Annotated in this window: 111 protein-coding genes (2 of these 111 cut by a window edge); 62 read left to right on the top strand and 49 right to left on the bottom strand. The window is 58.6% G+C overall.

Annotation, left to right across the window (positions count from 1 at the left end; translation table 11 throughout):
* Both trpB and GS612_RS14690 read left to right on the top strand, forming a co-directional pair.
* Nucleotides 1-1,090, top strand: the 3' portion of a protein-coding gene (gene trpB / locus GS612_RS14700; RefSeq protein ID WP_171170912.1) for a tryptophan synthase subunit beta. It extends 158 nt beyond the left edge of the window; 1,090 of the gene's 1,248 nt are visible here — the last part of the coding sequence; its start codon lies off the left edge, out of view; it ends in the stop codon at nt 1,088-1,090.
* 674 nt (nt 1,091-1,764) lie between these two features.
* A complete protein-coding gene (locus GS612_RS14690) occupies nt 1,765-3,417 on the top strand; it encodes an Ig-like domain-containing protein (protein WP_216603607.1) in 1,653 nt (550 codons plus the stop codon).
* 54 nt (nt 3,418-3,471) lie between these two features.
* Here GS612_RS14690 and GS612_RS14685 read toward each other — a convergent pair whose 3' ends face one another.
* From GS612_RS14685 to GS612_RS14655, 7 genes are all read right to left on the bottom strand, one after another.
* A complete protein-coding gene (locus GS612_RS14685) occupies nt 3,472-3,846 on the bottom strand; it encodes a DUF2237 family protein (RefSeq protein ID WP_171641313.1) in 375 nt (124 codons plus the stop codon).
* A 9-nt stretch (nt 3,847-3,855) separates the two neighbouring features.
* The gene (locus tag GS612_RS14680) at nt 3,856-5,019 is read right to left on the bottom strand and encodes a serine hydrolase (protein WP_171641311.1); all 1,164 of its coding nucleotides are present in this window, start codon (nt 5,017-5,019) and stop codon (nt 3,856-3,858) included.
* Nucleotides 5,020-5,102: 83 nt separating this feature from the next.
* A complete protein-coding gene (gene pth, locus GS612_RS14675) occupies nt 5,103-5,783 on the bottom strand; it encodes an aminoacyl-tRNA hydrolase (RefSeq protein ID WP_171641309.1) in 681 nt (226 codons plus the stop codon).
* Nucleotides 5,784-5,924: 141 nt separating this feature from the next.
* Nucleotides 5,925-6,578: a 50S ribosomal protein L25/general stress protein Ctc gene (locus GS612_RS14670; protein ID WP_152457184.1), complete on the bottom strand. Its 654-nt coding sequence runs from the start codon at nt 6,576-6,578 to the stop codon at nt 5,925-5,927.
* Nucleotides 6,579-6,827: 249 nt separating this feature from the next.
* Nucleotides 6,828-7,994 (bottom strand): alpha-hydroxy acid oxidase, encoded by a 1,167-nt coding sequence (locus tag GS612_RS14665; RefSeq protein ID WP_171641307.1) that lies wholly within the window; start codon nt 7,992-7,994, stop codon nt 6,828-6,830.
* Nucleotides 7,995-8,141: 147 nt separating this feature from the next.
* Nucleotides 8,142-8,933, bottom strand: a complete 792-nt coding sequence (gene trpA / locus GS612_RS14660; protein WP_171117431.1) for a tryptophan synthase subunit alpha — start codon at nt 8,931-8,933, stop codon at nt 8,142-8,144.
* A 78-nt stretch (nt 8,934-9,011) separates the two neighbouring features.
* The gene (locus GS612_RS14655) at nt 9,012-9,500 is read right to left on the bottom strand and encodes an acyloxyacyl hydrolase (RefSeq protein ID WP_171641305.1); all 489 of its coding nucleotides are present in this window, start codon (nt 9,498-9,500) and stop codon (nt 9,012-9,014) included.
* Between the two features lie 198 nt (nt 9,501-9,698).
* Between GS612_RS14655 and ychF the strand changes: the two genes are divergently transcribed.
* Nucleotides 9,699-10,796: a redox-regulated ATPase YchF gene (ychF, locus tag GS612_RS14650; RefSeq protein WP_171641303.1), complete on the top strand. Its 1,098-nt coding sequence runs from the start codon at nt 9,699-9,701 to the stop codon at nt 10,794-10,796.
* A 22-nt stretch (nt 10,797-10,818) separates the two neighbouring features.
* Here the strand turns inward: ychF and GS612_RS14645 are convergent, their stop codons facing one another.
* Entirely contained in the window at nt 10,819-11,175 is a 357-nt protein-coding gene (locus GS612_RS14645; RefSeq protein WP_171205608.1) for a nuclear transport factor 2 family protein, read from the bottom strand.
* 157 nt (nt 11,176-11,332) lie between these two features.
* Between GS612_RS14645 and GS612_RS14640 the strand changes: the two genes are divergently transcribed.
* The 3 genes from GS612_RS14640 (at nt 11,333) to fdhF (ending at nt 16,800) form a co-directional block, all read left to right on the top strand.
* A complete protein-coding gene (locus tag GS612_RS14640; RefSeq protein WP_152457190.1) occupies nt 11,333-12,214 on the top strand; it encodes a LysR family transcriptional regulator in 882 nt (293 codons plus the stop codon).
* Nucleotides 12,215-12,299: 85 nt separating this feature from the next.
* A complete protein-coding gene (locus tag GS612_RS14635) occupies nt 12,300-14,003 on the top strand; it encodes an NAD(P)H-dependent oxidoreductase subunit E (RefSeq protein WP_171641300.1) in 1,704 nt (567 codons plus the stop codon).
* A 13-nt stretch (nt 14,004-14,016) separates the two neighbouring features.
* Nucleotides 14,017-16,800 (top strand): formate dehydrogenase subunit alpha, encoded by a 2,784-nt coding sequence (fdhF, locus tag GS612_RS14630; protein WP_171641298.1) that lies wholly within the window; start codon nt 14,017-14,019, stop codon nt 16,798-16,800.
* A 280-nt stretch (nt 16,801-17,080) separates the two neighbouring features.
* On the opposite strand, the gene GS612_RS14625 is transcribed toward fdhF, so the two are convergent.
* The 4 genes from GS612_RS14625 to GS612_RS14610 form a co-directional block, all read right to left on the bottom strand.
* On the bottom strand, nt 17,081-21,169 hold the full coding sequence (locus tag GS612_RS14625; RefSeq protein ID WP_253286187.1) for a translocation/assembly module TamB domain-containing protein: 4,089 nt from the start codon (nt 21,167-21,169) through the stop codon (nt 17,081-17,083).
* Nucleotides 21,166-22,974: an autotransporter assembly complex family protein gene (locus GS612_RS14620; RefSeq protein WP_171641296.1), complete on the bottom strand. Its 1,809-nt coding sequence runs from the start codon at nt 22,972-22,974 to the stop codon at nt 21,166-21,168. Before GS612_RS14620 ends, GS612_RS14625 begins: the two co-directional genes overlap by 4 nt.
* Before the next feature lie 152 nt (nt 22,975-23,126).
* Nucleotides 23,127-24,113 (bottom strand): type I glyceraldehyde-3-phosphate dehydrogenase, encoded by a 987-nt coding sequence (locus GS612_RS14615; RefSeq protein WP_171641294.1) that lies wholly within the window; start codon nt 24,111-24,113, stop codon nt 23,127-23,129.
* Nucleotides 24,114-24,167: 54 nt separating this feature from the next.
* Nucleotides 24,168-24,491 (bottom strand): hypothetical protein, encoded by a 324-nt coding sequence (locus tag GS612_RS14610; protein ID WP_171641292.1) that lies wholly within the window; start codon nt 24,489-24,491, stop codon nt 24,168-24,170.
* A 329-nt stretch (nt 24,492-24,820) separates the two neighbouring features.
* Between GS612_RS14610 and GS612_RS14605 the strand changes: the two genes are divergently transcribed.
* Nucleotides 24,821-25,177: a hypothetical protein gene (locus tag GS612_RS14605; RefSeq protein WP_171229565.1), complete on the top strand. Its 357-nt coding sequence runs from the start codon at nt 24,821-24,823 to the stop codon at nt 25,175-25,177.
* Nucleotides 25,178-25,192: 15 nt separating this feature from the next.
* Here GS612_RS14605 and GS612_RS14600 read toward each other — a convergent pair whose 3' ends face one another.
* A complete protein-coding gene (locus GS612_RS14600) occupies nt 25,193-26,128 on the bottom strand; it encodes a glyoxylate/hydroxypyruvate reductase A (protein ID WP_171170889.1) in 936 nt (311 codons plus the stop codon).
* 130 nt (nt 26,129-26,258) lie between these two features.
* Between GS612_RS14600 and GS612_RS14595 the strand changes: the two genes are divergently transcribed.
* The 4 genes from GS612_RS14595 (at nt 26,259) to GS612_RS14580 (ending at nt 28,937) form a co-directional block, all read left to right on the top strand.
* Nucleotides 26,259-26,486 carry a hypothetical protein gene (locus GS612_RS14595; protein WP_171641290.1) on the top strand — a complete coding sequence of 76 codons (228 nt, stop codon included), beginning with the start codon at nt 26,259-26,261 and terminating at the stop codon, nt 26,484-26,486.
* Nucleotides 26,487-26,493: 7 nt separating this feature from the next.
* Nucleotides 26,494-27,300 carry a thioesterase family protein gene (locus tag GS612_RS14590; protein WP_171641288.1) on the top strand — a complete coding sequence of 269 codons (807 nt, stop codon included), beginning with the start codon at nt 26,494-26,496 and terminating at the stop codon, nt 27,298-27,300.
* A gap of 72 nt (nt 27,301-27,372) precedes the next feature.
* Nucleotides 27,373-28,020, top strand: a complete 648-nt coding sequence (locus GS612_RS14585) for a DUF1007 family protein (RefSeq protein WP_171641286.1) — start codon at nt 27,373-27,375, stop codon at nt 28,018-28,020.
* Nucleotides 28,005-28,937, top strand: coding sequence for a nickel/cobalt transporter (locus tag GS612_RS14580; RefSeq protein WP_171232606.1), 933 nt, complete (start codon nt 28,005-28,007; stop codon nt 28,935-28,937). Before GS612_RS14585 ends, GS612_RS14580 begins: the two co-directional genes overlap by 16 nt.
* Before the next feature lies 1 nt (nt 28,938).
* Here the strand turns inward: GS612_RS14580 and truA are convergent, their stop codons facing one another.
* A complete protein-coding gene (gene truA, locus GS612_RS14575; protein ID WP_171641284.1) occupies nt 28,939-29,706 on the bottom strand; it encodes a tRNA pseudouridine(38-40) synthase TruA in 768 nt (255 codons plus the stop codon).
* 107 nt (nt 29,707-29,813) lie between these two features.
* Here truA and GS612_RS14570 point away from each other — a divergent pair, with 107 nt between their 5' ends.
* The 6 genes from GS612_RS14570 to ileS all read left to right on the top strand — a co-directional run bounded on the left by GS612_RS14570 (nt 29,814) and on the right by ileS (nt 39,398).
* The gene (locus tag GS612_RS14570; RefSeq protein WP_171641282.1) at nt 29,814-31,229 is read left to right on the top strand and encodes a YcjX family protein; all 1,416 of its coding nucleotides are present in this window, start codon (nt 29,814-29,816) and stop codon (nt 31,227-31,229) included.
* A complete protein-coding gene (locus GS612_RS14565; protein ID WP_171641280.1) occupies nt 31,226-31,681 on the top strand; it encodes a GNAT family N-acetyltransferase in 456 nt (151 codons plus the stop codon). Before GS612_RS14570 ends, GS612_RS14565 begins: the two co-directional genes overlap by 4 nt.
* Entirely contained in the window at nt 31,674-32,663 is a 990-nt protein-coding gene (locus tag GS612_RS14560; RefSeq protein WP_171641278.1) for a YcjF family protein, read from the top strand. The genes GS612_RS14565 and GS612_RS14560 overlap by 8 nt, the downstream gene beginning before the upstream one ends.
* Nucleotides 32,664-32,723: 60 nt before the next feature.
* Nucleotides 32,724-33,434 carry a VIT1/CCC1 transporter family protein gene (locus GS612_RS14555; protein ID WP_171170878.1) on the top strand — a complete coding sequence of 237 codons (711 nt, stop codon included), beginning with the start codon at nt 32,724-32,726 and terminating at the stop codon, nt 33,432-33,434.
* Nucleotides 33,435-33,612: 178 nt separating this feature from the next.
* A complete protein-coding gene (locus GS612_RS14550; protein WP_171641276.1) occupies nt 33,613-36,321 on the top strand; it encodes a DUF2339 domain-containing protein in 2,709 nt (902 codons plus the stop codon).
* 164 nt (nt 36,322-36,485) lie between these two features.
* Nucleotides 36,486-39,398: an isoleucine--tRNA ligase gene (gene ileS / locus GS612_RS14545; RefSeq protein WP_171641274.1), complete on the top strand. Its 2,913-nt coding sequence runs from the start codon at nt 36,486-36,488 to the stop codon at nt 39,396-39,398.
* Nucleotides 39,399-39,439: 41 nt separating this feature from the next.
* On the opposite strand, the gene GS612_RS14540 is transcribed toward ileS, so the two are convergent.
* Complete coding sequence (locus GS612_RS14540) at nt 39,440-41,398, bottom strand: hypothetical protein (RefSeq protein WP_171641272.1); 1,959 nt, start codon at nt 41,396-41,398, stop codon at nt 39,440-39,442.
* Between the two features lie 134 nt (nt 41,399-41,532).
* Between GS612_RS14540 and GS612_RS14535 the strand changes: the two genes are divergently transcribed.
* Complete coding sequence (locus GS612_RS14535; protein ID WP_171117470.1) at nt 41,533-41,988, top strand: methylated-DNA--[protein]-cysteine S-methyltransferase; 456 nt, start codon at nt 41,533-41,535, stop codon at nt 41,986-41,988.
* A 76-nt stretch (nt 41,989-42,064) separates the two neighbouring features.
* Nucleotides 42,065-42,532, top strand: coding sequence for a hypothetical protein (locus tag GS612_RS14530; protein ID WP_152457211.1), 468 nt, complete (start codon nt 42,065-42,067; stop codon nt 42,530-42,532).
* 21 nt (nt 42,533-42,553) lie between these two features.
* Here GS612_RS14530 and GS612_RS14525 read toward each other — a convergent pair whose 3' ends face one another.
* The 4 genes from GS612_RS14525 to fsa form a co-directional block, all read right to left on the bottom strand.
* Complete coding sequence (locus tag GS612_RS14525) at nt 42,554-43,249, bottom strand: phosphatidylcholine/phosphatidylserine synthase (protein ID WP_152457212.1); 696 nt, start codon at nt 43,247-43,249, stop codon at nt 42,554-42,556.
* A gap of 68 nt (nt 43,250-43,317) precedes the next feature.
* Nucleotides 43,318-44,238 (bottom strand): tyrosine-type recombinase/integrase, encoded by a 921-nt coding sequence (locus GS612_RS14520; RefSeq protein ID WP_171641271.1) that lies wholly within the window; start codon nt 44,236-44,238, stop codon nt 43,318-43,320.
* A complete protein-coding gene (locus GS612_RS14515) occupies nt 44,235-44,942 on the bottom strand; it encodes a DUF484 family protein (protein WP_152457214.1) in 708 nt (235 codons plus the stop codon). The genes GS612_RS14520 and GS612_RS14515 overlap by 4 nt, the downstream gene beginning before the upstream one ends.
* Nucleotides 44,943-45,138: 196 nt before the next feature.
* On the bottom strand, nt 45,139-45,792 hold the full coding sequence (gene fsa, locus GS612_RS14510; protein ID WP_152457215.1) for a fructose-6-phosphate aldolase: 654 nt from the start codon (nt 45,790-45,792) through the stop codon (nt 45,139-45,141).
* Nucleotides 45,793-45,880: 88 nt separating this feature from the next.
* Here fsa and GS612_RS14505 point away from each other — a divergent pair, with 88 nt between their 5' ends.
* From GS612_RS14505 to GS612_RS14490, 4 genes are all read left to right on the top strand, one after another.
* On the top strand, nt 45,881-48,076 hold the full coding sequence (locus tag GS612_RS14505) for a primosomal protein N' (RefSeq protein WP_171641269.1): 2,196 nt from the start codon (nt 45,881-45,883) through the stop codon (nt 48,074-48,076).
* A 79-nt stretch (nt 48,077-48,155) separates the two neighbouring features.
* Nucleotides 48,156-49,388 (top strand): MFS transporter, encoded by a 1,233-nt coding sequence (locus tag GS612_RS14500; protein ID WP_171641267.1) that lies wholly within the window; start codon nt 48,156-48,158, stop codon nt 49,386-49,388.
* Between the two features lie 66 nt (nt 49,389-49,454).
* Complete coding sequence (locus tag GS612_RS14495; RefSeq protein ID WP_171641265.1) at nt 49,455-50,333, top strand: 50S ribosomal protein L11 methyltransferase; 879 nt, start codon at nt 49,455-49,457, stop codon at nt 50,331-50,333.
* A gap of 89 nt (nt 50,334-50,422) precedes the next feature.
* Nucleotides 50,423-50,779 carry a hypothetical protein gene (locus tag GS612_RS14490; protein WP_224857539.1) on the top strand — a complete coding sequence of 119 codons (357 nt, stop codon included), beginning with the start codon at nt 50,423-50,425 and terminating at the stop codon, nt 50,777-50,779.
* 113 nt (nt 50,780-50,892) lie between these two features.
* Here the strand turns inward: GS612_RS14490 and GS612_RS14485 are convergent, their stop codons facing one another.
* Entirely contained in the window at nt 50,893-51,108 is a 216-nt protein-coding gene (locus GS612_RS14485) for a DUF1127 domain-containing protein (RefSeq protein ID WP_152457219.1), read from the bottom strand.
* Nucleotides 51,109-51,441: 333 nt separating this feature from the next.
* Here GS612_RS14485 and ruvC point away from each other — a divergent pair, with 333 nt between their 5' ends.
* The 18 genes from ruvC to GS612_RS14395 all read left to right on the top strand — a co-directional run bounded on the left by ruvC (nt 51,442) and on the right by GS612_RS14395 (nt 67,856).
* On the top strand, nt 51,442-51,939 hold the full coding sequence (ruvC, locus tag GS612_RS14480) for a crossover junction endodeoxyribonuclease RuvC (RefSeq protein ID WP_171117483.1): 498 nt from the start codon (nt 51,442-51,444) through the stop codon (nt 51,937-51,939).
* Nucleotides 51,936-52,613, top strand: coding sequence for a Holliday junction branch migration protein RuvA (gene ruvA / locus GS612_RS14475; protein ID WP_171641263.1), 678 nt, complete (start codon nt 51,936-51,938; stop codon nt 52,611-52,613). The genes ruvC and ruvA overlap by 4 nt, the downstream gene beginning before the upstream one ends.
* Before the next feature lie 4 nt (nt 52,614-52,617).
* Complete coding sequence (gene ruvB, locus GS612_RS14470; protein WP_171616306.1) at nt 52,618-53,637, top strand: Holliday junction branch migration DNA helicase RuvB; 1,020 nt, start codon at nt 52,618-52,620, stop codon at nt 53,635-53,637.
* Nucleotides 53,638-53,700: 63 nt separating this feature from the next.
* Nucleotides 53,701-54,324 carry a hypothetical protein gene (locus GS612_RS14465; RefSeq protein WP_171641261.1) on the top strand — a complete coding sequence of 208 codons (624 nt, stop codon included), beginning with the start codon at nt 53,701-53,703 and terminating at the stop codon, nt 54,322-54,324.
* Nucleotides 54,321-54,704, top strand: a complete 384-nt coding sequence (gene ybgC / locus GS612_RS14460; protein ID WP_171641259.1) for a tol-pal system-associated acyl-CoA thioesterase — start codon at nt 54,321-54,323, stop codon at nt 54,702-54,704. Before GS612_RS14465 ends, ybgC begins: the two co-directional genes overlap by 4 nt.
* A 110-nt stretch (nt 54,705-54,814) precedes the next feature.
* Nucleotides 54,815-55,510 carry a protein TolQ gene (gene tolQ / locus GS612_RS14455; protein ID WP_152457225.1) on the top strand — a complete coding sequence of 232 codons (696 nt, stop codon included), beginning with the start codon at nt 54,815-54,817 and terminating at the stop codon, nt 55,508-55,510.
* Between the two features lie 2 nt (nt 55,511-55,512).
* Nucleotides 55,513-55,989 carry a protein TolR gene (gene tolR, locus GS612_RS14450; RefSeq protein ID WP_152457226.1) on the top strand — a complete coding sequence of 159 codons (477 nt, stop codon included), beginning with the start codon at nt 55,513-55,515 and terminating at the stop codon, nt 55,987-55,989.
* Between the two features lie 9 nt (nt 55,990-55,998).
* Nucleotides 55,999-57,102, top strand: coding sequence for an energy transducer TonB (locus GS612_RS14445; protein WP_171641257.1), 1,104 nt, complete (start codon nt 55,999-56,001; stop codon nt 57,100-57,102).
* Nucleotides 57,099-58,418 (top strand): Tol-Pal system beta propeller repeat protein TolB, encoded by a 1,320-nt coding sequence (gene tolB, locus GS612_RS14440; RefSeq protein ID WP_152457228.1) that lies wholly within the window; start codon nt 57,099-57,101, stop codon nt 58,416-58,418. Before GS612_RS14445 ends, tolB begins: the two co-directional genes overlap by 4 nt.
* 72 nt (nt 58,419-58,490) lie before the next feature.
* Nucleotides 58,491-58,997 (top strand): peptidoglycan-associated lipoprotein Pal, encoded by a 507-nt coding sequence (pal, locus tag GS612_RS14435; protein WP_152457229.1) that lies wholly within the window; start codon nt 58,491-58,493, stop codon nt 58,995-58,997.
* A gap of 4 nt (nt 58,998-59,001) precedes the next feature.
* Nucleotides 59,002-59,826 carry a tol-pal system protein YbgF gene (gene ybgF, locus GS612_RS14430; protein WP_171641255.1) on the top strand — a complete coding sequence of 275 codons (825 nt, stop codon included), beginning with the start codon at nt 59,002-59,004 and terminating at the stop codon, nt 59,824-59,826.
* The gene (tilS, locus tag GS612_RS14425; protein WP_371809351.1) at nt 59,817-61,076 is read left to right on the top strand and encodes a tRNA lysidine(34) synthetase TilS; all 1,260 of its coding nucleotides are present in this window, start codon (nt 59,817-59,819) and stop codon (nt 61,074-61,076) included. The genes ybgF and tilS overlap by 10 nt, the downstream gene beginning before the upstream one ends.
* Nucleotides 61,077-61,151: 75 nt before the next feature.
* Nucleotides 61,152-63,068, top strand: a complete 1,917-nt coding sequence (gene ftsH / locus GS612_RS14420) for an ATP-dependent zinc metalloprotease FtsH (protein WP_152457232.1) — start codon at nt 61,152-61,154, stop codon at nt 63,066-63,068.
* Between the two features lie 97 nt (nt 63,069-63,165).
* Nucleotides 63,166-63,762: an MOSC domain-containing protein gene (locus GS612_RS14415; RefSeq protein WP_171641251.1), complete on the top strand. Its 597-nt coding sequence runs from the start codon at nt 63,166-63,168 to the stop codon at nt 63,760-63,762.
* 144 nt (nt 63,763-63,906) lie between these two features.
* Nucleotides 63,907-65,583, top strand: a complete 1,677-nt coding sequence (locus GS612_RS14410; protein ID WP_171641249.1) for a formate--tetrahydrofolate ligase — start codon at nt 63,907-63,909, stop codon at nt 65,581-65,583.
* A 60-nt stretch (nt 65,584-65,643) separates the two neighbouring features.
* Nucleotides 65,644-65,949 carry a chorismate mutase gene (locus tag GS612_RS14405; protein WP_171117503.1) on the top strand — a complete coding sequence of 102 codons (306 nt, stop codon included), beginning with the start codon at nt 65,644-65,646 and terminating at the stop codon, nt 65,947-65,949.
* A 53-nt stretch (nt 65,950-66,002) separates the two neighbouring features.
* Entirely contained in the window at nt 66,003-66,893 is an 891-nt protein-coding gene (gene folD, locus GS612_RS14400; protein ID WP_171641247.1) for a bifunctional methylenetetrahydrofolate dehydrogenase/methenyltetrahydrofolate cyclohydrolase FolD, read from the top strand.
* A gap of 216 nt (nt 66,894-67,109) precedes the next feature.
* Nucleotides 67,110-67,856, top strand: a complete 747-nt coding sequence (locus GS612_RS14395) for a LytTR family DNA-binding domain-containing protein (RefSeq protein WP_171170854.1) — start codon at nt 67,110-67,112, stop codon at nt 67,854-67,856.
* 2 nt (nt 67,857-67,858) lie between these two features.
* Here GS612_RS14395 and pdeM read toward each other — a convergent pair whose 3' ends face one another.
* The 15 genes from pdeM to GS612_RS14320 form a co-directional block, all read right to left on the bottom strand.
* Entirely contained in the window at nt 67,859-68,521 is a 663-nt protein-coding gene (gene pdeM / locus GS612_RS14390) for a ligase-associated DNA damage response endonuclease PdeM (protein ID WP_171641245.1), read from the bottom strand.
* Between the two features lie 40 nt (nt 68,522-68,561).
* Nucleotides 68,562-70,973, bottom strand: a complete 2,412-nt coding sequence (locus GS612_RS14385; protein WP_171641243.1) for a ligase-associated DNA damage response DEXH box helicase — start codon at nt 70,971-70,973, stop codon at nt 68,562-68,564.
* A gap of 40 nt (nt 70,974-71,013) precedes the next feature.
* On the bottom strand, nt 71,014-72,321 hold the full coding sequence (locus tag GS612_RS14380; RefSeq protein WP_171641241.1) for an ATPase: 1,308 nt from the start codon (nt 72,319-72,321) through the stop codon (nt 71,014-71,016).
* Between the two features lie 117 nt (nt 72,322-72,438).
* Nucleotides 72,439-72,984, bottom strand: a complete 546-nt coding sequence (locus GS612_RS14375; protein WP_171205637.1) for a prepilin peptidase — start codon at nt 72,982-72,984, stop codon at nt 72,439-72,441.
* Between the two features lie 3 nt (nt 72,985-72,987).
* On the bottom strand, nt 72,988-73,839 hold the full coding sequence (locus GS612_RS14370) for a lipopolysaccharide assembly protein LapB (RefSeq protein ID WP_152457242.1): 852 nt from the start codon (nt 73,837-73,839) through the stop codon (nt 72,988-72,990).
* Nucleotides 73,840-73,869: 30 nt separating this feature from the next.
* The gene (locus GS612_RS14365) at nt 73,870-74,412 is read right to left on the bottom strand and encodes a tetratricopeptide repeat protein (protein ID WP_371809350.1); all 543 of its coding nucleotides are present in this window, start codon (nt 74,410-74,412) and stop codon (nt 73,870-73,872) included.
* 57 nt (nt 74,413-74,469) lie between these two features.
* Nucleotides 74,470-75,444, bottom strand: coding sequence for a type II secretion system F family protein (locus tag GS612_RS14360; protein WP_152457243.1), 975 nt, complete (start codon nt 75,442-75,444; stop codon nt 74,470-74,472).
* A 10-nt stretch (nt 75,445-75,454) separates the two neighbouring features.
* Entirely contained in the window at nt 75,455-76,423 is a 969-nt protein-coding gene (locus GS612_RS14355; RefSeq protein ID WP_152457244.1) for a type II secretion system F family protein, read from the bottom strand.
* Nucleotides 76,424-76,434: 11 nt separating this feature from the next.
* Complete coding sequence (locus GS612_RS14350; protein ID WP_171641239.1) at nt 76,435-77,877, bottom strand: ATPase, T2SS/T4P/T4SS family; 1,443 nt, start codon at nt 77,875-77,877, stop codon at nt 76,435-76,437.
* A gap of 25 nt (nt 77,878-77,902) precedes the next feature.
* Nucleotides 77,903-79,138, bottom strand: coding sequence for an AAA family ATPase (locus GS612_RS14345; RefSeq protein WP_152457246.1), 1,236 nt, complete (start codon nt 79,136-79,138; stop codon nt 77,903-77,905).
* A 199-nt stretch (nt 79,139-79,337) separates the two neighbouring features.
* Nucleotides 79,338-79,967: an OmpA family protein gene (locus GS612_RS14340; RefSeq protein ID WP_152457247.1), complete on the bottom strand. Its 630-nt coding sequence runs from the start codon at nt 79,965-79,967 to the stop codon at nt 79,338-79,340.
* Between the two features lie 17 nt (nt 79,968-79,984).
* The gene (locus GS612_RS14335; protein ID WP_152457248.1) at nt 79,985-81,391 is read right to left on the bottom strand and encodes a type II and III secretion system protein family protein; all 1,407 of its coding nucleotides are present in this window, start codon (nt 81,389-81,391) and stop codon (nt 79,985-79,987) included.
* A 195-nt stretch (nt 81,392-81,586) separates the two neighbouring features.
* Nucleotides 81,587-82,465: a Flp pilus assembly protein CpaB gene (gene cpaB, locus GS612_RS14330; RefSeq protein ID WP_152457249.1), complete on the bottom strand. Its 879-nt coding sequence runs from the start codon at nt 82,463-82,465 to the stop codon at nt 81,587-81,589.
* Nucleotides 82,466-82,756: 291 nt separating this feature from the next.
* Nucleotides 82,757-82,996 carry a hypothetical protein gene (locus GS612_RS14325; RefSeq protein WP_152457250.1) on the bottom strand — a complete coding sequence of 80 codons (240 nt, stop codon included), beginning with the start codon at nt 82,994-82,996 and terminating at the stop codon, nt 82,757-82,759.
* A 312-nt stretch (nt 82,997-83,308) separates the two neighbouring features.
* Entirely contained in the window at nt 83,309-83,539 is a 231-nt protein-coding gene (locus GS612_RS14320; protein ID WP_117869713.1) for a Flp family type IVb pilin, read from the bottom strand.
* 353 nt (nt 83,540-83,892) lie between these two features.
* On the opposite strand from GS612_RS14320, the gene GS612_RS14315 reads away from it, so the two are divergent.
* Complete coding sequence (locus tag GS612_RS14315) at nt 83,893-84,759, top strand: lytic transglycosylase domain-containing protein (RefSeq protein ID WP_171641237.1); 867 nt, start codon at nt 83,893-83,895, stop codon at nt 84,757-84,759.
* Between the two features lie 37 nt (nt 84,760-84,796).
* Here GS612_RS14315 and GS612_RS14310 read toward each other — a convergent pair whose 3' ends face one another.
* Both GS612_RS14310 and GS612_RS14305 read right to left on the bottom strand, forming a co-directional pair.
* Nucleotides 84,797-85,423, bottom strand: a complete 627-nt coding sequence (locus tag GS612_RS14310; protein ID WP_152457252.1) for a CoA transferase subunit B — start codon at nt 85,421-85,423, stop codon at nt 84,797-84,799.
* Nucleotides 85,423-86,127 (bottom strand): CoA transferase subunit A, encoded by a 705-nt coding sequence (locus GS612_RS14305; protein ID WP_152457253.1) that lies wholly within the window; start codon nt 86,125-86,127, stop codon nt 85,423-85,425. Before GS612_RS14305 ends, GS612_RS14310 begins: the two co-directional genes overlap by 1 nt.
* 163 nt (nt 86,128-86,290) lie before the next feature.
* Here GS612_RS14305 and GS612_RS14300 point away from each other — a divergent pair, with 163 nt between their 5' ends.
* Entirely contained in the window at nt 86,291-86,668 is a 378-nt protein-coding gene (locus GS612_RS14300) for a hypothetical protein (RefSeq protein WP_171170838.1), read from the top strand.
* 71 nt (nt 86,669-86,739) lie between these two features.
* Here GS612_RS14300 and topA read toward each other — a convergent pair whose 3' ends face one another.
* The 3 genes from topA to tldD form a co-directional block, all read right to left on the bottom strand.
* Nucleotides 86,740-89,367, bottom strand: a complete 2,628-nt coding sequence (topA, locus tag GS612_RS14295; RefSeq protein WP_171641235.1) for a type I DNA topoisomerase — start codon at nt 89,365-89,367, stop codon at nt 86,740-86,742.
* A gap of 167 nt (nt 89,368-89,534) precedes the next feature.
* The gene (gene dprA / locus GS612_RS14290) at nt 89,535-90,659 is read right to left on the bottom strand and encodes a DNA-processing protein DprA (RefSeq protein ID WP_171641233.1); all 1,125 of its coding nucleotides are present in this window, start codon (nt 90,657-90,659) and stop codon (nt 89,535-89,537) included.
* Between the two features lie 238 nt (nt 90,660-90,897).
* Complete coding sequence (tldD, locus tag GS612_RS14285; protein WP_171641231.1) at nt 90,898-92,319, bottom strand: metalloprotease TldD; 1,422 nt, start codon at nt 92,317-92,319, stop codon at nt 90,898-90,900.
* A gap of 176 nt (nt 92,320-92,495) precedes the next feature.
* On the opposite strand from tldD, the gene coxB reads away from it, so the two are divergent.
* From coxB to GS612_RS14230, 11 genes are all read left to right on the top strand, one after another.
* Entirely contained in the window at nt 92,496-93,407 is a 912-nt protein-coding gene (gene coxB, locus GS612_RS14280; protein WP_171641229.1) for a cytochrome c oxidase subunit II, read from the top strand.
* 88 nt (nt 93,408-93,495) lie between these two features.
* Nucleotides 93,496-94,446 (top strand): heme o synthase, encoded by a 951-nt coding sequence (gene cyoE / locus GS612_RS14275; RefSeq protein ID WP_171641226.1) that lies wholly within the window; start codon nt 93,496-93,498, stop codon nt 94,444-94,446.
* Nucleotides 94,443-94,604: a hypothetical protein gene (locus GS612_RS14270; protein WP_171641224.1), complete on the top strand. Its 162-nt coding sequence runs from the start codon at nt 94,443-94,445 to the stop codon at nt 94,602-94,604. Before cyoE ends, GS612_RS14270 begins: the two co-directional genes overlap by 4 nt.
* The gene (locus GS612_RS14265) at nt 94,604-95,179 is read left to right on the top strand and encodes a cytochrome c oxidase assembly protein (RefSeq protein ID WP_171641222.1); all 576 of its coding nucleotides are present in this window, start codon (nt 94,604-94,606) and stop codon (nt 95,177-95,179) included. Before GS612_RS14270 ends, GS612_RS14265 begins: the two co-directional genes overlap by 1 nt.
* A 22-nt stretch (nt 95,180-95,201) precedes the next feature.
* Nucleotides 95,202-96,017: a cytochrome c oxidase subunit 3 gene (locus GS612_RS14260; RefSeq protein WP_170345005.1), complete on the top strand. Its 816-nt coding sequence runs from the start codon at nt 95,202-95,204 to the stop codon at nt 96,015-96,017.
* A gap of 157 nt (nt 96,018-96,174) precedes the next feature.
* Nucleotides 96,175-96,852, top strand: coding sequence for an SURF1 family protein (locus GS612_RS14255; protein WP_171232577.1), 678 nt, complete (start codon nt 96,175-96,177; stop codon nt 96,850-96,852).
* Nucleotides 96,849-98,237, top strand: coding sequence for a threonine synthase (gene thrC / locus GS612_RS14250; protein ID WP_171641220.1), 1,389 nt, complete (start codon nt 96,849-96,851; stop codon nt 98,235-98,237). The genes GS612_RS14255 and thrC overlap by 4 nt, the downstream gene beginning before the upstream one ends.
* Nucleotides 98,234-99,496, top strand: coding sequence for an insulinase family protein (locus tag GS612_RS14245; RefSeq protein WP_171641218.1), 1,263 nt, complete (start codon nt 98,234-98,236; stop codon nt 99,494-99,496). Before thrC ends, GS612_RS14245 begins: the two co-directional genes overlap by 4 nt.
* Nucleotides 99,496-100,080 carry a GNAT family N-acetyltransferase gene (locus GS612_RS14240; protein WP_117869702.1) on the top strand — a complete coding sequence of 195 codons (585 nt, stop codon included), beginning with the start codon at nt 99,496-99,498 and terminating at the stop codon, nt 100,078-100,080. Before GS612_RS14245 ends, GS612_RS14240 begins: the two co-directional genes overlap by 1 nt.
* A 102-nt stretch (nt 100,081-100,182) precedes the next feature.
* A complete protein-coding gene (locus GS612_RS14235; RefSeq protein WP_171641216.1) occupies nt 100,183-101,001 on the top strand; it encodes an MBL fold metallo-hydrolase in 819 nt (272 codons plus the stop codon).
* Nucleotides 101,002-101,039: 38 nt separating this feature from the next.
* Nucleotides 101,040-102,455: an FAD-binding oxidoreductase gene (locus GS612_RS14230; protein WP_171641214.1), complete on the top strand. Its 1,416-nt coding sequence runs from the start codon at nt 101,040-101,042 to the stop codon at nt 102,453-102,455.
* A 36-nt stretch (nt 102,456-102,491) separates the two neighbouring features.
* On the opposite strand, the gene GS612_RS14225 is transcribed toward GS612_RS14230, so the two are convergent.
* From GS612_RS14225 to GS612_RS14215, 3 genes are all read right to left on the bottom strand, one after another.
* Complete coding sequence (locus tag GS612_RS14225) at nt 102,492-102,974, bottom strand: fasciclin domain-containing protein (RefSeq protein ID WP_171641212.1); 483 nt, start codon at nt 102,972-102,974, stop codon at nt 102,492-102,494.
* A 170-nt stretch (nt 102,975-103,144) separates the two neighbouring features.
* Nucleotides 103,145-103,684 (bottom strand): adenine phosphoribosyltransferase, encoded by a 540-nt coding sequence (locus tag GS612_RS14220; protein WP_171641210.1) that lies wholly within the window; start codon nt 103,682-103,684, stop codon nt 103,145-103,147.
* Nucleotides 103,685-103,778: 94 nt separating this feature from the next.
* Complete coding sequence (locus tag GS612_RS14215; protein ID WP_171641208.1) at nt 103,779-104,015, bottom strand: hypothetical protein; 237 nt, start codon at nt 104,013-104,015, stop codon at nt 103,779-103,781.
* Between the two features lie 105 nt (nt 104,016-104,120).
* Between GS612_RS14215 and GS612_RS14210 the strand changes: the two genes are divergently transcribed.
* Complete coding sequence (locus tag GS612_RS14210; RefSeq protein WP_171117543.1) at nt 104,121-104,294, top strand: hypothetical protein; 174 nt, start codon at nt 104,121-104,123, stop codon at nt 104,292-104,294.
* Between the two features lie 7 nt (nt 104,295-104,301).
* On the opposite strand, the gene GS612_RS14205 is transcribed toward GS612_RS14210, so the two are convergent.
* The gene (locus tag GS612_RS14205) at nt 104,302-104,931 is read right to left on the bottom strand and encodes a LysE family translocator (RefSeq protein ID WP_171641206.1); all 630 of its coding nucleotides are present in this window, start codon (nt 104,929-104,931) and stop codon (nt 104,302-104,304) included.
* A 356-nt stretch (nt 104,932-105,287) separates the two neighbouring features.
* On the opposite strand from GS612_RS14205, the gene GS612_RS14200 reads away from it, so the two are divergent.
* Nucleotides 105,288-105,953, top strand: coding sequence for a hypothetical protein (locus GS612_RS14200; RefSeq protein WP_171641204.1), 666 nt, complete (start codon nt 105,288-105,290; stop codon nt 105,951-105,953).
* A gap of 37 nt (nt 105,954-105,990) precedes the next feature.
* Here the strand turns inward: GS612_RS14200 and GS612_RS14195 are convergent, their stop codons facing one another.
* Both GS612_RS14195 and GS612_RS14190 read right to left on the bottom strand, forming a co-directional pair.
* On the bottom strand, nt 105,991-106,863 hold the full coding sequence (locus GS612_RS14195) for an S-methyl-5'-thioadenosine phosphorylase (protein ID WP_171232569.1): 873 nt from the start codon (nt 106,861-106,863) through the stop codon (nt 105,991-105,993).
* Between the two features lie 66 nt (nt 106,864-106,929).
* Nucleotides 106,930-107,490, bottom strand: coding sequence for a hypothetical protein (locus GS612_RS14190; RefSeq protein ID WP_171641202.1), 561 nt, complete (start codon nt 107,488-107,490; stop codon nt 106,930-106,932).
* Between the two features lie 166 nt (nt 107,491-107,656).
* On the opposite strand from GS612_RS14190, the gene GS612_RS14185 reads away from it, so the two are divergent.
* Nucleotides 107,657-109,291 (top strand): SulP family inorganic anion transporter, encoded by a 1,635-nt coding sequence (locus GS612_RS14185; protein ID WP_171641200.1) that lies wholly within the window; start codon nt 107,657-107,659, stop codon nt 109,289-109,291.
* Between the two features lie 31 nt (nt 109,292-109,322).
* Here GS612_RS14185 and GS612_RS14180 read toward each other — a convergent pair whose 3' ends face one another.
* Complete coding sequence (locus GS612_RS14180; RefSeq protein ID WP_171641198.1) at nt 109,323-109,961, bottom strand: CatB-related O-acetyltransferase; 639 nt, start codon at nt 109,959-109,961, stop codon at nt 109,323-109,325.
* Nucleotides 109,961-110,566, bottom strand: coding sequence for a flavin reductase family protein (locus GS612_RS14175; protein WP_171641196.1), 606 nt, complete (start codon nt 110,564-110,566; stop codon nt 109,961-109,963). Before GS612_RS14175 ends, GS612_RS14180 begins: the two co-directional genes overlap by 1 nt.
* 71 nt (nt 110,567-110,637) lie before the next feature.
* On the opposite strand from GS612_RS14175, the gene GS612_RS14170 reads away from it, so the two are divergent.
* The 5 genes from GS612_RS14170 (at nt 110,638) to GS612_RS14150 (ending at nt 113,691) form a co-directional block, all read left to right on the top strand.
* A complete protein-coding gene (locus GS612_RS14170; protein WP_152457277.1) occupies nt 110,638-111,132 on the top strand; it encodes a GNAT family N-acetyltransferase in 495 nt (164 codons plus the stop codon).
* A 52-nt stretch (nt 111,133-111,184) separates the two neighbouring features.
* Nucleotides 111,185-111,928: an EcsC family protein gene (locus GS612_RS14165; RefSeq protein WP_171170805.1), complete on the top strand. Its 744-nt coding sequence runs from the start codon at nt 111,185-111,187 to the stop codon at nt 111,926-111,928.
* A gap of 132 nt (nt 111,929-112,060) precedes the next feature.
* A complete protein-coding gene (locus GS612_RS14160) occupies nt 112,061-112,522 on the top strand; it encodes an NUDIX hydrolase (RefSeq protein ID WP_171641194.1) in 462 nt (153 codons plus the stop codon).
* Nucleotides 112,523-112,594: 72 nt separating this feature from the next.
* Nucleotides 112,595-113,050 carry a DUF1178 family protein gene (locus GS612_RS14155; protein ID WP_171641191.1) on the top strand — a complete coding sequence of 152 codons (456 nt, stop codon included), beginning with the start codon at nt 112,595-112,597 and terminating at the stop codon, nt 113,048-113,050.
* Nucleotides 113,051-113,052: 2 nt separating this feature from the next.
* Nucleotides 113,053-113,691 (top strand): SDR family NAD(P)-dependent oxidoreductase, encoded by a 639-nt coding sequence (locus GS612_RS14150; protein ID WP_171641190.1) that lies wholly within the window; start codon nt 113,053-113,055, stop codon nt 113,689-113,691.
* Here GS612_RS14150 and GS612_RS14145 read toward each other — a convergent pair.
* Nucleotides 113,685-113,758: the end of a hypothetical protein gene (locus GS612_RS14145; protein ID WP_171229619.1), read on the bottom strand. Its footprint extends 283 nt past the window's final position; the window shows 74 of its 357 coding nt (coding positions 284-357); its start codon lies off the right edge, out of view; it ends in the stop codon at nt 113,685-113,687. The genes GS612_RS14150 and GS612_RS14145 overlap by 7 nt on opposite strands.

Below are 113,758 nucleotides of genomic sequence, written 5' to 3'. Positions count from 1 at the left end.
CGAGATGGATGACCTGTGGGCAAACTATGTGGGTCGACCTTCGCCGCTGTATTTCGCGGAACGCCTGACCGAGCATCTGGGTGGTGCCAAGATCTATCTGAAACGTGACGAGCTGAACCACACCGGCGCGCACAAGATCAACAACGTGCTGGGTCAGATCATTTTGGCGCGGCGTATGGGCAAGACCCGGATCATTGCTGAAACCGGGGCAGGGCAGCACGGCGTGGCCACCGCCACTGTCTGCGCCAAGTTTGGTCTGAAATGTATCGTCTACATGGGCGCGCATGACGTGCAGCGTCAGGCCCCGAACGTGTTTCGGATGCGTTTGCTGGGCGCGGAAGTGATCCCTGTGACCTCGGGTCGAGGGACGCTCAAGGATGCGATGAATGACGCGCTGCGCGACTGGGTGACTAATGTGCGCGACACGTTCTACTGCATCGGCACCGTGGCTGGACCGCACCCCTATCCGGCAATGGTCCGCGATTTCCAGTCGATCATCGGCAAGGAAGCGAAAGAGCAGATGATGAAGGCTGAAGGCCGTTTGCCGGATACGATCATCGCGGCAATCGGCGGCGGTTCGAACGCGATGGGTCTGTTCTATCCCTTCCTCGACGACAAGGACGTCAACATCATAGGCGTCGAGGCGGGCGGAAAAGGTGTGAACGAGAAAATGGAGCATTGCGCCTCGCTGACCGGCGGTCGGCCGGGCGTGCTGCACGGCAACCGGACCTATCTGTTGCAGGATGACGATGGCCAGATTCTTGAAGGCTATTCGATCTCGGCCGGGCTGGACTATCCGGGCATCGGGCCCGAGCATTCCTGGCTGCACGAAATTGGACGCGCGAATTACGTCTCGATCACCGACAAGGAAGCGCTCGAGGCGTTCCAGCTGTGCTGCGCAACCGAGGGGATCATCCCGGCGCTGGAACCAAGCCACGCTTTGGCCCATGTGATGAAGATCGCACCGGAATTGCCCAAGGATCACCTGATCTGCATGAATATGTGCGGCCGCGGAGACAAGGACGTTCAGACCGTAGCCAAATATCTGAACTTCGATATGTCAGACACCGAAGGCCGTACGGCGGACTGAGTGTGAACCGGGGCGGCATGTCCCGGTTGCTCTGTTATGGCGTCCTTGGCTCAAGCGGTCCTGAAAGCACTATTTTCAAGGCAAAACGTCCTGAATTTCCAAGTCGGGCCGGGCAGGGTAGTCAAACATGTGACATCTCCACCGAAAGCAGGTTGCCCTGCAAAAAAAGTCGTCGCCAAGGCGCATGTGAGGACAACACAGAAGCCGGAGGAATCGCCGGTTTCTGGGAGACCCGGATCATTCATTGTCGGCGCATTTGTTTCCCGATGGATGCCAGTTGCAATCTTTGCCAGTGATTGTTGCGAATATCCCGTCAAAGCTGAGAATTTGTAACCGGCACATTTTGAACACGTGACTTGCAAAGTCACGGCTTGTTGTGACGTCTTGCCGAGAAGACTCCCTGAAAACAACGTGCCTCGAAGCGCTTTCCGGCATTTTTCACCATTGCCTTGCGGTTTATGCATGGCCATGTGGCCCGCACGCCAAAGTTGAGTTGCTTCCAATTCTATACAGTGTCTCCAATTTGAATTAACTATTGGGTAACTGGCGTAGTTGCGGCCGGTTCAGGGGACGTCTCTGCAATGGATGGGACAATGGATGACGTGGTTCGGGGCACAGTATCTTTGCCCGGGCGCCCTGGTGTTTAGCGCCCTCGCGGTGTTGTAGGAGGTAAAATGGTCAGGTCCGTTATTTCGAGGCTGTTGTGCCTCTGTTTTCTGATTTCAGCACTCATGATCGGAAGCGCGAAAGAGGGTGCGGCTCTTGGTGGCGGCTTCATCATAACCTCGGTTCCGACGCCGAACGGGGGAAGCATCTTTTTCAACAATATCCCATTTACCGGCACGGCCTTTGTTTCGCTGGGGGGGTCGGGGCAGGTTCCCGGCGGCAGTTTCTATTTCAACAACGGCATTCTGAACCAGAGTGCGATCACGCCCGCAGGCCTTGCCTCCCTGGGCTATATCGGCGCAACCATTCTCAGTCAGGATGGCGCGGATTCCACATATGCGGCAGACGGGTATATGGGGATTACGTTCACCGCGCGCGAAACCGTCGGCGGGCCACTTTACCGCTATGAGATCGCGTTGTCCGGTGTAACGAACACCCAAATCGTCAACACACGCGTTCTGGTGGATACGACACAGCCAACTGCAACGATCGGGGCCTTGACGCCGACCGGCAGCGGAACGTTTCAAGCAACCATTGCGCTGAGCGAACCAAGCACCGATTTCACCGTGGGCGACCTGTCCGTCACCAATGCAACGGCCACTCTGACCGGGTCCGGCACCAGCTATGTCGCCACTTTGACGCCCCAGAACAACGGCACCATCGAGCTTTTCATTCCGGCAGGGGTGTTCTCGGACGCGGCTGGGAATCTGAACCTTGAATCAAACAGGGTCAGCACGCTTCAGGCCGTGACAAATGCTCAACGTCAGATTCAGGCGTTCCAGAACGCCCGGGCCAACAGCCTTGTGTCGAACCAGCCGAAACTGACCCAGTTTCTGCAACGTTCGGGGTCGGGTGTTCTGGACGCTTCGGTTACGCAGGGCTCGGGGTATCTGAATTTCGCCAGTGATCCGGCGCGCCCCGTCTGGTTCAGTGTGACCGGCAACTGGAGTTCACAGGATGATTATGACAACTCCTATGCACTGGCTGTTGTCGGGGCTCATCGCCAGATCAATTCGAACCTATTGATCGGTGCCATGCTTCAGTTCGACTATGCCGAAACGGAAAACGGCCCGGCCAGCGTGGACGGTACGGGCTGGCTGGTTGGTCCTTATGTGGTGGCAAAATTGCCCAATCATCCGGTGTTTCTTGAGGGGCGCGTACTTTATGGCCAAGCCGACAACAACATCTCTCCGTTTGGCACCTACGAGGACAGTTTCGACAGTGACCGTTGGCTGGTCCAGTCGCGCGTGACAGGTGAGATAAAGCGTGGCGCCCTGACATTGATGCCTTTGCTGGACGTAAGCTATGCCAGTGACGATCAGAAAGCTTATACCGACAGCCTGGGTAATCTGATTCCACAGCAGGATTTCAGTTTGACGACGGCACGGTTGGGTGTGGATTTCAGCCACCCGTTGCAAGTGTCACGAGGAGAGATGATGCTGACGGGCGGGCTTTCTGGGATTTGGAGCACGACTTCGGGTACCGGCACCGCCCCGGGCGTGACACCGATTGGCGACACCGCTCGTGCCCGTGCGGATCTGGGCCTCGACTATCGGTTGGAAAACAACAGCTTGCTTGCAGCAAACGTGTTCTACGATGGCATCGGTGAAAGCGGTTTCGAAAACTACAGCATCAGCCTGATCTGGCAAATGGCATTCTGACATTGGGGCGAAACTGGATCGTGGATCAGGTCTCGCCCCAGGCGCAATGGCTGTCTAGGCATTCGCCTTGTTCTGAAGCAAGATATCAAGCGGCACAATCTCGAGCGCGCGTTGATGGGTCGCCTCCAGGTGAACCTTTGGGGCGCATCCTTCGTCATGGGCCTGTAGGAACCGGCCGGCACACAGACACCAGCTGTCACCGGGCTTGAGGCCCGGGAAATCGAACTCGGGCCGAGCCGTGCTCAGATCATTGCCGACGTATTTCGAGAATGCCAGAAACTCGGCCGTCATCACGGCACATACGGTATGGCTGCCCTGATCCTCGGGGCAGGTATTGCACGCACCATCCCGAAAGAACCCGGTCAGAGGATTGCGTGAGCAGGGCGCCAGAACGCCGCCGAGTACATTGATACTTTCTTGCTTCTGCATGAACACACCTTACAGGCTTTCTGCGATCTTGCGGAACATTTCGATATTCTGGTCGTTTACGCCAGTGTCGCGGAATTTCCGATCAGCGCCGGTAGACACAATCAGAACGCCGCGAGGTTGGTTGAAATAGATGTATTGCCCATACACGCCCCGGGCCAGAAACTCTCCCTCATGGGCGCCGCGCGGGATCCACCACTGGTACCCATATCCAATCTTCCCCTGAGCGGTCGGGGCGCTGGGTTGAGTTGCCTTGAATATCCAGTCGGCGGGCACCACTTGCCGGCCGTTCAATTCCCCATCTTGCAGGATCATTTGCCCGAACCGTGCAAAGTCACGTGTCGTGAAATTCAATCCGCCCAGAACAAATGCGACACCGGCGCCGTCAGTGACATAATACCCGTCCCGCTCAAGGCCCAGGGGCTGAAGGATTTTTTCCGTCAAAAGATCCGCGACACTGCGACCGGTCGCCCCGCGTATCACCATGCCCAATACATGCGTGTCTATGGAAACGTATTGCCAAGTTTCACTGGGGGGCGCGAAACTGTCCTGCAATGAGGCTGCAAAATCGTCCAGTTCACCGCCCAGGGCAATCACACGGCCCATCCTGTTGATGTCAGATTTCGGGTCCAGATAATCTTCGTCAAACGTGACGCCGCTGGCCATGTTCAGAACGTTCCGAATTGTCGCCCTGTCATATGCGCTGCCTGCAAGTTTGGGGGCGTATTTGACGACGGGATCATCCAATGAATCGATTGCGCCCTCTTGCAGGAGAATGCCGAAAAGCGCCGACAGATAACTTTTTGCCACTGACCACGAAATCCGACGATCATCGGAACCGGTGCCCAGATAGTATTCCTCGAACCGGATCTTGCCGTTCTGCATGATAAGCAAAGAAGTGACCGAGCGTTCATTGATCCAAGTGTCGGTGCCTTCCGGAAGATCGAAACCTTCGCCGTAGGGCAATTCCCATGTCGGGGCGTTTCCACGCGGCAGATCAACGGTCAGAAAGGCTTCATCCATATGCGAAAAGTTGTGAACGATCTTGTCCTCGGCAAACAGAGAGTTCACCGCCATCAGGCGCTGTAATTCTTCGCGTTTCCAAAGCCCAACGGCAGCGGCGGCCAGAGCCAGCGCCAGCACAATGCGCAGAACCCACTTCAGTATGGACCGCATCGCATAGCCTCCCTTGTTTGCGTGTATTGGAACGCGGACATCCCGCTTTCGCAACGCCGACGTAACGGAAAGAGGGCGGGGCGCTATTTGAACTTGTCCAACAGTTTCTGCATGGCCGACCGTTGGTCGGCCGGTGGCTTCGGTGGTGCCTTTGTTGCGGTTTCAGCTTTCGGAGCGGTCGTCTTGGACGACCGGGGCGGAGCAGTGCGCAGGGCCACCGCGTTCATGAATTTTCCACCATCATCCCGCGCCAGATGGGGCGCGCCGTCCGAAACCCCCCGAAGAACGTCGTCCAGCCAGTCACTCTCGGATTTCGCAAAGTCGCTCAGGACATAAGCCGAGACCATTTCCTTGCGGCCCGGATGTCCGATCCCAAGCCGGACACGGTCATAGGCTGCGCCTATATGGTCGTGAATCGAACGCAGACCATTATGCCCAGCGTGTCCGCCGCCCGCCTTTACCCGCACTTTGCCCGGGGCGAGGTCCAACTCGTCATGGAACACGACTACATCTGTGGACGCGAGCTTGTAGAAACGCATCGCTTCACCCACGGATTGACCGGACCGGTTCATGAAGGTCTGCGGTTTCAGCAAAAGGATTTTTTCAGACCCTAACCGTCCTTCCGAGATTTCGCCCTGAAACTTGGATTTCCACGGGCCAAACCCATGATCTTCCGCAATCCGCTCCACAGCCATGAACCCGATGTTGTGCCGGTTCCGGGCGTATTTCTGCCCCGGGTTTCCCAATCCGACAAAGAGTTTCATTACCAAGCTCCGCCTTTGTAGCCTCGAGGCTATGTGATGCCCGGAATTGCCATGGAAATCCAGCCAGCGCCGCGCGTCTTGGCCATAAAAAAACGGGGCTCGTCAGAACCCCGTTTCAAAATCCAGACGTTTGATCCGGATTTATTCTTCTTCTTTGCCGACGACTTCGACTTCGTCGACTGCAACTTCTGCTTCTTCACCTTCTTCGTCGTCGCTTGTCGACAGACCGGTCGGTGCCGAGACGTTTGCGATCACGAAGTCGCGGTCGATGGTCGGCTTGGTGCCTTTGGGCAGTTCAACCGACGAAATGGTGACAACGTCGTTGATGTTCATTCCGGCCACATCAACGGTGATCTTCTCAGGAATGTCACCTGCGGTGCACAACAGCTCGACTTCCGGGCGGACAACGGTCAGCACGCCGCCCTTCTTGATGCCGGGGGCTTCATCTTCGTTGATGAATTCAACCGGAATGTACAGCGCGATCTTGGTGGTCCGGCGCAGGCGCATCAGGTCCAAGTGTGTCGGCAGGTCTTTGACGACATCGCGCTGAACGTCGCGGCAGATGACGCGAACGTCTTCATGGCCTTCGACCTTCAGGTTCCACAGGGTCGACTTGAAGCGACCGGCCTTCAGGCGCTTGAACAGTTCGTTGAACGGAATCTGAATCGGCAGCGGATCTTTGTCGCCGCCAAACACTACGCCCGGAACCATGCCTTCGCGGCGAGTTTTGCGAGCGGCGCCCTTGCCTGTCCCCGTCCGTTCCAGAGCTACGAGATCAGGAATCTCTCCAGCCATGATAATTCTCCAATGTTAGGGCGGGTATCCTCCAAGGCTGTATACCCGCGTGAAGCCGCGTCCTTATCTCGATTCATCCGGTTTGGAAAGGGGTAATTCACAGCTTGCCGTTTTGTGGGGCTCAGCCGCGCGCTCCGAAGTGTTCTTCGCCAGATCAGTGAAGGGTCCGCTGCTTCATCTGGCCACAAATATCCCGGGGGAGACGCCCGGAACGGGCGGCGGGGGCAGAGCCCCAAATCTCCCGCGGGCTCAGCCTTGCCAGCGACCACCAAAATCTTCTGGTACCAGAAGATTTTGCGCCCCCAGTGCGCTAACGGTTTTTTCACCGCACAGCGCCATTGTTGTATCAAGTTCCTTCTGAATCACTTCCAACGCGGTGGTGACGCCTTTCTGACCCATGGCGCCCAGCCCATAAACGAATGCGCGTCCGATATACGTCCCCCTGGCCCCCAGCGCCAATGCCTTGAGCACGTCCTGACCCGAGCGGATACCACTGTCCAGGTGCACTTCGACATCATTGCTGACAGCGTCCATGATTTCGGGCAATACCCGGATCGAGCTGAGCGCACCATCCAGCTGACGCCCGCCATGGTTCGACACGACAATGGCATCCGCTCCCAGCTTGGCAGCCATTTTGGCATCTTCCGCGTCGAGTATCCCTTTCAGGATCACCTTTCCGCCCCATTGTTCCATCAGTTTTTCGACTTTACTCCAGTCGAGGGTGGGGTCGAACTGTTCAGCGGTCCATGCCCCCAGTGAAGACGCGTCCGAGATACCTTGCACATGTCCCACTATATTGCCGAACTCGCGCCGCTTGGCCCGCAGCATTTCAATGCCCCAGGCCCATTTGGTCATCAGGTTCGCGATGGTCTTCGCGGTCAGCTTGGGGGGTGCGGACAGGCCGTTCTTCAGGTCTTTGTGCCGTTGGCCCAGAATCTGCAGATCCAACGTAATCACCAGCGCCGAACACCCGGCGTCCGTGGCCCGCTGGATCAGACGGCTGACATAGTCAGCGTCCTTCATCGTGTAGAGCTGAAACCAGAACGGCTTATCGGTGTGCTCGGCCACGTCTTCGATCGAGTTGATCGACATTGTGGAAAGGGTAAAGGGAACACCAAAATCCTCTGCGGCTTTGGCGGCCTTCATCTCTCCGTCCGCATGCTGCATCCCCGTTAACCCGACCGGGGCCAACGCGACCGGCATCGACACCTTCTGGCCGATCATTTCCGAGGCAGTTGAACGCCCGGACATATCAACGGCAACCCGCTGACGCAGGCGGATCTTTTCAAAATCGGAACTGTTTTCGCGGAATGTTTGTTCCGTCCAACTGCCGCTTTCAGCGTAGTCGTAGAACATCCGCGGCACGCGACGCTCGTAAATGCGCCTGAGGTCTTCAATATTGGTTATCACAGGCATGACTCAGACCTCCGAACTTACTGGTTCGTTTTCCTTACCAATGCATGTCAAAGCCTGCAATGATCTGGCCCGGCGGCGGGCAGTCAAAAAAGCCTGCCCCAGAACAGTCTGCGGCAGGCTTTCGAGTGTGTTGTGTTATCTGCCGGATCAGGCGCTATGAGCGCCATCCGACAGGGACTTTACAAAATCCAGAACTTCCTCGACCGGTTTGCCTGCACCGATCTGGCTGACGATCGCCGATCCGACTACGGCACCATCTGCCACGGACGCGATATTGCGGGATTTCTCGGGCGTATTGATGCCAAAGCCCACGATCACCGGCAGCTCGGTAGCGGCCTTGATGCGGGCAACCTCGGGGGCCACATCCGTTGCCTGCGCCTCGGCCGCGCCGGTGATGCCAGTGATTGAGACGTAGTACACGAAGCCCGAGGTGTTTTGCAGAACGCGCGGCAAGCGCTGGTCATCCGTGGTAGGTGTTGCAAGACGAATGAAGTTCAGCCCGGCCGCCTGCGCAGGCAGGCAAAGCTCTTCGTCTTCCTCGGGCGGCAGATCGACAACGATCAGCCCGTCAATACCGGCATCTTTGGCATCGGCCAGAAAGGCCTCGACACCCCGGCTGTAAATCGGGTTGTAGTACCCCATCAGGACAATTGGTGTCGTGTCATCTGTTTCCCTGAACGCGCGCGCCAGATCCAATGTGCGCTGCAACGTCATCCCGCCGTCCAGCGCGCGTTGGCCCGCCGCCTGAATTGTGGGGCCATCCGCCATCGGATCAGTGAAGGGCAAACCAAGTTCGATGATGTCCACACCCGCGCCGGGCAGGCCTTTGACCACGTCGAGCGAGGTGTCATAGTCTGGGTCCCCTGCCATCACATAGGCAACAAAAGCCTTCTTTCCTTCGGCTTTCAGGGCGGCAAACTTAGCGTCGATACGGGTCATCGGATGTCCTTGCAATCGGGTTTGGACCCGTGTGCAGAAACTTTGACCGAAAATCAATCCCGCCAACGCAGGAATAGCTCAGAAGCCCAGATGGTACCGCAGCAGAACCGCGTTTACACCAGGGTTCTCATCATTGGTGCTGGCGTTCGATTTGTGCGTGATCGCAAATGACATTCTGTTGCCGTTGTTCAGGTTATATCCAAGACCCAAAAGGCTGCGGATCTGAAAGTCTCCGCCCAGGTCGTTCTGGTCGTTGCTGGCATTGAAGTACCCCGGCATGACACTGCCTTCGACGAACCAGCGCTCACCCAGAGAATACAGTCCGACCAGCCCCACACCGATATGCGTATCCCCGTCTTCGTCCACAGAAAACGCAGCACCCCAGCCAGCACTGAACCGAGTTGCCTGGTGAAAAGGAGTGTGATGGTACTCGAGAGCGATCAGTGCCTGATCTTCGGACGTCGCCTCGGAAAAATCTGAATACCCGGCACCAAAAACAACCGTCTGAGCTTGGGCTGTAGCAAGTGTAGAGACCGTCAGTACGGCTGCAAGAAGTAGTTTTTCCATTATATTCTGCCATCTAATTTGGTCGCGCTATGTTAATTGTTCATCCTACCCTTCGTTTTTCAGGACCGACAAGAACACGATTTGAGAACAATTTCGTGATGTGGCCGAAGGGACTCAAACAAAGTCGCCCGGCAATCACTTGCGCATTGATGCGGACCTGCATAGAAGCTGCGTTCGTATTCTATGCAGGAGGCCGTTATGGGCTTTAAGATGGGAATCGTGGGTCTGCCAAACGTGGGCAAGTCGACCCTGTTCAATGCGTTGACCAAAACCGCTGCCGCGCAAGCCGCGAACTTCCCGTTCTGCACGATTGAGCCCAATGTCGGCGATGTGGCCGTGCCGGATGAGCGGCTCGACAAGTTGGCGGCAATCGCGTCGTCAAAACAGATCATCCCGACGCGCATGACATTCGTGGATATCGCCGGTCTGGTGGAGGGGGCCTCGAAAGGCGAGGGTCTGGGGAACCAGTTTCTGGCAAATATTCGCGAGGTCGATGCCATCGCCCATGTCTTGCGCTGTTTCGAAGATGGCGACGTGACCCATGTTGAAGGCCGCATCGATCCTGTGGCCGACGCCGAGACCATCGAGACCGAGCTGATGCTGGCCGATCTGGAAAGCATCGAAAAGCGCCGTGCCAACCTGGTGCGCAAGCTGAAAGGCAATGACAAAGAGGCCCAACAGCAGGACCGCCTGCTTGCCGAAGCGCAAAAGATGCTGGAGAGCGGCAAACCTGCACGACTGGTCGAGGTTTCGGACGAGGACGCCAAGGCCTGGAAGATGTTGCAGCTGCTGACCACCAAGCCGGTTCTTTATGTTTGCAACGTGTCCGAGGAAGAAGCCGCTGAAGGCAACGAATACTCGGCGAAAGTTGCCGAGATGGCTGCCGCCCAAGGCAACTCTCACGTCATCATCAGCGCCAAGATCGAAGAAGAGATCAGCCTGCTTGAAGCGGACGAGGCACAGATGTTCCTTGAGGAAATGGGTCTGGAAGAACCCGGCCTCGACCGTCTGATCCGTGCCGGGTACGACCTGCTGAAACTGGAAACCTATTTTACGGTCGGCCCGAAAGAGGCCCGCGCCTGGACCATCCGCACCGGCACCGCTGCACCGCAGGCGGCTGGTGTCATTCATGGTGATTTCGAAAAGGGATTCATCCGCGCCGAGACCATCGCCTATGACGACTTCATCGCCTGCAACGGCGAGCAGGGGGCGAAAGAGGCAGGCAAGATGCGGGCCGAGGGGAAAAGCTATATCGTCAAGGATGGCGACGTGATGCATTTCCTGTTCAACACCTGACGCCATTTGCCCTGTGCCGACATCAGGGGGTTTCGTTCAAGCTGCATTGTCGAATCAGCCACCCGCCGTCCGGCTGTCTGTACAAAACGTTGAGAGATGTGCCGTCATCTGTCGTTCCTTCGCGGAAAGTCGCAAGGCACCAGCCGATTTGGCCGTCTATGCCAGCCTGCACGACTTCGATGACTTTGTCCTCGCCACCTTCCTCCAGCCATTCCGCGTGTATTGTTTCAATGGCCGTTCGTCCTTTGGCTGCGGGACCAAAAGGTGAGTATAGCTCTGCGTCTTTGGCGAAAAACGATGCGCACCCAGCTGCGTTTCGGGATCGGTAGCATCCAACATACGCGTCAAACAGTTTTTGAAATACGTCTACAGCGGTCATGCGGTACCTCGCCTTCTTGTTCCCAGCGCCCATTGATGGTGGGCAATCTTATACGACAAAGCACCAGTTTCCGACGCGCCCGCGCTGAAAGACGGTGCTTTCCCTGTGCGGTAATGCAGTTAGAGTGGTCTTTGGCCTGATGTTGGAAATTTGAATCATGATCGAAATCCGCGACCTGCAACTGCTCAGCGCGTTGGCGCGGCACCGCCATTTCGCCAAGGCCGCCGAAGAGTGTGGGATTTCGCAGCCCGCCTTTTCCATGCGCATCCGCAACCTCGAGGATCGGCTGGGCGTGTCCATCGTCCGCCGCGCCAACCGGTTTCAGGGCCTGACCGAAGAGGGCGAGATGATCGTCCAACGGGCGCGGCGTATTCTCGATGACACCAAAGCACTGGAACAGCAGGTGCTGGCCACCAGGGGCGAGATCACCGGCACGCTGATCCTTGGCGTGATACCGACGGCCATCGCCTTTACCGGGCGCCTCACCAAACGCTTTCGGCAAGCCCATCCTCGCATCGTTACCCGCATCGAAACCATGTCTGCCACCGCCATTCAACACCGGCTGGACGAAGGAAGTCTGGACGCCGGGATAACATATGGCGACAGCATCGGGACTGATCTGCGACAGGTGCAACCTTTGTACGAGGAAACCTATGTTCTGTTGGTTCCGTCACACATGACGGACGAAACCGGCCCCTTGCCTTGGGCGCGCGTGGCTGAATTTCCGCTGAGCCTGCTCGAGCCGCAGATGCAAAACCGGCGTATTCTGGATCGTATCTTTGCCGAACAGGGGCTGCACCCGGACGTGGTCGCCGAAACCAGCGGATTTACCGCGTCGATGGTGATGGCACGCGAGGGGCTGGCTGCCACGGTTGTGCCACGTGTGCTTATTCGGGCCCTGGGCGAGTTGCAGGGGACAAAGGTGCTGCCGCTGGTCGATCCGATTGTAAGTAAACCGATCTGTTTGGCCACCCTGAGCCGAGATCCTGAACTGCCAACGGTTCAGGCACTGCGCGCTGTGGTGACGTCTTTACGGTGATAAGATGTCGTTATCGTGCGATTGCAAAAAGCGATTTGACGATATGCTAGCCTGATGAGACACGGGGCCTGAATCGGAGGGCATCATGGCACCATTAGACACCAAGCCATCAGGCGCACCCAAGGGCGTCTGGAAGTCAGGTAAAGGCAAGGGGCGGCACACGCCCAAGGGCCGACAGTTTACGGATGAAGCGCAGGCCGAAATTGCGCGCCTGCTGGGCGACCGCCCACGCCGCCGCGACCTGCTGATCGAGTATCTGCACCTGATTCAGGACACACACGGCTATATCAGCGCCGACCATATCGCCGCGCTGGCCGTCGAGATGCGGATCGGCCAGGCCGAGATTTACGAGACCGCGACCTTCTATGCCCATTTCGACGTGGTGAAAGAAGGTGAAACGCCGCCCCCCGCGCTGACCATTCGCGTCTGTGATTCCCTGTCCTGCGAAATGGCTGGCGCGCAGCAGTTGCAAAAAGCGTTGGAGGATGGGCTGGACCCGTCCGAAGTGCGCGTTCTGCGCGCGCCCTGCATGGGGCGCTGCGACACGGCGCCGGTGCTGGAAATCGGGCACAACCATATCGACCACGCGACCCCTGAAAAGGTGCAGGCCGCTATTGCTGCCGATGACACCCATGCTCATCTACCCGATTACGAAACCTTCGCGGCCTACGAGGCCAATGGCGGCTATACCAAGCTGAATGAGCTGCGCGAGGGCGGCGACTGGGAAGAGGTCCAGGAACAGGTTCTGGCCTCGGGCCTGCGGGGCCTCGGCGGTGCCGGTTTCCCGTCGGGCAAGAAATGGGGCTTTGTCCGCATGAATGACGGCCCGCGTTTCCTGGCCGTGAACGGGGACGAGGGCGAGCCGGGCACATTCAAGGATCGCTACTATCTGGAACGCACGCCGCATGCTTTCCTCGAAGGTATGCTGATCGCTGCCTGGGCGGTTCAGGCCGAGACCTGCTTCATCTACATGCGCGACGAATATCCAGCCGTTCTGGAAATCCTGCGGCGCGAGATCGCGGCTTTGGAACAGGCCGGGATCGTCGAGAAAGGCTATATCGACCTGCGCCGCGGCGCGGGCGCTTACATCTGCGGAGAAGAATCCGCGATGATCGAGTCGATCGAGGGCAAAAAGGGCCTGCCGCGTCACCGCCCGCCCTTCGTGGCGCAGGTCGGCGTATTCGGCCGCCCGACGCTGGTGCACAACGTGGAAACGCTCTACTGGGTGTCCAAAATCTGCCGGGAAGGTCCGGAGATCCTCAATTCGGTTGAAAAGAATGGCCGCAAGGGGCTGCGCAGCTATTCGGTCTCGGGCCGGGTGGCGAAACCCGGCGTCTACCTGCTGCCGGCAGGGTCGACCATTCTTGACGTGATTGATGCCGCCGGGGGCATGGCCGAAGGTCATGTGTTCAAGGCGTATCAACCGGGCGGGCCGTCGTCAGGTCTTCTCCCCTCCAGCATCGACGACGTCCCGCTCGACTTTGACACACTACAGCCGCTGGGCACCTTCATCGGGTCTGCTGCGGTTGTGGTTCTGTCCGATCAGGACACGGCCCGCGATGCGGCGCTGAACATGCTGCGGTTCTTCGAGGACGAAAGCTGTGGCCAATGCACGCCCTGCCGGGCGGGCTGCGAAAAGGCGGTGAAGCTGATGCAGGCCGAGAAGTGGGACGCCGATCTGCTGGAAGATCTGTGCCAGGTGATGGGCGACGCCTCGATCTGCGGTCTGGGGCAGGCGGCCCCGAACCCGATCCGTCTGGTCATGAAACACTTCGCTGAAGAAATCTGAGGGAGACAGAGCCATGCTTGATGCAAGCCCAAACAAGACCGTCACCTTCAACCTGAACGGCGATGACGTCACCGTGCCCGAAGGCACCACCATCTGGGAAGCGGCCAATGGCCGTGGACTGGTGATCCCGCATCTGTGTCACAAACCGGCGCCGGGCTACAAACCCGATGGCAACTGCCGCGCCTGCATGGTCGAGGTGGAAGGCGAGCGTACGCTGGTCGCCTCGTGCATCCGTCCGGCGGCTGACGGGATGGTGGTGAAAACCGACACCGACCGCGCCGAGAAATCGCGCGCCATGGTCATGGAACTGTTGGTGGCCGACCAGCCCGAGAAGCCGCACGATGCCTCGAGCCATTTCTGGGACATGGCCAAGCTGAACGATGTCAGCGACAGCCGTTTCCCGGCGAAAGAGCCCGAGAAGATTCCGCTGCTGGATGACAGCCATGTAGCGATGCGGGTCAATTTGGATGCCTGCATCAACTGCAACCTCTGCGTCCGCGCCTGCCGCGACGTGCAGGTGAATGACGTGATCGGCATGGCCGGGCGCGGGCATACCGCGCAGGTGGTGTTCGACCAGAACGACCCGATGGGCGAGTCGACCTGCGTGGCCTGCGGTGAATGCGTTCAGGCCTGCCCGACCGGCGCTCTGATGCCCGCCACCGTGCTGGACGACCAGCAGCACGGCGACAGCAAGGATTACGATTCCGAAACCGAAAGCGTCTGCCCCTTCTGCGGGGTGGGCTGCAAGGTCAGCCTCAAGGTCAAGGACGGCAAGGTCAAATATGTCGAGGGCATCAACGGCCCCGCCAACGAAGGCCGTCTGTGCGTGAAGGGCCGGTTCGGGTTCGACTATATCCAGCACCCGCATCGCCTGACCAAACCGCTGATCCGGCGCGAGAATGCACCGGCAAAAGGTCTGAACGTTGATCCCGGCAACCTGTCGACCCATTTCCGCGAAGCGACCTGGGAAGAAGCGATGGATCTGGCGGCCACGAGACTGATGGCCCTGCGCGACCAAGACCCGCGCAGCGTTGCGGGCTTTGGCTCGGCCAAATGCACCAACGAAGAGGCCTATCTGTTCCAGAAGTTCATCCGTCAGGGTTTCAAACACAACAATGTCGACCACTGCACCCGTCTGTGCCATGCGTCGTCTGTGGCCGCTCTGATCGAGAACGTGGGCTCGGGCGCGGTGACGGCGACCTTCAACGAGATCGAGAATGCCGATGTGGCGATCATCATCGGCGCCAACCCGATCGAGAACCACCCCGTCGCAGCGACCTATTTCAAGCAGTTCGCCAAGCGCGGCGGCAAGCTGATCGTGATGGACCCGCGCGGTGTCGGCATGCGCAAATTTGCGGACGAAATGCTGCAATTCCGGCCCGGTGCCGATGTCTCGATGCTGAACGCGATCATGAACGTGATCGTCGAGGAAGAACTGTATGACAGCCAGTACATCCACCGCTGGACCGAGAACTGGGAGGCCGAGAAAGAGCATCTGCGCCAGTTCACCCCCGAGAAGATGGCGCCGATCTGCGGCATCGAACCGGATCAGCTGCGTCGCGTTGCGCGCACCTTTGCGCAAGCCAAGGCTGGTCTGATCTTTTGGGGCATGGGCGTCAGCCAGCATATCCACGGCACCGACAATTCGCGCTGCCTGATCTCGCTTGCATTGATGACCGGGAATGTCGGCAAACCCGGCGCGGGTCTGCACCCTCTGCGGGGCCAGAACAACGTGCAGGGCGCATCAGACGCCGGCTTGATCCCGATGTTCCTGCCGGACTACAAGACGGTGACGGATGACGGCATTCGCGCGCAGTTCACCAATATCTGGAAATCGGATGATTTCTCGAACGAGAAGGGTCTGACCGTCACCGAGATCATCGACCAAGCCTATGCGGGCAACATCAAGGGCATGTACATTCAGGGCGAAAACCCGGCCATGTCCGACCCGGATGTTGGCCACGCACGTGAGGCCCTGGCCAAGCTGGACCTGATGATCGTGCAGGACATCTTCCTGACCGAAACCGCGAACTATGCCGACATCATTCTGCCGGCCTCGGCGCTGTATGAAAAGAACGGCACGGTTTCGAACACCAACCGTCAGGTGCAACGTGTCCGTCCGGCCGTGGCGCCTCCGGGTGAGGCGCGCGAGGATTGGAAGATCACGGTCGAACTGGCGCAGCGCATCGGGCTGAACTGGGACTACTCCGATGTGTCCAAGGTCTTTGCCGAGATGAAACTGACCATGGAGTCGCTTGACAATATCACGTGGGAACGGCTGGAAAACGAGACGATCACCTATCCGTCGCTCAGCGAAACCGATCCCGGCCAGTCTATTGTGTTCGGCGATGGTTTCCCCCGCGCGGGTGGCAAAGCAAGGTTCACTCCGGCCAATGTCATCCCGCCTGATGAGGCGCCCGATGATGAATACCCGATGATTGCCACCACCGGCCGTCAGCTGGAACATTGGCATACCGGTTCAATGACCCGCCGGGCAAAGGTTCTTGACGCGGTCGAGCCAGAGGCCAACTGCTCGATGAACCCGCGCACGCTGAAGCTGATGGGGATTGATCCGGGCGAAATGATCCGCCTGACCACGCGTCGTGGTTCGATCGAAATCATGGTGCGCGCCGACCGGGCCATTGCCGAAGACATGGTGTTCATCCCGTTTGCCTATGTCGAAGCGGCGGCGAACATCCTGACGAACTCGGCCATCGACCCTTACGGCAAGATCCCCGAGTTCAAATTCTCGGCCATTCGTGTCGAAAAGATCGAGGATGCGATGGCAGCGGAGTAAGATCGCGGCCAGACTGAGCAAGGGCGGCCTCTGGAAGGGGGCCGCCTTTTTTCTTTGCCGCGCAGTCGTTCAAACGATTGCACCGTCTGACCTGCTCCGACAATTCGTCGGGTTTTCAATTGGCCGCGGCACCGCGCAAATTTCCGCGCTGGCGATTGCATCGCGACCACCAACGAAATCGGAATCAGGCGTCGATAAGACAATTTGAACACCCGTCACCTGCTCGTGCGACATGAACGGATGGCTCAACTCGGTTTCTTTTTTGACAGTTGGTCAGTGGTCAGTAGTCACGCTCGAAGAACACACCCACGCCGGTCTCTCCTCGGCCATCGACCGTACCGCGCACGGTGAAATTGTCCGTGACATCGAGGTTCAGGTTCACTTCGGTGTCACCTTCGGTGTTCACGGTGAAGTCCGTATAGAGGTTTTCACCCAGGTACGCGCCCGCGCCCAAACGGCCCGCGCCGCTTTCCGAAGCTCCTATGTCGACCGTGTCGACTCCGGTGGAGTCGCGGAGACCTTTGGTTGCATCCCCTCCCGCACCGCTAAGCTGCGCCAGTGATGCTGCCATTTGCGCGATCAGGAAAGGCGAGATTTCTGAAAACCGGTTCCCGAACAGCAACATTGCCAGTGCTTCTTCAGCCGGACGTTCGGGGTCGGAAAACACATTGACCTCAGGTGAATCCAGCGGGCCGGCAATTTCGATCGTCGCGGTGCCGTCAGACGTGCTGGCTGAAGACTCGAACTCGATATACGGGGTCAGGTCGCCCTGCAACGTGACGATCCCCTTGGTCAGTGCCAATCTGCGGCCCAGAATGTCGAAATTCCCCCGGATCAGTTCGATCTGACCGGACGGCACAACAGAGGCAGTAGTGCCGCCGATGAAAATTCGACCACCCAGTTCAGCGTTCACCCCGCGCCCTCTGACGAAAACCGCTTTGGGTGCAAGCAGGCTAATATCCAGCGCAATACGGGATGCGCTTTTCTCCGATCCTTCGGTCACGACCAATCCGGCCCGCTCTCGGGTGACGAAACCGGCGCGACTTTCGTTGATGTGCTGGATGTCCGGGATAGGTGCCGCGCCTACCGCGCCGGACGCGGCGGCAAGGTTGATGTTGGTTTCGTCAAACGTGATCTGACCGGCAAGCGAACTGTTTCCGGCCAACGCCCCGGTCATGGCAATCTGACCGTTCAGGGTGGTTTCATACAGCAACCGGTCTGTCAGCACCAGGTTGTTCAGGGTGGTGGTAATCTGGGCGTTGAACGGAGGGGTCAGGTCAACAGGCCCGTTGACGGTAAAGTTGCCGCCCGCCCGAACTCCGCCATTCAGTGTAATGTTTGCGCGACTTTGCGCCAGATCCACCTGACCACTGATCCCTGTAATGGTCTGACCAGCACCCGGAATGGCAAGGGATGTGCCCGAAGTGGTGACCGAACCGCTCAGCGACGCCAGCGCCGGAGCACCTTTGAGTGCCAGATCGAAGCGCGCCGACCCGTCGATCTTGTTGGGTGTGATGAAGACATTCGCGATCCCAAGGTTGATGCCGCCCTGTGCCTTCAGATCCGCCTGACTGCTGGTTTCATCAAAAGTGCCGGCCAACGTGGTGTCAATGTCGGCAGGCCCTTGCGCCTTGGCGTCAATCGTCCAGACACCGTTATCGCGTTTGGCCGTTCCCTTTGCTGCCACAGTGCCGGGAAATTCGGGAACGAACCGCTCGATCCGGTTCAGTTTGGCGTCAAAATCCACATCAGCCGAGCCATTCTGGCCGACCGTTCCTTGAAGGCTGGCGTAAGAGCTGTCAGGCCCGTCCAGGCGAGCAGTGCCTTCCAGTCCAGAGCCGGTCGGAGCGACGTTCCCGCTCAGGTTCAGCGGGCCGGACAAGGTTTGCGACAGACGGGCAAGGTCATCCAGTTTGGCGGAAAAGTCCAAACCGCCGGCGTCTCGGTTCAGCTTGCCCGATGCATTCGCCGAAAGGGCGGTTCCAATCAGTTGGAACGTACGGATATCCAGGCCTTCATCGTTGTTCATCGCGTCCACGGTCAGGTTCGTTCGCCCCTGGATCAGGTCGTCAACGGCGTCGATCCCGGTTTTGATGTCGTCCGCCGCCAAATTGCCTTTTACGTCGAACGCTTTGCTGCCGACTGCGCCCTTGCCGGCAACATCCGCTCGGATCGCCCCTGCCAGATCGCGTTTTGCAAGGCTGGAAAACGGTGACAGGTCCGGGATGTTCAGATTGACCTGCCCGTCAATCGCAAAGTCTTTCCTTGGATCGTCTATGGTAACAGAGGCCTTGGCGGTCAGGGCTGAACCGTTCACCGATGCGTCGCGGATAACAATCTGTTCTTGGCTCAGCGCACCGTCGAACGTGATCTCGTTGCGACCGACCAAAAGCGGGTCGATCTCGGTTAGACCGGTTTTGATATCCCGGCCCGATACGCTGGCCGTTCCGTCAAACTCCAGCGTCTGAACGGTTCCCTTTCCTTTCAGCTTTGCTTGCACCGCCCCCCCAAGCTCGCGGTCGGCAAGGCCGGAAAACACGGACAGGTCTCGGGAATTGACCGTCGCCTGACCATCGATCGTCACGTTGCCATCAGGGGTCGTTACCGTGCCGTCGGCCTGGGCGCGCAAGGTATCACCGATCAGGGTGAAATCTCGGATGGTTACGCCATCTGCACCGCGCCTGGCGTCGAGCGTTACTGTTGTATTGCCCTTGATCACCGGATCGATGTCACCACGCCCGGTCGAGAGGTCGGTTCCTTCGACCTCCAGTTTGCCGTCGAAACTGCCTTCCAGTGGCGAGCCTTGACCGTTTAGACGGGCCGAGACCTGGCCTCCCAGCTCCAATTGGGCCAGTTCTGAAAACCGGGACAGATCCGTGGCTTCCAAAGTGGCGGTGCCGTCGATGGCCAGACCGGTGGACAGGCCGCTGACCAATGCGTCGACGCCCAATTCGTAATCCGCACCAACCAGTTCGAGACCGGTCAGGTTCAGGGATTGGTCACTGCCATATTCGAAAGTGCCATCCAGAGTGACGAGGTCGCCAATTGCTGCATTCAGGGCCTTGTCCGCCAGGTCAATACCGTCCAACGCGGCCTGCAGGTTGCCATTGATTTTTAGTACTGCGCCCTGTTCCAGGGTCCCGTGAGCAGTAATTTGCGCGCGCTCCAAATCAACCTGCTCGGCCTGCACGGCGTTCGCAGTCAGGCTCATGTCCCAATGATTGCCGTTTTTTTCGTCGTACAGCGCCGAAATCTGTGCTGCTCCAACGGACGTGTCACCGCCCGAGGCTGGAAGAGTTACCCTTTCACCCTCCGGCGGCGTTATGCGTCCTTGCAGGGCCGCGAGTTGCAATCGCCCACCTGCCGCCAACTGTAACTGGCCTTTCAGGTTCAGTGCTTGTGACGAGATCTCAAGCTCGTCAATTTCCAGCGCACCTTCAGGTTGGGTTCGCCCATCCACATAGAGCTGTGTTTTGGCACCGAAAAACGTATCCATTTCTTCAGCGACAAAAGGTGTCAAATCACCGCCGAGATCGGCAGTAAACGCAATGCCCTCTTCCGCACTGGCCGCGGCAGTCGGGGCCGAGCGTAACCGAACCTGCCCTGTCACCCGAGGCTGACCATCGCTGCTGAGACCGATATCGGCCGTAAAATCGGTCACCGGTCCGGATCCTTTCGCTGTCAGCGCGATAGGCGGGGTATCCGGCATTTTAAGAGCGGTCGAGATCAGGCCGCCCGCTGCCTCTGTCACCTGAAGGTCAAGATCAATTTGGCTGTTTGAATTCTGAAAGCCCGCTGTCAACTTGATTTCATCACCTGCCCGGTCCAGCCGTGTGATGTCAAGGTTGGTGTCCAGCGTCCCGTCGGCCAGTGACAGGTTGCCACTAACCGCCAGTTCTGCGGCCACTCCGATCAGGGGCTCGCCCAAAGCCAACTCGTCGATGCGAATTTCACCGATTTCGATGGCAACAGGCAGTTCAGGCAGTTGGAAGCCTTTTGCCTCTGCGGTTGGCGGCGGCGTGTCTTTGGTGGTGGTGCCAGGCGCGCGGGCAACGTCGATCTCTTGCGCCGTCAGGGCATTGACCGAGAACCGCCCACGGATCAAAGCCAGTCGGTTCCAGTCAAGTTCGGCATCTTTTATGGTCAGCCAGACCCCTTCGTCATCGGCAACGGTGATCTCGGCAATCGTGGCACGTGAACTCAGTGCACCTTGCAGACCTTTGACAGTAACGTTCTGATCCTCGCCCGACAGGGTATCCTGCAGGAACCGCTCGATCATGCTGCCGCCTTCGTCCTCCTGCGGATGTCCGGCCACAGGCACGATTGCCAGCGCGCCGATCAGCAGAGGGTATGAAAGGTACCGTCTCAAAATGCCTGTCCTATCCCGATATAGAACTGTAGCCCGTCCCCGGTGGGACCGCTGACAGGATAGGCCAGATCAAGACGCAAGGGGCCAAACCCGCCCAGATCATATCTTACGCCGATACCGGCGCCCGAGTGATCTTCTTGCGCGCCGCTGCCGACAAAGGAAGATGTATCGACGACACCGTAGTCATAAAACCCGACCAGCGACAGGCTGTCAGTAACCTTGCCACGGATCTCGCCGGACAAGCCAATAAATGACTTGCCGCCCGCGATGCCGGTCCCGACCGGAATGCCAAGGCTTTCATAGGGTTGCCCGCGAACGGTTCCCGCACCGCCCGAGAAGAACAGAAAGTCAGGCGTGACGCCATCGGCAGGTGGGCCAATCACAGATCCCAGCTGCGCGCGACCGGCCAAAACGATCCGCCCCCCTGTCCCCAGGCTGGTATAGGCCCGCCCATCAAAGAAAAGGCGGAGGCCGGTATCCGTACCGGATATTCCGACAAAGGGCATGACTTGCGAGTCCAGATAGAATCCGCGTGTGGCGCTGACTTTGCTGTCGCGTTTGTCCCATTCAGACCGGAAGGGCAGGATGAAATACCTGAACTTGCGACCAGTGCCATATGCGTCGTCGGCGTCTGACAGCTGAAACCCGGCGGATGCCTCGGCATATAAGTTGTCGGAAAAAGTGCGGCGCGCACCATAGGCCAGCGAAGCCACCGTTACATTATAGTTTTCCGTGTTGCGGCGTTCCAGCAGGGCGCTCCAGAAGGTGTTGTCATCAGGGCCAAGCCGGTCAGGTTGATCCAGACGCAACCCGATCCGGCCATCAATATCCTCTGCACCGCCAATATTTCGAACCGCCACTTCGAAGCGCAGACGTTCTGCGCGCCTGAACATATTGCGATGGGTCCACGTCGCGGTCACATCAACACCATCGCGAGAGGCCAGTTCGACACCAAAGGTCAACCGACGTTTGGGCAGGTCTTCGAACGTGGCGTCGAAATCCAGTGTGCCATCGGGGTTTGGAGTCTCTCGTTCCTGCAACGAGACCACGTTGAACGTGCCGGTCCGGCGCAACCGTGTTCCCACCTTCTGGATTTTCTCAGGGGAATAGACCTCTCCACTTGGGAACCCGGCGATCTTTTCGATGGATCTGTGGCGCACATCTGAATTGCCCTTGATGAACATCTTGCCAAATGTCAGCCTGCGCCCGGGATCAAGGTCGATCTGGGCATCCAGACGGGCTTGGGCGTGGCGCGCGATGATTGTCTGACCCGCAATTCCGGCTTTTGCGTGACCAGCGTTCCTCCAACCCTGAACACCGGCCGAGGAGGCCTGTTGAATGGCACCGGTCGTCGCCAGTTTCCCGGGGGCAAAGTTTTCGGGAAGTTCCGTTCCGGGGGCCAGGGGCTTGACAGTGGCGGTGCCGAATTTGAAGCTTGGCCCGGTTTCAACGGTAATCGCAGCACGGTTTATTTGTGCAGGCACCGTGAGAGAGCTCAGCTCGGCCGCTTCCTGTCCATCAAGCTTGATGCTGACGACCGGGCTGAAATACCCTTCGTCGTAAAGGATTTGCACGATCGTACGGTAATCCGACAAGGCTGCCGAGAGGATTTCAAGCGGGGTGTCGAGGCCGCGTTCCTCAGCAGTGGTTACCGAGGATGTCTCCTTGAGGCGATCAACCAGTTCTTTCGATGCGCCGGGGGCCGAAAGCGAGGTTTCCAGCGCCGCCAGCGTGGTTGGGGCCAAAGTCACAACTGTGGCCATCAGCCAGCGCCCCAGACGGCATTGCCGCTTGCTCCTTTGCATGAATTGCCCCAACTGTCCCAATTCCAGTTCTCTTGTCCGTGTCGTGCACGGCCCTTTGAATTCAGGTTAGAGCATCTGAAAGCGGATGGGGAAAGGAATTATACATGAGACGAGAATTTTTTCGGCCAAATTGTGTTGAGGTTGCCGCCCGGCTATTCGGCTGCCATAAGGCGGGCCACGTCCAGCATTCGCGCCGAGAAGCCCCATTCGTTGTCGTACCAACCAAAGACCCTGACCTGGTTTTCACCCACCATACGGGTCTCGGGCCCGGCAACAACCAGCGATTCAGGGCGGGACCGCAGGTCGGACGAGACCAGCGGCAAATCAGTCCAGCCAAGCACTGGGGATGCAGCAACGGCCTTCTTCAGGGCTCGATCGAAGATCTCGGCGCTCATGCCGCGCTGCAATGTGACCACGAGGTCCACGGCTGACACGCTTGCCGTCGGAACGCGGACAGCCGCGCCCGAGATACGCCCGGCCAGATGCGGAAGGACGACATCGATCAGGTGCATCGCGCTCGATGTGGTTGGAACCATCGACAGTGCCCCAGCCCGAGAACGGGCAAGGTCGCCGCGCGGCGCATCCACCATCGGTTGGCTGTTGGTATAGCAATGGATGGTGGTCATGTGCCCCGATGCAACACCGCCGATATCGTCGATGACCTTGACCAGTGGCACCAGCCCATTTGTGGTGCAGGATGCGTTTGACACAATCCGGGCGCTGCCCAACTGGTCTTCGTTCGCACCCAGAACGATGGTGACATCAGCAGCGGGGGAGGGGCCTGAAATCAGTACTTTGCCTGCGCCCGCAGACAAACCGCGACGTGCAACGTCCGAACTGCGGGCGATACCCGTGCAATCCAGCATGACGTCAACGCCCGACAGATCAACGCGGGACAGATCAGCGCTGTGGGTCATGGGAATCGAGTGCTCATCCACGATTAGCGCGGCGTCCCCTGCGGACACATCGCCGGGATAGGGGCCAAATGTGCTGTCGTATTTGAACAGGTATGCACAGGTGTCCATCGGCGCGATGTCATTGATCAGCACCAGCTCGATATCTGACCCTGCCGGCAGGGCCAGAACCTGCCGCAGGATCGTACGGCCAATACGGCCGAATCCGTTTATTGCGAGTTTCATGCGCAAGCTATGGCAGGCCGGTCGGGCGACCTCAATGCCTGATCTGACGCTGTGTCAGTTGCAGCTGACCTGCGAGAAAAACTGGCCCGAGATGTTCTGATACATGCTGGCCACGATCGGCTTGCACCCGGTTGCCTGCAGAATCGCGGCAATGGCCTGAACGGTGCGCAGGCGCGGTGGCGGACCGAATGGGTTGAGGTTGTTGTTGTCACGCGTGGCGCGATAGACAACCGGCGCATCGGAAACCTGTGTCACCGCCCAGGTGCGGCTCATGACGAACACGGATTTGGTTTCTTCCTTGGCCGAGATGGGGGATGCAAAAAGGGCCGCGGATGAAGCGAGTGCTGCGACGGCCAGCAGGGCGGGGCGTAGTTTCATGGAACAATCTCCAGTGCTCAAAATCAGAGTTTACTTGGATTTCAGCAAATTCCGGCCCGCCTGTGAAGCCCCAAGGTCAGAAATTTGCGACGCCACCCCGTCGGGCAGGTGTTACCGGCGAGCTGTGGGCATGGCAAATGTCGGTCGCAGCCCCTCTTGTGCCGCCAATGCCTGAACCACCCCGGATCGCCCGCGTTGCGGGCGTGCGAAGAGAAGTCTCGCAGACAGGTCTGTCCGGGGTTTTTTTGAAGGTTCGCGTCAGGGGCTTGGCCCTGCCGGGTTAGGGGTATAACCTTGACCACAAATGATTTCAGCTCTGCGAGGCCGCCATGAATGCCCCATTTTTTACCGCCATCGCCGCATGCGGCATTTTATTGATGAGCACTGTGGTCGAGGCCAAGCCCCTTTCTCGAATCATAGCCGAGATGGGGTTGTCTCCGGCAGATTTCGAAGTGGTCAACGCAGCCTCGAACGCGCTTTTGACCAGCGGTACGCCTTCCGTGGGCCAGGAACGGTCATGGAAGAATGACGACACGGGTTCCAAAGGGACAATCCGGGTGCGATCGGTACAGGGAAACTGCGTTGGTCTTCAGCATGTGATTCAGCCGGAAGGCGGTGATCAGAGCAGGGAAATCCGAACCCGCCGCTGCAATGACGGCAACGGCAATTGGATCCTTACGCCCTGATTATCAGCTCAGAATTCAGTAGCCCTGATCACGATTGACTTCATGCAGCAAGGCCACGCCGGAACTGAGGCGTCGGAAGTTTTCAGCCACATCCGACAAGGCGTCGCCCAGATGCCAGCCTGAAACATGTGGAGTGATCGTCACGCCGGGGTGGCGCCATAGCGGGCTGTCTTGTGGCAAAGGTTCCCGCGAGGTGACGTCCAACACGGCATGCCCCGGAACCCCTGCTTCCAGTGCCGCGATGAGGGCGTCCTCATCAATCAGATTTCCGCGCCCCGCGTTCAGCAACTGACTACCGGGTTTCATCGCCGCCAGCATCCGGGCATCAAACAGGCCAGCGGTCTGAGGGGTCGAGGGCAGGATGGCGCAAACGTGGTCACATTGGCCAAGAAGCGCGGGCAACGCGTCCTGCCCGTGCATGCAAGTTACGCCTTCAATGGCTTTGGGCGTCCGGCTCCAGCCCATGACCTGAAAGCCCACGGCGTGCAGCATCCGCGCGGTGCGGGCGCCGATGTGGCCAAGACCCAGAACACCGACCACGGTGTCCGGCGTAAAAACCGGTGCGCGCGGGGACCATTCGGCGCGGGTTTGAGCCGCTTCGTGAAACGCCATGTGTCGCTGAGCGCGCAGGATATAGGCCAGAAACCACTCGGCAATGCCCTGTGCCGGGGCGTCAGGCTTCAGGCGGGCGATGCGCACGTGACCGGGCAGGCCGGGATGGCTGACAATGGTCTCGACCCCTGCGCCCAGCTTTTGAACCAGTTTCAGGTTCGGCAGTCGCGTCGGGTGGTCACGTTGCATGTCAACCACGGCCAGCATCGTTATGTCATCCGGATTGCCCAACGTTTCGGCGGTGCGGATATCCGCATCCGGTAACACGGCCTGTAAACTGCGGGCAATTTCGTCATCACTTATCCAGTTGGACAGCCCGGTTTCGATCAACAACGCCATGTGCGGCTCCTGCATATGTTTGATGTGGTGACGTCCCGTCACTGCGGTGGACAGGGCCCGGGCAGTTAAGCCATCCTTGCGGCAAAAGTATAGCCCGGACCCGGTGCTTCAGAGGGACATTTCCGAAAACATGACATTCAGCCTGGCCGTGCAAATTCATGATCATCTGCAAGACGTTGCTGATATGACCGGGGCCGACGTCATTCGGATGGATGATACATGTTTCCCTTGCGGTGATGGCGAAACTGATCGCAAGGCCGGCTTGTCCTGCGTTTTCGCCGCCAAAGTAGGAACGGGGAAAGTGTTTGAACGCCTGGGTTCAGACAAACTGAAACGATTTGCGCAAGAACAGACCTGAGGATCACATGGCCGAAGCGCTCGACTTTACCAACACGACCTATTTTCATCAGCGCGAGGACGGGGCGTTTGTTGGCAACGATGCCGCGCGCGGGCCTTGGTCTGCCGCACATTGCCACGCGGGGCCGGTCAGCGGCTTGATCGTTCGGGCCGCAGAAACCGAAATCGGCCCCGAGAAGATGCTGACCCGACTGACTGTCGATTTGCTGAGGCCGCTCCCGCTGGCCGGGCTTCGCGTTGGGGCAGAGACCACGCGCCACACAAAGACACTCGGGACTACGCGGGTCACGGTGCACGATCTCGACGATACGTTGTGCGCCACGGCAACAACCATGCACCTGTTGCGGCGCGATCTGGGGCAGGTGCCGAATGTCGAAATGGATGCGCCGATAATAGAGGACGTTGTCGATGGCCCTTTTCCGATAGGTGAAATTCGCCACGACCTGCCAAGCTTTGCCCATTACAGCGATATTCGCTATCCCGCAGGGGGAAAACAGGGTGCCGGGCCCAAAACGATTTGGATGCGTACTCCGCAGCTTTTGCAGGACGAGGAACAATCGCCCATACAGGCCCTGTGTCCGTTGGCAGATTGTGGCAACGGTATCTCATGGAATGCGCCGACCACTGAAATGGGGTTCATGAATACAGACCTGACCGTGCATATCCACCGTGAACCGGTTTCGGATTGGCTGGCCTCAAAATCGATTTCGCATTGGCAGCCTTCCGGCATCGGCATGTCTCAGTCCGTCCTCTTTGATACGCAAGGTCCGGTGGGCACAGCGCTGCAAACACTGGTTCTGTTTCCGCCGACCTGATGTTGGGCCGGATTTCGCATCGGGATTGAAAATGTCGTTGCCGCCACGCGGAGGGAGACCTATCTTGAGCCTATGCGTTATCTTATAACCACTTTGATCCTTTGTTTGCCGATGCAGGCCAACGCCCACCCGCATGTCTTCATTGATACCGGGCTGGAGTTCATCGTGGATGACGCTGGTCAACTGACCCATGTTCGCGTGACCTGGGCGTATGACGAATTCTACTCGTTGCTGGTTCTGGAAGACATGAAGCTGGATCAGGATGCTGACGGCGTTCTGACGGAAAGCGAAGAACGGTTCCTGACCGGGTTCGATACGCAGTGGGTGGAAGGGTATAACGGCGATCTTGTCGTTACCGCAGACGGAAACCACGTCGCGCTGTCGGGCCCGATGGAGGCGCAGGCGACAGTTGAAGACGGGCGCGTTGTCACCACGCATCTCAGGGCGGTGGAGGCCGGTTCCGTCGCGGCCGCGGCGCTGTCTGCGAAAGCGTTTGATGAGACGTTTTATACCGCCTACGAGGTGACGCGGCCCGTGACCGTGACGGGCCCCGCCGCGTGCCAGATTGACCGGTTTGACCCGAATATCGACGGCGAACTGGCCCAGATGCAGGCCTTTCTGCTGACCCTGGACGCCGACTATGACCTCGAGGAAAATGACATCCCTCTGGTCGGTGAACGTTTTGCGACCGAGATCCGCGTTTCATGTCCCGCTACCTGATCCTGCCTGTCGGCCTGGCGATTGTACTGCTGCTCTGGTTTTGGGGCAGCGGAGGCTTTGACAGTCTTGCGGCCTGGGCTGCGGGGGAGCAACGAGAATTCCAGAACCAGATCGCCCGGTCCTTGCGTGCCGCGCGTGCCGAGCAACCCGAGGCGGTGGCAACGCTGTTGACGGTCTGTTTCGCCTACGGGTTCTTTCATGCCATCGGCCCCGGCCACGGAAAGGTCCTGATCGGGGGTTACGGTTTGGGTCGGCGTGTCGCCTTCTGGCGGTTGTCGGCGATCAGTGTATTGTCCAGCCTGGGGCAGGCGGTGACGGCCGTCGTCTTGGTCTATGCCGGGGTGCTGGTGTTCCAGATGTCCCGTGAAAGCCTTGTTGGAACGACGGAACAGGTCATGGCTCCGATAAGCTACGGAGCGATCGCCCTTATCGGTCTTTGGCTGGTGGCCCGGTCCTTGCGCAGTTTTGCAAAGAGACGAACCACGTCGCCCCATGATCACCATCATCATGAAAACGATCACTCGCATCACCCTCACCACGATGGAGAAGTCTGTTCAGATTGCGGCCACCGCCATGGCCCGACTGCGCAAGAAGTTGCAAATGTGGGTTCACTGCGCGAGGCCCTGATACTGATTGCGGGCATCGCGGCGCGACCGTGCACGGGGGCTTTGTTCGTGCTGATCCTGACGTGGCAGATGGGCATCGCGATGGTCGGTATCGCCGGGGCTTTTGCCATGGCATTGGGCACGGCGCTGGTGACGACACTGGTGGGATGGACGTCCTTTGGCCTTCGCGGAGGTCTGCTGGCCTCAGCCTCAGCCACACGGTTCGCATCGGTGCTGGCCCCAACAATCGAACTGGTGGCCGGGCTGATCATTGCCGTGATCGCAAGTGGTTTGCTGCTGCGTGCGATTTAGGTCAGTCGAAAACCGGTTCCGGATACCCGACCCGCGCCAGATACAGCCCCTGCGGCGGGCATACTGGCCCGCAGGCCGCACGGTCGGCAGCTTCCAGCGCCTCGCGCACCTCTTCCGGGGTCCACGCTCCGGCGCCCACACGTTCCAGCGTTCCGACGAAACTGCGCACCTGATTGTGCAGGAATGACCGAGCCCTTACGTGGAAATGAACCTCGGGGCCGGAAAAGCCCTGAACCTGTTCAACCCGCAACTCATCCAGAGTTTTGACCGGGCTGGCCGCCTGGCAAATCGACGACCTGAAGGTCGTGAAATCATGGCGACCCAGCAGCATGTTCGCCCCTTCCTGCATGGCCTCGACATCCAGCGGATGATTGATCTGCCAAACCTGCCCTTTGTCATGGGTTGCAGGCGCGCGTCGCATCAGGATGCGGAACAGGTATTGCCGTTCGACCGCCGAAAACCGCGCGTGCCAATCGTCGGTCACGCGCGCGGCGTCCACGATCGCCACCGGCTGCGGTTTGAGGTGATAGTTCAGCGCCTCGGACAGGCGGAACGGGTCCCAGTCCTTGGCCATGTCGCAATGGGCGACCTGACCCAACGCGTGAACGCCGGCGTCGGTGCGCCCTGCGGCCGCAATCGTATGCGCACCCGGCTGGATACGGGAGAGGGCTTCTTCGATGGCACCTTGTACCGACGGCTGATCCTTTTGCCGCTGCCATCCGGCAAAGGGTTCCCCCTGGTATTCGACTTTCAACGCGTATCTGGGCATGTGCCGCTGGTACAGCGCGGCGCGGGAACGGGCAAGGGGGCGAAAGCGCTGGTATGTGCGGTACCCGCTACCTATCTTGGGTGAAACGATAATTGCGGGGCGACGGATTGGTCATCTCATCACTGGCAGACAGTCTTGTGCGCGGCGTCGAAACCATCGGCGACAGCGTATCCGAGACGTTTTTTGAGCCTGTCATCCGCCTGGGTGTCACCGGGTTGGCGCGGTCGGGCAAGACGGTTTTCATCACCTCGCTGGTGGCGAACCTGCTGGATCGGGGGCGCATGACCGGGCTGGTTGCGCAGCAGGAAGGTCGGATCAATGCCGCCTATCTGCAACCGCAGCCGGATGACACCGTGCCCCGGTTCGATTATGAAACGCACCTGTCCGCCCTAACGGGTCCGACACCGCACTGGCCGGACAGCACGCGCGCGGTGTCAGAGCTGCGCCTGTCCTTCAAAGCCCGCCCAGCCGGCTTGCTTGCCGGCTTGCAGGGGCCGCGCACCGTTCATCTGGACATCGTCGATTACCCCGGCGAATGGCTTTTGGATCTGGCCCTGCTGGACAGGTCTTATGCAGACTGGTCTCGGGAAACACTGGAACGTATCGAGGCCCGCTCGGAGGCCGCCGAGTATTTGGGGCAGGCCCATGCCGCAGACCCGTCCGGCGCGCATGACGAGCCGACCGCGCAGGCGCTGGCATCGTCGTTCACGACCTATCTCAATCAGGCGCGTGACGCGGGGTATTACGACTGTACCCCCGGGCGGTTCCTGCTGCCGGGGGACTTGGCCGGATCTCCGGTTCTGACCTTTGCGCCGTTGGTGGTGTCTGGCCCGTCGCGGCGCAGAACGCTTCAACGCGAGATGGAACGGCGATACGAGGCCTATAAAGCCCAGGTCGTGAAACCGTTTTTTCGCGATCATTTCTCGCGCATCGACCGGCAGGTGGTTTTGGTCGATGCGCTGGGCGCTATTCACAAAGGTCCTCAGGCGGTCGAGGATATGCGCCGCGCCATGGCTGATATCCTGTCGGCCTTTCGCCCCGGCCGAAACGCGTGGCTCAGCCAATTGCTGCTGGGCAAAAGGGTTGAACGCATACTTTTTGCGGCGACAAAAGCGGACCACCTGCACCACATGCAGCACCCCCGCCTGACTGCGATTATCGAGGCGTTGACGCGCGAGGCGCGTGATCGGGCGAATTTCGCCGGAGCCCGGACCGAGGCCCTGTCTCTGGCTTCGCTGCGTGCCACGACCGAAGAACTGCGCCACCACGACGGGACAGACTTGCCATGCGTTCGGGGTACCCTGTTGGAGAACGGCAAACAGGCCGCCTTCTACCCGGGAGAATTGCCCGAGGATCCAGCGCATCTGTTGGGTCCGGCCCGAAACGGGGCTGATGCGTGGTTGGGCGAAGATTACGGCTTCATGGCCTTTGCCCCGGCGAAGCTGTCGCTGAAACCCGGTGATGGCCCGCCGCATATCCGGCTGGACAGAGCGGCACAGTTCTTGATCGGAGATCGGTTGTGACGATAATTCTGCGCCGCGCGCGCTCGACGGATGCGGGCACCATCGGGTCGATCCTGCACGGTTTCGCCTTGGAAAACGACTGGATGCCTGAATTGCACAGCTGCGCCGAGACGATCGCTTTCTGTGGTCGAATGATTGATCTGGAATGGGTGACCGTGGCCGAAACTGAGGCCGGCGTTGTTGGCTTTTTGGCGCTCGACGGTCATGAAATCCATTCGCTTTATCTGGATGCTTCGGTTCGGGGCTGCGGGATTGGTCGGCAATTGCTGGATCACGCCAAATCGGCCCGCTCAGAGCTGAGCTTGTACGCGTTTCAGAACAATGCCCGAGCCTGCCGGTTTTATGAACGTAACGGCTTTGCCGAGGTGGCCCGCAGCGATGGGGCGGACAACGACGAAAACCTGCCGGACATACGGTTTGTCTGGCGCAGCGAGGATGTGATCGATGGCTAAAGGCCCGGTTTTGATCGATCTTGAAACGGATGAGCCCCCTGCCGATGTCGCCAAGGCCCCGCCGGTGCCGGACATCGCGCAACCACAAGGGCAGGCGATGCAAAGCGCGGCGCGGCTGGCGGCGCGCAAACCATCGGCTCTGGCACGCTGGTTCTGGGGGCTTGCTCTGGCGGTGATCGGGGCGGCCGTATCGGTGGCCGCGTGGGATTTTGCAACTTCGCTGGTGGCGCGAACACCTGTTTTGGGTTGGATCGTAACCGGATTGATCGCCGCGCTGGTTCTTGTGGCGCTTATGATCGCAATCCGTGAACTGGCCGCATTGGGGCGATTGTCCCGTGTGGATGGCCTGCGCCGGGCCGCAGATACCGCGTTGGTAGAGGACGATCTGGCTCAGGCCCGCGCAGTCACCAATCGTATCATCGCATTCTACAAGGGCCGGGAAGACACGCGCTGGGGCCGCGAACGATTGACCGAGCGGATGGCGGATCAGTTCGACGCGTCGGCTCTGCTGGAGCTTGCTGAAGTTGAGCTGTTGGCGCCTCTGGACGAAGCCGCCAGCCGCGAGGTCGAGGCCGCGGCCCGGCAAGTTGCAACCGTGACCGCATTGGTGCCATTGGCGCTTGCGGATGTGATAACCGCGCTGGCCGCGTCATTGCGGATGATCCGCCGGGTTGCGGAAATCTATGGCGGGCGCGCGGGTACGCTGGGCGGCTGGCGTCTGACCCGCAGTGTATTTGTGCATCTGGTGGCGACAGGGGCGGTTGCAGTCGGCGATGATCTGCTGGAGCCTGTCCTGGGCGGTTCCGTTCTGAGCAAACTGTCACGCCGGTTCGGCGAGGGTCTGGTCAACGGGGCCCTCAGCGCTCGTGTGGGTGTGGCCGCGATGGAGGTGTGCCGCCCGTTGCCGTTCTCGGACAGGCACAAACCTTCGACGCGGGGCATCATCAAGCGCGCCTTGCAGGGCCTGTTTTCCAAGGGTTGATCCAAAGCAAGGCGTCCCGGCCTGCGCTTCGGCACACTGAATGTGTCAAAGGAGCCAGCCATGACGGATCACGGTCACAGCCCGCAGGAAATCGCCGAACGGATCAACGCGCCGCCCGGACGCGGCGTATTGCGCGATGTCGTCTATGGCGGCATCGACGGGTCCGTCACCACATTTGCCATTGTGGCAGGCGTTGCAGGGGCAGGTCTTTCCCCTTTCGTTATCGTGGCGCTTGGCCTGGCGAATGTTCTGGCTGACGGGTTTTCGATGGCTGCGGGCAATTATTCGGGCACCAAGGCCGAACTGGACAACATTCGCCGCATCCGCGCGGTCGAGGAACGCCACATTGCGTTGTACCCGGATGGTGAGCGCGAAGAAGTGCGAGAGATCCTTGCGCAAAAAGGGCTGTCTGGCGACATTCTGATCGATGCCACGGCAGAGATCACCTCGAGCAACGAAAACTGGATCAACCTGATGATCGAAGGTGAATATGGTCTGGGCAGTGTCGACCCGCATCCGATGAAAGCCGCATTGGCCACCTTCTTTGCGTTTCTGGTGGCGGGGATGATCCCATTGCTGCCGTTCCTGGCGTCCGTGCCGAACGCGTTTGCGATCTCGGCCTGGATGACCATGGCTGTCTTTTTTGCGATTGGCGCGCTCAAAAGCCGGTGGTCACTGGCCCCCTGGTGGCGGTCGGGGATCGAGACGTTTTTAATCGGCGGGCTGGCCGCGCTGATCGCGTATCTCGTCGGGTCCCTGTTCCACCCATGAATTTTGCGGCGCTGGGATGACGGTTTTTGCGGTAGGTCTTACCGCAGAACCCGGATCTTTTCAGGCCGACGATCGCCCGCCCGGCGAATTCGGTGCTTTAGATCGGATCACAGCTTTCCTGACTGTCACTTTCGGACGGCTCAAGATAGCCTGACTTCCAAAAGGATCGGAGACTCGGTTGGAATCGCTGCTTGTTCTTGTTGGCCTGATAGTTCTGGCCATCCCTGTGACATTGATCGCTCTTTTGGTCGGGCATTCCCGATTGCGTCGCCGGGTAGAGCAGCTGGAAGCGCAAATCGACGCATTGGCCTCAGGCGATGCGACCGTCCTGCCGCAACCGGAACAGGAAACGCCTGCACCGCAACCTGCTGCCGAAGAGAAGCCGCGCAGGCCGGCACCTTGGTCGGCTCCAAAACGGCAGGAAGACAACAGTGCCGACGCTCAGGATGCAGAGGTTTCTTCTCCGGCTGTCGTGTTTCGCCATGAAAGGTTTACGGCTTTGGGCGCGTGGCTGCGCGAGAACTGGTTTTATGTGGTTTCGGCCCTGTCTCTGGCGCTGGCCGGTATTTTCCTCGTGCAATACGGCGTCGAAAACGGTTTGCTGCCGCCGGCGGCCCGTGTCGTCGCAGCCCTGGGTTTCGGCACGGTTCTGATCATCGGAGGAGAAGTCCTGCGCCGCAAGTTCGGTGATGACGAAGCGGTGGCAACCGCCTATCTGCCCTCGGTCTTTTCCGGTGCCGGGCTTGTCACTTTGTTCGGGGCCATCCTGTCCGCGCGCCAGCTGTACAACCTGATCGGTGCCGAAACGGCACTGGCAGGGATGGTCGTTGTCGCGCTGGTGGGCCTCGTTCTGGGGTGGTTCCACGGTCCGCTGCTGGCTGCGGTCGGTCTGATCGGTGCCTTCGCGGCGCCTTTCCTGGTCGGGGGCACGTCCGATGATCCGTCGTGGCTTTACGCGTATTTCCTGCTGGTTGCCGTCTTGGGTCTGGGTATCGACACGGTACGGCGCTGGGCATGGATCTCGGTCCTGACACTGTTCGGGGCCTATGCGGCGAACCTGCTTCTGGTGATGGGCGCGCCGAGTACGGAATCGGGATACCTGATCGCGGCAACGGTGCTGGCGCTTTTGGCAACCGCCATTCCGGTGCGGCGCATTTGGCCAAATCACGCGGGCCCCATGCTGACTGAGATGATCCGCCGCCCAAAGGCCCGCCCCTGGCCGGAATTCCCAACTCGACTGGCCGCCGGGGCCATCGCGGCAAGTACGGTGATCCTGTCCTGGCATTGGGCGGACACGGAACCCGAATTCTGGTTGGGCGTGTGCCTGTTGTTTGCCCTTGTTCTGGCTCTGCTCCTCTGGGCCAAGGATGCACCGGCCCTTCGGGACCTGACCGTCCTGCCTGCGGCTGGTTTGGTGGTCTTTGTCGCCTCTCACGGGCTTGAGAATGGCGCGGTTCTGGACAGGTTTGCGGGCACTTACGCGGAAACGCCCGAGGCCGACTATCCGATGGTGGTGACTGTTCTGGTCGCTTTGGGAGGTTTGATGTCGGCTCTGATGGCGTGGCGGTCATTCAAGGCGAGCCAGTATCGCGCCGTCTGGGCCGGAGGAGCCGCGCTTTTTGCACCCATGTTGGCCATCGCGCTGGAAACAGGCTGGCATCCGGCTTCGGTAATCGGGGCTTATCCTTGGGCGCTCCACGCGATTGTGCTGGCTGTGTTGATGGTGGTTCTGGCTGAACGCTTTGCCCGCGTTGACGGCGATGACCGGATACGGGCGGCACTGGCCACCCTGTCCATGCTGTCGTGTCTGGTCTTTGCCTGCGTCATCGTGCTCAGCTCGGCGGCGCTTACGGTTGCTTTGGTCGCCAGCGTTGTTGTTGCGGCCGCGTTGGACCGCAGGTTCATCCTGCCGCCGATGAGCTGGTTCATCTGGGCCGGTGTCTTTACCGTCACGGTGCGTTTGGTGCTTGATCCAGGGCTGGACTGGGCCAATTCCGCTCCGGTGTCCGAGATGGCGATGGTCTATGGCGTGGCCACATTGGGATTTGTCGTGGGCTGGTGGCTTTTGCGTCCGTTGAAGCGCCCTCTGGCGGCGCTGCTGCTGGAAAGTGCGGCCTGGGCGACAGCGGGTATCCTGCTTTCCTTGCTGCTGCTGCGTTGGCTCGAAGGCTTTGGCGAGGGCGGCGCTGACAACAGCCATTGGGGCCTGGGTCTGTTGGCCGTCATCTGGCTTTTGCTTGCGTTCGCGCAGGTACAGAGGTTCGGGTTGGGTGGCAAACTGAACTACCTGCGATACCTGCTTGCTCTGTTCTTTGCGGGTCATGGCCTTTTCTATCTGTTGCTGGCATTGGCGGACCAGAACCCCTTGTTTGATCCGAATGCGGATCCGGTGCTTGGGCCGCCGGTTTTGAATACGCTGGCCGTTGCCTATCTGTTGCCCGCATTGGCCATCGGCGGTTCGGCCTGGAGGATCCGGGAAATGCCGAAACCGATCATGCAAGCAAGCTTTGCCGTTGCAGGGACGTTGGCGGCAGTTTGGTTGGGTTTGACGATCCGTCACGTCTGGCAGGGCGCGGCGGGTATGTATGAAGGCAACGGCGTCACCCAGCCGGAACTGTATACCTACACTTTGGTGCTGCTGCTGATCGGGGCCGCTCTGTTCTATCAATCTCTTGCCCGCCGATCCGACCTGATGCGCAAGGCAGGGTTGGCGGTGATCGGGCTGGCGGTGGCCAAGGTCTTCCTGATCGACATCGCCGGTCTGGGCGGCCTGATCCGGGTGTTTTCACTGTTGGCGCTGGGCCTTGCGCTGGCCGGTCTTGCGTGGCTGAACCGGTGGGCAAAACTGCGCCATTCGCCGCAGCGGGCAGAACCTCTGGACCATTAGGTGCAGGCGTCATATAAGCGCGCCATGCATGACCGGATGGCCATCATTATTCGAATTATATCCCCGGCGCTCTGACCTCCTGAGACGCCGGGCAAAGGTGTTTGAGACTTCGCACCGACCGCTTCGATCCAATAGACGACCAGATCATCCAAAGGACGCCCCAAATGTGCGCCGACACGATCCAGACACCTGATTACAAAGACACGCTGAACCTGCCCAAAACCGATTTCCCCATGCGCGCCGGCCTGCCCAAGCGCGAACCCGCATGGCTGGAACGGTGGGAGACCATCGGCGTCTATGACCGCCTGCGCGAGAAAGAGGGCCGCACGCCCTTCACCCTGCACGACGGCCCCCCGTACGCGAACGGCCATCTGCATATCGGCCACGCGCTGAACAAGACCATCAAGGACATGATCGTGCGGTCCCATCAGATGATGGGTCATGACGCGCGTTATGTGCCCGGTTGGGACTGCCACGGTCTGCCGATCGAATGGAAGATCGAGGAACAGTACCGCAAGAAGGGCAAGAACAAGGACGAGGTGAACATCGTCGACTTCCGTCAGGAATGCCGCAAGTTCGCCGAGGGCTGGATCGACATCCAGCGCGAAGAGTTCAAGCGTCTGGGCATCACCGGAAATTGGGCCGATCCCTACATCACCATGGATTATCACGCCGAGGCGGTGATTGCGGACGAATTCATGAAGTTCCTGATGAACGGCACGCTCTATCAGGGCTCGAAGCCTGTCATGTGGTCGCCCATCGAAAAGACGGCCCTGGCCGAGGCCGAGGTCGAGTATCACGACAAGGAAAGCTTCACCATCTGGGTGAAGTTCAAAGTCGTGAATGCGGGCGATCTTGATGATGCCTATGTGGTGATCTGGACGACGACGCCGTGGACCATGCCGTCGAACAAGGCCGTCGTGTACGGTAAAGACATCTCCTATGGACTCTACGAAGTCACCGGCGCGCCGGAAGAATGCTGGGCCAAGTTAGGCGACAAGTTCCTGTTGGCCGACAACCTGGCCGCCGATGTATTGGGCCGTGCCCGTCTGAACGACGATCAGTGGACCCGTGTACGCGACGTGACCGCCGACGAATTGGAGAGCGCTCAGCTGCTTCACCCGTTGGCCGGGGCCGAAGGCAGCAATGGCGAATGGGACGACATCCGCGATTTCCGCGCCGCTGACTTCGTGACCGATACCGAAGGCACCGGTTTCGTCCACTGCGCGCCCTCGCACGGGATGGAGGAATTCGAGCTGTACCGTGATCTGGGCATGCTGGAACAGGTCATCACCTATAACGTGATGGACGATGGCTCGTTCCGAGCCGATCTGCCGTTCTTTGGCGGCAAATACATCCTGTCCCGCAAGGGCGGCGAGGGTGACGCAAACAAGGCCGTCATCGACAAGCTGGCCGAGGTCGGCGGGCTGCTGGCGCGCGGCAAGATCAAGCACAGCTATCCGCATTCGTGGCGCTCGAAGGCGCCGATCATCTATCGCAACACGCCGCAGTGGTTCGCATCCGTCGACCGCAAACTGGATGACGGTATGGGCGAGATGGGCGACACCATCCGCGAACGTGCCCTGCGGTCGATTGACGAGCTGGTGAAGTGGACGCCGCAGTCCGGCCGCAACCGCCTGTATTCGATGATCGAAGCGCGCCCGGATTGGGTTCTGTCGCGCCAGCGTGCATGGGGTGTGCCGCTGACCTGCTTCACCAAGAAGGGCGCTCTGCCCACCGACGCGGATTACCTGCTGCGCAACGCCGAACTCAACGCCCGCATCAAGGCGGCGTTCGAGAAGGACGGTGCGGATGTTTGGTACACCGACGGTTTCAAGGAAAAGATCCTCGACGGAATTGCCAACCCGGACGACTACGAACAGGTCTTTGACGTGCTGGATGTTTGGTTCGACTCGGGTTCCACCCACGCGTTCGTTCTGCGCGATCGCGAGGACGGCACCGAGGACGGCATCGCCGACGTTTACATGGAAGGCACCGACCAGCATCGCGGGTGGTTCCATTCCTCGATGCTGCAAGCCTGTGGCACCAAGGGTCGTGCGCCCTACCGCAATGTAGTAACCCATGGCTTCACGCTGGACGCCAAAGGCAACAAGATGTCCAAGTCGCTGGGCAACACCATCGTGCCGGAAGAGGTCGTCAAACAATACGGCGCCGATATCCTGCGCCTGTGGGTGGCGCAGACCGACTACACCGCCGATCAGCGGATCGGGCCGGAGATTCTGAAAGGCACCGCCGACAGCTATCGTCGCCTGCGTAATACCATGCGGTTCATGCTGGGTTCGCTGGCGGACTTCACCGAAGCTGACCGGGTGGACCCTGCGGATATGCCGCGTCTGGAACGCTGGGTGCTGAGCCGTCTGGCGGAGCTGGATGAGCAGGTCCGCAAGGGCTATGCTGCGTTCGACTTCCAGGGTGTATTCAGCGCAGTGTTCAACTTTGCGACAGTTGACCTGTCTTCTTTCTATTTCGACGTCCGCAAGGATGCGCTGTACTGCGACGGCGACAACCTGCGTCGCCGCGCCGCGCGCACTGTTCTGGATATCCTGTTCCACCGTCTGACCACCTGGCTGGCCCCGGTTCTGGTCTTCACCATGGAAGAGGTCTGGCTGGAGCGGTTCCCGGGCGACGACAGTTCGGTCCATCTGGTGGACTTTCCGGACACACCCGCCGATTGGCGCGATGCCGAGCTTGAGGCCAACATGGCCAAGGTGCGTCGTGTGCGCCGGGCCGTGACTGCCGCGCTGGAGGTTCAGCGTCAGGACAAAGTGATCGGCTCCAGCCTCGAGGCGGCACCGATCGTGCATGTCGAGGATGGCGATACCCGCGATCTGCTGGCCACGTTCGACGTGGACGACATGTGCATCACCTCGGGCCTGACCGTGACCGGCGATCCCGCCCCGGCCGAGGCGTTCCGTGTGCCGGAAATCGAAGGCGTTGCCGTCGTATTCGAAAAAGCAGAAGGCGAGAAATGTCAGCGTTGCTGGAAAATCCTGCCTGATGTGGGCCGCCACACCCATGCGGGCGTCTGCGGGCGCTGCAATGAGGCGCTGGGATAAATCAACGCGCCCCCCCGAATTCAGTCGGGGGGCATTTTGGGCTATGTCTGCACAGATTGCGGTGTTGGATTGAACAGATCAAAGCCAATGGCAGGATCTGACAGTGCTTTCCAAACCTGATAGTCCGTAAAGTAACCGGTGTGCCCGCCAGGATCGACCGGGATGTTTCGATTTGCAAAAATGAGCCCACCCTCGATCTCGGTTCCGACAAAATCGTCCTGCCGGAAGATGTTGAACCACGCGGCGTTCAACTGACTGGCCGTGATGGTGAACATCTCGGGAAAATAGCGCTGATAGATATGGGTGACCGGAGAGCCCATCGTGATGAGTGTCAGGGTCCGCCCGCCGATGCGTCTCTGGACGCGTGGGTCAGCAAGCATCTGCGTGGCAATCACGGTGCCCTGCGAATGGGATATCACCGTAATATGATCCGCTGGAAAGATATCGAGAACATAGTACAACGTGCGATAGAAACGTTCGTCTATCGCCTTGCGATCCGGATAGTTGCGTTGTCGCGTTTCCAGATCTTTTCCCAGATAGCATTTGTCACGAATGGCGTAGGTAACGATATCCCGTGCAACGCCCAGCCCGGCGGAAACAAAATCAGAAAACCGGTACATCAACGCAGTTGCGCCAAGAACGATCAGGCCGATCTCGCCTTGCGAACAGGCCAACCTGTCCAAAGCCCAAGAGATCGGGTTGGTTTCACCTATGCCCACGTTGCATGCGGCCTCAAAACTCTGGTTGGCTGCGATCTCTCGGATCGTGACCAGAACCAGCACGATTGTACCAAACAGAAAGACCCACTGCGCCAGCCGGTTTACAATCGCCCGGCTGATCAGACCGCTGCGGGTGTGAAGGTTGGCCTTGTACGTTTTGCGACCTGCAAAAAGCCCGACGCCAACGAACCCCAACAGAACGATGGCCACAAAGGCCACGCTGAGAGTTTCGATGGACTCGTTCAAATTGCTTTCAAAAAGACGTTGCAGCTGACCGTCGGACAGGCCCGAAACAGTTTCCAGCAATTGCTCTATGGTCAACCAGAGGCCGGAAATGAAGAACATCCAGAAAACCAGCATGCCTGCACAGATGCTGGGGTACAGCCGCCTGTGCTCTGAAAGTGTGTCATTGATCTGCAGCGTCCAGGCGGACAACGCGTAAAGAATGAGTGTCAGGAAGATAAGAGTGGCCCAGAAAATGGACAGCAGAAAAACCTGAAACGCCACGAATTGCTCCAGGGCCGGCGGGCAATTTCCCGTGTCGGAAGGGACGCAGACCCACAATTTCAGGCCCAGCGGCCCAATGACCAGGCACAGAGTCAGTGCTGTTCCCATTGCGAGCATTCCACGCCAGAAGACCCGCCTGAGATAGGTCGGCGCCGATCGGCTTTGCCCCAGCCCGACAATGGCCCCGCCGGCGTACAGCCCGAACAGAAGCCAGAACAACAGGGCAGGGTTCTGGAAAACCGAGACAGGTATCCGGTCGGTCATGACCGCTGCGGCACCAATCAACAAAAAGACGTTCAGCGTCGCAACCGCACCGAAGAAGATCCATGTGAAAAGATGTACCAGCTGTGCCGCAAGTGTATTCCTGCCATTGGGCTGGTCCGAGGCAACGCCTTTGCGGATGTGGGTTTGCTCGACATTGTCCATCGCCAGATATCCCAACGCCAGAACGACCCAAATCAGGTCCAGCACGGTTTTGATCGCTCCTTTCGGGGCCGGAGAGCGATCAGCCCAATAAACTTCGGCAAACAGGGCCTTGTCCTGAGGAACAGCCGGGTCAGTCACCGTGCGCAGATTGACTTCGAACAGCTCTGCATTTCTTGGATTTCCGTCGAAGGTGGATTCGGCCAGTTCGATCATGCCGCGTTCGACTTCGATCGGTGGTCTGGGGTTTCCATCCAGCCAGGTTGTTGCTGCGCCAACGACCTGATCGACGGTTTCGCCGGGTTTTTGTTCACCGATTCCATGTACCGTGAGGATCAAATGTCGACCCATTGCGTTCTCCAAAATCTCTTTAAGTAACGGCAGGAGCGTATCACGAATGGCGCCAATGCCCAAAAATGACGTTTTGCGTGGTCTTGCACATTCCCGCGCTTGTGCTTGGTGCTTTGATCTGAAACCGTCGGTCCATGGCGATGATTTCCGTTGAAACTCAGTTCGGACGACTTGGTGTTGAAGAAACAGACGGAGCCCTTACACGGCTTGTCTGGAACGGCAGGGACGAGGGTGAGCCGACTGCGCTGCTGCGCGAAGCCGCCGCCCAGTTGAGGGCCTATGATCAAGGGCGGCTTGACCGTTTCGATCTGCCGTATCGCATTGACGGATCAGAGTTTCAAAAGCAGGTCTGTGACCTGATCTATGCCATCCCGCTTGGAGAAACGCGCACCTATGGCGATATCGCCAAAGAATTGGGGCAGCCCGCCCAGCCGGTTGGCCAAGCCTGCGGATCAAACCCCATTCCCGTGATCATTCCCTGCCACCGGGTACTGGCCGCAAATGGCTTGGGCGGTTTTTCGGGCGACGGTGGTGTTGAGACGAAAGTTGCCCTGTTGCGGCATGAGCGGGCGGCAGGTCTTTTGATCTGAGCGTCGAAATTCGGTTGCAATCCGCTTTTTGCAGACACAACTTGTAACAGTTGCTGAATTTGAAGGACCGCATTGCATGACCACTGAACAAGACCGTGCAGCCCGCAAGAAGGCCATTATCGACCGGTTGATGTCGCTTGAAGCGCAAGAGCTTGCAACGGCGCAGGCGCATTACGATGCGTTTTTGAAAGATGCCCAGTTGGACGACCGGGAAGGTCACGACAAGGATGACATTGCCGCATCGCGGGAAAACGCCGATCTGGCGGCTGCCTTTGATGCGCCGGTCCATGCGCATCATGCAAAGATTGATGTCATCGAAAATACCGATTTCAGCCTTGCCGACACGGTCAGGCCAGGAGCTGTGATCAAGTTCAACAACCGCAGATTTGTTGTGTGTGTTTCAACAACGCGGTTTGAAGTGGATGGCAAAACCTATATGGGTATTTCAACCCAAAGCCCCATATATCTGGCGATGGCAGGTCTGCAAAAGGGCGACGTCTTTACCCATAACGGCACCGAATTCGAGGTGCAGGACGTTCTGTAAAACGGGACGGGCAGCGCTGCGTCAGGCGCGGCGCTGCGGAACAACCTGTTGGGCGATGCCTGCGAAGGTCAGGTACAGGCTGGTGATGACCAGCCCCCAATGGGCCCAGCTTTCGGGGTGAAAATCGACCCATGCGGCCCAACCCGCGAAGAACGTCCATGCCAGCGCCATCGGCAAAGTCAGGCTGCGCCAGCGCTCGGTGCGCACGGGATGAACGAATTTCAGCGGCAGAAACATGGCCAGCGACAGCAGGGTGACCAGCAGCAGGATGATCCAGAAATTCGGTTCCAGTGCGAAGATCACGATCACGAACATGTTCCAGCACCCGGGAAAACCGGAAAAGGAATTGTCCTTGGTCTTCATGCGTGTATCCGCGAAATACATCGCGCTGGCAAATGTGATGACGATGATCGCGAACCATCCGGTCCAGCCGTCCATCAGCCCCGATTTGAACAGGGCAAAAGCCGGAATGAACACATAGGTCAGGTAATCTATGATCAGATCCAGCAGAACGCCGTCGAACTCGGGCGCGTTGTGCTTGACGTGATAATGTCGCGCCAGCGGGCCATCTATACCGTCTACAATGAAAGACACGACAAGCCAAAGATACATAAGGCTCCATTTCTCTTCGACCGCGGCCAGCATGGCCAACATGGCAAAAACAGCGCCTGTTGCAGTAAAGAGATGAACGGAAAGAGCTTTGAATCTGAGTGTCATGCGAGCGTCATGACCGATGCGCGTCCGAGATGCAAACCAAAAGCCCGGGTTTTCGAGTCATGTGCACGTCAGGCTTTGGGATGCGCGCGGTTGTAGACCTTCATTAACCTCGCTGTGTCCACTGCCGTATACGCCTGCGTCGTCGACAAAGAGGCGTGGCCAAGAAGCTCTTGGATGGCACGCAGGTCGCCTCCGGCTGACAGCAGGTGGGTGGCAAAGCTGTGCCGCATCGCGTGGGGTGTTGCGGTTGAGGGCAACCCCAATTGCATACGCGCCTTGGCCATAACCCCTTGGATTGCACGTGGGTTCAATGGCCCGCCACGGACGCCTCGAAACAGGGCTTTGTCCTGTGCTTGTGGATGGGGGCATAACTTCAGGTATCTATCGACCGCTTCGCGGGCGGCAGGAAGAACCGGTACGACCCGTTCTTTGTCGCCTTTCCCGACGATGCGCAGCGTGGCGGGCAAAGGCACGTCCGCTCCGGTCAGGGACAGCGCCTCGGATATGCGCAGGCCGCATCCGTACAGCAGCGTCACAACCGCGACGTCGCGCGCCGCGACCCAGTCGGATGTGGATTGCAGTTCCACCGTATCGATCATGGCGCGGGCTGCATCTTCGGCCAGTGGCCGGGGCAGTTTCTTGGTGAATTTCGGCGCGCGGGTGGACAGAACGGCGGTGGGCTCGAACCCCTCACGCTCTGCCAGCCAACGGTAGAAGCTTTTGACCGCCGACAGTTTGCGCGCCAAAGACCGCGCGCTGACGTCCGCGCCGCGCTGATCCGCCATCCAGGCGCGCATATCCGACACTGTGATCCGTTCCAGCGCCTTCAGGCCATGCCGTTCGGCGTGATGCAGGGTCATGAACGTCAGAAACTCGACGACGTCGCCACGATAGGCGTTTAGCGTATTCTCGGATCGTCCGGCCAGTGCGCTCAGGCCGTCCAGCCAATGCTGAAGCGCGTCGCGGCAGGCAGGCGAGATCAGGCTCACGACAACCAGTGGCGCATCGAGCGTTCGAACACGCCGGCAAAAAAGGCCAGAAGATCGGTGCCCAGCTGCGGTGTGAAATGCCGCGGGTCGCGGGCGGCCATGACGATCATGCCAGGCAGGCGACCGGCCCCGAGGTCCAGCTTCAGGCAGGCCTCGGAACGAAGCTGATCGGCCTGTGACCCGAAAATACGCCGACTCGGCTGATGGATTTCCCGCAAGATCACATCCCGCGCAGGACCGCCGCGATCAATGGTCAGGTACCGGTCGATGAAACCGGGTTCCGCAATCGTCAGGACCCCGCCCAACGTGTCGATTGCGGGATCGTTCTGAACCACGGTTGTTTCCAGAACCAGCGTAACGCTGTCGACGCGCAGGATGTCCGCCACATCGGCGCCCAGCGTGCGCAGGAAATCTTCGAACTCGACAGGTTCCAACAATCGCAGAATGGCGCGGTGGACCTGATTGGTGCCCGCGAGGTTTTCATAGGCCGCAGCGATGACGGAACGGTGGGTGTCTTCCAGCCGATCCAGTCGCGCCTCGAGCCGTTGCATCGCAATGCCGCGCAGGTCAATCACGTTGTCGCCGCGCGCTTGCTCGTTGGCAGCGACAAGCGCCTGCATCAGGTCTTTGTCGTCCAGTACGACATCCGGCTCGGCCAGAATCGCCGCGCGGAGGTTATCCTCGAGTTTGGGGGTGCTGCTCATGTCCCGTCCGGTCTTTTTTTGTTGTCGCGCTTATAACATGCCGGACCGGATTTGCCTTGGAAAAAATGCACGCAAGGGTGGATTTCCTTGCATGCTGTGGCAAGAGGCTCCCGCCCGCCATGCCTGATCACAGAACAGGCATTTGGCCGTTGGGCCGGGCGCGGCGCCTTTCGGCACCGCGCGGTCGGGTCTGGGATCAGAGGATCTTCTGACCGGTTTTGGCCCAGTCCGCGAGGAAGGTTTCCAGACCTTTGTCCGTCAACGGATGGTCGGCCAGTTTCTTGATCACGGCAGGCGGTGCGGTGATCACATCGGCCCCGATGCGGGCGCTGTCGGTCACGTGGTTGACGGTCCGGATCGATGCTGCAAGGATTTCGGTCTCGAACCCGTAGTTGTCATAGACCTGACGGATGTCTGCGATCAGGTCCATGCCGTCGAGGTTGATATCGTCAAGCCGTCCGATGAAAGGCGAGATGAATGTCGCGCCCGCTTTTGCAGCCAGAATCGCCTGATTGGTTGAGAAGCAGAGTGTCACATTGACCATCTGGCCTTCGTCGCTGAGCGTCTTGCAGGTTTTCAGGCCGGCCCATGTCAGCGGCACTTTGACGGCGATATTCGGCGCGATCTTGGCCAGTTTGCGGCCTTCGGCGATCATGTCGTCAGCTTCGGTGGCGACAACCTCGGCCGATACCGGGCCATCGACCAGATCACATATCTCTTTGGTCACTTCCAGAATGTCGCGACCTGACTTCAGGATCAGCGAAGGGTTGGTGGTTACGCCGTCCACCATGCCCAGATCGTTCAGTTCGGCGATGGCGTCGATCTCGGCGGTGTCTACGAAGAATTTCATGAGGGCAGTCCTTTGATGGGTTGGCCTTGGTCGCGGATGGCTTTACCTCAAAGAGACCCCTGCTGGAACCCCCTGCGAAGGATATGCCGTGAGCGCTAACGGATTTTTCGACCAAGGAGAGCTGGTTGCGGTGCTTACAACGCAGCCGCTTGACCGGACGCTGGATTACAAGGCGCCCGAAGGCGGGTGCGTTCTGGGCGCTTTTGTCGAGGTTCCTTTGGGCCCGCGCAAGGTTCTGGGGGTGGTTTGGGGGCCGGGGCAGGGCGGCTTTGACCTGAGCAAGGCGCGCTCGGTGATCCGGGTTCTAGATGTTGCACCGATGCGTGAAGAGATGCGGGTGTTTCTGGAAAAGGTCGCCGATTACACTCTGACACCCATGCCTGCGATGCTGCGTCTGGCGACGCGGGCACCGGGCTTGGGTGATCCGCCCTCGATGCGCAAGGTCTATCGGCTGGGTGAAGGTCAACCAGAACGAATGACAGACGCCCGGGCCCGGGTTTTGGGGGTATTGCGCGACTATGGCGGGCTGGCTTTTACCTTGAAGGAACTCGCCGAGCAGGCGGGTGTAACGTCATCTGTTGTCAAAGGGTTGGTCAAACAAGGCGCCGTGCGCGAAGAGGACAGCCCGCGCGACCTGCCTTATCCTCATCTTGATCCGGACCTTCCCGGGAAAGACCTGACAACGGATCAGGCTGCGGCGGTCGAACGGCTTCAGGCCGGGCAGCGGACCGGCGATTACGGCACCACGCTGCTGAAAGGCGTTACCGGTTCCGGTAAGACCGAGGTTTATTTGGAGGCTGTGGCCGAGGCACTGCGCATGGGGCGGCAGGCCTTGGTTCTGCTGCCCGAGATTGCCCTAACCGCAGAATTTCTGACCCGGGTCGAGGCGCGGTTCGGTGCGCGCCCGGCGGAATGGCATTCCGGCGCAACCATGACGGAACGGCGGCGGGTCTGGCGGATGGTCGGGCAGGGCAATGCGCAACTGGTCGTTGGCGCCCGGTCGGCGCTGTTTCTGCCATTTCGCGATCTGGGGCTTGTGGTCGTCGATGAGGAACACGACACGTCCTACAAACAGGAAGACGGCGTGCACTACAGCGCACGCGACATGGCGGTTCTGCGCTCGGCGATCTGTGGCGCGCGGGTGATTCTGGCCAGTGCGACACCTTCGCTGGAAAGTTGGGCCAATGCCGAGGCGGGCAAGTACGAAAGGCTTGACCTGACCTCGCGCTTCGGAGCGGCGGTATTGCCCGAGATGAAGCCCATCGACATGCGGGTCGAGCAGATGCCGCCCGGAACGTGGGTTTCTCCGTCTTTGCGGCAAGCGGTACAGCAGCGGATCGAAAAAGGCGAACAATCGCTGTTGTTCATCAACCGCCGTGGCTATGCGCCGGTCACCTTGTGCCGGGCCTGTGGCGAGCAGATCGCCTGTGATCAGTGCGACGCACGCATGGTCGAGCATAGGTTTCTCAAGCGATTGATGTGCCACCAATGCGGCGAAACCAAGCCGATGCCCGAAGCCTGCCCCTCCTGCGGCGTGGAGGGTAAGCTTGCCCCGGTCGGGCCGGGGATCGAACGGCTGGCGGAAGAAGCCGAGGCGACCTTCCCCGAGGCGAAAATCGCGATGCTGAGTTCCGATCTTTTTGGTTCAGCCCGGGCATTGAAAGCCAAGATTGAAGAGATCGCCGCCGGGGATGCCGACATCATCATCGGTACGCAATTGGTGGCCAAGGGGCACAACTTCCCCAAGCTTACATTGGTCGGTGTGATTGACGCTGACCTTTCCCTGCACGGCGCGGATCTGCGCGCGGCTGAGCGTACGTTTCAATTGATGCGGCAAGTGGCGGGGCGCGCGGGACGGGCGGACAAGCCGGGGCAGGCGCTTTTGCAGACCTTTCAACCGGAACACCCGGTGATCCGGGCCATCCTGTCGGGTGATGAGGAAGGGTTCTGGAAAGCCGAGGCAGCGGGTCGACAGGCAGCAGGCGTGCCACCCTATGGTCGCATGGCCGGGATCGTGCTGTCGGGCCCCGAGGTCGGACCGGTCTTCGATATCGGCAATGCAATGGCCCGCAACGATGCGCGCCTGCGCGCCATCGGTGCTCAGGTCTTTGGCCCCGCGCCTGCACCCATTGCGCGTATACGCGGCCGCCACAGAGTGCGCTTGTTGGTGAAAGCACCGAAAGGGGCGCCGATTCAGGATGCCATCGCCCGCTGGATCGCCCCATTGCGTCTGAAGGGCGATATCCGCCTGACCGTCGATATCGACCCACAGAATTTTTACTGACCTCTGCATCTGTGCAGGGTGATTGTGCGCAGACCGCTTCCCTCTCGCCAAAGCAGCGAAATGGGCGTAGAGGGGTCTCATGCTGAAACCCATGCCCCTTACCGAGGCGCAGAGCCTGCCGTTCTGGCGCCGCCCCATCACGCTGTTGTTCATGATGGCGCTGACCATGCCCATTGCGTTCAACGCATGGAGCGCGCTGCTGAACAACTTTGTTATTGAGGTGGCGAACTTTGATGGCGCGGATATCGGTCTGCTGCATACAGTGCGCGAGATTCCGGGGTTTCTGGCGGTTGGCGTGATTGCCGTCATCATTTTCATTCGCGAGCAGGTGCTGGCGATGATCTCTCTGATAATGCTTGGTGTCGCAACGGCGGTGACCGCGTGGTTCCCCAGCCTGGGCGGGTTGCTGTTTGTGACCTTGTTTAGCTCGATCGGGTTCCATTACTACGAGACCGTGAACCAGTCGCTTCAATTACAGTGGCTGCCCAAGGATCGTGCTCCGCAGGTGCTGGGATGGCTGGTTGCGATGGGATCGGCGGCGACCATGGTGGTGTATGGGCTGATCGTACTGACCTGGGATCGCTTTGATCTGTCCTACAACTTTGTATTCATGGCGTCGGGTGGAGTTACGGCTGCGTTGGCACTGTTCTGTCTGTTCGCCTATCCGCAATTCGATGCGCCCACGCCGCAGACCAAGAAACTGATCCTGCGTCGCCGGTATTGGCTGTATTATGCATTGCAGTTCATGGCAGGCGCGCGGCGGCAGATATTTGTCGTCTTTGCCGGGTTCATGATGGTCGAGAAATTCGGCTTTGAAGTGCATGAGCTCACCAGCCTTTATCTGATCAATCTGATGATCAACATGATGGCCGCCCCATTGCTGGGAAAGGCGGTGGCAAAGTTCGGTGAGCGGCGCACGCTGATATTTGAATATACCGGTCTGGCCATCGTGTTCGCAGCCTATGGCGGCATCTATTGGTTCGGCTGGGGTGTTCTGCTTGCGGCAATCCTTTATGTGATCGACCACGTGCTGTTTGCGCTGGCATTGGCGTTGAAAACCTATTTCCAGAAAATCGCCGACCCTGCTGATATCGCGCCGACCGCTGCGGTGGCCTTTACGATCAATCATATTGCGGCGGTGTTTTTGCCCGCTGTGCTTGGCCTGCTTTGGGTCGTGTCGCCGGGCGCTGTGTTTGGCCTGGCCGCGGCGATGGCGATCGTTTCGCTGCTGTTGTCGCTGTTGATCCCGCGTCACCCCGAGCCCGGCAACGAGACCATCCTGACCAAATACGCTCCGGCCCCTGCGGAATAGGTCTCGGCGCTTGACCTTGACGGCGCGGCGTCCTAGGCGCGGTGTCAATCGAGACAGGAGGCCCCAATGCCCACATTCACCGCACTGACGACGCTGACAGGTAAGAAGGCCGCCGAAGGTCTGGGCGAGGCGATGGAACGTCTGGAGCCAGAGCCAACCGGCGTTGGTGTGTTCGAAGTCGAAGACGGATCCGGCCTGTGGGAGGTCGGCGGATATTTCACCGAAGCCCCCGACGAGACCGCACTGGCGGTTCTGGCCGCGGCATTCGACGCCAAACCGTTTGTTGTTTCAGAACTGCCGGAAACCGACTGGGTTGCGCATGTACGACGCGAGCTTGCGCCCGTCGAGGCGGGGCGTTTCTTTGTCTATGGAAGCCATGATGCCGACAAGCTGCCCAAAGGTCGCATTCCATTGCTGATCGAGGCCGCAATGGCCTTTGGCACCGGCCACCATGGTACGACGTTGGGGTGCCTCAAGGCCTTTGACAGATTGCTGGACGAAGGGTTCACCGCGGCGAAAGTGGCGGATATCGGCTGCGGCACCGCCGTTCTGGCCATGGCCGCAGCCCGGGTTTGGGACGGCGACATCATTGCCAGTGACATTGATGAAGTGGCCGTTGACGTGGCCGAAGCCAACCTCAAGGCGAACGGGATGTCCGGTTCCGTACGGTGCGTGGAAGCCGCTGGTTTCGACCACCCCGATCTCAGGGCGCACGCGCCCTACGACCTGATCTTTGCCAATATTCTCAAAGGTCCTCTGGTCGCCCTCTCGCCGGAAATCGCGGCGAATCTGCGTCCCGGAGGGTATGCAATCCTGTCGGGGATCCTCAACGAACAGGCCGATGATGTGGTGTCCGTTTATTCTCAAAATGAATTCAATCTTACCCATAGGGACGAGATTGGTGAATGGACGACCCTAATCTTAATGAAACAGGGCGCAAACTAGGCTATTTGCAGGAGTTTTGTGGAATTTTGCCACGTTTTTGTCGTAATCTCTTTTTACCGTTTTCTGACTGAAGTCGAGGGGGGCGGTTTTTGGAGGCTGCCATGACGGGTAAACAACTGGAGTTCACTCAGCGCGTTAATCGCCTGAACAAAAAACATCAAAAGATGAGCCGTGGCTATCGCGCGACGATGCGAAAGGATGGCCTGGTGGTCATGAAGCCGCAGCGGGTAAGCTCGGCAGTGCCGGCCAGGGTGCTGTTGCTTACGCTTCTGAGTGTTGTGGCGTTCAAGGCGTTTCTTTTGTCCAGCCTTGGCCCGACCGGATACCAATATCGGATCGACAGTTTGAACGAAGGCACATCGGTCGAAAAAGCAGGTGCCTGGGTGATGCAGATCGACCCGGTGTCGCAGGCGATTGCCGTGCAACTCAACAAGATTTTATACTGAATCTCAGTTTTGACTCAGTTCTCGGACGAAAAACACCGCGTGCCCGGGGCGCGCGGTGTTTCTGTTTGCCCCTCAAGGGAGGAGGAAGGGGCGTATGCGAGTGGTGGTCGGTATTACCGGCGACCTTGGGCGATGGCGTCGATGTCGCCACGGCACAGGCCGATATCTTCCAGTTCACGATCGGTTAGACCGGTCAGCGCGTTGCGGGTAACGCGGGCGTCATTCCATTCGACGGCGGCGTTCACGGCCGATACAAAAAATGCGCCGATACGGCCAACGAGGCCGAACGAGCCAGTGGAGGCGAAGCGGGTGGTGTCCAGTGCAGCCATATCCTGTTTCCTTCTGGTTGGTGTTCACTTTGCGGTCTTGCGATCTGCCCGGCATCTAGTGCCGCCAAATCGCCCGCACAAGTTCAGTTTTTGCATGTGTCCTATGCGTTTCCTGCAATGCTCCAAAAGGCTGTAATCCCCTTAAATAATTGGTGAAAACGCGTTCACAAAAGTGTCGAATTCAGACTTTTTGAAGTCGCAAATGGCGTGTTGAGTCGCCTATGGGATAGGTGTGTCGTTTCCAGGCTTTGGGTCAATTCGCTTGGAAAATGTTCACGCTTCGTGCTAGGCGTTGAAAAAAGATCACAGAACCCGAGCAGGCCGAGGCAAAACATGCGAATTCTGGGCATTGATCCGGGGCTTAGGACCCTGGGGTGGGGCGTCATCGAATCAAATGGCAGCCGCCTGAGCCACGTGGCCAACGGTTTGTGCAAGTCGGATGGGGATGATCTGGGTGAGCGGCTGTTGTCTCTCCACAACCAGATTGTCGAAGTCATCGCCGATCATCAACCAGACCAGGCAGCCATCGAACAGACCTTTGTGAACAAGGATGGCGCCGGTACGCTCAAACTGGGTCAGGCGCGAGGCGTGGCGTTGCTGACGCTGGCACAGGCCGGATTGCCGGTGGGGGAATACGCCCCGAACCGGGTCAAGAAAACGGTCGTGGGTGTCGGGCACGCGGAAAAGGAGCAGGTGTTGCACATGGTCAAACTGCAATTGCCCGGATGTCAGCCCAAGGGCGCGGATGCAGCAGATGCTCTGGCGATTGCGATTTGCCATGCCTATTACGGCAAGACCCAACAGGCGCGTGTGAAAGAGGTACGGGCATGATCGGAAAACTCACCGGAAGGCTGGACTATCGCGCAGCAGATCACGTGCTGATCGATGTCCGGGGTGTGGGATACATCGTCTATTGCTCTGACCGGACCATGGCTGCACTGCCGGGTGTAGGCGAGGCGGTTTCGATCTATACGGACATGGTCGTGCGCGAGGACCTGATGCAGCTTTATGGCTTTCTTTCGCTGGTCGAGAAGGAATGGCATCGCCTTTTGTGCTCGGTTCAGGGGGTCGGAGCGAAAGTCTCTCTGGCGATCCTCAGCGCGCTGGGGCCGGACGGTGTCAGCCGCGCGATCGCACTGGGAGATTGGGCGGCGGTCAAGGCGGCGAAAGGTGTGGGCCCGAAAACGGCGCAGCGGATCGTTCTGGACCTCAAGGACAAGGCGCCGGGCGTGATGGCCATGGGTGGCACGGTGACCGATGCGATGGATGGACCTTCGATCGAAGTTGTAGAGCCTGTCGAGGCAGCGCCTGCTCGGAAGCGGACGCCAAAACCAGCCTCTGGGGCCGCTGCGGCATCAGCGGGTGCGCTGTCAGCCTTGTCCAATCTGGGTTATGGGCCGTCGGATGCAGCAGCCGCGGTTGCCGAGGCGGCCGCCAACAACCCAGATGCAGACGAAGCGGGTCTGATTCGTGCCGCGCTGCAATTGCTGGCTCCGAAAGGCTGAATGAATGGTAGACGCTGATCCCACTGTGCGCCCCGATCCATTGCCCGAGGACAACGACCGCGCACTGCGCCCGCAGGGCTTGGATGAGTTCATCGGTCAGGCCGAGGCACGCGCCAATCTGCGCATCTTCATCCAATCCGCCCGCCAGCGGGGCGAGGCGATGGATCACACGTTGTTCCATGGCCCTCCGGGGTTGGGCAAGACGACGCTGGCGCAGATCATGGCGCGTGAACTGGGGGTGAATTTTCGCATGACGTCAGGGCCGGTTCTGGCGAAAGCGGGCGATCTGGCTGCGATCCTGACCAATCTCGAAGCGCGGGATGTCTTGTTCATCGACGAAATCCACCGCCTGAACCCGGCGGTGGAAGAGGTGCTTTACCCCGCGATGGAAGATTTCGAGCTTGATCTGGTGATCGGCGAGGGGCCCGCCGCGCGAACGGTTCGGATCGAGTTGCAACCCTTCACGCTTGTCGGGGCCACGACGCGCATGGGTTTGCTGACCACACCTTTGCGCGACCGGTTTGGTATTCCGACCCGGTTGCAGTTCTACACCGTGGACGAGTTGCATGAGATCGTCACCCGAAACGCGCGGAAGCTCGGCGCTCCGGCAGATGATGAGGGCGCACGCGAGATTGCGCGCAGGTCACGCGGAACACCGCGCATCGCCGGACGTCTGCTGCGGCGGGTGGTGGATTTCGCCATTGTCGAAGGAGATGGACGGATCACCCGCGAGCTGGCTGACGGAGCCTTGACGCGGCTGGGGGTGGACCATTTGGGACTGGATGGTGCGGACCGCCGGTATCTGAAACTGATCGCCGAGAATTACGGTGGTGGTCCCGTCGGGATCGAAACGATGTCAGCCGCCTTGTCTGAAAGCCGTGACTCGCTGGAAGAAGTGATCGAGCCCTTTCTGTTGCAACAGGGGTTGATCCAGCGAACACCGCGTGGGCGGATGTTGGCGCAAAAGGCCTGGACGCATCTGGGCATGACTGCACCCAAACGGCAAAGCGATCTGTTCGGTTGAAGCTTGCGCTTGGAAATTTTATGCCTTCGGCGAGAGTATTTTCGAAAAGATGAAGGCCTGACCGTGACACCGGAAGAGATTGAGGCGCTGTTCACGCGCGAAAGCGGTGAGTTTCTGTTTGCCCGCTGGGGACGACCCATCGTGCCGATCGTGTTTGGTGTTGAAGATGAAACGCTGTCCACTGTGAAGGGCGCCTTCGAGGCGGTTGTCACCTTGGCCGGTCACAAAATGGCCGAAACCGACCCCGAACTTGGTGCCAACTGCATGGTCTTCTTCTTCCGGGATTGGCAAGAGCTGCTGGACGTGCCTGATCTTGATCGTCTGATCCCCGATCTGGCACCATTGGTCGGGCGCTTGGTTGAAGCGGATGCAAACCAGTATCGCATTTTCCGGTTCGAGGAAGATGGCGTGATCCGTGCGGCTTTTGTTTTTCTGCGCATGGACAAGCAGTTGTCCAAGATACCGGCGGAAACGCTGGCGCTGAGCCAGGTGGTGCAGACCATCCTGCTTTGGTCCGATACTGCGTTTCGGACGCAATCTCCGCTGGCCGTGGCGGGCGAAACGACGATCCTTCGCCCTGATATTGCTGCGTTGATTCGAGCTGCTTACGATCCGGTTTTGCCGGGTTCGGCGCAGGATGCGTCTCATGCGCTCAGGTTGTTTGCCCGGTTGGAGCCACTGCAATGAAACATACCTACCTGGTTCGCGTATTTTATGAAGACACCGACATGGGCGGCGTCGTCTATCACGCGAACTATCTGCGGTATATCGAACGTGCGCGTTCGGATTGGGTGCGCAATCTGGGCAATGACCAGAACGCGATGCGGGAAGAGGGCATTGTTTGGGTCGTGCGGCGGGTCGAGGCCGATTACCTTTCGCCCGCCAGGTTCGATGACGAACTGATCGTCGAAACCGAAGTTACGGAAATCTCGGGTGTGCGGCTGACCATGGCGCAGCTGGTCCGGCGCGGCGAGACCGAGATTTTTCGCGCCTCGGTCACTGCCGTTTGCATCAACAAGGATGGCAGGCCGATCCGGCTTCCGGCAGAGATTCGCGCATTGATGTAACAATTTGCGGGTCAGGGGTGGTTATGTTGGCATTTCAGCCCCAACTGCGTTAGCGTTTGGCAAAACAAGGCCAAACAAACGGCCGTCAGGCAAAAACAAAGAGCAGGTTCATGGAAGCTGAAACGCTGGCGCTGGCGCAGGAGATCGATTTCTCCATGTGGGGGCTGTATGCCCGCGCGACCTTTATCGTCAAATTGGTGATGTTGATGCTGATCGGTGCATCCATCTGGTCCTGGGGCATCATCATTCAGAAGCTGATCAATTATCGCGCGGCCCGTCGCGAGGCGCAGGCATTTGACGAGAGCTTCTGGTCCGGCAACCCTTTGGACGAGCTGTTCGAGCAGATCGGAACCCAGCCGGATGGCAGTTCTGAAAAGATTTTTGCTGCCGGAATGATCGAATGGCGCAGGTCGCACCGAAATGATGGCGGATTGATTGCCGGAGCGACCGCGCGGATAGACCGGTCCATGGATGTGGCCATAGCGAAAGAGGCAGAGACCTTGCAGAAAGGTCTGCCAATCCTGGCCACGGTTGGATCGACTGCGCCGTTCATCGGCCTGTTTGGTACCGTCTGGGGCATCATGAATGCGTTTATCGAAATCGCCGAACAGCAGAATACCAATCTGGCGGTCGTGGCCCCGGGTATTGCCGAGGCACTATTGGCAACGGGGCTCGGCCTTCTGGCCGCGATCCCGGCGGTTATTTTCTACAACAAGCTCAGTGCAGACTGTGACCGCATCGTGGGCGGCTATGAGGCCTTTGCCGACGAGTTCGCGACCATCCTGTCGCGTCAGTTGGACAGCTGACAATGGGCGCGGCGGTTCAGCAATCCTCGGGTGGAAACGGGCGCAGACGCGGTCGGCGTCGCGGGCGCGCGCAACCCATGGCCGAGATCAACGTGACACCGTTTGTGGATGTCATGCTGGTTTTGCTGATCATCTTCATGGTGGCCGCGCCATTGCTGACCGTCGGTGTTCCGGTAGATCTGCCCAAGACCGCTGCCAGTGCTTTGCCCGGTGACAATGAAGAACCTTTGACCGTGACCCTGACGGCAGATGGACGTGTGCAGATCCAGACAACAGACGTGTTGCGCGAGGAACTGATCGGTAAGCTGCGGGCCATCGCCGCAGAGCGGAGCAGTGACCGGGTTTTCCTGCGCGCCGATGGCGCGATTCCTTACGCGCAGGTCATGCAGGTCATGGGCGCGCTGAACGCGGGCGGGTTTTCCAACGTTGGGCTTGTGACCGATACGGGCGGGCCGACGCTGGACGAAGGTGGAGAGTGAGGGCGCACGGTGGATACCGGCACCAAGATTTCGGCGATTGCGCATGTCAGCCTGATCGGAGTGGCGCTTTTCGGCGGCACCTTCCGGTCCGAGCCTTTGCCGATGGCCGTACAGGATGTGTCCGTGATCACCGCTGAACAATTCGCGGCCATGACGGCTCAGCGGGATGCGCCTGAGATCCCAGAGGTGCCGGCGGCATTGCAACAACCGCCCGAACCACAGGCTGATAGCACGCCGCCAGAACCTGTGGTCGAGGAACAGCCCCGCCCTGAACCCGTCGTGCCTGCCGAACCCGAACCCGAGCCTGCGCCCGTTATCGTCGAAGCACCGCCGGAACCGGACGTGCCGGATGAGCTGCCGGTACTGACAGAGCCCGAGGTCGAACCTGTCGCACAGCCTGTGCCTCCGGGGCCTGAGGCGCAGCCGCGCCCGTCCGATCGTGTTGCCCCCGAGGCCATAGCGCCACCACCGCCCGAGGCAAAACCGGATGATTTCGAAACGCCGCCCGTTTCACTGGATGAGGGCGCCGAGGTGCAGCAGGAACAACAGGATCAGACCGCGCCGGAAGAAGCGGCCCCCGAGATCGTGACCGAGGCAGAGGAAACCAAAGAGCAGTCTCCGCTTACGTCTCCGCGACCGCGGGTGCGTCCGAACCGCCCAAGCCCACCGCCCGAACCCGTTGTGGCAGAGACGCCCGAGGCGGCGCCCGAACCGAACGCGCAGGCCGACGAGGCCGCGATCAATGACGCTCTGGCCGAAGCCTTGGGCAGTGGAACCCAGCCATCCGGCCCACCGCTTACCAGCGGCGAGAAGGACGCGATGCGATTGGCCGTGTCCAAGTGCTGGAATGTGGGCTCTTTGTCTACGGATGCACTGAGTACTGTGGTCGTTGTGGCTTTTTCGCTAAACCGTGATGGTACGGTTGTGGATGGCAGCATTCGGATGCTGGACAGTTCTGGTGGGTCTGCTGGCGCGGCCAATCAGGCCTATCAGGCCGCCCGGCGCGCGATTTTGCGCTGCGGGGCCAGAGGATATGACTTGCCTGCTGACAAATACGCTTATTGGCAGGATGTTGAGATTACATTCAATCCCGAGAGGATGCGGATCAAATGATGAAACTTCTGACCAGCCTCTTTGTCGGCCTGACGCTGATGTCTACGCCGGTTCTTGCACAGAACAGTCCCTTGCGGCTGGAATTGGACCAGGGCATTATCGAACCATTGCCCTTTGCGGTGCCGAACTTTGTTCCTGATGGCCCGTCAGCGGCGCAATATGCACAGGACATCTCGCGCGTGGTGGCCGCTGATCTGACAGGAACCGGGTTGTTTCGCGAGATCTCTTCGGATGCCTTCATCAGTCGGGTCAGCAGCTTTGAGGCTCCGGTTCAGTTCGCCGATTGGAAAGCGATCAATGCTGATGCGCTGATCACGGGTGCAGTCAATGTTTCGGGCAAGAACCTCACGGTTCGATTCCGGGTCTGGGATGTGTTTTCGGGTCAGGAATTGGGCAATGGGCTGCAATTGGCAGGCACCACCGAGGGCTGGCGGCGCATGGCTCACAAAGTGGCCGATCAGGTGTACAGCCGGATTACAGGCGAGGGCGGATATTTTGACAGCCGCGTGGCCTTTGTTTCGGAAAGTGGGCCGAAAAACCAACGCCTGAAACGTCTGGCGATCATGGATTATGATGGCGCGAACGTGCAGTACATGACCGACAGTGCCGCAATCGTTCTGGCGCCGCGCTTTTCGCCTACTGGCGATCGGTTGCTGTACACCAGCTATGAAAGCGGAAGCCCGCGCATCTATGTTCTGGATGTGGGCCGCGTCAAACGGCAGGAACTGAAGACGCAGGACGGAACCATGAGCTTTTCGCCCCGCTTTTCGCCGGATGGCCGGTCGATCGTGTATTCCTTGATTCAGGGCGGAAACACGGATCTGTGGAAAATGGATCTGGCGTCGGGGCAAAGCACTCGTCTGACCAACACGCCAGCGATTGAGACCGCCCCCAGCTATTCGCCGGATGGCAGCCGGATCGTGTTTGAAAGCGACCGTTCGGGTACACCTCAGCTGTACGTGATGCCCGCGAATGGCGGTGAGGCCACGCGGATCAGCTTTGGCTCGGGTCGTTATGGCACGCCGGTATGGTCGCCGCGCGGCGATCTGATTGCCTTTACCAAGCAAAACCAGGGCCGCTTCCACATCGGGGTGATGCGCACGGACGGATCAGAAGAACGATTGTTGACCGCATCGTTTCTGGACGAAGGCCCAACCTGGTCGCCCAATGGCCGCGTCATCATGTTCACCCGTGAAACGCAGGGTGCCAGCGGCCGGGCCTCGCTGTATTCGGTGGACATCTCGGGCCGCAACTTGCGCCCGGTGCGAACACCGGATGGCGGCAGTGATCCGTCATGGGGCCCACTACAGAATTGATCGCAGCAAAGTTCACAACGAATCGTCCCTGTGGTAGACAGGCGGCAACAATCAAAACACGAGGCACTTGAAATGAATGTATTGAGCAAAGTCCTGGCGTTGGGCGCGCTGAGTGTGATCGCCGCCTGTACGAACAATGACCCATCCGCCTTGGGCGGCAGCGGTGCCGGCGGCACAGGCGCAATCGTACCGGGCTCGCCCAGTGACCCGCGTTCGCCTGCGTATTTCCAGCAGACCGTCGGGGATCGTGTTCTGTTCGCCGTGGACCAGTCCACCCTGACACCACAGGCGCAGACCGTGTTGCAAGGGCAAGCGGACTGGCTTCTGGCCAATCCGGATTTTGTTGCCACGATCGAAGGTCACGCGGACGAGCAGGGTACGCGCGAGTATAACCTTGCGCTGGGTGCGCGTCGCGCAAATGCCGCTCGTGAGTATCTGATTTCGCGCGGTGTTGCTGGCAACCGTCTCAAAACCGTCAGCTACGGCAAGGAGCGCCCAATCGAGATTTGCAGCGTTGAGGAATGCTATTCCAAGAACCGCCGCGCAGTGACTGTGCTGACCGGATCAACACTGGGGTAAGACAATGCGTATGGCAGGATGGGTATTGGCGGCGGTCATGGCGACAGCCGGTGTTGCACAGGCACAGGATCAGCAAACCCTGGCCGACATACGTCAGGAGCTGACGGTGCTGCATGTGGAAATTCAGCGTCTGAAGCGCGAGTTTTCCACCACAGGTTCGCCCGCGCCAAACTTGTCCGGCAGTTCGGTCCTCGATCGGGTTGATGCCATTGAAGCGGAACTGCAACGCCTGACCCGTCAGACCGAGCAGCTGAACCAGCGTGTGCAAAACATTGTCTCGGACGGCACCAATCGCATCGGAGATCTGGAGTTCCGCCTGTGCGAGCTTGAGGCAAACTGCGAGATTTCAGGCGAACCGACCAGCACACTGGGCGGAGAGGGCACAGATGTAGGTACGGCCGTTATCACGCCTGCCACGCCATCCCAAACCGATCAGGGTGAACTGGCCGTGGGCGAGCGGGCGGATTTCGACGCGGCATCGCAAGCACTGGCCGATGGGGATTACCAGACTGCGGCTGATTTGTTTGCGCAGTTTGATACGAACTATCCCGGCAGCCCCCTCGCGCCCGAAGCGAATCTGAAACGTGGTCATGCGCTTGAAGGCCTTGGCGACACCCGCGAAGCGGCACGGGCGTTCTTGGCAAGCTTTACCGGAGATTCCGAAGGAGCATTTGCCCCCGAGGCCCTGTTCGAGTTGGGCGCGGCGCTGGGGCGTCTGGGGCAGACCGATCAGGCCTGCATCACGCTCAATGAAGTTGGCGTGCGCTTTCCATCCGCACCGGCGTTTGCGGATGCGACGCAAGAGATGTCTGCGCTGGGGTGTTCTTGAACCGTCACAGCGAAAACCTGCTTGCAGAGCTTCGCGCCCGGCTTCCCGAAAGGCTTCCGCCTAAACTGGGCGTGGCGGTCTCGGGCGGTGGGGATTCCGTCGCGTTGATGCATCTTTTGCATCAAATCGCCCAAAACGAAGAGATCGCCCTTTTTGTGGCCACGGTCGATCACGGCTTGCGCCCCGACGCAGCGCAAGAGGCCGTGACAGTGTCGCGCCAGGCCGCTGCTTTGGGGCTGCCGCATGACATTTTGCATTGGGCGGGTTGGGACGGATCGGGCAATGTTCAGAATGAGGCCCGCAAGGCGCGTTACAGCCTGCTTGCCGGTTGGGCGCAACAGCGCGGAATCGACGCCATCGCGTTGGGGCACACGGCGGATGATCAGGCGGAAACGTTGCTGATGCGACTGGGTCGTTCATCAGGTGTTACGGGACTGTCCGGCATGTCGGCAAACCGGCAATGGGAAGGTGTGACATTGCTGCGGCCAATGCTGGGGATCACACGCAAGGATCTGAGAACCTACCTGACCGGTATCGGCGCAACATGGGTCGAAGATCCGTCGAATCAGGACCCTCGTTTCGACCGGATCAAGGCACGAGAGGCCGTGTCCGGCCTCAAACCACTGGGAATTGACGCGCTTTCATTGTCGCGAGTGGCCGAAAATCTGGCGCAGGCCCATGCAGCCCTGGTTGTGTTTGCGCAGGAATCCGCACGGAATGTCGCCCAGGTCGAACAAAGCGACGTGAAGGTGGACAGGGCCGGTTTTGCCGCATTGCCCAAGGAAATCCGACGCCGCGTGTTGCTTGGATGCATTGCCTGGATCGCAGGGCAGGGATATCCCCCGCGTCAGGCGGCGGTCGAGCAGGCCATGAAGGCCATAACCGACGGGCGGGCAGGGTCGCTCAGCGGTTGCCTGTTGGTCCCGGAAGGGATGAGTGTTTGGATTTGCAGGGAATTCAAGGCCGTGGAGGCTCGGGTTTCAGCACGTGACGAAGTTTGGGATGGCAAATGGGTCTTGACCGGGCCCGAGATTTCCGGTGCCGAGATCCGCGCTCTGGGTGAAGACGGGCTGCGACAGGTGGCCGAATGGCGCGAAACAGGCCGGCCCAGGCTGGCCTTGAGTGCGACGCCCGCGGTCTGGAAGGGGGGCGTGGTGCTGGCCGCTCCGCTTGCGGGATTTGCGAACGGATGGCACGCGGACACGATGCCGGAATGGCCCGAGTTCCACGCATCTTTTTTATCGCATTGAACATACCACAATCCTCTCTATTTTAAGAGGTAACTTGGCAGCTCCTCACCTGCCGGAACTTTTGGGAGAATTTCCTTGGGCAACGCTCGCAATATCGCGTTTTGGGTCGTTCTGTTTCTGCTGATCCTTGCACTGTTCAATCTGTTCAGTGGACCGGGCGGAACGCTTCAGAGCAATGAAAGAACTTATTCCGATTTCGTCGGCGCCGTGCAAAGCGGTGAAGTCAAGAACGTGACGCTGGACGGCGAACAGATCCGCTATACGACCGAAAGCGGTGCGACTTACGTCACGATCAAACCCGGCGACGCCGAGGTCACCAAGCTTTTGATCGATGAGAACATCCCGGTTCAGGCGGTCAAGCAACAGCAGTCGGGCTTCCAGTCTTTCCTGATCACGCTCTTGCCGTTCCTGCTTCTGATCGGTGTCTGGGTCTATTTCATGAACCGGATGCAGGGCGGCGGCAAAGGCGGTGCGATGGGCTTTGGCAAGTCGAAGGCCAAGATGCTGACCGAAAAGCATGGCCGCGTCACATTTGACGACGTGGCGGGCATCGACGAGGCCAAGGAAGAACTGGAAGAGATCGTTGAATTCCTGCGCAACCCACAGAAGTTCAGCCGTCTTGGCGGCAAGATCCCCAAGGGCGCGCTGCTGGTCGGTCCTCCGGGTACTGGTAAAACACTGCTGGCCCGCGCCATCGCGGGTGAGGCGGGTGTGCCGTTCTTCACCATTTCGGGGTCCGACTTCGTCGAGATGTTCGTGGGTGTCGGTGCATCCCGTGTCCGGGACATGTTTGAACAGGCCAAGAAGAATGCGCCTTGTATCGTCTTCATCGACGAGATCGACGCCGTGGGTCGCCATCGTGGCGCTGGCTACGGCGGTGGTAATGACGAGCGCGAACAGACCCTCAACCAGTTGCTGGTTGAGATGGACGGGTTTGAGGCCAACGAAGGCGTGATCATTCTGGCGGCCACCAACCGCAAAGATGTTCTGGATCCGGCGCTGCTGCGTCCAGGCCGTTTTGACCGCAACGTGACCGTTGGTAACCCCGACATCAAAGGCCGTGAGAAAATTCTGGGCGTGCACGCACGTAAGACGCCTCTGGGCCCCGATGTCGATCTGCGGATCATCGCGCGCGGTACGCCGGGCTTCTCGGGTGCCGATCTGGCGAACCTTGTGAACGAGGCCGCGCTGATGGCCGCCCGCGTGGGTCGCCGCTTTGTCACTATGGAAGATTTTGAAAACGCCAAGGATAAGGTGATGATGGGCGCCGAGCGCCGCTCGATGGTGCTGACCCAGGACCAGAAGGAAAAAACCGCCTATCACGAGGCGGGGCATGCCGTTGTCGGCCTGACCCTGCCGTTGTGCGATCCTGTCTACAAAGCCACGATCATTCCGCGCGGTGGTGCGCTGGGTATGGTGGTTTCGCTGCCTGAAATGGATCGCCTGAACTACCACCGTGATGAGTGTGAGCAAAAGCTGGCCATGACCATGGCCGGCAAAGCCGCCGAGGTTATCAAATACGGTGAAGACCACGTTTCGAACGGCCCGGCCGGGGACATCATGCAGGCCAGCCAGTTGGCGCGTGCCATGGTGATGCGCTGGGGCATGTCGGACAAGGTCGGTAACATCGACTATGCCGAGGCGCACGAAGGCTATCAGGGCAACACCGCAGGGTTCTCGGTGTCGGCGCATACGAAAGAGTTGATCGAAGAAGAGGTGAAACGCCTTATCCAGCAGGGTTATGAGCGCGCGCACCAGATTCTGACCGAACAGCGCGAAGAATGGGAACGCCTGGCGCAGGGCTTGCTTGAATACGAAACCCTGACGGGTGATGAGATCAAGCGTGTCATGAATGGTGAATCACCCACCGAGGATGATGATGAAGGCGACAAGCCGGATGAAGGCAGCGCGCCCAGTGTCACGGCCATTCCCAAGACAAAGGCCAAGAAATCTCCGCCCGATGGCGGGATGGAGCCTGAACCCACCGCTTAGTCAAAAAAGACCCGGCGCATAGTCCGGGTCTTTTTTCTTTTCATCGGTGTTTTGCCGGGCAATATGCACGCAAGAAAAAAAGCGAAAAGGGAAGGCTGTGCCATTTTTGCGTGAAACCGAATTTGCCGCCGAAGCAGTCTGGCTTGGCCATGTCCCTGCGGGAACCTCTTTGCGGGCCCAGGCTGTTGACACGCTGGATTTGTGTTTTGACGGCGTGAAGGGTGAGCGCCACGAAGGCCTAAATCGGGCGTCCTGTGTCAGGGTCTCGAACCTTTACCCGAAAGGCACTGAAATTCGAAACGTGCGTCAGCTTTCAGTTTTGTCCGAGGAGGAATTGCAGCAAATTGCGCAGGACATGGGGTTGGATCAGCTTGACCCGTCCTGTCTTGGGGCTTCCATTGTGCTGCGTGGGATCCCGGATTTTTCGCATATCCCCCCGTCTTCACGTCTTCAGGCAACGAGCGGGGCGACGATAACGGTGGACATGGAAAACGCCCCTTGTGTTCTGCCGGGGCGCGAGATCGAAGCGGATCAACCGGGGCATGGCGCAGCTTTCAAACCTGCGGCGGCCGGGCGTCGGGGCATCACCGGATGGGTCGAACGTCCGGGGCGCATTCAACTGGGGGATCGGCTGAAGCTGTTTGTTCCGGATCAACCTGCCTGGGCTTGGGAAAACGGGCTTGTTTCCGATTAGAAACCCCTGAAACGAACTTACGACGCTTCGCGACGCCAGAATGTCGGAATCCATGGCTATCGGGATTGTACACAAGGGTATGGAATGCACAGCGCCGACGCCCCGCGTCGGTTTTGCACGGTATTCAATCAAGGACCCCGGCCAATGAGCTACAAATCCGATATCGAAATCGCCCGCGAAGCGAACAAAAAGCCGATTCAGGAAATCGGTGCCAAGATCGGCATCGACTCTGCGGATCTGCTGCCTTACGGCCACGACAAGGCGAAGGTCAGCCAGAACTTCATCAACTCGGTTCAGGACCGCGAAGACGGCAAGCTGATCCTGGTGACTGCAATCAACCCGACCCCGGCAGGTGAGGGCAAGACCACGACCACAGTGGGTCTGGGTGACGGCCTGAACCGCATCGGCAAGAACGCGATGATCTGTATCCGCGAAGCCTCGCTTGGCCCGAACTTCGGTATGAAGGGCGGCGCCGCGGGTGGCGGTTATGCGCAGGTCGTTCCGATGGAAGAGATGAACCTGCACTTCACCGGTGACTTCCACGCCATCACTTCGGCTCACTCGCTGCTGTCGGCGATGATCGACAACCACATCTATTGGGGTAACGAGCAGGAGATTGACACCCGCCGCGTCGCATGGCGCCGTGTGGTCGACATGAACGACCGTGCCCTGCGTCAGATCACAGCTTCACTGGGTGGTGTATCGAACGGCTTCCCGCGTGAGGCGGGTTTTGACATCACCGTAGCGTCCGAAGTCATGGCGATCCTCTGCCTGGCGAACGACCTGAAAGACCTGGAAAAGCGTCTGGGCGACATCATCGTTGCTTATCGCCGCGACAAGACACCGGTCTACTGCCGTGACATCAAGGCCGAAGGCGCAATGACCGTTCTGCTGAAGGACGCGATGCAGCCGAACCTGGTGCAGACGCTGGAAAACAACCCGGCCTTCGTCCACGGCGGCCCGTTCGCGAACATCGCGCATGGCTGTAACTCGGTCATCGCGACCAAGACCGCTCTGAAAGTCGCCGACTATGTCGTGACCGAAGCCGGTTTCGGTGCGGATCTGGGTGCCGAGAAGTTCATGAACATCAAATGCCGCAAGGCGGGCATTGCCCCGTCGGCAGTTGTTCTGGTTGCGACCGTGCGCGCGATGAAGATGAACGGCGGCGTTGCCAAAGCCGATCTGGGTGCGGAAAACGTTGAGGCCGTCAAATCAGGCTGTGCCAACCTGGGCCGTCACATCGAGAACGTGAAGTCGTTTGGCGTGCCGGTTGTCGTCGCCATCAACCACTTCGTCACCGATACCGATGCCGAAGTTCAGGCGGTGAAAGACTATTGCGGCGAGCACGGCGTCGAGGCGGTTCTGTCGCGTCACTGGGAGCTAGGTTCCGAAGGGTCTGCGCCGTTGGCCGAGAAAGTCGTCGAAATCGTCGAAGGTGGCACCGCGAACTTCGCACCGATCTACCCCGACGAAATGCCTCTGTTCGAGAAGATTGAAACCATCGCCAAGCGCATCTACCGCGCTGACGAGGTTCTGGCTGACAACAAGATCCGCAACCAGCTGCGTGAATGGGAAGAAGCCGGATACGGCAACCTGCCGGTCTGCATGGCAAAGACGCAGTATTCCTTCTCGACCGACCCATCGCTGCGCGGTGCACCCACCGGCCATTCGGTTCCGGTGCGCGAGGTACGCCTGAGCGCGGGCGCGGGCTTCATCGTGGTCGTCTGCGGTGAGATCATGACCATGCCGGGCCTGCCGCGCAAACCGGCTGCCGAAACCATCTGTCTCAATGACGCAGGTGAGATCGAGGGCTTGTTCTAAGCCGCCGAATAGGACATCTCGTGGTCCGGGGATTCATTCCCGGGCCATGAGGAGATGACGATGCCCACTCTGACACCGCCTCAGAACTGCAACACGATGCAGGAGCTGCGGGCTGAGATCGACAAGCTGGATCGCCAACTGATCGAAATGTTGGTGACGCGCGCGACGTATATTGACCGCGCGTCGCAGCTGAAACCGGGCGAGGGCCTTCCGGCCCGTATCCCGGAACGCGTCGAAGAGGTGGTGCAACGCGTGCGTGCAAGTTCGGACGCGCTGGGGATGGACCCGGATTTGGCCGAGAAGCTGTGGCGCATATTGATAGACTGGTCGATTGCACGCGAAGAGCGCGTGATTGGCACCGACTGACTGACCGGGCGTTCTGTGCGCCCGATCCGTTTTTTGAAAGAAGGGATCGAAGTATGGTAGCTCAGGTTATCGACGGTAAGGCCTTTGCCGCAAAAGTGCGCGGACAAGTTGCCGATCAGGTCGCAAAGCTGAAAGAAGAAAACGGCATCACCCCCGGCCTGGCCGTGGTTCTGGTGGGCGAAGACCCAGCCAGCCAGGTCTATGTCCGCTCGAAGGGCAAAATGACCGTTGAAGTCGGCATGAATTCATACGAGCACAAACTGGACGCCGCGACGTCGGAAGAAGATCTTTTGGCGCTGATCGACAAGCTGAACAACGACCCGGCCGTGCATGGCATTCTGGTCCAGTTGCCGCTGCCCGAACACCTGAACGAAGATCTGGTGATCAACTCGATCGACCCGGCCAAGGATGTGGATGGCTTCCACATTTCGAACGTGGGCCTGCTGGGTACCGGTCAAAAGTCGATGGTGCCCTGCACCCCGCTGGGCTGCCTGATGATGCTGCGTGACAACCACGGTTCGCTTTCCGGCATGGACGCCGTTGTGATCGGTCGCTCGAACATTGTGGGCAAACCGATGGCGCAGCTGCTGCTGGGCGATAGCTGCACCGTGACCATCGCGCATTCGCGCACCAAGGATCTGCCGGACGTCGTACGCCGTGCCGATATCGTCGTGGCTGCCGTGGGGCGTCCGGAAATGGTGCCGGGTGACTGGATCAAGGAAGGCGCGACCGTGATCGATGTAGGCATCAACCGCATCGAACGCGACGGAAAGAACAAGCTGGTCGGTGACGTGGACTATGCCAGCGCGTCCCAGCGTGCTGGCGCCATCACTCCGGTTCCGGGGGGGGTAGGTCCGATGACCATAGCATGCCTGTTGGCCAACACTTTGACTGCGTGCTGCCGCGCCAACGCTCTGCCCGAACCAGAAGGTTTGACGGCGTAAGGTAATCTGGTCGGGTCGATCATGTCGGCCCGGCACATCCCTCGGTTGTGCATGACTTCGCGGGACAATCATCGGACGCTCCAGTCAATTTGCCCTGAATGGGTTTGACAGCTCAAAAAATCATGATATCCCTGTATTCCCAGTTGGTTACAGGTAAGGTGCTTCAGTGCTTGTCGTACTAAGGTTGAATTTAGTTAAGTCATGCGCAAAAGCGGTATGACGTCTGGGATTAACACTATTCGGAATGCTTGTACCCCACAGCGAGTGACGGCGGGCCTTGTCTTTCTTCCATTGCTTGCCTACGCGTTTCCTCCGTTTCTGGTCGCGGATCTGAGCTTCGGTTTGCGTCTTCTTTTCTGGACCGGGGTGATGGTTCTTGCCCTGACAGTCACCGGGTTGGCGCGCAACTTGATGCAGAAAAACCCCGTTCTGTTGAATGTTCCCGTCCGTGATCTGGCATTCGCGGCACTGATCCTGGTTCTGTTCACGCCGTCCCTTTGGATGTTGGCATGGATCCTGTTCACCTGCGGAGGTCACATGGCACCAGGCGCCCAGACCGTCGCGGTATATGGGGTCCTGTTTGCAACGGGTTTGGTTCTTGTGCAACGCAATGATCTGAACCCATTGATGGCCTCGACACCTGAAACCGAGAGGCCGCGTCTGATCAGGCGTCTGCCGCCTGACTTCCATGGTCAAATCCATCGTTTGACGGTCAGGGACCACAATGTGGATATTGTCACTTCGGAAGGCACGTTCACGGTCCGCTCACGCTTTACGGACGCAATTGCCGAGATGGAGCCGGTTCCCGGACACTGTTCGCACCGTTCACATTGGGTGGTGGACGCGTCCATCGTAGGGGTTGAAAAATCGGGGGGCAAAACCTTTTTGCGCCTGATGAACGGCGATCTGGTTCCAGTAAGCCGCAAGTACAAACCGAAATTGGAAGAAGACGGGTTGATCTGAACTCAACGCGGCATTGGAATCATCTGTGGTTGCTGGCCCGTCAGAATGGCTATTGCGTCCGCGCCCAAAAGATCGGAAAGTGCCCGATCCGAACTGCGCAACCCCCCAGTGTAAGTTCCGTAGGCAGGCAGGATCAGCCGATTTCTGTCCAGCAGAAAGGCAGGTCGTGAAATGTGCCTGCCTTTCGTCCGAATCTGTGCTTTCGGATGAAAATGGCCTGAAATTTCACCTTGCGGCCGATCCTGGGCGATGTGACGAAAGACAAGAGGGCCGCACTGCCATTCGACCAGATGAGAGCCCCCCATCTCGATCGGGCCGGGATCGTGATTGCCTTCGATCCAGATCCATTGTCGCCCGGCCTGCAAAGTCGCAATCCTCAACCCTTCTGCGTCGGGCAAGGCTTGGGCCGCTTCGAGATCGTCAAAGCTATCACCCAGGCAGATGACGGTTTCGGCGTTGGTGTGTTCCAGATCGCGCGCCAGCCGGTCAAGCGTTTCGCGACTGTCATAAGGCGGCAGCGTAGCCCCGCGCCGACGGGCCATACGTTCGGATTTTCCCAGATGCAGGTCCGAAACGCAGAGAAGTCGCTGCGCCGGCCACCATAATGCGCCAGACGGCAACGCATCGAGTTGCTGGCCTGCAAAGGAAAACTTGCACACGTTCATGATACGTTCTTGACCTGATTCCACATCTTGCGCAAGGGGATCAAAGCTGGTCCAGCCCGGCGGCTTCCAGCAGGCGCGCACTTTCTTCTGCAAGCAGCCTTTCTTCGGCGGCCCCTTTGACAGGCACCTTTCCGACCTCAAGAAACAGCGGCGCGGCCAGTGGGGAAACGCGGTCCAGACGCAGCAGATCGATGCGGTCGCCAATGCGCGCCAGCATCGCCTCGATCCGACCGAAGTCAACCAACCCGCGCATGGCTTCTTCGCGGGTGATCTGCATCAACAGATGATCGGGATCATATTTCAGCAAAGTGTCATAGAGAATATCCGACGAAAACGTGGCTTGCCGCCCGGTTTTCCGTTGCCCGGCCATGTTGCGTTCGATCAGACCGGCAATCGTGGCCGACGCGCGAAAGGTACGCTTCATGACTGCGTTGCCTGCCAGCCATGTGTCCAGCCCGTCACGCAGCGCTTCGGGTTGAAACAAGGGACGCGGGTCAGTGACCGCATCCAAACCCCAAATCAGCGTGGCATAGTCTGTGGCGACAAACCCCAGCGGGGCCAAACCGGTTTCCTCCATCCGCTTGGTCAGCAGCAGCCCCAGTGTTTGTTGCGCGTTGCGGCCGGCGAATCCGTATACGCACAGATGCTCTCGGCCGTCGCTTGGAAAGCTTTCGATGAGCAGACGATCGCGTTGAGGCAGGCGGGACATTTGGCGCTGCAAGTCCAGCCAATCAGCCGTATGAGAAGGCAGGTGCGGCCAGTCAGTTTGGGCGAACATGCGCAGAATGCGGTCGCTGAGTTGCGTTGAGGTCGCAAATTTCGTGCCCGAGAAGGTCGCGATCTTTGGTTTGCGATCGGCGCGACGGCTGACTTCGACCACCATTTCGCGCAGACCTTCATACCGTACGATCTGTCCGCCGATCAGGAAGGTATCGCCGGGGGTCAGCGAAGCAGCGAAGGCTTCCTCGACTTCGCCCAACGGCTTACCGCCACGGCTGCGTTTAAGGCGAACTTTGAGTGTATCCGTGTCCTGAATCGTGCCCAGATTCATGCGAATGCGCGACGCTGCGCGGGGATCGCGCAATTGCCATTGCCCGTCGGCACGCTTCTGCAACCTTTGCCATCGATCATAGGCGCGCAAGGCGTAGCCGCCGGTGGCACAGAAATCCAGACAGGCGTCAAATTCCGGTCGGGTCAACTGTGCGTAAGGTCCGGCGGATGTCATCTCGGCATATAGATCATCAGCGTCAAAGGGCCCCGCACAGGCCGCAATCAGAACGTGCTGGCACAGCACATCGCGGGGGCCGGGGCCTCGGGGTTCTCCGTCCAGATCATGGGCTTTGGCGGCCTCGAGCGCAGCGACGCATTCGACAACCTCAAATCGGTTCGCAGGAACCAGCAGCGCCTTGGAAGGCGCGTTGTAGCGGTGGTTGGCCCGACCAATCCTTTGCACCAGCCGCTTGACGTTCTTGGGCGCACCGATCTGAATCACCAAATCGACATCGCCCCAATCAATGCCCAGATCGAGGCTGCCGGTGCAGACGATGGCACGCAATTCGCCACGCACCATCGCGGCCTCGACCCGCTCGCGTTGCTGTCGGTCAAGGCTGCCATGATGGATGCCGATGGGCAGGCCGTCGTCATTCGCCAGCCATAGATTATGAAAGTAGATCTCGGCCTGCGCGCGGGTATTGTGAAAGATCAGCGTGGTCTTGTGTCGCCGGATCTGGTCCAGCACAGCCGGAATCGAATAGGCCGCGCCTCCGCCGGACCAGGGCGGCATTTCGGTTGTTTCCAGCATCTGGATGTCCGGGTCCGGGCCGGGATCGGCCTGCACGATCCGGCAGGGGTCCGGGTGGCACGCCAGAAAGCCGGCAATTGCCGCGGGGTCTTCGACCGTGGCTGACAGGCCTACACGGCGCAGACCCGGGTTGAGGCGCTGAAGACGTGCCAGGGCCAGCATCAGCTGATCGCCGCGCTTGCTTTCCGCCAGCGCGTGGATTTCGTCGACGATGATCCGCTGCACCCCATCGAACATGCGCGGCGCATCTTCGTACGAGGTCAGCAGTGCCAGACTTTCCGGTGTGGTCAGCAGGATATGGGGCGGATCGGCCCTTTGGCGTTTTTTCTGCGTGGCCGAGGTGTCACCGGTGCGATCTTCGATCCGGATGGGCAGGCCGATCTCATCCACCGGGGTGCGCAGGTTACGTTTGATATCCGCCGCCAGTGCCTTGAGCGGCGAGACATAGAGCGTATGCAAACCGTTGTGGCCACCGTCGGCCAGCTCGGACAGGGAAGGCAGAAATCCGGCCATGGTCTTGCCGCCACCCGTTGGGGCGATCAGCAAGGTTGCCGGCTCCTTCGCCCGGTCGAACATCTCTTTCTGATGTGGGTGGATGGACCAGCCTTTGGAGGAGAACCACGTACCAATCCGAGCGGGAATCTGCGTCATGGTTGCAGATTACCCGCCCGGAGGAGGGATTGGCACGGTGTTATTTGACGATTTTTTCGTCTTTTACGAACATGTTGGCCCAGGCACGGTCGATCAGTTCGGGGCTCATCTGATAGGGGATGCCTTCGAACTCGCAGATCGAGATCATTTGATCGATCAGGAAGATCGGTTGATAGTTGGCGTAGATATTGTTGATAGTAGGGTATTTGACCTTCAGCAGGTGCACCAGCGCCGCCTCATCCAAAGGCATTCCGCGTTTGCGGGCCACCATGGCAAAGATTTTCAGGAAGTTTTCTTGGTTCGGACCGTCAATCTTGATCTTGAAGAAGATCCGGCGCAAGGCCGCTTGGTCGAAGATCTCATTTGGGTGGAAGTTGGTCGAGAAGATGACCAGCGTGTCAAACGGAACTTCGAACTTTTCACCTGATTGCAGGCCGAGGATATCCTTGTTTTCTTCAAGCGGGACAATCCAACGGTTGACCAGCGCCTGCGGCGGTTCGGCCTGGCGGCCAAGGTCATCCACGATGAAAATGCCACCGGTTGATTTCAGCTGCAACGGGGCCTGATAGGTTCGTGCGGTCGGATTGTAGACCAGATCCAACATACTGAGCGAGAGTTCACCACCGGTTACGACGGTGGGGCGTTCACACTGAACATAGCGAGAATCGAACCGCTTGCGACGACGCAGGCTGTTGGGGTCGTCCGGCTCCTGTTCGATCGCCGTGTGCACGATCGGGTCATAGACCGTGATCACCTGACCTGCATATTCGATAGCATAGGGCACATAGACGTTATCACCCAACGCATCCCGGATGCCGTTCGAGATCGAGGATTTACCGTTGCCCGGAGGACCGTACATCAGAATCGACCGGCCCGCGCTAACCGCCGGGCCCAGATGGTCCAGCAGGCTGTCGGGCAGAACGAGATGACCCATTGCGCCAACCAGTTGCTCTCGCGTGACTTGAATATTTCGGATCGACTGGCGTTTGACCTGCTCGCGATAGACATCCAGCGGCACCGGCATCGCGCCGAAATATTCGGATTGGCTCAGCGCATCCAGCGCACGGGCCTTGCCTGCATCGGTCAGCTGATATCCCATCTCATTGCCGCTGTTGGCGTTCAGTGTCCCGGTCGCTTCAAGCAGTTTCTGATCGCGCGCGATATCGACCAGTTCCTGAGTTACCGATCCCGGGAGACAGATCGCTTCGGCCACTTCAGATACCGTGCTCGCGTTTTTGCGAAAAACCGTCTTCAGAAGGATGTCCCGCATCATTACAAGCGGAAGCTTCATTTCGCCCAAACCCTTGGGGGCAGGGGGGGCCATAACAGAGGAATTCTGCATATTCATGCGCGGTGCTCGTCCATCAATTTGTCACGCCAAGAACCCGAAAAAGGGCGTCTTGAAGAAAAAATGAACCAGCTTTGTGGCGGGACAAAGGCAGCGACAAGGCGCGCTGATGATAGTTTACGATCCGAGAACAGTACCCAAAATCAGGTACATGGCCAATGATCCGCCCAGGGCGAAACCCATCGGAAACTGCTTGCCCCGGCTCCAGCTTTCCCAATGCGGCGCGATCGTGCGCAACCTTGTGATTTTGGCCAAACGATGTGTGACCACGGCAGCCAGAACGCAGGCGGTCAGGATCATCAGTATAATTCTCAGATCGCCCAGCCAGACAAACGCCGAAGCGGCGGCCAGAAATTTGGCATCGCCTGCGCCCATGGTGCCCGCGGCATTCAGGAAGATACCGATAACCAAAACCACAACGATATGCAGCAATTGCCAGAAATAGATCGGCATAGACACGGTGATCGGCCCCAGATTGCCGCTGAGGCTGCCTGTAGACCAGGGTGGAATGGCGATCAGACCTATCACGATGTAAACCAGCGTCAGCGCAAGGACTGCATGGTTCTTGATCCGCATCTCACGCATATCCGTGAAGGCCACGTAAAAGCAGATCGGCAGCACAAACGGCAGAAACCAGGCCGCTGCCACTGCGGGTATTTGCATGTGTCAGGCCCCTTCAAGCGCCCGAAGCGAGCGGACCGCCTCGTCGAAATGCTGCGGGTGGGTTGAAATGGCTTCGCGGAACAGGTTCTTGGCGGTGGTTATATCGCCCTGCTTGACTGCCGAAATACCCATCGTGTTGAGCAGACGCGCCCGCTCGACCTGAGTCATCGGGACGACTGGCAGGCTGTAGTTGCCTTGCGCCGATCGGGCCAAAACCAGGTTGTTCTTGGCAGTAAACAGCGAGTTGTCCTGGCGGATCGCTTCCGAGAACAACCGCTCGGCTTCGGCATATTCGCCGCGGGTCAGTTTGGAATATCCCCAGTTGTTCATTACACTGCCCGGACGTGTCGTCAGCCCGACAGCGGTTTCATAGAAATGATCCGCGCGTTTCCACTCTTTCCGGGAATCCGCAACGACTGCCTCGAGGCGATACCGTTTGAAGGTTTCAAAGGTGGGGGGAACCGAATCCAGAACCGTTTTGGCCTGCGACCAGTCGCCGTTTCGGACCAATGCGTCCGCGTATTCAACCTTGTCCGCGGCGTTCGAGCCTTTCATCGTTGTGACGCGCTTCCATGCGGTCACGGCCTCGGTCGTGCGTTTGGCGCGGCCCAAAGAAATTGCCAGTCCGCGCTGAAGATCGATCCGGTCCGGGTTCTTGAGCGCTGCACCGTGGAAATAGGTCACTGCTTCGTTTGGATCTGCGGCGCTCAGAAGAACATCGTTCAGGTTTGTTTCGTCAATGACGTTCACTTCCTGAAACGTTCGTTCAACCTTTTCCTCTTCGGTTTCCTTTGCACAGGCCGACAGGATTAGACCACTGATAACAACACTCGGAATCAAGAATTGCTGGCGCATTTTTTGCGTCCTTTACTGCTCTCGCCTCAATTACTGGATCTTGCGTAGCGTGAATTGCCCGTCGCCAAGCTGCTCCAGTGTGTATTCTTGTTGTTCTTGTGGGTTATTATTAACAGGATTTTCCATTTTTGCGAGTGCTAAGCGCAGATTGTCCCGGATTGCGTCACTTTCGCCATTGTCCAGCGCATAGGCCCGCTGAAACACTTGCGCGGCCTCGGGGTATTCCTGTTTTTCCATCAGTAGGACACCGAGATTGTTCCAGGCCACCGGCCAGTCCGTGTCGTCTTCGACGGCTCTGCGCAGCAGTTTTTCGGCCTGTCCCAAGCGGCGTAGCCCCACATTTGCGGTACCCAGAGAGGTTAGGACCTGGGGCGTCATACCCTGTTCAAGCGCGGCCCGGGTAAAGGTATCAAGCGCCAGTTCGTATTCTCCGGCGGCCATCAATCTGTTTCCGACCTCGATGTTGTCCTCTGCCTGACCCTTGGCGTCAATTCCCGGTGCATCCAATCCGTTGGATGACAGGCCTTCTGTGCAAGAAGCCACCATGGCAAAAACCATGGTGGCCCGGAGCATTCGGCGAAACCCGGAAGGGAAGCACCTGAATTCAGCTTTCATATGGTTCTATCCGACCTAGCGTCCAAAACTCGAAATAACATTCGCCGACGGGCCAACCAGAATAATCAGCAGCGGTGGGACCGTCAGCATCATTGTGACAAGAGTCATCTTGGTCGGCAACTTGTTCGCGGCCTCCTCGGCGCGCATCACGCGTTTGTCGCGCATCTCGCCGGCGTAAACCCGCAATGCCTCGGCAATCGATGTACCAAATGTCGCCGATTGGATCATAACGGTGACAAAAGAGTTCACATCCTGCACACCACATCGCACGCCGAAATCACGCAGGACGGTGTCCTTGTCCTTACCAGCCTTCATTTCGTGCGCGACAGTTTCGAATTCCTGCGCGATATCCGGATACGACGCACTCATTTCGCTGGCAACGCGAACGATGGCCTGATCAAGCGATTGGCCGGCCTCGACACAGACCAGCATCAAATCGAGCGTATCAGGAAAGCCAGCGGTAATTGCTTCCTTCCGTTCTTCAACCCTGCGCGTGATCCAGTATTTTGGAGCGAAATAGCCAATCGCACCGGGGACAAGCACTCGGATCATCATCTGTGTTCCGGTAAATTCCTGGCCGCCGGAAAAGACCGTGACCAGCAGAACACCAATGAAAATACCAAGGATACCCAAGGAAAACTGCGCAAAGTGGAAGAACCGAACCGAATCCTTCGACCTGTAGCCCGCTTGGCGCAGCTTCAGCTCGACGGCCGAGTATTCTTCTTCGTTTTTGGGCTCAAGGAATGTAGCAAACTTCTCAAGCTGCTCGTTTCGGCTTGAGTTTCGAAGCTGCTCTTTCTTCCCTTTTTTCTGCTTGGGAGGAGCCGCATTCGATCTTTGCAGTTTCTTCAGCGGGTCTTCCGGCTGCTTCATCATCAGCGTGACAGCGACCAGAACCATAAGCAGGCCAAGTACGCCGACAATGATAAGGGGGCCGAATTCGCCCAGGTGCTGGGTTAACAGGTCATTGATGCTGGTCAGGATTTCCATTGTGCTGCCCTCAGACCTTGATGTTGGTGATGATTTTCATGACGATCAGGTTCAATGTCAGCAGGATGGCGACAACAAAACACGCGGGAATAAACCATGGGTGATCCAGCACCTCGTCGTAATAGCCCGGATCTTTGACCAAGATGAAAATCAGACAGGCAACGGGAAACCCGGACAGGAACTTGCCGGACCATTGTGCCTCGGCCGTAATCGCCTTGACGCGACGGAACAGGCGAAAACGAGCGCGGATCACCTTTGCCAATCCGGCCAGAATTTCGGCAAGGTTGCCGCCGGATTGCTGCTGAATACCCACGGCTACGGCAAGAAAGCGCATATCCTGCATGTCCAAACGTTCAGCCATGTCCTTCAGCGCCTCGCCCACATCGCGACCATAGGCACATTCATCAGCGATAACGCCAAATTCGGTTCCCAGCGGATCCTGAACTTCGTTTGCAACCACCTGAATCGTCGACACAAATGGATTGCCAACACGCAGAGATCGAACCATCAGCTCAACCGCATCGGGCAGTTGTTCTTCGATCATACCCATGCGTTTCTTGGCCTTGTGGTTGACCCAGGCGTAAACGCCGCCGATGCCGATTGCGATGGAAACAACGATACGAAGTGCCGTGTCCGTAGCGGTGCCAATGCTCAAACCGACAAAGGCCATGGCTGATACCAGACCCATGATCATGATCAACTGACGGGGAGAGAACGCGATTGCAGCCTTTTGCGCCTTGTCAGCAAGAAGTGAGTACAGAGGAATGCTCTGCGATTTCATATGCTGCTGCATCTCTTTGCGCAGCTGCTCCAGCACCTGTTCGCGTCCGGCACCCTTTTCCAGCATATCCAGGCGTCGGTTGACCCGGCTGTTCAGGCTGATGGACTTGCCGAAGGCGACAAGATAAATGCCCTCGACCAAGGCAAGAACCCCCACAAAGATGGCGACATAAATGATCGCCTCCATAGGCAATTGCATACCTGGTTCTCCTACATTGTGGTTGGGTCGTAGATGGACGCTGGCAAGTCAAAGCCCCACAGACGGAACCGTTCCGAATAGTGGCTGCGGACGCCAGTGGCGGTGAAATGCCCGATGATCTTGTTGTCTGGTGTCAGGCCAACGCGTTGAAAACGAAATATTTCCTGCATGGAAATCACGTCCCCTTCCATCCCGGTGATCTCGGTGATCGAGGTCATCCGGCGTGAACCGTCCTGTAGGCGGCTGGCCTGCACGATCAGGTTCACAGCCGAGGCGATCTGACTGCGGACCGCCTTGATCGGCATTTCGATCCCGGCCATCGCGATCATGTTTTCCAGACGTGAAATGCCGTCACGGGCCGAGTTGGCGTGAATCGTGGTCATCGATCCGTCGTGACCGGTGTTCATGGCCTGCAACATGTCGATGACCTCGGCGCCGCGTGTCTCACCAACGATGATGCGGTCAGGACGCATACGCAGGGCGTTTTTCAGACAGTCGCGCGGGCTGACTTCACCTTTGCCTTCCACGTTGGGCGGGCGGCTTTCCATCCGACCCACATGCGTCTGTTGCAGTTGAAGTTCAGCCGTGTCCTCGATGGTCAGGATCCGCTCGGCATCGTCGATGAAGCTGGACAAGGCGTTGAGCGTGGTTGTTTTACCCGAACCCGTACCCCCGGAAACGATGATATTCAGTCGGGTAGACACGGCGGCCTGCAAATACGCCGCCATTTCTTCGGTGAACGCACCGAAATTGACCAGGTCGTCAATTCCCAGCTTGTCTTTCTTGAATTTACGAATGGAAACAAGCGATCCGTCCACCGCGATCGGGGGCACCATGGCATTGAAACGCGATCCATCGGCCAGACGGGCGTCAACATAGGGGTTGGATTCATCGACACGGCGACCCACGGCGGACACGATCTTGTCGATGATCCGCATCAGGTGCTTTTCATCCTTGAAGGTAATGTCGCTGAGTTCCAGCTTGCCGGCACGTTCCACAAAGATCTGTTGTGGACCGTTCACCAGAATATCGTTGACCGAATCGTCCTGAAGCAGCGCCTCGAGCGGGCCGAGACCCGTCACCTCGTCATACAGTTCCTTGTTCAGCTGGGACCGGTCTTCGCGGTTCAGAACAATGTTTCGTGTTTCCAGAACTTCGCTGGCGATAGCGCTGATTTCAGCGCGCAACTCGGCTTCGCCGGCGTTTTCCAGCGCGGCCAGGTTCAGGTTCTCCAGCAGCTCGCGGTGCAGTTCGATCTTGATCTCACCCAACCGCTCCTTCCGTTTTCGGTCTTTGTCTGAACTTGTGACCTCACCCGCAATCTTTTTCACGGGTTTGCGTGCCACCGCGGTCGCGACAGGTGTCGCCTGTGCAGAAGAAGCCGTTGTTTCAGCCGGTTGTGCCGGCGTTTTGACGGGCTGCGCTGCAGGTTGCTTTTTGTATCTTGAAAACACGGCTTATCCCCCCTTTGGGATGATGTTACGCAGCTTCTTCGGCACTGCTGCCGAGGCTGTGGAGCGATTTCGCCAGCTTTGCGATTTCGCGGCGCAACGGGTTCTTGGCGGCCGCATTTGCCAGAGGCAGACCATGATCCCCACTTTGCATGACCGGTTTGCCACCATCAGGCAGCAGCAGGTCGATGGAGATTCCAAGACTTTCCCCCATGCGTTTCACGCGGCTTTTCCCGTTCAGATCGGTAAATTTCGGCGCTCGGTTCAACGCAAAACGCAGCTTGTTGAATGGCAGTTCCTCAGCCTGCAATGCACGTTTCAGGCGCAGGGCATTCTGGGCGGACCGCATGTCCAACTCGATCAGGGCGAAATACACATGGGCGGCCTGCAAAACTGTTTCCGACCACAGGACCAGCGTTTTTGGCATGTCGACAATGACATAGTCGAAATGCGCGCGCGCCATGTCGATCACGCGCTGAATGTCTTCCGGAGTGATCAAGTCCAGTGGCACCATGTCGGAGGGTGCGGTTAAAACCTGAAGCTTTTCTTCATATGTTTGAAGGGCTTGCGAGAATACTTCGCTGTCCATCGCATCGGTATCCGACAGCATTTCAAACACGGTCTCTCGTCGCGGCAGATCCAGATAGGTGGAAACAGTCCCGTATTGCAGGTCCAGATCGATCAGACACACGGTCGGCGCGTCCTTGTCAGAGGCACATGCCAGTTCCCAGGCCAGGTTAACGGCCAGTGTCGTTGCACCGACACCACCTGCCAGGCCCTGAACGACAAACAAAGCGCCTTCTTTGGACGCGCCGCCGGCCAAAGGAACGGCGGCTGCTTGCGCAACGGCAACCGGGTCGGGCTGCTTCATACGCTCAATGGCTTCCTGCAATTCGCCTTCGGGAAGAGGATAGGGCACGAACTCGTCAGCACCCTTGCGCAGCAGTTGGTGCAGGGATGCCGGGGTAACATCCTCGGCGATCAGAACAACTTTTACTTTCTTTTCATTGGCTTGAGTGATTATCTCACCTAGCAGAGAAAGGTTGTCTTCGTCTTCTCCGTCGATCGCCAGTGCTACGAATTCCAGCGTTTCAGCTTCGGGTTGGCTGAAAAAGGCCAACGCTTCTGCAAATCCCAGATCTCCCCAGCGTTCGCCCAAGATGGCTTCCATGTCTTCGATCAGAAGGTCGAAATTCTGAACATCCCGACTGATGGTGCAGGCCAAGATTGCAGTATTGTCGTCTTGCGGCGTTGCGCTGGTCATAAACACTATCCTCGTCGTGAGGGCTCAGCATGTCATATGAACGAAATCCGCCAGATTGATGTGCTGTCGCCCCAATACGGTCAAATTTGGCCGCAGGTCACCCTATTGTTCACAATGTTGCTTTGAAGTTGGGCGAGAATTGGGCGCAAAAGAACCAATTGTAGGGAAATGGGCGACGATGTCGCCCATTTCAAACGTATTATCCACCGCTGCCAGCGTCTTGGGCGTTCACTTCCTGAATCTGGCTTACAGCGGTCGCACTTTCCACATATTCGCGGTAAATGATCTGAGCGTACTTGCCGTCCAGAAGCTGCGGGTTGCGATCAACGAATCCCGAAACTTCAGTGACCGTTCTGCGATTCCTGCGATCCCGGTTTTGCGTTGCGATCAGCGGTTGCGTTTTGCCAAACGATACCACCGCTTCAAGCCGTGAGCGCGAGATACCCTGCTGCCCCAAAAACGCGACGACTGCTTGAGCGCGGCGAAGGCCAAGGCTTTTGTTGTAGCTGGCCGACCCCACAGCATCCGTATGTCCGTAAACGCGGAACCGGGCCTCGGGGAACTGCTTGATCCAGTCAGCCTGTTGCAAAAGAATGCGCTGAGCCGAAGCATCCAGTTGCGAGCTGTTGAACGCAAAGTTCACCTGGCTGGGTACATCCGCGGCAAACCGGCGGCTGAGTATCTGCGCGTAGGTCAATTCGCCGCTCTGTACCTGGACGTTGTTGAGCGTCGCGTTTCCGAAAGTGCCTGTATCGATCTCGTACCCGGCCTCGCGGGTGCATGCGGCGACAGCGACCGAAAGACCCAGTGTGATAATCCACTTATGCATTGGTCCTATCCTCCTGATCAATCTAGGACGTAGCCGTAGGAGCTGCCGAAGTTCTGCTTGGCAACTTCTGACGCTCCGCCGGCGCCCGTACGCTGTGTGCGCGCCACCTGGCCGTTCAAGAACAAGTCAAATTCGCTGGGCGGTTTGACCCGATCGGTTGGAAGCGCAAGAGTTTCGCCCCGAGTCGGTGAAACCAGATGCGCGGTGATGATAACGACGAGTTCACTTTGCTCGCGCTGGTAGTTGGCGCTGCGGAACAATGCACCCAGAACCGGCACATCTCCCAACCATGGGATCTGGTTGCTTAGATCCGCGAAATCGTCCTGGATCAGGCCTGCAATGGCAAAGCTTTCACCATCGCGAAGTTCAATCGTTGTTTTTGCCCGGCGGGTGATGAAGCTAGGAACCGAATCCCCGTTGATGGTAAAATCCGAGCTGTTGTCGATACTTGAAACAGCCGTGCCCATCTCAAGGTTGATCAGATCGCCATCTACGACGCGTGGGATGAAGTCCATTTCAACGCCGAAGGCCTTATATTCGATGGCCACAACGCCGTCATCCTGCGGTACCGGGATGGGAACTTCGCCACCGGCTAGGAACGATGCCTCCTGGCCGGACAGCGCGGACAGATTCGGCTCGGCCAGGCTGCGGGCCAGCCCCTTGGTTTCCAGCGCTTCCAGCAACAGGCGAACCTGCGTCGAACCCGCGCCAAACCCAAACAGGATCGCACCGGTATTGGCCTGAACTGCCGGAATGTTGTTCGCCAAAGCGTTGTTCAGTGCGAACTGGTTGTTGAGCGTGTTAAAGCCTCCGGTAACGTCGCTTCCACCGAAGCCAAGCGACGCTGTCAGGCTTTTGGCGACCGAGCGGTTCATCTCTGCAAAGCGGACCTTCAGCATGACCTGCTGCACACCACCGACCGACATCAGGTTCGAGACACGCTCGGGGGCATACCGTTCAGCCAGTTCCAGCGCGCGCGCCAGTTTGGCCGAGCTGGAGATCGTACCGGACAAAACAATGCCATCATTGGCTGTGCGAACCTCGATGGGTTCGTTGGGCAGGATTTGACGCAGACGTTCCTTGAATTCTGTAACATCCGGTGCGACCCGGACGCGGACATTGGCCAAAAGATTGCCCGCGCCGTCAAACAGTGTCAGCGTGGTCAGGCCAGGCGCCTTGCCCAGAACATAGATCGTGCGCTCCGACAACGACGAGATGTCTGCAATGCCGGCATTGGCAATGCTGAGCTCTGCGAAAGGTTGTTCGCTTTCTACGACAATTGCGCGGTTCATCGGGACGTCCAGTGTTTCCACAGTCCCTTTTTTCACCACGCGCAAAGTTTCAGCCCAGGCGGTGTCGCCAATGGGGCCCATAACAAGCGACAACCCCAGCAGGGTTGCGCTGATCCAGGTACGTATTGTCATGTGACCTGCCTCTCCGATCACGCCTCGTTTTTTTGGGTCTTATGCCCTATGGGAGGAGAGACTGCGCGAAATCCGAATTTATTGCAATAATCAATGGTTTCCGTAAGTTTCCTTATGTGGGGAATTGGCAACATCCGCAAAAAAATGAGCCGCACCAAGGGCGCGGCTCTGAACCTGTAACGTTCTGAATTGGCGTCAATTTGTGCAGGGGATAGGCACATTTACAATTTCGCCACCGCGGCGAATACGTGTCGTGCATACCCTTTCGGCTTTTGCTTCTGGTTCCGGCGCGGCTTCTTGAATTCCCAACAGCTTGCGCTGATCCACTTCAATCGTAGAGGCAACGGACTCATCCTGTACCCCAACCAGAGCCAAGGAAAGACGCCCCGTGTTCTGAGCCTGTGCCAAAGCCGCGACCTGTTCAGGTGTGGCTGCGACCGTGACTGTACGTGCAATGGTTGTGTTGGTGACGTCTGAACCAGCGGTCTGATCGACGGCAATAAGCTGCACGTTGGTTTCGATCAGGCGGGTAATTCCGCCGCTGTTCCCTTCGATGGTTCCACTGGAACCGGTCCAATAGATGTCAACACTGTCGCCGGGCCGCAGGAATCCTGAAACGCCAGAAGCTACGTCAACGCTGATCGCGAAGGCACGCATACCTTTTTCCAGACGTGACGTCAGGCCGGCCTTTTCGCCTGGACGAGTGATCTTGACCTCCATGATCGCTTCGTCTTTTTCCATTGCCCTCAAAACGAAACGTTCATTTGCGCCGCTTTCGGGGAACAGGGCAGTGAGTTCGGTGAATGTACCTTCCGGAATCGCGTTTTCCGGCCAGTCAACTGCGCGGATATCTTCCTCGGTAAGTCGCTCGCCGTATTTTAGGGCGCGGTTCGACACCAATACAGTGACTGTCGGAACAACATCGACTTTGGCATTGGCCAGAGCCTCTTCCGCAGCAAGCCTTTGGCGTGCCAGTTCACTTTGGTAAGCCGCGATATAGTTTCGCGCCATGTATACGGCGCCCCCGGCCAGTGCAACGCCGACAATCAGGACAAGTCCGAAAACTGCTCGCATGCGTGTACCTCATTCTTTTGTTTGGTCGAATACTTAGCGGCCAAGGAACCACATTGAAACAGCCTATTTGCTAACCGCAAATTGTGTCGAAATGTGGGACAAAAATGCCTGATTGTCAGATTTCTGCGCCTTCTTCCGCACAATTCCGCATGGTTATTGTTACCTTTCCCATGATTGCCAGCGGACCGAGCGTAACAAAACAACGCTGCACCCAACGGGCGCAGCGCTTTGCTTCGAAAGGGTTAAGCAAGACGTTTTTGAAAACCAGCCAGAGCGCGCACCAGCTGCAACTTAGCCGCCGCCGCCGGCAGTTCCCGCCGTGATAATACCAGAAGGTGCAGTATTCGAGCCGGTGCTGACGACGGCGCTGTTCATGGCCCCGTTGATATTGCCGCCCATGCTGTCGACGCTTGAGCTTATTACAAGGTAGGTCGCGCCCGACAATCCTATGACCACTGCGGTCAACACCACCCAGTCAACTGTCACCGCTCCTGCTTCGTCAGATTTGAACTGATTAAGGAACCTTAACATGTGCTTATCTCCAAATACGTCGCGTCAGTGCTAACAACAGGTTGGCCTGAAACTGGTTCGCATGGATGGCGAAAGTTGGGCTAAATATTGATTTCGTAGGGAAATTTTGAGCTCCTACCAGGTTTCGCGCGTTAGTCGAATTGATTGGAGCAGAAGAAACGCGGCAATTACAGCAAAACGCCATGATCGTCGCGATTGCCTTCACAACTTGCGCGCGGGCAGGCTCCAGCGAACTTGGGATGGAGCAGTTTCAGATCATAAAAAAGGCCGCGCCCGATGAGCGCGGCCTTGGAAATTCTCTAGATCAGCAACTTAGTTGCTTTTGCCTTCGCCGGTGATACCACCTGTCGCGGTGTTGCTGCCGGTGCTCAGCGATGCGGCGTTCAGCGCTTCGTTTACGCCGGTTGCCAGGCCAGTGGCGCCAGCCGAGATCTGCTGATAAGCAACGGCGGCCAGGCCGATGACTGCTGCGGTCAGAACAACCCAGTCAACTGTTACTGCGCCGTCTTCGTCTTTGCGGAAGTTCTTGATGAACTTGATCATGTTACGTCCCTCCTAAAGGATCAAAAAGTGTTTAACAAACCTAGGCGTCTTTCAGAGCTTTCTCTCTCAGTCCGCTCATGTCCGTCTCGGTATGGGACTATGTTTGACTGTTGGGCGTGGCAGGAATTGGGCCAAACACCGATTTTTTTTCGTACGGCTTAACTTTTTGGTTATAAATTTGATAACCGATTGAAAAAACAAGATAAAAAAATCTCTTCGATTGAACCGAGGGCCCTGTAGCGATGCAAAATTGCGCCAAATGAGGCGAAACTGCCCCATTTCGCTTTGTTTTTCTGGCCTTGCGGGAAGATTCGGGGTTCAAATCGCCTAAAAAGAAAACACGAGGCAGGCAAATGAATCTCCGGAACGCACTTCAATGCGCCGGTGTGCTGGCGTTTCTGATATCGGGCACCGCATCTGTAAATGCGACCGAGACAGAGCCGCGCGGCGTATACAAGCGCGTCAAAGCCCCAAAACCCGGTGAACGTCCGCGTGTGACCGTGCAGATCACTCCGGAAGAACACGCAGCTAACCCTTCAGCCCCCAGCACGGGCACTGAACTGGTAGTCCCGGAAATCATCGCGCGTACCAAAGTCACCCCGCTGCCAGCGCCGGGTGCGGAAGTCAAACGAGATCCCAAAGGATCGTACAAGGCTTTCTGGAGCCGGATTTCACCGCACATTGATGAACGCGGGGCCGGGCGGCTTGACGCGGCGATCAACGCCCTGGCCGCAACCAACGTGAGATCACCGCGACTGCAATCGCTGCAAGATATCGCAAAGGAACGCGGGATCGATATCCTCCGTTCCACTGTGGGAACTAATGTTTCACCTGCGCTGGTGCTTGCGGTCATCTCGGTGGAATCGGCCGGACGTGCAGACGCGGTCAGTTCCGCAGGCGCACAAGGGCTTATGCAATTGATGCCCGCGACAGCGGCCAGATTCGGGGTAAAGGACAGCCTTAAGCCCTCTGAGAACATTGCGGGTGGTGTGAAATACCTCAACTGGCTGATGGAAGAGTTCGGGAATGATCCAATACTTGTATTGGCTGGATACAACGCGGGAGAGGGGGCCGTGCGCAAACACAGCGGTGTGCCACCCTATGCTGAAACTCGGGACTACGTGCCAAAAGTCCTCGCCGCGTTTCAGATCGCGCGGGCTTTGTGCGCAACGCCGCCAGACCTGATTTCTGATGGCTGTGTTTTTCAGACGTCCAACTAATAAGGCCCGCCGTGATCCGGCGGGCCTTTCCATTTGATCAGGAAACGATTGTCGCTTCCGTTGCGGCGCGCAGCTCATCTTCGCTGACACCTTCCGCCAGTTCGACGATTTTCAGACCGCCTTCAACCACATCCAGCACACCCAGATTGGTGATGATGCGATCCACGACGCCCTTTCCGGTCAGTGGCAGGGTGCATTCCTTCAGGACCTTGCTGTCGCCATGCTTGTTGGTGTGATCCATCACGACAATCACTCGGCCCACGCCTGCAACCAGGTCCATCGCGCCGCCCATGCCCTTCACCAGCTTGCCGGGGATCATCCAGTTTGCCAGATCGCCCTTCTCATCCACTTCCATGGCACCCAGAATCGCCGCAGCGATCTTGCCACCGCGGATCATGGCGAAGGATGTGGCACTGTCGAAATAGGCCGTGCGGGACAGTTCGGTGATCGTCTGCTTGCCTGCATTGATAAGGTCCGGGTCTTCTTCGCCCTCAAAGGGGAAGGGGCCCATGCCCAGCATGCCGTTTTCCGATTGCAGAGTGATGTCCTTGTCACCCACATAGTTTGCCACCAGCGTCGGGATCCCGATGCCCAGGTTCACATACATGCCGTCTTCCAGTTCCTCTGCCGCGCGTGCGGCCATCTGATTGCGGTCCCAGGGCATTATGCTTCCTCCTTCTTGCGGGTGGTGCGCTGTTCGATGCGCTTTTCGTGTTCGCCCTGAATGATGCGGTGCACATAGATACCGGGAAGGTGGATGCAGTCGGGGTCCAGCGAACCACGCGGAACGATCTCTTCCACTTCGGCAACGCAGATCTTACCACAGGTCGCAGCAGGAACGTTGAAATTACGGGCGGTCTTGCGGAAAACCAGATTGCCTGTGTCGTCAGCCTTCCAGGCTTTGACGATGGCCAGATCGGCGAAAATGCCTTCTTCCAGAATGTAGGTCTCGCCGTTGAAGTCCTTGTGCTCTTTCCCTTCGGCGATCACGGTGCCGACGCCGGTCTTGGTGTAGAAGCCCGGGATGCCCGCGCCACCGGCGCGCATCCGTTCGGCCAATGTTCCTTGGGGGTTGAATTCCAGCTCCAGCTCACCACTCAGATATTGGCGCATGAACTCGGCGTTTTCACCGACATACGAACTGATCATCTTTTTGACCTGCTTGGTCTGCAACAGGATGCCGATTCCGAAATCGTCCACACCGGCATTGTTCGACGCAAAGCTCAGGTCTTTTACGCCCGAGTCCCTGATGGCCTCAAGCAACAGTTCCGGAATTCCGCAGAGGCCAAACCCGCCTGCGGCAATCAGCATGCCATCCGACAGCACCCCATCGAGCGCCTCGGTGGCATTGGCATAGACTTTCTTCATGGAAAACTCCCCCAATGACATGGTGATGGGCTGGTTGTGCCGCCGTGTCACGGGGAAGTCAATGAAACCAAGGGGGAGGTGGTATTTCTACCAGTGAAATGAGCTGTTGCAATGAACCGGACGGTTCAGCATAAGCGCCGTACCTTTATAGGAGATTGAAAACATGGAACGAATTTGGGTCGGAACGGTCGCAGGTGTTGCGCTTTTGGCTATGTCAGCCTGTGAGCCTGAGCAAGCGACCGTACTTCCGCTCGACGATAACAAGATCAAAGTTATAGGAACCGGTTATTCTGAGAAGTCTTCACTTGAATCCGCAATTTCAACCGCCAACGCACGGTGCGCACAGCAGGGCAAAGAAGCCTTTGTTCTGGCCAGCGATACCGGCTATCAGGGGGTGGACAAGAATGCAGCCCTGATCATCGATGTCCTGACGGCTGCTGCCCAGAACTCAGGCAGCGCACCCGGCTACTATCCTAGCTCAAGCAGCTCGGAAGACTGGCAGACGACGCTCGAAGTCCGGTGCGGCCCACAGCCCAAGTAACACGCTGACAGCCCCCCGTAATGCCGAAACGGCGATTGCGGGGGGCTGTTCAACCCCGACCACCTGACCGCCTAGGTTGTTGCTTTCTTGGTGGTTGCTTTCTTTTTAGACGTGGCCTTTTTCTTGGTGCCTTTTTTGGCTGCGCGCTCGTTGACAAGCTCGATGGCCATTTCCTGCGTCACGTCCTCGGGTTTAATGTCCTTGGGGATCGTTGCGTTGACCTTTTCCCATTTCACATAAGGCCCATAGCGCCCGTCCAAAACCTGCATCGCGCCGCCATCGGGATGCTCGCCCAATTCTTTCAGAGGTTTTGCCGCGGCCCGCCGCCCACGACCAGGGTTTGCCCGTTTTTCGGCCAGCAATTCAACGGCGCGGTTCATGCCGATCTCGAACACGTCATTGGGGTCTTTCAGATTGGCATAGACCGGCTTCGGCTCCTCCGGCAGCTGATGCATCAGGTAAGGCCCGAACCGCCCGAAATTCGCGCTGATCATGCCGCCTTCGGGGTGTTCGCCGATCTGACGAGGCAGGGACAGTAGCGTCAGCGCCTTTTCCAGATCCATGTCATCCTTGCTCCACCCGCGCGGAAGGGATGCGCGCGGGGGCTTTTTGTTTTCGGGCGTGGGTTCGCCCCGCTGAACGTAAGGACCGAACCGGCCGGATTTCAGCCAGATCTCATCCCCGGCATCTTCGCCCAGCAGCCTTTCGTCACCTTCCGCGCCTTCACCGGCAATCGGGCGTGTATAGGTACATTCCGGATAGTTCCCGCATCCAACGAAGCCACCCGTACGAGAGGTCTTCAGGTGCAACTGACCGGTGCCGCATTTCGGGCAGATACGTGGATCGGACCCATCCTCGCGCGGCGGGTAGAGCTGCGGAGCCAGAGCTTCGTCGAGCTTGTCCAACACTTCCGAAATCCGCAGTTCGGAGGTCTCGCCAATCGCGGCTGAAAAATCACGCCAAAACTTGCCCAGCAGGTCCTTGTAGTCGCGCTCCCCGGCGCTGACGTCATCCAGTTCTTTTTCCAGATTGGCAGTGAATTCATACCCCACATACTGCCGGAAGAAATTCAGCAAGAAGATCGTGACGATCCGGCCTTTTTCCTCGGGGATCAACCTGTTCTTGTCCTTGCGGACATATTCCCGGTCCTGGATCGTCGTTACGATCGAAGCATAGGTTGATGGGCGCCCGATCCCCAGCTCTTCCATCCTTTTGACCAGTGTCGCTTCGGTATAGCGCGGGGGCGGTTGGGTGTGGTGTTGAAGGGCCAGAACGGATTCGTTCTCGGACAGGATTGCTTCTTTCGCGATCTTGTCGCCGCTTTCGCTGGTCGCCTTGGCAAACTGATCCTTCAGAGAGGTTTTGGCAAAACGGGCCGGATCGCCCTGCGCGATCTGTGGCAGACGCTTTTCATCCTCGTCCGCGACGTCATCCCGGCCTTCTTCGTATACCCGCATGAACCCATCGAACATGACCACCTGGCCCGTGGCGCGAAGGCCGACCTGACCGTCGTCGCTGCCGATCTCGACGGTGGTGCGCTCCAGACGCGCGGCAGCCATCTGACAGGCGATGGTGCGTTTCCAGATCAGATCATAAAGCTTGCGCTGATCCTCGTCTGTCACTTTCAGCGCCTTGGCATCGCGCGACATATCCGTCGGGCGGATACACTCGTGCGCTTCCTGAGCGTTCTTGGCCTTGTTCTTATACATGCGCGGGCTGTCCGGTACATATTCAGCGCCGTATCGATCCGCGATTGTTTCGCGGGTCGCGGCCACGGCCTCGGGCGCCATGTCGATGCCATCGGTCCGCATATAGGTAATGTACCCGGCCTCATAAAGCCGCTGCGCCACCTGCATTGCGTGGCGCGCGCCCATGCCGAACTTGCGGCTGGCTTCCTGTTGCAAGGTCGATGTCATGAACGGCGCGCTGGGGTTGCGGGCGGCGGGTTTGGCCTCGACCGAAGTCACGCTCAGCGCGCGGCTGGTGATGGCCTGAACCGCAAGCTCGGCCTGCGTCGCATTGGCCAGATCGTGCTTGTCCAGCTTCTTGCCGGCCAGCGTGACCAGACGCGCCTCATAGGTCTGCCCGCGCGGTGTCTCGAACAGCGCCCGAACCGACCAGTATTCCACCGGCTTGAATGCCTCGATTTCCATCTCGCGTTCGACGATCAGGCGCAGACAGACGGATTGCACGCGACCCGCCGACTTCGCACCTGGCAGTTTGCGCCACAAAACCGGAGACAGGTTGAACCCAACCAGATAATCCAGCGCGCGGCGGGCCAGATAGGCCTCGACCAACGGCATATCGACCTGACGCGGGTTCTGCATCGCCTCGGTCACGGCGTCCTTGGTGATGGCGTTGAAGGTGACGCGGCTGACGGGCGTATCCTTCTTGATCGAACGGCGTTTGGTCAACGCCTCCTGCAGGTGCCAGCTGATCGCCTCGCCCTCGCGGTCGGGGTCGGTGGCAAGGATCAGCGCATTGTCTTCTTTCAACGCGTCGGCAATGGCCTTGACATGCTTGCGGCTGTCGTTGCCGACCTCCCATTTCATCGAGAAGTCATGTTCAGGATCGACCGATCCATCCTTTGGCGGCAGGTCCCGCACATGGCCGTAAGAGGCCAGAACCGTGTAGTCGGGGCCCAGGTATTTATTGATTGTTTTTGCTTTGGCCGGAGATTCTACAACAACTACGGGCATTTAAGGGGAAACCTCGCTCGACGAATTTGGCGCCTTCTATGGTGGTGCAAAATGTGTGGGGCAAGCAGGAATTGTCAATGCGTTCCTTTCGCCGGTGGAAAAGCGCCGTGATTTCAGTGCGCTACCACCGATCTTCAGAAACCGGGCACGCCGGTACGAGGGTACGATCAACTTGCCAGCGACAGCAGACCTCCGGGCTGACGCTGGATTCGCCCATCAAGTTCAAGGTCGATCAGCGCCGGTCCAAGCTCACCGGCCGACGCCGCGATATCCCGCAGCAATTGATCTTCGGCGATGGGTGAGGGGCCAAGCCGCGCGATGATTTGCTCGTGCAGGTTTCTTGCAGGACGCGCGATTGGTTCCGAGGGCGGTTCGATTGGCCGGGAAAACAGGTCGTCCTGCCTCGGCAAGGCTTCAATAACGTCTTCGGCGGATCGGACAAGTGTGGCGCCATCACAAATCAATAGATTGCAGCCGGCGGCCCGCGCATCGAACGGATGGCCGGGAACGGCCAGAACCTCGCGCCCCTGATCCAGTGCGTCCCGTGCAGTGATCAGACTGCCGGACTTGGCGGCAGCCTCGACGACGACAACCGCCTGCGCAAGCCCCGAAATGATCCGATTTCGGCGTGGAAAGTGCCGGGCCTGGGGTGTCACGCCCATCGGTTGTTCCGAAATCCGCAAGCCGCGGGACGCGATGTCATGGGCCAGTTCCGTGTTTTCGGCCGGATAGATCACATCAACGCCACCGGCCATGACTGCCACCGTGCCGGTTTCCAGCGCGGCCATATGCGCGGCTGTATCGATGCCACGCGCCAAGCCCGAGACGATAACGTGCCCTTTGCTGCCCAGTTCGGTGGCCAGGCCACGTGCCATCCGCGCGCCGAGCGAGGAACAGTTTCGCGCGCCGACCATCGCAATTGCTGGTTTTTGCAGCAGCGAAACGTCTCCGATCGCCCAAAGCAGCGGCGGGGCTTCGTTCAGTTCAGCCAGGGCCGCAGGGAATTCAGCGGACCCAAGGCACAAAAGCCGCGCTTTAGCGGCTTTTGCGGCCCTGAGTTCCGCCTCGATCACGCCGGGGGGGCAGGTTTCATACCCTTTTATACCGGCGGCGCGTGCCATTTCAGGCAGCGCGGCCAGCGCGTTCTGCGCTGAGCCATGTTCGCGAAGCAGCCGACGAAATGTCACCGGACCGACCTTGCGAGAACGCAACAGACGAAGCCACGAGAACCGGTCCTCTTCCGTGGTGGGTGGGAGTGGGGGGTGATTGGAAGAAAGCTGCTCTTCGGTCATCCGTTGCTCCGCCTTGTTGCAGAACTGGTTTACGGGACAGGCAGTTAACAGCTTGTGAATCGTTGAAAATTAGAAGTGATTTTTTGCAATTCTGTCGGGGGAAAGCACATAACACATTGATAATAAGTAAAATAAATAATGCTCAATCAGAAAGGGCGCTTTGGTCACCTAAGGCGATCTTCGGAAAAAAAGAGGCGCTGGGTTAACCCTGCGCCTCTTGGACTGCGCCGCGTCCGACTCAGGCGGCCGAACCGCCGACAGTCAGCCCGTCCATAAGGACGGTCGGCTGGCCAACACCTACCGGCACCCATTGTCCGTCCTTGCCACAGGTTCCCATGCCCGGGTCCAGCGCCATATCGTTGCCCAGCCCTCGGATACGTTTCAAGGCCGATGGCCCGTCACCAATCAACGTGGCGCCCTTGACCGGCGCGCCGATTTTGCCGTTTTCGACACGATACGCCTCGGTGCACGAGAAAACGAACTTGCCATTGGTGATGTCCACCTGACCGCCGCCGAATCCAACCGCCCAGATACCGTCCTTGATATCGGCTACCAGGGCCCGCGGGTCGGCTTCGCCACCCAGCATGATCGTGTTGGTCATGCGCGGCATGGGTTTGTGCGCATAGCTCTGCCGCCGCCCGTTGCCCGTAGGAGCAACCCCCATCAGCCGCGCATTCTGGCGGTCCTGCATGTAGCCGGTCAGCACGCCATCTTCGATCAGCACCGTGCGCGCGCTGGGCGTGCCCTCATCATCCACGGTGATCGAACCGCGACGATCAGCAATCGTGCCGTCATCCACCACGGTCACACCTTTTGAAGCAATCTGCTGCCCCATCAACCCGGCAAAGGCCGAGCTGCCCTTGCGGTTGAAGTCGCCTTCCAGGCCGTGGCCGATGGCCTCGTGCAGCAGGATGCCGGGCCAGCCGGGGCCAAGCGCAACTTCCATGACACCGGCCGGCGCAGGAACTGCGTCCAGGTTGACCAGTGCGATACGCAGGGCTTCGCGGGCCTTGGCCTGCCAGTCGGCGGGGTCGATCAACCCGCTCAGGCCAACCCGACCACCACCACCGGCGGATCCGCTTTCACGGCGTCCGTTCTGTTCGACAATGACCGACACGTTCACGCGGGTCATGGGGCGCACATCGCGGACCATCACTCCGTCAGGGCGCAGAATCTCGACCTCTTGCACCGCTGCCGCGATCGTGGCGCTGACCTGAACCACACGCGGATCCAGATCGCGGGCGAAAGCGTCGATCTCACGCAATGTCTCGATCTTGACCGGGAACGCGGCAGAATCAATCGGGTCTTCGTCCGTATAGAGGCGCGTATTGGTCGAGCGCGGAGCATCCGCCAAGACCCCGCCGCCATCCCCGACAGCCAGTCTTGCCGTTTCCGCCGCCCGTTTCAGGGCAGGAATCGAGACGTCCGTGGAATGCGCATATCCAGCCACTTCACCTTGTACGGCACGCAGCCCGAACCCTTCCGACGCATCGTAAGACGCGGTGCGCAGACGGCCGTCATCGAACACGAGAGACTCGGATTTTCGCCGCTCGACAAACAGCTCTCCGTCCTCGGCCCCGTCCGTGGCCGAGCGCAAAACGGCAAGCGCTTCATCGTGCGGTAGAGCGCTTTCAAACAGGCGAAACGGGGCGTCGGACATGGGTTGGGACCTTTCGGGTTTGATCCAGATCAAAAATAGCGTCTGTTTGACGCAAGCATTTTGCTTTATCTACCCGACGGAATATGGTTTTTAACGCGGCCAAAGACAACGGGAGAGGTGCGACCGATTCACACCTTTTCGCCAGGGACGCAAAGATCAAACGATCAGGACAGAACATGAAGAATGCTTTGATGCTTTCAGGGTTTATGACAGCCCTCTCCAGCCTTCCAGCCATGGCTCAGGAGCTTGAGATTATTGGCAAACCGGTTGACGGCGGTATGGGCTTTCAGCCGGCAGCCACCAGCCTTGCCACAGGAATTCAGCGTCTGGACGGCATGATTCTGGTGATCATCACCGTCATCTGCCTGCTGGTTGCCGGTCTGCTGGTATATTGCATCGTGCGTTACAACGAACGCGTTAACCCGAAACCGGCACGTTTTTCGCACTACACCCCGGTTGAGATTGCATGGACCCTTGGCCCCATCCTGATTCTGGTCTTCATCGGTGCGTTTTCGCTGCCGGTCCTGTTCAAACAGCAGGAGATCCCGGAAGGCGACATCACCATCAAAGTCGTGGGCAACCAGTGGTACTGGACCTATGAATATGTTGATCACGATTTTGCCTTCGACAGCTACCTGCTGGGCCATCCGGCCACTCTGGACGAGGGCGCGCGCCCGGCTGACGCCGACGTGACCCCGTTTGTGCTTGACGATGCCATGCGCGCGAAGCTGGCAGATGCGGGTTACAGCGATGACGAATGGCTGCTGGCCACGGACACTGCTGTTGTTGTTCCGGTTGGCAAGGTTATCGTGATGCAGGTTACCGCATCTGACGTGATTCACTCCTGGACCATCCCATCCTTCGGCGTAAAGCAGGATGGCGTGCCCGGGCGTCTGGCGGAACTGTGGTTCGAGGCCGAGAAGGAAGGCATCTACTTCGGTCAGTGTTCGGAACTCTGCGGCAAAGATCACGCCTATATGCCAATCACCGTGAAAGTCGTCAGCCAGGAAGCGTATGACCAGTGGCTGCAAGGCGCGATCGAAGAATATGCGGGTCTGCCGCAAAACTATCAGGTTGCTTCGAACTGAGCACGCTTAGGGCGGGTTGAAGCCCGCCTGACACGAAATGCAGGCTGTGCGGGCTGACCGCGCAGCTTTCGCCCCAAAAGGACCCGAGATGACCGACGCAAGCATCAATGCCAGCACAGCGACCGCCCACGCGGACGAGGCCAGCTTTGGCGATTACTTCGCCCTGCTGAAGCCGCGGGTGATGTCTCTGGTCGTGTTCACGGCGCTGGTCGGTCTGCTGGCGGCCCCGGTTCCGGTCCACCCCTTTGTCGGGTTCTGCGCCATTCTGTTCATCGCCATCGGCGGCGGCGCATCGGGTGCGCTGAACATGTGGTGGGATGCGGATATCGACAAGGTGATGAAACGCACCAAAGGTCGCCCGATCCCCTCCGGCAAGGTGGAAGAGGGTGAGGCGATGGCCATCGGCCTGACCCTGTCGGGCCTGTCGGTGATCATGCTGGGCCTTGCGACCAACTGGTTCGCGGGTGCGTTTCTGGGCTTCACAATCTTTTTCTATGTCGTTGTCTACACGATGTGGCTGAAGCGCTCGACGCCACAGAACATCGTCATCGGTGGTGCGGCAGGCGCTTTCCCTCCGGTGATCGGCTGGGTGGCTGCTACCGGGTCCATAGCGGTTGAACCGTGGCTGATGTTCGCCCTGACCTTCATGTGGACACCGCCGCATTTCTGGGCTCTGGCCCTGTTCATGCGCTCGGACTATGACGATGCGGGCGTGCCCATGCTGACTGTGACTCACGGCCGCCGTGCAACGCGTGTACACATTCTCGTCTATACGGCCCTGCTGGCGATACTGGCGGTGGGAACCGCATTCTCTGGCATCGGTGGTCCCATCTATCTGACCGTGGCTTTGGTGTTGAACGCGTTGTTCCTGCGCGGCGCCTGGCAAATTTCGCGTCGGACCGAGGATGACTCGGAGGCCGATAATTTCAAGGTCGAACGCAGCTTTTTCAAACTTTCGCTGCTCTACCTCTTCCTGCATTTCGGCGCTATTCTGGCCGAAGCCTTGCTGAAACCCTATGGTTTGGGAGGATGGTCATGAGCCTGCGCAAAAGCCATGAACTGCATCAGCGACGGTTCAGCCGCAATCTGGGCGTTGGACTGACACTGGTTGCCTTTATCGTGATCATTTTTGGCCTGACGATCGTCAAGGTCTCGGGCACTGATTTCAATATGGCCACACAGGAGATCCAGAACTGATGGCTTTGTCTGGTCCACAGAAAACGGTCGCTCAAACCGTGGGTGTGGTTGTCCTGATGGGCAGCCTGGCCTGGGCGGCGGTACCATTCTACGACTGGTTCTGCCGCGTGACCGGATTTGGCGGTACAACCGGTGTGGCCGAAGCCGCCCCCGAAGACATTCTGGACCGTACGGTCACCGTACGGTTTGATGCGTCCAAGGCCAAAAACATGGCCTGGGAATTCAAACCGGTCGTTCGCGAGATGGAAATGCGCATCGGCGAGACCGGGCTGGCTTTCTATGAAGCCTACAACCCAACAGACCGCCCAATAGCGGGGCAGGCCTCATACAATGTGGCACCCTATTCCGCAGGTGGGTACTTTCAAAAGATTGCCTGTTTCTGCTTTGAAGAACAGGTGCTGCAACCCGGCGAACGCGTAGAAATGCCGGTAACCTTCTTCGTCGACCCGGAAATTGTCGACGACCCCGAAGCTCAGTATGTTCATACGATCACGCTGTCGTATACATTCTACGAAATCGACCTGCCCGAGGGCTATGCCGCCCTTGAAGCGCAGGCAGAAACAAACACGAACTAACGCCTGTAGGTGAGGGACGCTGATGGCACACGCTAAAAACCATGATTATCACATTCTGGCCCCGTCGATCTGGCCTCTGATCGGAGCTGTCGGCGGCTTTGTGATGTTGTTCGGAGCCGTCCTGTGGATGCACGGCGTGACGCCGTGGATGTTCTGGGCCGGTCTGGTCGCAGTTCTCTACACCATGTTCGCATGGTGGTCCGAAGTTGTTGTTGAAAGCCGCCAGGGGGATCACACCCCTGTCGTTCGCATCGGTCTGCGTTACGGTTTCATCCTGTTCGTCATGTCCGAGGTGATGTTCTTCTTTGCCTGGTTCTGGTCGTTCTTCAAACATCGCATGTACCCGATGTACGACTATGCCGGCACCGAATACATCCAGCCGGACATCCACGCGGTTGACCCGTTCCACCTGCCGCTGATCAACACTCTGGTTCTGCTGCTGTCAGGCTGTGCTATTACCTGGGCGCACCACGCGCTGGTGCATGACAACGACCGCAAAGCGCTGATCAACGGCCTGGCCATCGGTATCGTTCTGGGCATTGCCTTTACCGGTTTGCAGGCGTTCGAGTATTACGAGCTGCTGGCCCATGAAGGCTGGAAATTTGGCGATGATCAGTTCTATTCGAACTTCTTCATGGCGACCGGTTTCCATGGATTCCACGTCATCATCGGCACCATCTTCCTGTCGGTCTGCCTGATCCGGGCCCTCAAAGGCGACTTCACACCGGAAAAGCATGTCGGGTTCGAAGCGGCGGCCTGGTACTGGCACTTCGTTGACGTTGTCTGGCTGTTCCTGTTTTTCGCGGTCTACATCTGGGGACAGGCCCCGCTGATGTAAGCCCGATCAGCTGATCAAATTGCAAAAGCCGCCCTAGAGGGGCGGCTTTTTCTCTGTTCCGGGCGCAAGATTGCGCCCCATACAATTGCGTGGTTGCAATTTGGCCCACACGCCCCTTAACAAGACGCCGGTTCCTGAAACGAGGTTCGACCCTGCCATGCGCCGCATTCTGTTCTTGCTGATCTTCGGCCTCGCCGGTTTGGGCGTTCTGCTGTCGCTGGGGATCTGGCAGACGCAGCGTCTGGCCTGGAAACAGGAGCTGTTGGCAGAGATCGAAAGCCGGATTTCAGCCGACCCCATCGCCTTGCCCAGGCAGGTTTCAGAGGACACCGACAAATACCTTCCGGTAACGGTTTCGGGTGAGATGGAACCAGGCGAAATCCATGTGCTTGTTTCGGTCAAACAAGTCGGGGCAGGGTATCGCATCATCCAATCGTTCAGCACCGAGGACCGCACAATTCTGGTCGATCGGGGGTTTGTGCCGACAACGGCGAAACAGGCGCCGCGTCTGACCGGTCCGATGGAGATCACCGGCAACCTGCACTGGCCGGATGAGGTCGACAGCTATACGCCCGAGCCCGATATTGACGACAACATCTGGTTTGCCCGGGACGTGCCCAATCTGGCCGCCGCTTTGGGGGCCGAGCCGGTGTTGCTGATCGCGCGGTCTCAGACCGACCCGAACGTGACGCCTTTGCCGGTGGATACGGCGGGGATTCCAAACGATCACCTGCAATATGCAATCACCTGGTTTGGCTTGGCTCTGGTCTGGGCTGTGATGACCGGTTATTTCCTGTGGCGCAATCGCGCCCCTTCTGAGAGTGAAGAGCAATGAAATACATCTCGACCCGTGGCCAAGCGCCAGAACTGACCTTTGAAGAGGCGATGCTGACCGGATTGGCCCGCGATGGGGGGCTTTACCTGCCCGCCGAGATCCCTGTGATGAGCCATGACGAGATCGCGGCGCTTGCTGGTCTGCCCTATGAAGACATCGCGTTCCGCGTGATGTGGCCCTATGTCAGCGGCTCCTTTGCTGAGGATGAGTTCAAGCAGATCATTGCCCGCGCTTATGAAGGGTTCGGTCATGACGCCCGCGCGCCATTGAAGCAGTTGAACGAGAACCATTTTCTGCTGGAACTGTTCCATGGGCCCACGCTGGCGTTCAAGGACTTTGCCATGCAGTTGATCGGCCAGCTGTTCCAGGTGGCACTGAAACGACGTGGAGATCGTGTGACCATCGTGGGCGCAACCAGTGGTGACACCGGATCGGCCGCCATCGAGGCATTTCGGGGTCTAGATGCCGTGGATGTGTTCATTTTGTATCCGCATGGCCGAGTATCGGAAGTGCAGCGTCGCCAGATGACGACGCCTGCGGACAGCAATGTTCATGCTCTGGCCGTGGATGGCGATTTCGATGATTGTCAGGCTGCGCTGAAAGATATGTTCAACGATTTCGACTTCCGCGACGGGGTCAAGCTGGCGGGTGTGAACTCGATCAACTTCGCGCGGGTGCTGGCGCAGATCGTCTATTACTTCTCGGCCGCCGTCAGCCTCGGCGCGCCGCACCGCAAGGTCAGCTTCACCGTGCCGACCGGCAATTTCGGCGACATCTTCGCAGGCTATCTGGCCAAGCGCATGGGCTTGCCCATCGATCGTCTGGTCGTTGCAACCAACCAGAACGACATCCTACACCGCTGCCTGTCGGGTGAGGGGTATTTCAAGGGTGACACCATCCCCTCGATCAGCCCGTCGATGGACATTCAGGTCAGCTCGAACTTTGAGCGTGCGTTGTATTACGCCTATGGCGAGGACGGCGGTGCCGTGGCGCAGTTGATGGATGAGCTCAAGTCCGGCGGTTTCAATGTCAGCCAGGGCGCGATGGAAGCGCTGCGCGAAACTTTCGACTCGGGCCGGGTGTCCGAGGAGGAAACGCTGGCGACGATCCGGCATACGCTTGCCCACAGCGCGGAACTGGTTTGCCCCCACACTGCGGTCGGGATCAAGGTCGGCGAAGATCACCGTGCCACCGATACCCCGATGATCACCTTGGCCACTGCGCATCCCGCCAAGTTCCCTGCCGCAGTCGAGAAGGCGAGCGGCGAACATCCGCCTCTTCCATCCCGCATGTCTGATCTGTATGAACGTCCGGAACGGGTGACCCGGATCGCCAACGATCTGGGCGCCATCGAGGATCATATCAAAGGGCACATCGCCGAGTGACTGTCAGACAAGACCAACTGAAGAACGGCTTTCGTATCGTCAGTGAACATATGCCGGGGCTGCAATCTGCGGCCATCGGCATCTGGGTAACCGCCGGTGGGCGGCATGAGCGGATCGAACAGAACGGCATCGCACATTTCCTTGAACATATGGCGTTCAAGGGAACCGAGCGACGTTCGGCGCTGCAAATCGCCGAGGCGATCGAGGATGTGGGCGGGTATATCAACGCCTATACCTCGCGCGAGGTAACGGCCTATTACGCGCGCGTTCTGAAGGACGACGTGGCGCTGGCGATGGACGTGATCGGCGATATCGTTCTGAACCCGGTTTTCGATCCGCGCGAAATCGAGGTCGAGCGCGGCGTGATCCTTCAGGAGATCGGCCAGGCCTATGACACGCCCGACGATGTGATCTTTGACTGGTTGCAGGAGCAGAGCTATCACGACCAGCCCTTGGGCCGCACCATTCTGGGACCATCCGAGCGGGTCAGTGCGTTTTCACGAGAAGACCTCTCTGGCTTCGTAGCAGAGCATTATGGCCCCGATCAGATGATCCTGTCCGCTGCCGGTGCCGTGGATCACGATCAGCTGATGAAAATGGCCGAAGAGATGTTCGGCCATCTGCAACCACGCACCGGGCTGATCGCCGAGCCTGCGCGTTTTACCGGTGGTGAAGCACGGCAGGAGAAAGAGCTGGAGCAGGCCCATTTCGCACTTGCGCTGGAAAGCCCGGGCTATCGCGACGATGCGATCTATACGGCGCAGATCTATTCCACCGCTTTGGGTGGCGGCATGTCTTCGCGGTTGTTCCAGGAGGTGCGTGAGTCTCGCGGGCTGTGCTATACGATCTTTGCCCAGACCGGTGCCTATGCCGATACCGGAACGACGACGATCTACGCCGGTACCTCGGCAGATCAGGTGGCAGAGCTTGCCACCATCACCATCGACGAAATGAAGCGCGCAGCAGAGGACATGACCACGGAAGAGGTTGCCCGTGCCCGTGCGCAGATGAAAGCCGGGATGTTGATGGGGCTGGAAAGCCCGTCAAACCGGGCCGAACGCTTGGCGCGGCTGGTTCAGATCTGGGGGCGGGTCCCGTCTCTGGAAGATACGGTGGCCCGGATTGATGCGGTCAGCACCGAAGATGTGCGCGTATTTGCCGAGCAGATGGCCGTAAACGCACCTGCCGCTTTGGCGCTGTACGGGCCGGTTTCGGGGGCGCCGACATTGGCCGAACTACAGGAGAGGCGGGCGGCGTGATGCTGTTGGGCAGACGCAAGCTGAAACTCGAGACTGCGCGGCTCAGCCTGCGCCCGCCAGTACATTCCGACTTCAACGATTGGGCCGCGTTGCGGCGGGCCTCGAAAGATTACCTGACGCCTTGGGAACCGATCTGGGCCAAGGACCACCTGAGCCGCAAATCCTTTACCAACCGTGTGTATTGGGCACAACGTTCTGTAGCGGCCGGGACGGCAATACCGCTTTTTCTGTTTCGCCGCGAGGATGACGTATTGGTTGGGGCCATCACGCTGGACAACATTCGGCGCGGTCCCGCGCAGGCGGGCACATTGGGGTACTGGACCGGTCAGGCTTTTGCCCGACAAGGGTATATGCGTGAAGCCATTGGCGCGATGGTTCACCATGCCTTTACCCGTTTGGACCTGAGCCGGATTGAAGCCGCCTGCCTGCCGGAAAACCGGGCGTCGCGCGGATTGCTGGAAAGTTCGGCCTTCAAATACGAGGGCGTGGCGCAGTCGTATTTGCAAATCAACGGGCGGTGGCGGACGCATGTTCTGTATGCTAGCCTGCGGTCTGACCGGCGCGGAAAAACCGACGCGGGATAGGGGGCGCTGCCCCCGTCGCGGCAAGCCGCGCCTCCCCCGGGATATTTGGGGCCTGATGAACAAGGGGCATGACTTGTCGTCGTTCTGCGCTACACTCGGGGTATGCGCTGGTTGATTGCGGCATTGATGGTGATTTCGGGCGGGGCCGCTGCGCAGGAGCGTCGGCCAAGTCACTGTGTCGCCATTGCCGATGCGGCGCCCGGACTCGAGTATCTGCACAGGGCGGCTTGGCAGGATCCGGTACCGGAATTCTCGGTGCGGATCAGCTATATCGCGCATGCCTCATTCATGATCCAGACCCGCGGCGGGCTGAATGCGGTGACGGATTTTACCGGTTTTATCGGCAGTGCAAATCTGATCCCCGACGTGGTGACGATGAACCACGCCCACGGCACGCACTGGACGGCGCATCCCGACCCGGCCATTCCGCATGTTCTTCCGGGGTGGGGAGAGTTCGGGAAAGGTATCGAACATCATCTGGATCTGGGTGAGATGCTGGTGCGCAATGTCTCGACCGATATACGATCTGTTTATGGTGGGGTCGAAGAACGCGGCAATTCGATTTTTGTGTTCGAGGTTGAGGGGTTGTGCATAGGTCATCTGGGGCATTTGCATCATGTCCCGTCGGATGAGCAGTTTGCCGCGCTCGGGCGGTTGGATGTTGTCATGGCCGCCGTTGATGGCGGGACCACCATGCCTCTGCCCGATATGATTGCGGTTCTGAAACGGCTGAAGAGTTCTGTCATCATTCCGATGCACTGGTTCTCGCAGTTCTCGCTGGATCGGTTCCTGGTGGATATCAGGGATACATTTCCGGTTGAGCGCGACGGGGTTTCGGAGATCACCCTGTCGTTGCGGAACCTTCCGGACCGCCCCACGGTTGTGGTGCTTGAGCCGCGCTATCTGATTGATCTTGAATAAGGCTTGCGGCAACCGCATCGCTTGGGCATTGGAGGCGTATGAGTTTGAACCCCGCTGATGACCGTTTTGCCGCGCTGCTCCGTTCGAAACTGGGCGACGGTGTGCTGCGCCCCGTAGAAGAACGGTATTTGGAAGAACCGCGCGGACGTTTTTCGGGACGGGTCGGCCTGCTAGCCTTGCCGCGCAACACCGATGAGGTGGCGGAGTTGGTAAAATTGGCTGTGCAGGCACAGGTTCCGATTGTTCCATATGGTGGCGGCACTGGCCTGGTCGGCGGGCAGGTGATGTCGGCGGGGCCTGCGCCGTTGGTGATTTCGTTGGAACGGATGACCGCCATCCGGTCTGTTTTTCCAACCGAGAACGTTCTGGTCGCCGAAGCCGGGGCCATTCTTCAAGATGTTCAGGCCGCAGCCGAGGCGGTAGACCGTTTATTTCCTCTGTCGTTGGCGGCGCAGGGATCCTGCCGGATCGGGGGCAACCTGTCGACCAACGCAGGGGGCGTCAACGTTTTGCGGTATGGCAACGCGCGCGACCTGTGCCTGGGGCTTGAGGCGGTGCTGCCCAGTGGTGAGATCTGGCACGGTCTCAGCCGGCTGCGAAAGGACAACACCGGCTATGACCTGCGCAACCTGCTGATCGGGGCCGAGGGGACGCTGGGGATCATCACTGCCGCATCGCTCAAGCTGTTCCCACGACCTGCCGGTGTCGGGACGGCGGTGTTTCAAGTGGCTTCTCCCGAAGCTGCGATCGACCTGCTGGCTTTGGCGCGCGACAAGGTGGGTGAGGGCGTCAGCACGTTTGAGCTGATCCACCGGCAGGGGCTTGATTTCCTGACCGAGGTTCTGCCGGATGTCCGTCAACCGTTCGCCTCGCCGCCGGAGTGGAGCGTTCTGATCGAGCTGGGTCTGGCTGACGGGCAATCACCATTTGCCGCGTTGGAGGAACTCTTTGTTCGCGCTGAAGAGCTTGGTCAGGTTCAGGACGGAGTAATCGCCCAAAGTGAAGCGCAGCGGGCCGATTTGTGGGCGGTGCGCGAACGCATTCCCGAAGCCAATCGTCTGATCGGGTCAGTGTCGAGCCATGATATCTCGATCCCGATTTCCAGAATCCCCGATTTCATTTGCGAAGGCAGAGAATTGATTGCGGGCCTGGGGCCCTTCCGGATCAATTGCTTTGGCCATCTTGGTGACGGCAATCTGCATTACAACGTTTTCCCGCCCAAAGGGCAGCACCGATCGGAATTTGATGATCTAAGAGGCGCGATCAAGCAGGCCGTCCATGATCTGGTTTACGCCTTCGACGGTTCGGTCAGTGCCGAACATGGGGTCGGGCGCCTCAAGACCAACGATTTGGAACGCTATGGCGATCCAGCCAAGCTGGGCGCGATGCGGGCTATCAAACTGGCATTGGACCCGCAGGGCATCATGAATCCCGGCGCGGTTCTGAAAGGGTGAACACGGCCCGAGCGTCGGACCGTGCCCGGTTGTTTCTTACGAGGCAGGCAGGATCACCTTGTCGATCACATGGATCACGCCGTTCTTGGTTTCGATGTCGGCCTGAACCACGTTGGCGTCATTCACCATCACACCCGAATCCAGATCGATCGTGATATCGCCGCCTTGTACGGTTACAGCCGTCATGTCATCGCTCAGATCACCTGACATCACTTTGCCCGGCACGACATGGTAAGTCAGAATGGCAACCAGCTGATCCTTGTTTTCGGGCTTCAGCAAGTTTTCGACGGTGCCTTCGGGCAAAGCCGCGAACGCGTCATCGGTGGGGGCAAATACGGTGAACGGGCCTTCGCCTTTGAGTGTGTCCACCAGTTCGGCGGCCTGAACTGCCGCGACGAGTGTTTCAAAGCTGCCAGCGGCGACGGCTGTGTCGACAATGTCCTTGCCGTGACCATCGGCGAATGCAGCAGTGCTGAACAGGATCGAGGCGACACCGGCGGCGGCGAATTTGCGGAACATGAGCTAAACTCCCTAGGTTGAAATGCTTCAAGCAGCATCACCCGGGGTACGGGGCAACCTGACCACAAGATCACTTGTATTGATCCGTTTTGCGCCTTGATCGGCGCAAAAACCGCGCTAAGCCCGCCCGGTTTTCAGTTTCCAGTCACGTTTTTGTGAAAAACTCCTGGTCAGAGTCCTTCGAATTCGCACAGGACATGCACGTCCATGCCCATCTCCTCCAACACTTTGCTGCCGCCAAGTTCGGGCAGGTCAATGATGAAGGCGCAAGAGACGATTTCGCCCCCAAGCCGTTCGATCAGCTTAATACCCGCCGCGGCAGTTCCGCCCGTGGCCAGCAGATCGTCAACCACCAGAATTTTTTCACCGGGTAGGATGGCATCGTCATGGATCTCGACGATCGCCTCTCCGTATTCCAACTTGTAGTCTTGGCTGATTGTCGTGCCGGGCAGTTTGCCCTTCTTGCGGATCGGGACAAAACCGACGCTCAACTGATGCGCAATCGCACCGCCCAGAATGAACCCGCGTGCTTCAAGCCCGACCACTTTGTCGATCCGCTCACCGGCATAGGGGTGCAGCATCTGGTCAATCGCCATCCGAAACCCGCGGGGGTCGGCAAACAGGGTTGTCACATCCCGAAACATGATCCCTTCATGGGGGAAATCGACGATGGTTCGGATGTAATCTTTGACAGATTTGTTTCTGGACATGGACCAACCTTTTAGCGTCAAACACAGGTATTGTGTTTGACCCAAGAGGGTTGGCCATGCAAGGAACAATTCCACGGCCGGATCAGCATCGGATTTAGGTTGCAGCGTTGAGCAGGCCAAAAACCGAGGCAACCATGCGCTGGCCAAGATAAGTCTCCGACCCATTTTCTAGCTTGCTGCCACCTGTTCCAAACAGCCCCCGCGCTCGGATTTCCGGGAGTGCAATGAGCAATCTGTTTGGTTTGCAATTCGACATGTCCGGGTCACAGGCGCGGTCGAATTCAATTGCGAGGAACCGGCTCAAGAACGGCCCGAAGGTGGCAAGGTTCATTGTCAATTTCCTGTCCTTGCCGTTAAGTGCCCGATAACGACAAAAACTATGCTATGAATTACACGGCATCGACAGATAGAGCATAACTTCGTTGGGAAAATACACGTGGCCAGGAATGAAGGCAAAGGATCGACCAAGAAAAACAGTCAGTTGGTCTTACGCCTCGACAGGGATGAACGTGACTCGTTTGTCGAGCTTTGCAAGGAACTGGACACTTCGGCTGCGCGCGAAATCCGCAGATTTATCCGTGGATTCATGAAAGAGCACGCCGAAGACTGATGCGGTGTCAGGCCGGTCGGCGTAGGACCGCCGTGGCCATACCCATTCCGATCAACGTCAACCCGCCAAATCGTGTCATCGCAGTGATCACGCTGGCGCGACCGATAAGCCGCCGCAACCTGTCCGCCAAAAGCGCGTAGGCCAACGCATTCAACCAGGCCAGCCCGACGAATGTGGCAATCAGGATGACGAACTGAGGTCCAAGTGGTTCAGCAGGGCGTATGAACTGCGGCACAAAGGCAACGAAGAAGGCGATGGATTTCGGGTTCAGGGCAGTAACGGCGGCTGCGTGGCTGAATACTCTGCTCGCGGTGACATCCCGCCCGGTGTCGACCGTGCTCAATCCACCGGCCGGTGCGCTGCGCAACAGTTTGACCCCAAGCCAGACCAGATAGGCTGCGCCGACCCATTTCAGCACGGAAAACAAGGTTGCCGATGCAAGAACAAGCGCGCCAAGCCCCAGCAAAGATGCGGTCATGGCCACAAGATCGCCCACCGCAACACCCGTGGCGGACGCGACGGCGACACTGCGCCCCTTAGACAGGGCATAGCTGAGAACGAGCAACACCGTCGGGCCCGGGATCAGCAGCAGGGCGGTGGATGCAGCAACAAAGGCCAGCCAGAGATCGAGTTGCATCGTCAAATTCCTGATCAGATCGCCCGAGATTGAGAGAATCAGCACCGGGGGTCAACCTGCTTGTGCCGCGTGAATGTCCCGTAAGCCAGTTCTCATCTCCCGTGAATCACAAATTTAGTCAATTGCTTGTTCGTGTTCTGGGGGGTTTGGGGACAAAATATTCAATTTGTGCTATAATAACCCCGTTTTTTTAAATTCATTTTAGAAGGAGGTTCGTCATGAAACTTGCCGTTTCTATTTTTATGTTGAGCGTGTTGCTGATGCCGACTGCCGCTTCTGCCTGCCCAGACGGTTACTTCAACTGCGGCGGGTCGTTATGCTGCCCCAAACCTCAGAACTAGTTCGGAGGGCTTGGGATGTCTGTTATCAGTTTACGCAATGCTGTCATTGTTGCTGGAGCGCTGGCAATTATGGGCGCTGGTAAAACGCTAGTATTGAATGCGAATGAACTGGATTTACAATACCAGAAGCTCATTGTTCCGAAGGGTTCACTACATGCGCCTGTGCTTGGTGCGGCTTATGCTTTGGATCATTCAACCGGAAGATTTAGACCCACAAAGATATGTAATTTGTTTGTTGGGGGGAACGAATCTGGCCCGGAAGATGTCTCCTTCACCAGCCTTAGCCTTGTGGCAATTGGCTGGAACGGTGCCATGGATGCCGTAACCGACTACGTCGGTGAGAAAATCGTAAATTCCATGAAATTCTCGGATGAGAGTGCCAAGTGGGAATTCCAAAAAAGGTTCTGGAGTGCCCGCGAGGGTATGTCATTCAGAAGCACGTGCAGGTCTCTTGTTGAGGAAACCGCTGCGAACCCCAACTACTCTGTTTTTCTTGTAGAAACCATCTTCTTCGATCCGGTTTCCGACGAAAAACAGGTAATGGTTCAAATGTCTCAGACTTCGGTGGTATTTGATGGCTGCGAAGATGCATGTCCAAAACCTGTCTCGCTTCAATCCGTGCTAAATGTTGGTTGGCTAGCTCGCTCAAAGGGCGACTGGGGCATCGTTCGCATCCATTGAGGTCATTGAGGCCCTAGCCGATTTTCTCGAGTCGGTCTTATAGAATACGCCCGGCCACCGCATCCAACTTGGCCAAAAGCGCTGGATCGCGGTTTTCCGGTGCGGTCAGGATCGCGTATTCCAGCGCCCGGTCGCAGCCATGCGGGCAGGGTGCTCGTTCGGCCCCCAGAAGGGATGGCAGGCCCTTGACAAGTGCGCGGCCTTTTTCGGCATTGCCGGTCAGGGTGGCGATGATCGTGGTCACGTCCACCTCGCCATGGTCCGGGTGCCAGCTGTCATAGTCGGTGACCATCGCGATCGACGCGTAACACAGCTCGGCCTCGCGGGCGAGTTTCGCCTCGGGCATGTTGGTCATGCCGATCACGTCACAGCCCCATTGCTCGCGATACATCCTGGATTCCGCAAGGCTGGAAAACTGAGGGCCCTCCATCGCCAGATAGGTGCCGCCCCGGTGGATGGTGATGCCGGCGGCCTTACCTGCCGTCTCGCATGCGTCCGACAGGCGTGGGCAGGTGGGATGAGCAACACTGACATGGGCAACGCAGCCGGTTCCGAAAAAGCTCTTGTCCCGTGCAAAAGTGCGATCGATGAACTGATCGACGATCACGAAGTCACCCGGTGCCATATGTTCGCGGAACGACCCGCATGCAGAAACTGAGATCACGTCCGTCACGCCCAACCGTTTCAGCGCATCGATATTGGCGCGATAAGGTACATCGGTGGGCGAATGCACATGACCGCGCCCATGACGTGGTAGAAAGGCCATATCGACACCGCCCAGCGACCCGGTCAGGATCTGGTCTGACGGCGTTCCCCAAGGGGTCTCAACCTCTACCCATTCCGGGTTTTCCAGCCCATCGATGTCATAGATGCCCGATCCGCCGATGACGGCTATCCTGGTTTGGGTCACTGTCCTGCTCCGCCTGAATAACTGATGTTGAATTTGTGCGGGTTCAGCCCGGATTTGACAAGAGGCCTATTCCCGTATCGTCAACAGGTTGCGCTGCTGCGATTGCACGGTGAAATCATCCCAGGCCGCGCCAAACATGCCCAGAGACCAGGTCAGATCCTGTGATTGTCCGTGCCGGTCTCGGAACACGAAGTGGAACGCATCGCCGGTTAGCATGGCATCCAAAAGCGCCTTGGCGCGTTGGTCTTCGAAGGTACAGCCAAGCCCGGTCAGGCATCCGGGGCGCCGCGTGCGCCATATGGCTTCTTCGCCGTTGTCGATGCGAAATCCGGATGGGTTGAAGAAAGTGCCCGGCTCGATCCCGAATTCAACTTTGAAACCTTCAGGTTCGGGCGTAATGAAAACGAACTGTGCCGCAAATTTTGGCCGAAAGGAAAACACCTCTGCCCGTCGGATGTAGCACCGCTGCCGCAGGGCACCGTCTTCTTCGCGCTCGTCACAAATCGAATTCCAGATGCCGAAAATCTCGTGATGCGTTACCCGCCAGTTGCCGGCCGTGTCATTGCCATCCAAATCCTGTGCAAGGACGGGAAGGGCCGGGAACAGTAAGAAGAGGATCCAACGCATGGCCTCACATGTTGTGGCTTCATCTTGGTTCTGCAAATCAACTTGCCGCGAGCGCCACGTATGCGTCACACGCATGGCTGCATCCCGTTTTATGCAGTAGCTCAAAGCCGGCGCGCCAGCTACAACGACGCCTTCGCGCGAACATATAATCCTATAGGACTGTCTGATGCCCCGAGCCTTGCTGGCAAGCTTTGCCAATCGCCTCGCCATTCCCGATCTGCGCTGGGTTCCAGATGAAGGGCTGACCTTCTCACGCCTGCGGATCGAGCTGCTGTCCGGCCTGACGGTTGCTCTTGCACTGGTGCCCGAGGCGGTGGCCTTTGCCTTTGTGGCGGGCGTGCACCCGCTGGTCGGTCTTTATGCGGCGTTTTTGGTCGGTTTGATCACGGCACTGATCGGTGGACGACCGGGCATGATCTCGGGTGCGACCGGCGCACTTGCGGTTGTCATGGTGGCACTGGTGGCCGAACATGGGGTTGAATACCTGTTCGCGACCGTTGTTCTTATGGGAATCCTTCAGGTCATCGCCGGGGCGATGCATTGGGGGCGCTTCATCCGTTTGGTGCCGCATCCTGTCATGCTGGGCTTTGTGAACGGTCTGGCCATCGTGATCTTTCTTGCCCAGATGGGACAGTTCAAAGTGCCCGGAACCATGGAAAACACCGGTCATGGCATGGGCGGCGGCGAATGGCTGTCCGGGATGCAGCTTTACACCATGCTGGGACTTGTCGGGCTGACAATGGCAGTGATCTGGATCATGCCCCGGATTACACGCATCATTCCTGCGCCGCTGGCTGGTATTCTGGTTGTCGCGGCAATCGTGATCGGTTTTGGCCTCGATGTGCCGCGCGTCGGCGATCTGGCATCGATTGAAGGCGGCCTGCCTTCGTTCCATATTCCAATGGTACCTCTGAACTGGGAAACCTTTGAGATCATCCTGCCATATGCAGTCATTCTGGCCGCCATCGGCCTGATCGAATCCCTGCTGACCTTGAACCTCGTGGGTGAGATCACAGGCAAGCGTGGTGGGGCGTCTCAGGAATGCATCGCGCAGGGCGCGTCGAATATCGTGACCGGATTTTTCGGCGGCATGGGCGGTTGCGCGATGATCGGGCAGTCGATGATCAACGTGAAATCCGGCGGGCGTACTCGTATTGCCGGAATTGCAGCAGCGCTTTTCCTGCTGATCTTCATCCTGTTCGCATCACCCCTGATCGAACAAATCCCGCTGGCCGCGCTGGTTGGCGTTATGTTCATGGTTGTGATCGGCACCTTTGCGTGGAACTCGTTCAAAATTCTGCGCAAAGTGCCAATGACCGATGCCTTCGTCATCGTTCTGGTCACCGTCGTAACTGTGATGGAGGATTTGGCCGTTGCCGTTGTGGTCGGCGTCATCGTCTCGGCGCTGGCCTATGCCTGGAACAATGCCAAGCGCATTCACGCGGTCACGCGTGACTCCGAGACCGAGAAAGGCGCGAAAGTCTATGAAATTCAGGGGCCGCTGTTCTTTGGGTCTTCTGACGGCTTTATCGAACTGTTCGACGTCCCGAACGACCCCGAAACCGTTATCATCGACTTCGCCGAAAGCCGCGTGGTGGATCAGTCCGCCCTGCAAGCCATCGAAAACATCGCCGCAAAATACGAGGCGGCAGGCAAACAGGTCATGCTGCGTCACCTGAGCCGCGACTGTCACAAACTGCTGAAAAAAGCGGGACACCTCATGGTCGACAGCGATGATGATCCGGATTACGAACTGGCGGTGGACTACTCTGTCCGCACCGGCATTCTGGGCGGGCACTGACTTTGAAAGGCGGCTGAACAAGCCGCCTTTTTCAAAGGGCCAGACGCTCCAGGTTTTCGATATCTCCCCTCAACAGGACGCTTTCGGCTTCGATGATCAATTCGGCTGGCCAATCCCACCACTTCAAAGCAAGCAACCGCTCGATCTTGCCGGCGTCAAAACGATACCGCCTTACCTCGGCAGGATTGCCGGTGACAACCGAATAAGGCGGGATTGTCCCGCGAACAACTGAACCCGCACCAATTATCGCTCCGTCACCGATACTGGCTCCTGGCATGATCAGCGCGCCATAGCCGATCCAGACATCGTTGCCGACTAGGGTGTCCCGGGCGTCTGGCTGATATTCCAGCATCCGTTCCGGATCGAAAACCGGAAAGGGAAAACAAGTTATCCCATCCGTTGCGTGATTTGCCGAAGCTGTCACAAAGCGGACGCCATGGGCAATTTGGCAAAACTTTCCCAAAACCAGCTTTTCACGCGAGAACTCGAACAGGTAAGGCGCCAAACGATTGGCCCAATCCTCGGGCGCGTCAAAATCCGACGCATAGGTGTAATCGCCCACCTGAATTCTGGGGTGGTCGATCACCTGTGACAGAAAGGCTGTTCCTTTGTGTTCCGTACCATCTGGCAGAGTGACAGGATATCGGCGCGCAGCGTCAGGCAGAGGCATCAGTCATCCGGTCTCGAAAGGCTGAACAACTCGGAAACGACAGAGTAATCGCGATACCCGAGCCGCGCCAAAGGTTGGAACGAGGTCACGTCAAACTTGCCGCCCCGAATGTGATCGTCGTGCAGGTGCACACCCGTCACCTCGCCAAACACCACCCGATTGGCTTCACCGGGCAGCGAGACGATCTGGGTCAGCTTGCATTCCAACGCAGCTGGGACCCCTTCGATCCGTGCGCAGGGTATGGTTTCGCATTCTATGGGTGAAAGCCCGGCATGCGAAAACTCATCAACTTCTTTCGGCAACCCGGCCGAACTTGCATTCATTGCGTCCCGATGCGCATGGGCCACGACATTTACGCAAAACACGCCCGTGGCCTCGATATTGGCGATGCTGTCCTTGCCGGCGTTCTGATCCTGTTTGGTGCCGGTCGAGGCAAACATGACCTGCGGTGGCGTATAGGCGACGCCGTTGAAGAAGGAATAAGGCGCCAGATTGTTGATCCCATCCGCGTCCCGAGTCGAAATCCAGCCAATCGGACGCGGCGTGATGATGGCGTTGAACGGGTTGTGCGGTAATCCGTGGCCGTCTTCGGGGCGGTAGAACATCTGATCTCCAAGCGTTTGCCCAAGGCGTAGCGAAGTGCTAGGGCGATTGCCAGCAAGTAAATGAGGGCAGGGTGCAGCAATTCGGGATCAGGCCGGAAGAGCCGGACGACTGGTGGGAGGTCGAAGCCCTGTATGACCTGTGTTTTGCGCCGGGTCGCGAGGCTTTGTCGTCCTACCGCTTGCGTGATGATGTGCCGCCGGTTGCGGGCTTGTCTTTGGTCGCGCGCGACGGTCAGGGGATTCTGGCCGGTGCGATCCGGTTCTGGCCGGTTCATGTCGGTGATCACGATGCTCTGCTGTTGGGGCCGGTTGCCGTGCACCCCACCCATCAGGGTGAAGGCCTTGGCGGATATCTGATACATGCAGGAGTCGAAGCGGGGCACACCCGCGGTTGGCAAAGGGTCATGCTGGTCGGGGATGAACCCTATTACAGCCGGTTCGGTTTCACGCGATTGCACGCGGTCGAGATGCCTCCGCCCACCAACCCTGACCGGGTTTTGGGGCTGGAACTGGTGCCCGGTGCCTGGTCCGGGGTTCAGGGCGCGGTGACACGTTGGAGCCGCTGACCTATTGAAACCATGCTGCGCAACGCCGATGTTGAAAGGCAGGAGGGCGTGAATGCAGAACGTTGTTCTTGTTGAAAACGTGGATACCGAGGCCGAACTGGATCGTTTGGCGGATCACTACCGATCCGCCGGAGGGGCTGGCGTGAAACTTCTCAACAAACTTGGAGGATCAGCCGAGTCATTGCTGGAGCAATTGCCAGAACCCGTTCGGAATGGCCTGACAGGCGCAACCGAGCAGGCGTTATGGCTGGCGATGCATGCGGCCGAGGGTTCGCGGCGCGCGGTTCCTGATCAGCAGCCCTGGGTCAATACCGCAGTGACGACTGCCATGGGTGCGGCCGGGGGGCTGGGCGGTGTTTCGACAGCCCTGATGGAGCTGCCCGCGACAACCGCGATGCTGCTACGTGCCATTCAGGGGGCTGCGGCGCGCGAGGGGTTTGATCCCTCTGCCGAAAACGTAAAGTTCGATTGCGTCCGCGTCTTGTCGGCAGCGGGACCATTGTCGCATGACGATGGGGCGGACCTGGGTTTTTTCTCGGTCCGGCTGACCCTGACCGGACCGGCCATGCAACGCCTGATTGCCGCCGTTGCGCCGCGTTTTTCGATAGTACTGGGGCAAAAGCTTGCAGCCCAGTCCGTTCCTGTGCTGGGGGCATTGGCCGGCGGTGGCACGAACTATGTCTACACGCGCTACTATCAGCAAATAGCGCGCGTGCATTTCGGTTTGCGCCGGCTGGCAATTGACGCTGACATCCCCCATGAGGATCTGGCGCGGCGGCTTTCTGCCCGAATGTAGGCGATATCTTGGGCGACGTGAGTGACTTGGCGTGTGACACATCATGTGGTATGATTGCAGGTGCCGGCCGCTAGATTAGGTGAGCGTACCAATTTGGATGGCTGACGTTCGACCGAAAGGGAGCGTCGCTCGATGAAAGCAGGATTGTTGCTTCATGACCTTCCAAAAGCTGCAAGGCAGCCCGTTTTGCGGCAATCTTCGGCTTTGTGTTTCCGGATCAAGCGCGGCCGTCCCAAGATTCTGTTGATCACGACACGCAAGTCGCGGCGATGGATCATTCCCAAAGGATGGCTCATCCCCGGTCTGAGCCCGCAGGAAACCGCATTGCAAGAGGCTTGGGAAGAGGCGGGTGTATCTGGCCGGATCAACGGGGCGCGACTGGGGCAGTTCCTGCACCACAAACATCATTCGAACCGGCCCCCATCCTTGTGTCTGGTGGATGTTTTTCCAGTGCATGTAAGCACTGTGTCGCAGGAATACCCCGAAATGGCCGAGCGTCGGCGCAAATGGTTTTCGCCGAAAAAAGCGGCGCAAAAGGTCGATTCTCATGAGCTTGCTGAATTGTTGCGCGACTTTAAGCCGTACTCTCATTAAAGTAGCATCTGATAGGCTTGATATTGTCACCTTGATCGGTATCTATTCGCCAATCGTTTTTTTGGACTGAACATGATTCAATACGCGTTGAAATGCAGCGAAGGCCACAGTTTCGACAGTTGGTTCCAATCCGCTGCAGCCTATGACAAGCTGGCCTCTGTGGGTATGGTCACCTGCGCGGTTTGCGGGTGCACGCAGGTCGAGAAAGCGGTCATGACGCCACGCGTCCGCCCGGCGCGGAATGCCCGGAAGGAGAGTGAAATCCGTTCCGCCCCGGAACAAAAGATCGACGTTGCCACCCCATCGCCCGAAATCGAGAAGGTTTTGGCCGAGATGCGCCGCCATGTCGAACAAAACTCGGATTATGTCGGGAAAGATTTCGCCAGCGAGGCGCGCAAGATCCATCTGGGCGAGGCGCCGGAGCGTGCCATCTACGGAGAAGCCAAGCTGGATGAGGCGAAATCCCTGATCGAAGATGGCGTGCCGGTGGCGCCGCTGCCGTTTGTCCCCAGCAGAAAGACCAATTGATCATGCACATCATGATCACCGGCGCCAATCGCGGCATCGGGCAAGCCCTGGCAAAGCGTTACGTGAACCGGGGGGACAAGGTCACTGGGACGGCGCGTGACGGCAGCATGCAGGTGCGTCTGGATGTGTCCGATCCCGTGCAGCAATCCGCCATGGCAGAACAGATGAAAGACCAGCCTGTCGATCTGCTGGTCTGCAATGCCGGCGTGTATCTGGACAAGGGGCATTCGATCGATGGCTACCCGGCCGACATGTGGGCGCACAGCTTTGCGGTAAATGTCACGGGGGTCTTTCTGACCATACAGACCCTGTTGCCCAACCTGCGCGCCGCGGGCGGCAAAGTTGCGATCCTTTCGTCGAAAATGGCGTCGCACACACTTGCGCCGGGTGGCAGTTATATCTACCGCGCATCCAAGGCGGCGGCTCTGAACCTTGGGCGGAATCTGGCGATGGATCTCAAAGATGACGGGATTGCCGTCGGCATCTATCATCCGGGCTGGGTTCAGACAGATATGGGCGGTGCAGCGGCGGATATCGATGTGGATCAGGCCGTATCCGGCCTGATTGAACGATTTGACGCCTTGTCGCTAGGCACAACGGGCTGTTTTGAAACCTATGACGGGCAACCGCACGCCTACTGAGAGGTCAATGCGGCTTTGGGGATTTCGAAGACCTCACCAGGTTCAATGTAGACCACCATCATATCGC

This window comes from Ruegeria sp. HKCCD6157 (genome assembly GCF_013110685.1).
Classification (GTDB): domain Bacteria; phylum Pseudomonadota; class Alphaproteobacteria; order Rhodobacterales; family Rhodobacteraceae; genus Ruegeria.
This window is presented reverse-complemented; position numbering and strand designations above follow the sequence as displayed.

What these genes read in the sequence shown, in the direction of transcription:
- topA (WP_171641235.1), bottom strand. Translation starts at nt 89,367, where the DNA reads ATGCCCGTAGTTGTTGTAGAATCTCCGGCCAAAGCAAAAACAATCAAT.
- GS612_RS14580 (WP_171232606.1), top strand. Translation starts at nt 28,005, where the DNA reads ATGTCCCGCTACCTGATCCTGCCTGTCGGCCTGGCGATTGTACTGCTG.
- GS612_RS14540 (WP_171641272.1), bottom strand. Translation starts at nt 41,398, where the DNA reads ATGGGTCGACATTTGATCCTCACGGTACATGGAATCGGTGAACAAAAA.
- GS612_RS14530 (WP_152457211.1), top strand. Translation starts at nt 42,065, where the DNA reads ATGACCACTGAACAAGACCGTGCAGCCCGCAAGAAGGCCATTATCGAC.
- ychF (WP_171641303.1), top strand. Translation starts at nt 9,699, where the DNA reads ATGGGCTTTAAGATGGGAATCGTGGGTCTGCCAAACGTGGGCAAGTCG.
- GS612_RS14270 (WP_171641224.1), top strand. Translation starts at nt 94,443, where the DNA reads ATGAGCCTGCGCAAAAGCCATGAACTGCATCAGCGACGGTTCAGCCGC.
- truA (WP_171641284.1), bottom strand. Translation starts at nt 29,706, where the DNA reads ATGCCCAGATACGCGTTGAAAGTCGAATACCAGGGGGAACCCTTTGCC.
- tldD (WP_171641231.1), bottom strand. Translation starts at nt 92,319, where the DNA reads ATGTCCGACGCCCCGTTTCGCCTGTTTGAAAGCGCTCTACCGCACGAT.
- GS612_RS14385 (WP_171641243.1), bottom strand. Translation starts at nt 70,973, where the DNA reads ATGACGCAGATTCCCGCTCGGATTGGTACGTGGTTCTCCTCCAAAGGC.
- GS612_RS14345 (WP_152457246.1), bottom strand. Translation starts at nt 79,138, where the DNA reads ATGACCAGCGCAACGCCGCAAGACGACAATACTGCAATCTTGGCCTGC.
- GS612_RS14355 (WP_152457244.1), bottom strand. Translation starts at nt 76,423, where the DNA reads ATGCAATTGCCTATGGAGGCGATCATTTATGTCGCCATCTTTGTGGGG.
- GS612_RS14560 (WP_171641278.1), top strand. Translation starts at nt 31,674, where the DNA reads ATGGCTAAAGGCCCGGTTTTGATCGATCTTGAAACGGATGAGCCCCCT.
- GS612_RS14230 (WP_171641214.1), top strand. Translation starts at nt 101,040, where the DNA reads ATGAGTTTGAACCCCGCTGATGACCGTTTTGCCGCGCTGCTCCGTTCG.
- GS612_RS14555 (WP_171170878.1), top strand. Translation starts at nt 32,724, where the DNA reads ATGACGGATCACGGTCACAGCCCGCAGGAAATCGCCGAACGGATCAAC.
- pth (WP_171641309.1), bottom strand. Translation starts at nt 5,783, where the DNA reads ATGAAACTCTTTGTCGGATTGGGAAACCCGGGGCAGAAATACGCCCGG.
- GS612_RS14595 (WP_171641290.1), top strand. Translation starts at nt 26,259, where the DNA reads ATGACATTCAGCCTGGCCGTGCAAATTCATGATCATCTGCAAGACGTT.
- GS612_RS14365 (WP_371809350.1), bottom strand. Translation starts at nt 74,412, where the DNA reads ATGCTCCGGGCCACCATGGTTTTTGCCATGGTGGCTTCTTGCACAGAA.
- GS612_RS14185 (WP_171641200.1), top strand. Translation starts at nt 107,657, where the DNA reads ATGCCCCGAGCCTTGCTGGCAAGCTTTGCCAATCGCCTCGCCATTCCC.
- GS612_RS14205 (WP_171641206.1), bottom strand. Translation starts at nt 104,931, where the DNA reads ATGCAACTCGATCTCTGGCTGGCCTTTGTTGCTGCATCCACCGCCCTG.
- ruvC (WP_171117483.1), top strand. Translation starts at nt 51,442, where the DNA reads ATGCGAATTCTGGGCATTGATCCGGGGCTTAGGACCCTGGGGTGGGGC.
- ruvA (WP_171641263.1), top strand. Translation starts at nt 51,936, where the DNA reads ATGATCGGAAAACTCACCGGAAGGCTGGACTATCGCGCAGCAGATCAC.
- GS612_RS14150 (WP_171641190.1), top strand. Translation starts at nt 113,053, where the DNA reads ATGCACATCATGATCACCGGCGCCAATCGCGGCATCGGGCAAGCCCTG.
- ybgC (WP_171641259.1), top strand. Translation starts at nt 54,321, where the DNA reads ATGAAACATACCTACCTGGTTCGCGTATTTTATGAAGACACCGACATG.
- folD (WP_171641247.1), top strand. Translation starts at nt 66,003, where the DNA reads ATGGTAGCTCAGGTTATCGACGGTAAGGCCTTTGCCGCAAAAGTGCGC.
- GS612_RS14240 (WP_117869702.1), top strand. Translation starts at nt 99,496, where the DNA reads ATGCTGTTGGGCAGACGCAAGCTGAAACTCGAGACTGCGCGGCTCAGC.
- GS612_RS14380 (WP_171641241.1), bottom strand. Translation starts at nt 72,321, where the DNA reads ATGAATATGCAGAATTCCTCTGTTATGGCCCCCCCTGCCCCCAAGGGT.
- tolR (WP_152457226.1), top strand. Translation starts at nt 55,513, where the DNA reads ATGGGCGCGGCGGTTCAGCAATCCTCGGGTGGAAACGGGCGCAGACGC.
- GS612_RS14175 (WP_171641196.1), bottom strand. Translation starts at nt 110,566, where the DNA reads ATGTTCTACCGCCCCGAAGACGGCCACGGATTACCGCACAACCCGTTC.
- ileS (WP_171641274.1), top strand. Translation starts at nt 36,486, where the DNA reads ATGTGCGCCGACACGATCCAGACACCTGATTACAAAGACACGCTGAAC.
- GS612_RS14335 (WP_152457248.1), bottom strand. Translation starts at nt 81,391, where the DNA reads ATGACAATACGTACCTGGATCAGCGCAACCCTGCTGGGGTTGTCGCTT.
- GS612_RS14200 (WP_171641204.1), top strand. Translation starts at nt 105,288, where the DNA reads ATGTCTGTTATCAGTTTACGCAATGCTGTCATTGTTGCTGGAGCGCTG.
- GS612_RS14640 (WP_152457190.1), top strand. Translation starts at nt 11,333, where the DNA reads ATGATCGAAATCCGCGACCTGCAACTGCTCAGCGCGTTGGCGCGGCAC.
- GS612_RS14325 (WP_152457250.1), bottom strand. Translation starts at nt 82,996, where the DNA reads ATGTTAAGGTTCCTTAATCAGTTCAAATCTGACGAAGCAGGAGCGGTG.
- GS612_RS14255 (WP_171232577.1), top strand. Translation starts at nt 96,175, where the DNA reads ATGCGCCGCATTCTGTTCTTGCTGATCTTCGGCCTCGCCGGTTTGGGC.
- GS612_RS14665 (WP_171641307.1), bottom strand. Translation starts at nt 7,994, where the DNA reads ATGCCTGTGATAACCAATATTGAAGACCTCAGGCGCATTTACGAGCGT.
- GS612_RS14605 (WP_171229565.1), top strand. Translation starts at nt 24,821, where the DNA reads ATGAATGCCCCATTTTTTACCGCCATCGCCGCATGCGGCATTTTATTG.
- GS612_RS14685 (WP_171641313.1), bottom strand. Translation starts at nt 3,846, where the DNA reads ATGCAGAAGCAAGAAAGTATCAATGTACTCGGCGGCGTTCTGGCGCCC.
- GS612_RS14235 (WP_171641216.1), top strand. Translation starts at nt 100,183, where the DNA reads ATGCGCTGGTTGATTGCGGCATTGATGGTGATTTCGGGCGGGGCCGCT.
- GS612_RS14670 (WP_152457184.1), bottom strand. Translation starts at nt 6,578, where the DNA reads ATGGCTGGAGAGATTCCTGATCTCGTAGCTCTGGAACGGACGGGGACA.
- GS612_RS14655 (WP_171641305.1), bottom strand. Translation starts at nt 9,500, where the DNA reads ATGGAAAAACTACTTCTTGCAGCCGTACTGACGGTCTCTACACTTGCT.
- fdhF (WP_171641298.1), top strand. Translation starts at nt 14,017, where the DNA reads ATGCTTGATGCAAGCCCAAACAAGACCGTCACCTTCAACCTGAACGGC.
- GS612_RS14395 (WP_171170854.1), top strand. Translation starts at nt 67,110, where the DNA reads ATGACGTCTGGGATTAACACTATTCGGAATGCTTGTACCCCACAGCGA.
- GS612_RS14690 (WP_216603607.1), top strand. Translation starts at nt 1,765, where the DNA reads ATGGTCAGGTCCGTTATTTCGAGGCTGTTGTGCCTCTGTTTTCTGATT.
- GS612_RS14220 (WP_171641210.1), bottom strand. Translation starts at nt 103,684, where the DNA reads ATGTCCAGAAACAAATCTGTCAAAGATTACATCCGAACCATCGTCGAT.
- GS612_RS14180 (WP_171641198.1), bottom strand. Translation starts at nt 109,961, where the DNA reads ATGCCTCTGCCTGACGCTGCGCGCCGATATCCTGTCACTCTGCCAGAT.
- GS612_RS14535 (WP_171117470.1), top strand. Translation starts at nt 41,533, where the DNA reads ATGGCGATGATTTCCGTTGAAACTCAGTTCGGACGACTTGGTGTTGAA.
- GS612_RS14635 (WP_171641300.1), top strand. Translation starts at nt 12,300, where the DNA reads ATGGCACCATTAGACACCAAGCCATCAGGCGCACCCAAGGGCGTCTGG.
- GS612_RS14375 (WP_171205637.1), bottom strand. Translation starts at nt 72,984, where the DNA reads ATGCAAATACCCGCAGTGGCAGCGGCCTGGTTTCTGCCGTTTGTGCTG.
- coxB (WP_171641229.1), top strand. Translation starts at nt 92,496, where the DNA reads ATGAAGAATGCTTTGATGCTTTCAGGGTTTATGACAGCCCTCTCCAGC.
- GS612_RS14500 (WP_171641267.1), top strand. Translation starts at nt 48,156, where the DNA reads ATGCTGAAACCCATGCCCCTTACCGAGGCGCAGAGCCTGCCGTTCTGG.
- tolQ (WP_152457225.1), top strand. Translation starts at nt 54,815, where the DNA reads ATGGAAGCTGAAACGCTGGCGCTGGCGCAGGAGATCGATTTCTCCATG.
- GS612_RS14495 (WP_171641265.1), top strand. Translation starts at nt 49,455, where the DNA reads ATGCCCACATTCACCGCACTGACGACGCTGACAGGTAAGAAGGCCGCC.
- GS612_RS14155 (WP_171641191.1), top strand. Translation starts at nt 112,595, where the DNA reads ATGATTCAATACGCGTTGAAATGCAGCGAAGGCCACAGTTTCGACAGT.
- GS612_RS14265 (WP_171641222.1), top strand. Translation starts at nt 94,604, where the DNA reads ATGGCTTTGTCTGGTCCACAGAAAACGGTCGCTCAAACCGTGGGTGTG.
- GS612_RS14225 (WP_171641212.1), bottom strand. Translation starts at nt 102,974, where the DNA reads ATGTTCCGCAAATTCGCCGCCGCCGGTGTCGCCTCGATCCTGTTCAGC.
- cpaB (WP_152457249.1), bottom strand. Translation starts at nt 82,465, where the DNA reads ATGCGAGCAGTTTTCGGACTTGTCCTGATTGTCGGCGTTGCACTGGCC.
- GS612_RS14600 (WP_171170889.1), bottom strand. Translation starts at nt 26,128, where the DNA reads ATGGCGTTGTTGATCGAAACCGGGCTGTCCAACTGGATAAGTGATGAC.
- GS612_RS14590 (WP_171641288.1), top strand. Translation starts at nt 26,494, where the DNA reads ATGGCCGAAGCGCTCGACTTTACCAACACGACCTATTTTCATCAGCGC.
- GS612_RS14340 (WP_152457247.1), bottom strand. Translation starts at nt 79,967, where the DNA reads ATGCATAAGTGGATTATCACACTGGGTCTTTCGGTCGCTGTCGCCGCA.
- GS612_RS14585 (WP_171641286.1), top strand. Translation starts at nt 27,373, where the DNA reads ATGCGTTATCTTATAACCACTTTGATCCTTTGTTTGCCGATGCAGGCC.
- dprA (WP_171641233.1), bottom strand. Translation starts at nt 90,659, where the DNA reads ATGACCGAAGAGCAGCTTTCTTCCAATCACCCCCCACTCCCACCCACC.
- ruvB (WP_171616306.1), top strand. Translation starts at nt 52,618, where the DNA reads ATGGTAGACGCTGATCCCACTGTGCGCCCCGATCCATTGCCCGAGGAC.
- GS612_RS14610 (WP_171641292.1), bottom strand. Translation starts at nt 24,491, where the DNA reads ATGAAACTACGCCCCGCCCTGCTGGCCGTCGCAGCACTCGCTTCATCC.
- thrC (WP_171641220.1), top strand. Translation starts at nt 96,849, where the DNA reads ATGAAATACATCTCGACCCGTGGCCAAGCGCCAGAACTGACCTTTGAA.
- GS612_RS14160 (WP_171641194.1), top strand. Translation starts at nt 112,061, where the DNA reads ATGAAAGCAGGATTGTTGCTTCATGACCTTCCAAAAGCTGCAAGGCAG.
- trpA (WP_171117431.1), bottom strand. Translation starts at nt 8,933, where the DNA reads ATGACCCGTATCGACGCTAAGTTTGCCGCCCTGAAAGCCGAAGGAAAG.
- cyoE (WP_171641226.1), top strand. Translation starts at nt 93,496, where the DNA reads ATGACCGACGCAAGCATCAATGCCAGCACAGCGACCGCCCACGCGGAC.
- GS612_RS14645 (WP_171205608.1), bottom strand. Translation starts at nt 11,175, where the DNA reads ATGACCGCTGTAGACGTATTTCAAAAACTGTTTGACGCGTATGTTGGA.
- GS612_RS14485 (WP_152457219.1), bottom strand. Translation starts at nt 51,108, where the DNA reads ATGGCTGCACTGGACACCACCCGCTTCGCCTCCACTGGCTCGTTCGGC.
- GS612_RS14515 (WP_152457214.1), bottom strand. Translation starts at nt 44,942, where the DNA reads ATGAGCAGCACCCCCAAACTCGAGGATAACCTCCGCGCGGCGATTCTG.
- GS612_RS14680 (WP_171641311.1), bottom strand. Translation starts at nt 5,019, where the DNA reads ATGCGGTCCATACTGAAGTGGGTTCTGCGCATTGTGCTGGCGCTGGCT.
- GS612_RS14525 (WP_152457212.1), bottom strand. Translation starts at nt 43,249, where the DNA reads ATGACACTCAGATTCAAAGCTCTTTCCGTTCATCTCTTTACTGCAACA.
- GS612_RS14310 (WP_152457252.1), bottom strand. Translation starts at nt 85,423, where the DNA reads ATGCCCTGGGACCGCAATCAGATGGCCGCACGCGCGGCAGAGGAACTG.
- GS612_RS14190 (WP_171641202.1), bottom strand. Translation starts at nt 107,490, where the DNA reads ATGCGTTGGATCCTCTTCTTACTGTTCCCGGCCCTTCCCGTCCTTGCA.
- GS612_RS14360 (WP_152457243.1), bottom strand. Translation starts at nt 75,444, where the DNA reads ATGGAAATCCTGACCAGCATCAATGACCTGTTAACCCAGCACCTGGGC.
- fsa (WP_152457215.1), bottom strand. Translation starts at nt 45,792, where the DNA reads ATGAAATTCTTCGTAGACACCGCCGAGATCGACGCCATCGCCGAACTG.
- GS612_RS14615 (WP_171641294.1), bottom strand. Translation starts at nt 24,113, where the DNA reads ATGAAACTCGCAATAAACGGATTCGGCCGTATTGGCCGTACGATCCTG.
- GS612_RS14165 (WP_171170805.1), top strand. Translation starts at nt 111,185, where the DNA reads ATGCAGAACGTTGTTCTTGTTGAAAACGTGGATACCGAGGCCGAACTG.
- pdeM (WP_171641245.1), bottom strand. Translation starts at nt 68,521, where the DNA reads ATGAACGTGTGCAAGTTTTCCTTTGCAGGCCAGCAACTCGATGCGTTG.
- GS612_RS14620 (WP_171641296.1), bottom strand. Translation starts at nt 22,974, where the DNA reads ATGCAAAGGAGCAAGCGGCAATGCCGTCTGGGGCGCTGGCTGATGGCC.
- GS612_RS14260 (WP_170345005.1), top strand. Translation starts at nt 95,202, where the DNA reads ATGGCACACGCTAAAAACCATGATTATCACATTCTGGCCCCGTCGATC.
- tolB (WP_152457228.1), top strand. Translation starts at nt 57,099, where the DNA reads ATGATGAAACTTCTGACCAGCCTCTTTGTCGGCCTGACGCTGATGTCT.
- GS612_RS14370 (WP_152457242.1), bottom strand. Translation starts at nt 73,839, where the DNA reads ATGCGCCAGCAATTCTTGATTCCGAGTGTTGTTATCAGTGGTCTAATC.
- pal (WP_152457229.1), top strand. Translation starts at nt 58,491, where the DNA reads ATGAATGTATTGAGCAAAGTCCTGGCGTTGGGCGCGCTGAGTGTGATC.
- GS612_RS14315 (WP_171641237.1), top strand. Translation starts at nt 83,893, where the DNA reads ATGAATCTCCGGAACGCACTTCAATGCGCCGGTGTGCTGGCGTTTCTG.
- GS612_RS14215 (WP_171641208.1), bottom strand. Translation starts at nt 104,015, where the DNA reads ATGAACCTTGCCACCTTCGGGCCGTTCTTGAGCCGGTTCCTCGCAATT.
- GS612_RS14305 (WP_152457253.1), bottom strand. Translation starts at nt 86,127, where the DNA reads ATGAAGAAAGTCTATGCCAATGCCACCGAGGCGCTCGATGGGGTGCTG.
- GS612_RS14410 (WP_171641249.1), top strand. Translation starts at nt 63,907, where the DNA reads ATGAGCTACAAATCCGATATCGAAATCGCCCGCGAAGCGAACAAAAAG.
- GS612_RS14405 (WP_171117503.1), top strand. Translation starts at nt 65,644, where the DNA reads ATGCCCACTCTGACACCGCCTCAGAACTGCAACACGATGCAGGAGCTG.
- ybgF (WP_171641255.1), top strand. Translation starts at nt 59,002, where the DNA reads ATGCGTATGGCAGGATGGGTATTGGCGGCGGTCATGGCGACAGCCGGT.
- GS612_RS14320 (WP_117869713.1), bottom strand. Translation starts at nt 83,539, where the DNA reads ATGATCAAGTTCATCAAGAACTTCCGCAAAGACGAAGACGGCGCAGTA.
- GS612_RS14300 (WP_171170838.1), top strand. Translation starts at nt 86,291, where the DNA reads ATGGAACGAATTTGGGTCGGAACGGTCGCAGGTGTTGCGCTTTTGGCT.